Genomic DNA, 111,215 nt, shown 5'->3' with positions numbered 1-111,215 from the left:
AGGTAGGTGAAACCGGAGCGGCGGTGGGATTGGCAATGGGTGATCACTTCCTTGTCGGGGGTGATACCCAGGTTCTGCAGGACTTCGGCGATGTCCGGGCGGATGCGCAGGTGGTCGTTGAGGTCCATGCCGGCCGTCCACTCGAAGTTGATTGCACCGGGAATGTGGCCGCCCCTGGCTGCCAGCACTTTCTCGCCGCGGAATTCCTGCGGGCCACGGGCGTCCCAGATGACCAGGTCTTCCGCGCCCAGGCGGCTTTGCAGGTATTCGCGGGTGGCTGTGGGCTTCGTGTCGATACGCAACTGCACGGGGGTATTACCGCTGGCAGGCACTTCGGTGGAGAGCTTGTCGGCCGGCCACGCCTGGATGCCGCCGTTCAGGTAGTGATAGCGCTTGTGGCCGATCACATCGAGCAGCCAGATGAAGCGCCCGGCCCAGCCGCCACCTTCATCGTCGTACACCACATACACCGCATCGTCGCGGTGGCCGAGTTCACTGAACAGCTTCTCCAGGTCGGCCTGGGCCGGCAGCAGGCCGGGCGCAGGCGGCTGGCCAAGCTGGGTGCGCTTGCCTTCGACGAAGCGTGCACCGGGGATGTGCCCGCTGGTATAGCGGTTGCTACTGCTCAGGTCGACCAGGATCAGCTGTGGCGAACCGAGGCGCGGCAGCAAGTCTGCAGCTTCTATTACCAGGGGCAGGCCGGAAAAGTCAGTCATCCACGGTCTCCAGTTGCAAAGAGGGGCGATTGTAGCGCAAGGCTCAGGCCTTGCGGTTGGCAAACACCGACAGCGCCCGCTCGGTGCATTGTGCGGTCTTGGCGAAAGCCTGCACGCTTACCTCGGCCAGCGGTCGGCTGCCTTGGTCGGCCACCATCAGCATCAACACCTGGTCGTTCACCGCCAGCGAGCGCAGCAGCACGTGCTCGCTACTGAACAAGGCCCGCAGCGGGGCCGGCAGCAGCGCCGCGAACTGGCTATGGTTTTCCGGGGTGATGCGCAGTTGGCCAGCCTGGGCCAGCAGCTTTTGCAGCAGTTTGTTTTGCGACACCTGCAGGGTGAGGGCCCCGGCCTCCTTGGGCAGACCGGCGAACTGCTGCACACGCAGTTGATCGCTGGCCTTGTCCAGGCTCAGCAGCAGGACGCGCTGCATGCCGCAGGCCAACAGGGCTTCGAGGGCCTGGGTGGCCAAGTGCACGCCGTTGGTGAACGGGCTGGGTTGGGCCAGCAGGTGTTGGCACAGCTTGCGCCAGCGCGCCAGTTCGTCGTTGCTGGGCGGTGGCGGTGCCAGCATGTCCGGGTGCGGACGGCGCTGGTGCCAAGGCCAGATCAGCGCTTCGGCCGGGTGGAACAGGGCGTGCTGGGCATGGCGGCGGGCACTGGCCGCTGCCTGCTGGTGCACCTGCTGCTGCACGTCTTCCAGCGAGGTCTGCAGGTACAGCGCGGTCAACAGCTGCCAGCGCAGCAGGTGCGGGTTGTCCCAGCCCACCTGTGCTGCCAGGGCCAGGTTGTTGGCCAAAAGCACGGTATTGGCCGGCTGGTTGAACCAGCGACGCAGGCCGGGCTCGGCGTCCAGACGATGTTGCTGGCTGAGCAGGTCCGGATCGCGGGCGATGTTGAGCACCTGGGCCAGTTGGTCGCGCTCTTCCAGCAGCAGGCGATAACCCTGGGTCACCCACTGTGGCAGGCGCCAGTACTCTGCCATGGTCTGGCACAGCGTCATGATGCGCACGCCAAACAGCTGCTCCTCGACATGGGCGGCGTCTTCGCCCTTGTGGATAACCCGCAATTCCCAGGTGTCGAGCAGCTTGGGGTAGGCCAGCGCCAGCGGCCACAGTGGTGCCAGGAACAGCAGGCTACCCCAGTGAATTTCCTGCCACAGGCGTGCCAGGCGGCTGGCGAACAGGCCGCTGGCCTGCTGCGAGGCGTGCTGGCTGATCAGCTGGAATTGGCACAGTACCGGCGGGATCTCTTCGGCAGGCAGCGCAGGCAGACGTTTGAGCAGTTGTTCGCTGCGCTCCAGGCCCAGCCGGTTGAGTGCGACTTCCAGGCTCTCGGCCGGCTCGGCCAGGCTGGCATTGGTGGGGTGATTGGCTTCGCGCATCACCGATAGCACCAGCGCCGGGCTATCCTGCATCAGTTCGGCGATATCGCGCAGCGAGCGGCGGCTATCGTGGATCGCGGCCATGACCCGGTCGTAGCTGTGCTTCGGCACCGGGATGCGAACACTCTCGAGCAGCTTTACCCAGGCCTCTAGCGTACGCGGGGCCTGAGCGGGCACCTTGGTTTCAATTGTCATTTTGACATCAGTCCGAACTGGCTTTTCGCAATGAGTGGCTATAGTCTGGCGCAGTTCTGCCGATAAGTAGAAGAAGAGTTTTCAGGCTCCCGTCTCTTCCCCTGACCACGACAGCAAGTGCTTTGAACCTATGGCTAAAATTATCGGCATCATCGTCGTATTCGCGAGCGTGCTCGGCGGATACGTACTCTCCCACGGCAAGATCGCGGCGCTGATCCAGCCGTTCGAAGTACTGATCATCGGCGGTGCGGCCTTTGGTGCGTTCCTGCAGGCCAACCCTGGCTACATGACCATGCACGTCATCAAGAAGTCGATGAAGATGTTCGGCTCGCGCTTCAGCCATGCTTTCTACCTGGAAGTGCTGGGCCTGGTGTACGAGATCCTCAACAAGAGCCGTCGCGAAGGCATGATGGCCATCGAGGCCGATATCGAGGACGCCGCAGCCAGCCCGATCTTCGCCAAGTACCCGACTGTGCTGGCCGACGAGCGCATGACCGCGTTCGTCTGCGACTACCTGCGCATCATGTCCACCGGCAACATGGCGCCGCACGAGCTCGAAGGCCTGTTCGACATGGAACTGCTGAGCATGAAGGAAGAGCTGGAGCACCCGTCCCATGCGGTGAACGGCATCGCCGACGGCATGCCAGGGTTCGGTATCGTTGCGGCGGTACTGGGTATCGTGGTGACCATGGCCTCGCTCGGCGAGGGTGACCAGGCCTCCATCGGCCTGCATGTGGGTGCGGCGCTGGTAGGTACCTTCTTCGGTATTCTGGCGGCCTACGGCTTCTTCGGTCCGCTGGCCAAGTGCCTGGAACACGATGCCAAGGAAGAACTGAACCTCTACGAATCGATCAAGGCGTCGCTGGTGGCCTCCGCCTCGGGCATGCCGCCATCGCTGGCGGTGGAATTCGGGCGCAAGGTGCTGTACCCCAAGCATCGCCCGAGCTTTGCCGAACTGGAACAAGCAGTTCGCGGTCGCTGAGTCATGGAGAACAATCAGCCCATCATCGTCAAGCGCGTCAAGCGCTATGGCGGCGGCCATCACGGCGGCGCCTGGAAAATCGCCTTCGCCGACTTCGCCACGGCGATGATGGCGTTCTTCCTGGTGCTGTGGTTGTTGTCCACGGCCACGCCGGAGCAGAAGATCGCCATTGCCGGCTACTTCAAGGACCCGATCGGCTTTTCGGAAAGCGGTACGCCGTACATCATCGACCTGGGTGGCTCACCGCAGCTGGCCCCGGAAAAGACCATCAACCCCGAGGCCAAGTCGGAGCCGACGCCTGATACCAGCATCCAGCTGGACAAGGATCAGGTGGAGACCATGGCCGAGCAGGTGGAACGCGAGCGTCTGGAACTGTTGCTGCAGGAGCTGCAGAACAAGGTTGAGGAAAACCCGCAACTGCAGAAGTTCAAGGACCAGATCCTGTTCGAGATCACCCAGGACGGCCTGCGCATCCAGATCATGGATGCCGAGAACCGGCCAATGTTCGACATCGGCAGTGCGCGTCTGCAGCCTTACTTCGAAGACATCCTGCTGGCCATGGCCGACACCATCAAGGCGGTGCCGAACAAGATCAGCATCAGTGGCCACACCGATGCCAAGCCGTATGCCGGCAGTGGTGAGTTCGGCAACTGGGAGCTGTCGGCCAACCGGGCCAACGCTGCGCGTCGTGCGCTGGTGGCTGGTGGCTATCCGGATGGCCAGGTGGCGCGGGTGGTGGGTTATGCCTCGTCGTCGCTGTTCGACCGCAACAACCCGTTCAACCCGGTCAACCGCCGCATCGACATCATCGTGCTGACCAAGAAGGCCCAGCGCAATATCGAGGGTGAGCAGGGTTCGCCGGAGGCACCACCTGCCGCGCCTGCCGCGCCGGGCGCTGCGGCACCGGTTGTGCCAGGGGGGGCCGAGCAGGCACCCATGCAGCCGCGTGAACTGCGCCAGAAGCTGAACATCTTCGAAGAGGGGACGTTGAAGATGGATGAGGCCAAGGACCAGTAACCCCTACAGGGTCGCGCTGTAGCTGAAGCAAGCGCGGAACCTGTGGGAGCGGGCTTGCCCGCGAACACGGGCGAAGCCCGTGCCAACCACCGCGGTGCCTGCTTCGCGGGCACGCCCGCTCCCACAGGATTGGCGTGGCCCTTGAGCCTTGTGCAGTACCTGCGGGAGCGGGCAGGTCAGTAAGCGTCTTCCGGCAGGCTGGCGATGATCGAGCGGTAGCTGTTCATCCGTTGCGGTTTGATACGCCCCTCGTCCAGCGCCTTGAGCAGCGCACAGCCTGGTTCACGGTCATGCTTGCAATCGCGGAAGCGGCAGGTGCCGAACAGGTCGCGGAACTCGATGAAGCCATCTTCCACATCGCTGCGGCTGACGTGGCCAAGGCCGAATTCGCGGATGCCCGGCGAGTCGATCAGGTCACCGCCATTTGGGAAGTGGTAGAGCCGCGCAGTGGTGGTGGTATGGGTGCCCTGGCCAGACCATTCCGACAAGTCGCCGACGCGAGTACCGGCGTCCGGCAGCAGGCTGTTGACCAGCGATGACTTGCCCACCCCCGACTGGCCGACGAACACGCTGATGTGGCCGTCGAGCATCTGCTGCAGGCGTTGCATGCCGTCACCGTGGTGCGCCGATACTTCCAGCAGCGGGTAGCCCAGCTCGCGGTACACCTCAAGCAGCGCACGCAGGCCCGGGCCGTTCTGGTCATCGATCAGGTCGGCCTTGTTCAGCAACAGCAGCGGGCGAATGCCGGCATGCTCGGCTGCGACCAGGTAACGGTCGATCAGGTTGGGGTGCGGTTCGGGGGCCGGGGCGAAGACGATCACGATCAGGTCGACGTTGGCCGCCACCGGCTTCAGCTGGCCATGGTTGTTCGGCCGGCACAGCTCGGTGCTGCGCGGCATCTGCGCGACGATCACGCCGATGCCCTGGTTGCCCGCGCGCCAGACCACACGGTCGCCGGTGACCAGGGCCGGCAGGTTGGCGCGCAGGTGGCAGCGGAACACCTGGCCTGCGGCTTCGCCGTCCTGGGCCTCCACCTCTACCTGCACACCGAAGTGCGCGATCACCAGGCCCAGTTGCTCCGGCCCCAGGTCGCCACCCTCCAGTTCCTGCAGCACATGCTGCTCGCGTTTGGCCGCACGCGCGGCGCGCTCGTTCTGGATTTTTTCGATGCGCCAGTTCTGGCGGCGGTTGAGCTGGCGTTTGGCCATGAAGGTTCCGTGCGTGGTGGGGCAGGTTGAAAACGGCAGGCAGTTTAGCACGCCAGGCGCCGGACCATTTCGCTTACCTGCGTGGCGTGAATGGGCGTGCCCTGGCCACTGCGCTACTATGAACGCCTATAGGAGGAGCCCCCTGCATGCAAAACCCACAGAACCTGATCTGGATCGACCTGGAAATGACCGGCCTGGATCCGGACAGCGACGTCATTATCGAAATGGCCACCATCGTCACCGACAGCGAGCTGAACACCTTGGCCGAAGGGCCGGTGATCGCCATCCATCACAGTGACGACGTGCTGGCACGCATGGACGAGTGGAATACCCGCACCCATGGCGCTTCGGGCCTGACCCAGCGCGTGCGCGAGAGCAAGGTCGGCATGGCCGAAGCCGAGGCGCAAACCATTGCCTTCCTGGAGCAGTGGGTACCGAAAGGCAAGTCGCCGATCTGCGGCAACAGCATCTGCCAGGACCGCCGCTTCCTCTACCGGCACATGCGCAACCTGGAAAGCTACTTCCACTACCGCAACCTGGATGTATCGACCTTGAAGGAGCTGGCTGCACGCTGGGCGCCTTCGGTGCGCGACAGCTTCAAGAAGGGCAACACCCACCTGGCGCTGGACGATATCCGCGAATCGATCGCCGAGCTGCGCCACTACCGCGAACACTTCATCAAGGTGTGAGTCGAAAAGGCGCAGATATTGTATCTGCGCCCCCTTTTGGTGCCATGTGCAACTGGTTAGACTGCGCGCCTTTCTCGCCCGCCCGCACGGACCCTGCACCATGTTGTTGATGCTCTACCTCATCGCCATTACCGCCGAAGCCATGACCGGCGCGTTGTCTGCCGGCCGCCGCGGCATGGACTGGTTCGGCGTGGTGCTGATCGCCTGCGTCACTGCCCTGGGTGGCGGCTCGGTGCGCGACGTGCTGCTTGGGCATTACCCGCTGACTTGGGTGAAGCACCCGGAATACCTGGTGTTGACCAGCTGTGCGGCGTTGCTGACCATTTTCATCGCGCCGATGATGCGCCGCCTGCGCTCGCTGTTCCTGGTGCTCGATGCCCTGGGGCTGGTGGCCTTTACCCTGATTGGCTGCATGACTGCGCTGGAAATGGGGCAGGGCATGCTGGTGGCTTCGCTCAGTGGGGTGATTACCGGGGTGTTTGGCGGGATCCTGCGGGATATCTTCTGCAATGACATTCCCTTGGTGTTCCGTCGCGAGTTGTACGCCAGCGTCTCGTTTGCAGCGGCCTGGTTCTACCTGGGCTGCGTGTACTTCAAGGTGCCGGCGGAGCAGGCGATGCTGCTCACATTGTTTGGCGGCTTCCTGTTGCGCCTGCTGGCGATCCGTTTCCACTGGGAAATGCCCAAGTTCCACTACAACGACCAGCAGTAACGCAGTTCTGGTACAACATGCCCCCTGTGGGAGCGGGCGTGCCCGCGAACACCGGCAGAGCCGGTGCCATCCACCGCGTTGTCTGATTCGCGGGCACGCCCGCTCCCACAATGGGGCGTAAGCTCTGGGCTGGTTCGCTATTGAACGCCGTGCTGCGCCAACGCCCACTCCACGTGTTCGCGCACCAGCACCGAGGCATCCGCGCGCCGCGCTTTCAAGGCTTCGATCACCGGGATCGTCGACGGCGCATTGCCCAGCCCCACCGCGAGGTTGCGCAACCAGCGCTCATACCCGGCCCGGCGCAGCGGCCCGCCCTCGGTCTTGCGCAGGAACGTCCTTTCATCCCACAGGAACATCTCGGCCAGCTCGGCATTCTCCAGGCCATGGCGTGGCTGGAAGTCCTGCTCCTGGCTGGGCCTGGCAAAGCGGTTCCACGGGCAGACGATCTGGCAATCATCGCAACCGAACACCCGGTTACCCATCTTGGCGCGCAGCTCGACGGGGATCGGCCCCCTCAGTTCGATGGTCAGGTACGAGATGCAACGTCGCGCATCCAGCACATAGGGCCCGACGAAGGCCTGGGTCGGGCAGATGTCCAGGCACGCCTGGCAGCGCCCGCAATGCTCGCTGCTGGTGGCTTCATCCACCGGCAGCGGCAGGTCGACGAACAGTTCGGCGAGGAAGAAATAGCTGCCTGCCTTGCGGTTGAGCAACAGCGTGTTCTTGCCGATCCAACCCAGCCCGGCCTGCTCGGCCAGGGCCTTTTCCAGCACGGGGGCGCTGTCGACGAAGGCGCGGTAGCCGAACGGGCCGATGGCCTCCTGAATACGGTCGGCCAGGAACTGCACGCGCTTGCGCACCAGCTTGTGGTAGTCCCGCCCCAGCGCGTAGCGCGAAACGTAGGCCTTTTCCGGCTGCGCCAGGCGCTGCGCCATCTGCGTGTCGCCGGGCAGGTAGTCCATGCGCAGCGATACCACGCGCACGGTGCCGGGGATCAGCTGCTCCGGGTGCGCGCGCTTGCTGCCGTGGGCGCCCAGGTACTCCATCTCGCCCTGGTAGCCGGCATCGAGCCAGCGTTGCAGGTGGTGTTCGTGTTCGCCAAGGTCGACCCCGGCGATGCCAACGTGGGCAAAACCGAGTTCTTGGCCCCAAATCTTGATGGATTGGGCCAGTTGGGCGAGGTCAGGCGTACAAGCGGACATGGATGGGCAAGGCATTACGGGCTCAGGTGCGTATAATTCTGCCAGACATTGGAGCCTTTGACCGCATGCCGCAGACCAAACACCCCAGCCATGCCCCGCAACTGCTCAGCAGCGTGAGTGTCGCCCGCCTGCCGGCGCGGCAGGCGCAGGCTCACAAAGGCGACTTCGGCCATGTGCTGGTGGTCGGTGGCGACCTCGGCACCGGTGGCGCCGTGTTGCTCAGCGCCGAAGCCGCGCTGCGCTGTGGTGCCGGGCTGGTCAGCGTGGCGACCCGCCCTGAGCATGTGGCTGCCGGCCTCACCCGCATGCCCGAGACGATGTGCCTGGGGGTCGAATCGGCCAACCAGCTGATGGCGGTGCTGGAGCGTGCTTCGGTGCTGGTGGTCGGCCCGGGCCTGGGCCAGGCGGCCTGGGGCCGCAGCCTGCTGTCGGCGGTGGCCAATGCCGAGCGCCCGCAGGTGTGGGATGCCGATGCCCTGAACCTGCTGGCGCGCACCCCGCTGGCCCTGCCCAGTGGCAGCATTCTCACCCCGCACCCGGGCGAAGCGGCGCGGCTATTGGGGATTTCCACCGAGGCGGTGCAGGTCGACCGCCAGGGCGCCGCGCGCAAGCTGGCGCGGCGGTACAACAGTGTCTGCGTGCTCAAGGGCGCTGGCACGCTGGTCGCCGACCCGGCCGGGCAGCTGCTGCTGTGTGAACGTGGCCACCCGGCGATGGCCGGTGCCGGGCTGGGCGATGTGCTGACGGGCGTGCTGGCGGCGCTGTTGGCCCAGGGCCTGGATGCCTGGCAGGCAGCGGGGCTGGGAGTATGGCTGCACGCCTGTGCGGGCGAGCGCCTGGGAAGCAAAGGTAGAGGCCTGGCCGCCAGCGATCTGGCACCGGTCATTCGTGAGTTGTTGGAGGAGCATTCTGCGTGTCTGGCTTAAACCTGTTTCTGGCCGATGAAGCGGCTACGGTCGCCTTTGGCGCACAACTGGCCGAGGTGACCGGCGGTCACGGCGTGATCTTTCTGGAGGGTGACCTGGGCGCGGGCAAAACCACGCTGTCGCGTGGCCTGATCCGTGGCCTGGGCCATACTGGTGCAGTGAAAAGCCCGACCTTCACCGTGGTCGAACCCTACGAAATCGGTGAGGTGCGGGCGTTCCACTTCGACCTGTACCGCCTAGTCGATCCGGAAGAGCTGGAGTTCATGGGGATTCGTGACTATTTCGAGGGCGACCCGCTGTGCCTGTTCGAGTGGCCACAAAAGGGTGCGGGCGTTTTGCCAAAGCCTGACCTGACCATTACCATAAGCCCCCAAGCGGGCGGACGCTCGCTGAACCTTTCGCCGCAGGGGGCTCGCGGCGAGGCCTGGTGCGTGGCACTGGCCGAACATCATAAACAGTAAGTGGGGTAGGTATGCGCATACGCGCACTGGTCGCCATCGTTGGGCTGCTGCTGACAACGGTGACCGTTGACGCTCTGGCCGTCACTCAAGTCAAGAGCATGCGCCTGTGGCGCGCGCCAGACAACACGCGGCTGGTCTTCGACCTGTCTGGCCCTGTGCAGCATAGCGTCTTCACCCTGAGCGCACCGGATCGCCTGGTTATCGACATCAATGGCGCGACCCTGGCCGCACCGTTGAACGTGGCTACCTCCAATACGCCGATCAGCAGCGTGCGTTCGGCCCAGCGTACCCCGACCGACCTGCGCGTGGTGGTCGACCTGAAAAAGTCGGTCACCCCGAAAAGCTTCACCCTGGCGCCCAATGCCCAGTACGGCAACCGCCTGGTGGTCGACCTGTACGACCAGGAAGCCGACGCCATTGCCGCCAGTGCGCCAACCCCGCCACCGGCACCGGTACAAACGCCTGCAACCACGCCGGCCGTGCCGGTCACTCCGGCCCAGCCCGCGATCAAGCTGCCGCCGGTACCCAACGGCAAGCGCGACATCGTGGTAGCCATCGACGCCGGACACGGTGGCGAAGACCCGGGTGCCTCCGGCTCGCGTGGCCAGCATGAGAAGGACATCGTGCTGCAGATCGCCAAGGAGCTGCAGCGCCAGATCAACAGTGAAAAAGGCTTCCGTGCCGAGCTGACCCGCACCGGCGACTATTTCATTCCGCTGCGCAAGCGTACGGAAATCGCCCGCAAGAAGGGCGCCGACCTGTTCATCTCGATCCATGCCGATGCCGCACCGTCGCGCGCCGCCTTTGGCGCCTCGGTGTTCGCCCTGTCCGACCGCGGCGCCACCTCCGAGACCGCGCGCTGGCTGGCTGATACGGAAAACCGCTCCGACCTGATCGGTGGCGCCGGCAACGTCAGCCTCGACGACAAGGACCGTATGCTCGCCGGGGTGCTGCTCGACCTGTCGATGACCGCCACGCTCAGCTCCAGCCTCAACGTCGGGCAGAAGGTGCTGGGCAACATGGGGCGTATCACCTCGCTGCACAAGCAGCGCGTGGAGCAGGCTGGCTTCATGGTGCTGAAGTCGCCAGATATTCCGTCGATCCTCGTTGAAACCGGGTTCATCTCGAACAACAACGAAGCGGCCAAGCTTGCCACCGCGAGCCACCAGCAGGCCCTCGCCCGTTCGATCCATACCGGTGTACGCCAGTACTTCCAGCAGAACCCGCCGCCTGGCACCTACATCGCCTGGCTGCGCGACACCGGCAAGATCGCCGCAGGCCCGCGTGAGCACACGGTGCGCCCTGGCGAGACCCTGGCGATGATCGCGGTCCGCTACCAGGTCAGCGTGACCAGCCTGCGCAGTAGCAACAGCCTCAAGTCCGATGAGCTGAAGGTTGGCCAGCGCCTCGATATTCCTGCCACCACATTGGCCTCGCAATGAGTGGTGGTTCGCGCATCCAGCTGCTCAGCCCGCGGCTGGCCAACCAGATTGCCGCCGGCGAAGTTGTCGAGCGGCCGGCTTCGGTCGCCAAGGAACTGTTGGAAAACAGCCTGGACTCCGGCGCCCGACGCATCGACGTGGAGGTGGAGCAGGGTGGCGTCAAGCTGCTGCGGGTGCGTGACGATGGCAGTGGTATTTCCGCCGACGACCTGCCGCTGGCCCTGGCCCGCCACGCCACCAGCAAGATTCGCGAACTGGAAGACCTCGAAGGGGTGTTGAGCCTGGGCTTCCGCGGCGAGGCCCTGGCCTCGATCAGCTCGGTGGCGCGCCTGACCCTGACTTCACGTACCGCCGGCGCGACCGAGGCCTGGCAGGTGGAAACCGAAGGCCGCGACATGACCCCGCGGGTGCAGCCGGCGGCACATCCGGTAGGCACGTCGGTGGAAGTGCGCGACCTGTTCTTCAACACTCCGGCGCGGCGCAAGTTCCTCAAGGCCGAGAAAACCGAATTCGACCACCTGCAGGAAGTCATCCGGCGCCTGGCACTGGCGCGCTTCGATGTCGGCTTCCACCTGCGCCACAACGGCAAGAGCGTCCTCAGCCTGCATGAGGCCCACGACGAAACCGCCCGGGCGCGGCGGGTCGGCGCCATCTGCGGCCCGGGCTTCATGGAACAGGCGCTGCCGATCGATGTGGAGCGCAACGGCCTGCGCCTGTGGGGCTGGGTCGGCCTGCCTACTTTTTCGCGCAGCCAGGCCGACCTGCAGTATTTCTTCGTCAATGGCCGTGCGGTGCGCGACAAGCTGGTCGCCCATGCCGTGCGCCAGGCCTACCGCGATGTGCTGTTCAACGGCCGACACCCGACCTTCGTGCTGTTCCTGGAGCTGGAGCCCAACGGCGTCGACGTCAACGTGCACCCGACCAAGCATGAAGTGCGTTTCCGCGAAGGGCGCTCGGTGCACGATTTCCTCTATGGCACCCTGCATCGCGCCTTGGCCGACGTGCGTCCGGAAGACCAGCTGGCCGCGCCTGCCGCCGTGCCTGAAATCATCCGCGCCACCGGGCCGCAGGCCGGCGAGTTCGGTCCGCAAGGCGAAATGCGCCTGGCCTCACCGGTGCTCGAACAGCCACGGGCCCCGCAGCAGTCTTACGCGGGCGGCGGCAGTGGTGCGGGCTACCAGTACCAGTACACCCCGCGCCCTGCGCAACCGCTGCCGGCCGCCGAAGCGCAGGCGGTGTATCGCGAGTTCTACAAGCCGCTGGATGAAGGCGTGGTCGCGGCGTCGACGCTGCCCGAAAGCCAGGGCGACATTCCCCCGCTGGGCTACGCCCTGGCGCAGCTCAAGGGCATCTATATCCTCGCCGAGAACGCCATCGGCCTGGTGCTGGTCGACATGCACGCAGCCCACGAACGCATCATGTACGAACGCCTGAAGGTGGCCATGGCCAGCGAAGGCCTCAGTGGCCAGCCGCTGCTGGTGCCCGAAACCCTGGCCCTGAGCCAGCGCGAAGCCGACTGCGCCGAAGAGCACGCGCAGTGGTTCCAGCGCCTGGGCTTCGAACTGCAGCGCCTGGGCCCGGAAACCCTGGCGATTCGCCAGATCCCGGCCTTGCTCAAGCAGGCCGAGGCCAACCGCCTGGTGCAGGATGTGCTCGCCGACCTGATGGAATACGGCACCAGCGACCGCATCCAGGCGCACCTGAACGAGCTGCTCGGCACCATGGCCTGCCACGGCGCCGTGCGCGCCAACCGGCGCCTGGCGATCCCCGAGATGAACGCCCTGCTGCGCGACATGGAAAACACCGAGCGCAGCGGCCAGTGCAACCACGGTCGGCCCACCTGGACCCAGATGGGCCTGGACGACCTGGACAAACTCTTCCTGCGCGGTCGATGACATGAGCGGCAAGCCCCCTGCAATATTCCTGATGGGCCCGACGGCAGCCGGCAAGACCGACCTGGCCATCGAATTGACCAAGGTTCTGCCCTGCGAGTTGATCAGCGTCGACTCGGCACTGGTCTACCGTGGCATGGACATCGGTTCGGCCAAGCCATCGAAGGAAATCCTCGCCACCTATCCGCACCGGCTGATCGACATTCGCGACCCGGCCGAGAGCTACTCGGCTGCGCAGTTCCGTGCCGATGCCCTGGAGGCGATGGCCGAAATCACCGCGCGCGGCAAGATCCCGTTGCTGGTGGGCGGCACCATGCTCTATTACAAGGCGTTGATCGATGGGCTGGCCGACATGCCGGCCGCCGATGCTGCGGTACGTGCCGAGCTGGAGGCCCAGGCCGAAGCCCTGGGCCTGGCCGAGTTGCACCGCCAGCTGGCCGAGGTCGACCCGGAGTCAGCGGCACGCATCCACCCCAACGACCCACAACGGTTGATCCGCGCGCTGGAGGTCTACCGGGTAAGTGGCGAGAGCATGACAGCCCATCGCCAGCGTCAATTCGCGGAAAGTCGCGACGCAGACGCAGGCGCTGGCGGACATTTGCCCTATACTGTCGCAAGTTTGGCGATTGCTCCTACAGATCGTCACATATTGCATGAGCGAATTGCGTTACGATTTTCGCAAATGTTGGAACAGGGCTTTGTCGATGAGGTCCGATCGCTGCGGGCCAGAAGTGACTTGCACGCGGGGCTGCCGTCTATACGGGCAGTGGGGTATCGGCAAGTCTGGGACTACCTCGACGGCAAGCTGACTGAGAATGAGATGCGTGAACGCGGTATCATTGCCACCCGGCAGCTGGCCAAGCGGCAGTTTACCTGGTTGCGTGGCTGGCCTGACGTGCACTGGCTTGACAGCCTGGCCTGCGACAATCTGTCCCGCACCTTGAAATACCTCGGGGCCATCTCCATATTGAGCTGAGTCCCTGCTGATTGCCGTCTATTCTTGCGAAGGGGCGGCCTAATTTATCGATTTTCTTGATTTTCTATTATTGATCCTTACAGGAGTGCGGCATATGTCAAAAGGGCATTCGCTACAAGACCCTTACTTGAACACCTTGAGAAAAGAAAAGGTCCCGGTATCCATTTACCTGGTCAACGGCATCAAACTGCAGGGCTCGATCGAATCCTTCGACCAGTTCGTGGTACTGCTGAAGAACACCGTCAGCCAGATGGTCTACAAGCACGCTATCTCGACCGTGGTTCCTGCACGTCCGGTTCGCCTGCCAAGCCCGTCCGATTCCGAACACGGCGACAGCGAGCCAGGCAACGCCTGATAGGAGCCTGCATTGTTCTTTGAGCGCCACGGTGGTGGTGAGCGGGCGTTGCTCGTTCACTTGGAAGGTCAGAACCCTGAGGCGCGCGAAGACCCGCAGGAGTTTCAGGAGCTGGCATTGTCGGCCGGTGCCGACATCGTCTCGCTGGTCACGGTGTCAAGGCATCAGCCTTCCGCCAAATACCTGATTGGCAGCGGCAAGGTCGAAGAGTTGCACGACCTGGTCCATGCCGAACAGGTAGACCTGGTGATTTTCAATCACACCCTCACGCCCAGTCAGGAGCGCAACCTCGAACGCGTGTTCGAGTGCCGTGTGCTCGACCGTACCGGGCTGATCCTCGATATCTTCGCCCAGCGGGCGCGTACCCATGAAGGCAAGCTGCAGGTCGAACTGGCCCAGCTCGAGCACATGAGCACGCGGCTGGTCCGCGGTTGGACCCACCTTGAACGGCAGAAGGGTGGTATCGGCCTGCGCGGCCCGGGTGAAACCCAGCTGGAAACCGACCGTCGTCTGTTGCGGGTACGCATCCGCCAGATCAAGTCGCGCCTGGAGAAGGTGCGCAGCCAGCGTGAGCAGGCGCGTCGCGGGCGCAAGCGCGCGGACATCCCGTCGGTGTCGCTGGTGGGTTATACCAACGCCGGCAAATCCACGCTGTTCAATGCCCTCACTGCATCCGAGGTGTATGCCGCGGACCAGCTGTTCGCCACCCTTGACCCCACCCTGCGTCGGCTCGAGCTGAACGACCTGGGGCCGATCGTGTTGGCGGACACCGTGGGTTTCATTCGCCACCTGCCGCACAAGCTGGTCGAGGCATTTCGGGCTACGCTCGAAGAGTCGAGCAACTCCGACCTGTTGCTGCATGTGATCGACGCCCATGAGCCAGAGCGCATGGAGCAGATCGAGCAGGTGCTGGCGGTGTTGGGCGAGATTGGTGCCGAAGGGTTGCCGATCCTCGAGGTGTATAACAAACTCGACCTGCTCGAAGAGGTCGAGCCGCAGATCCAGCGCAATGCCGATGGCAAGCCAGAGCGGGTCTGGGTATCGGCACGCGATGGGCGTGGCCTGGAGCTGGTCGGCCAGGCGATTGCCGAGTTGCTGGGGGATGATCTGTTTGTCGGTACCCTGTGTCTGGAGCAGCGTTTTGCCCGCTTGCGCGCGCAATTCTTTGCCTTGGGTGCCGTGCAGAGTGAAGCGCATGATGAAGAAGGGCGCAGCCTGCTGAGCGTGCGACTGCCCAGGGTGGAACTGAATCGCCTGGTCAGCCGCGAAGGCATGGAGCCGCAAGTGTTTGTCGAGCAACACACTTTGCAATAAATGCTCGTCGAGGTCGCCGGGCAGCAGTGACAGGCATTCTGTAGCATTGGACGGCGCGCCGTGGGCGCGTCTTTGCTTTATCAGATGGAGAGCGCTATGGCTTGGAACGAGCCGGGTGGCAACTCGAACAATCAGGATCCCTGGGGCGGCCGCCGTGGTGGCGGTGGCGGCGGTGGTGACAAGAAAGGTCCGCCGGATCTGGACGAGGCCTTCCGCAAATTGCAGGACAGCCTGAACGGCATGTTCGGCAGTGGCAAGAAACGTGGCGGCGGCGACCGCAATGTCGGCAAGGGCGGTGGCCTGGGCCTGCTGGGCATCGGCCTGGCGGTACTGGCTGCAATCTGGCTGTACAGCGCCGTGTATGTGGTCGACGAGCAGGAGCAGGCCGTGGTGCTGCGCTTCGGCAAGTACTATGAGACGGTCGGTCCCGGCCTGAACATCTACTTCCCGCCGATCGATCGCAAGTACATGGAAAACGTCACGCGCGAGCGTGCCTACACCAAGCAGGGCCAGATGCTGACCGAAGACGAGAACATCGTCGAGGTGCCGCTGACCGTCCAGTACAAGATCAGCAACCTGCAGGACTTCGTGCTTAACGTCGACCAGCCCGAGGTCAGCCTGCAGCACGCGACCGAAAGCGCCCTGCGCCACGTGGTGGGTTCCACCTCGATGGACCAGGTGCTGACCGAAGGCCGCGAGCAGATGGCCGTGGATATCCGCGAACGCCTGCAGCGCTTCCTCGACAACTACCGCACGGGTATCACCGTTACCCAGGTCAACGTGCAGAGCGCGGCAGCCCCGCGTGAAGTGCAGGAGGCCTTCGACGACGTGATCCGTGCCCGCGAAGACGAGCAGCGTGCGCGCAACCAGGCTGAGTCCTACGCCAACGGCGTGGTGCCGGAAGCGCGTGGTCAGGCCCAGCGCATCATCGAGGATGCCAACGGTTACCGTGACGAAGTCATTGCCCGTGCCAAGGGTGAGGCCGACCGCTTCAGCAAGCTGGTTGCCGAGTACCGCAAGGCTCCTGACGTGACCCGTCAGCGCCTGTACCTGGAGACCATGCAGGAGGTCTACAGCAATTCGAGCAAGGTCATGGTGGCGACCAAGGATGGGCAGAACAACCTGCTCTACCTGCCGCTGGACAAGATGGTCGAAGGCAGCCGCAACCCGTCCGCGCCAATCACCAGCGTGTCGCCATCGGTCAACGATGCGGCCGCCCGTGCGGCGCAGGACCTGCAACAGCAACAGCAGCCGCTGCGCACTAGGGAGAGCCGCTGATGAGCAACCGATCGCTGATCGCCCTGATCGCCGCCGTGGTCCTGGCCATCGTCGCCTGGAACAGCTTCTATATCGTGGCCCAGACCGAGCGTGCAGTAATGCTGCGCTTCGGTAAGGTGGTCCAGGCGGATGTCCAGCCGGGCCTGCACGTGAAGATTCCGTACGTGAACCAGGTGCGCAAGTTCGATGCCCGCCTGATGACCCTCGACGCCCCGACCCAGCGGTTCCTGACCCTGGAGAAGAAAGCAGTGATGGTCGACGCCTACGCCAAGTGGCGCGTCAAGGATGCCGAGCGCTTCTACACCGCCACTTCCGGCATGAAGCAGATCGCCGACGAGCGTCTGTCGCGTCGTCTGGAAAGTGGCCTGCGTGACCAGTTCGGTAAACGCACCCTGCACGAGGTGGTTTCCGGTGAACGTGACGCGCTGATGGCTGACATCACTGCATCGCTCAACCGCATGGCCGCCAAGGAGCTGGGTATCGAGGTGGTCGACGTACGCGTCAAGGCCATCGACCTGCCGAAGGAAGTCAACCGTAGCGTGTTCGACCGCATGAGCACCGAGCGTGAGCGTGAGGCCCGCGAGCATCGTGCCAAGGGTAACGAACTGGCTGAGGGTATCCGTGCCGATGCCGACCGTCAGCGCCGCGTACTGCTGGCCGAAGCTTATCGCGAAGCAGAGGAAACCCGCGGTGACGGCGACGCCCAGGCGGCCGCCATCTACGCCAAGGCCTACACCCAGGACGCCGATTTCTATGCGTTCTACCGTAGCCTGCAGGCGTACCGCGAGAGCTTCTCGAGCAAGAGCGACGTGCTGGTCCTGGACCCGAAGAACGAGTTCTTCCGTTTCCTGGACAAGAGCAGGCCGTGATGCTCAGGCCCTGATTTCAATGTAGCGGCACCCCGCCCGGCAGCTAAAACACCTGGCGGGGTGCATCCTGATTGAAAAGGGGTGTATGATGAGGCAGCCGGGAAATTTCCCGGCTTTTTTGCGTCTGCAAGGTTGATTGGCAAACCGCCAGTTGACGGTTTGGTCAGGTCGCATGGCAATTCGAGGGTATCGGGTACGGTGGCTGCGCTGGGATCAGTGCTGCCCGCTGCTGTGCGCGGTACCGGCTTTACTGACGGCTCGCCTGCTGGCAAGCCACCCGGACCAGAGGGGAAATGGCGTAATGGCAACGGTAGACCGCTGGCTACTGCCAGATGGCATCGAGGAAGTACTGCCACCTGAGGCTGCGCGCATCGAGATCGCGCGCCGCCAGGTGTTGGACCTGTTCCAGAGTTGGGGCTACGAACTGGTCGTCACCCCGCATATCGAGTACCTGGAGTCGCTGCTCACCGGCGCCGGCCAGGACCTGGATCAGCGCACCTTCAAGGTGGTGGACCCGCAGTCCGGCCGCCTGATGGGCTTCCGCGCCGACTTCACCCCGCAGGTGGCACGCATCGATGCCCACACCCTGCGCCGTGAAGGCCCGAGCCGCCTGTGCTATGCCGGCAGCGTGCTGCACGCCCAACCGCGTGCCCTGTCCACCTCGCGCAGCCCGATCCAGCTGGGCGCCGAGTTGTACGGCGATGCCAGCCCTACCAGCGATGTCGAGGTCATCAGCCTGATGCTCGCCACGTTGCAACTGACCGACGTCCCGGATGTGCACATGGACCTCGGCCATGTCGGTATCTACCGTGGCCTGGCCCGCGCTGCCGGCCTGTCTGGTGCGGTCGAGCAGCAACTGTTCGATGCCCTGCAGCGCAAGGCCGTCGATGAGGTCCAGGCGTTGACCGCCGACCTGCCGAAGGACCTGGGCAACATGCTGCGCGCGCTGGTCGAGCTGTGCGGTGGTCGTGAAGTGCTGGCCGAGGCCCGCGTGCGCCTCGGCCGTGCCCCGGCCAGCGTGCTGGCGGCGCTGGATGACCTGCTGGCGATCGCCGATCGCTTGGCATCGCGCTTCCCCGAGCTGCCGTTGTACTTCGACCTCGGCGAACTGCGCGGTTACCACTACCACACCGGCGTGGTGTTCGCCGTGTTCGTGCCTGGCGAAGGCCAGTCGATCGCCCAGGGTGGGCGCTACGACGACATCGGCGCCGACTTTGGCCGGGCACGCCCGGCCACCGGTTTTTCCACGGATTTGAAGACCCTGGTCACACTGGGGCGAGCGGAGGTCGTATTGCCAGCTGGCGGCATCTGGATGCCGGACAGTGGCGACGCGGCCCTCTGGCAGCAAGTCTGCCAGTTGCGCAACGAGGGCCAGCGTGTGGTTCAGGCCCTGCCTGGCCAGCCGTTGAGTGCTGCTCTCGAGGCGGATTGTGATCGGCAATTGATTCAGCAAGACGGGCGCTGGCAGGTTCTGCCGCTGACCCAGTGAGTTTCTGCGTCGGCAACAGGCCGACAACCAAGTTTGCGTGAATGAGGACCAATGTAATGGGTAAGAATGTCGTCGTCCTGGGCACCCAGTGGGGTGATGAGGGCAAAGGCAAGATCGTCGATCTGCTGACCGAACATGCTGCCGCCGTAGTGCGCTACCAGGGTGGCCACAACGCGGGTCACACCCTGGTGATCAACGGTGAAAAGACCGTTCTGCACCTGATTCCCTCGGGCATCCTGCGTGAAGGCGTACAGTGCCTGATCGGCAACGGCGTGGTCGTTGCACCGGACGCGCTGATGCGTGAAATCACCAAGCTGGAAGAGAAGGGCGTACCGGTGCGCGAGCGCCTGCGCATTTCCCCGGCTGCGCCGCTGATCCTGTCGTACCACGTGGCCCTGGACCAGGCCCGCGAAAAAGCCCGTGGCGAAGCCAAGATCGGCACCACCGGCCGTGGTATCGGCCCTGCCTATGAAGACAAGGTCGCCCGCCGCGGCCTGCGCGTGGGCGACCTGTTCCACCGTGAGCGTTTCGCTGCCAAGCTGGGTGAGCTGCTGGACTACCATAACTTCCAGCTGGTGAACTACTACAAAGAGCCGGCCATCGACTTCCAGCAGACCCTGGACGAGTGCATGGCCTACGCCGAACAGCTCAAGCCGATGATGCTCGACGTCACTGCCGAGCTGCACAACCTGCGTCGTGCCGGCAAGGACATCATGTTCGAAGGCGCCCAGGGTTCGCTGCTGGACATCGACCACGGTACCTACCCGTACGTCACCAGCTCCAACACCACCGCTGGCGGTATCTCCACCGGTTCCGGCGTTGGTCCGATGTACCTCGACTACATCCTCGGTATCACCAAGGCCTACACCACTCGCGTGGGTTCCGGTCCGTTCCCGACCGAACTGTTCGACGAGACTGGTGCTACCCTGGCCAAGCGTGGCCACGAGTTCGGTTCCACCACTGGCCGTGCCCGCCGTTGCGGCTGGTTCGATGCCGTCATCCTGCGTCGCGCCATCGACGTCAACAGCATCTCGGGCATCTGCCTGACCAAGCTGGACGTGCTGGACGGCCTGGAAACCATCAACATCTGCGTGGGCTACAAGAACGAGAACGGTGCCGTCATCGACGCGCCTTCCGATGCCGACAGCTACATCGGCCTGGAGCCGGTGTACGAAGAGATGCCAGGCTGGAGCGAGTCGACCCTGGGCGTGAAAACCCTGGAAGAACTGCCAGCCAATGCGCGCGCCTACATCAAGCGCATCGAAGCGCTGATCGGTGCGCCGATCGACATCATCTCCACCGGCCCGGACCGCAACGAGACCATCGTGCTGCGTCATCCGTTCGCCTGATCTGCCCGCCAGGCTGATCTGACGCCGTGGCTCTGAAAGGGGCCGCGGCGTTTTCATTTGTGCTTTCCTGCACCGGCCTCTTCGCGGGTTTGCCCGCTCCCACAGAGCCTCCACAAATTTCAGAATGTGCGGGGTCCCTGTGGGAGCGGGCAAGCCCGCGAAGAGGCCGGTACAGGAAAACCCATTGCTAAACCTTGGCACTTATCCCTGCTGCCCCCGGCACAACCCTTGCTGTAAGAAGCTTCTGAAGATGCCATCAAAGTAGTGGCGCCAGAATACACGAGGGTTTCACCGTGTCTGCCATCCTCTCACTGTTACGAAGCCGCCTTTTGCGGCCTGTGTTTGTTGCCCTTGGTATCGCCCTTTTGGTGCAAGTGCTGGTAGCCGTTGCGCTTACCCGCAGCACGGTCACGTCACTGGAGGCCGAACTGGGCGAACGCCTGGGTAACGACAGCCGCGAACTCGCCAGCGATCTCGAACAGGCCGGGCAAGATGTCCGCTCGGGCCTCGACAGCCTGTCCAGCAGCACCCGCCAGCGCCTGAGTGCAGGGTTGTCGGCACGCCTGCAAAGCGAACAGCAGCAACTGCGCGGTACCCTGGAAAAGAACCTCAAGGACTCCACCAACGACATGGCTCAGCTGCTGGCCTCGGTGGCCCCGCGTGCGATCTGGGACAACGATGTACCGGTGCTCTCGGACTTTGCCCGGCGTGCCCAGCGCAACCCCAACGTGTTGTTCGTGGTGTATGACGATGCCCAGGGCCAACACCTGACCCGCTACCTGAACCGGCAGAACCCGATCAACCAGGCGTTGATGGACAAAGGCCAGGGCGAGCGAGCGCTGGACAAGGTGATCGATGCCGCCCGACGTGACCCGGCGGTGTACTTCGTCGAAGCCTCGATCAGCCCCAATGGCGCGGAAATAGGCAAGGTGATCATGGGCGTTTCCACGGCCGGCATCGATCAGGAGCTCAAGGCCCTCGACCAGCGCTTCACCGCCCTGATCGCCAGCGGCGAGCAGCTGGTCGGCGATAGCCTGGTCGGTGCTGCTGCCGAGAGTGGCAAGACCCTGCGCGAGCGTCTGGAGAAGGCGCAGGGCAGTGCTGCTGCCATGCAGGCCAACACCGCCCAGACCGTGCGCGATGCCGCTGCCGAGCTGCGCTGGCGTATCGGTCTGGGCCTGGTACTGGTCGGGCTGGGCGTTCTGCTGGTGGTGGCCGTGGTGCTGGGGCGCCGGGTGCTGAGCAAGCTGCGCCTGTTGATTGCCGCCCTCGACGACCTGGCGGCCGGCGAAGGCGACCTGACCAAGCGCGTGCCGCTCGACAGCCGCGACGAAATCGGTGACATGGCTTCGGCGGTTAACCGCTTCGTCGACAAGCTGCAACCCATCGTCCGCGAGGCCGGCGAGGTGGCCCAGCGTACCGGAGTCGAGATCGGCGCGATGGCCCAGCGCAATGCCGGCGCCGATGCTGCCGCCGCGCTGCAACGCGATGAAGTGGCGGCCAGCCTGCGCGACCTGTCGAGCATGGCTGATGAGGCGCAGGCCGAAAGCCATGCGATGCAGGCGGCGCTGCAACAAGTCGTGGACATTCGTCAGGCCACCGATGAAAACAGCCGCACCTCGACCCAGCTGGCCGGCTTGATCGAGAACCTGGCCGGGCAGGTGGAAACCGGCTCGCAGGTGATCGAGCGGCTGGCCAAGCAGAGTGAACAGATTGAAGTGGTGCTGACGGTGATCCACGGTATTGCCGAACAGACCAACCTGTTGGCCCTCAACGCTGCCATCGAGGCGGCCCGGGCCGGCGAGACCGGGCGCGGGTTCGCCGTTGTGGCCGATGAAGTGCGGGCATTGGCGAGCAAGACGCAAAGCTCCACCGGGGACATCCAGGCGCATATCGCCGCCTTGCAGAAAGGTGCCAAGGAAGCCGTGGCGACCATCAGCCAGGCCGGGCTCAAGGCCAGTGAGGGGCTGCTGGTGCTGCGTGACAATGAACGTCGTCAGCAGTCAGTGCAGGCGGCGGTCGAGCAGGTGCATGCGGCCATCGGCCTGGCGACCCGGGCAGCCGAACAGCAGGCCCATGGTGCGCAGGCAGTACGGGGGCGAGTGGAGAACATCCACGCACAGGCCGAGCGCTCGGCCGAGGTGGTGATGCAGACCACGGCCAGCAGCAAGGTGCTGGATGACCTGGCTGCGCAACTGCGGGCAAGCCTGGGCCAGTTCAGAGCCTGACGCTCCTGCAAGGGGCGGTGTTGCTATGATGGCGGCGACAGATGACAAAGGGAGTTGTTCATGTCTGCCCCACTGGTCGCCGTCCCGGCGGAGCTGGATTTTCTTCATTGCGATGGCATCGTCGTCACTGCGCCAATGACCGCCTTCCAGGCCTACTGCGCCATGACCTCGCACGTCCCAGGCTGGCTGGCCGTGGCCTTCCGCCTGCGCGACGCCATCTCGCGGCGGTTCAATGTTGCCGCCATCCACGGTTTCTCATCACGCCGCCCCGAGCAGGTGCCGTTGGTGGGCGAGCTTCTGGATTTCTTCACTGTCGAGGCGATCAGCGGTCAGCAACTGGTCCTGACTTCGCGCGACACGCACCTGGCGGTAATGGTGAGCCTGGACCTGGCTGAAGCAGGGCAGGGGCGGCAACACTTGCGCGTAACCACCTCGGTGCGGTGCTTCAACAGGTTCGGCCGCCTCTACATGCTGCCGGTCGGCAAGGCTCACGGGCCTATCGTGCGGCGCATGCTGCGTAACATCGCCTGAAGGCTGCTTCGCGGGCAAGCCCGCGAAGCAGGTTACGCCTTGTTCAGGTACATCCGCGTAGTCAGCAGGTAGACCGGCAACCCTGACACCACGATCAGCAGTGCCGCATAAGGCGCAGCGGCCGCGAACTCGACGTTGGCGGTATGGGCCCACACCTCGGTGGCCAAGGTGGTCATGCCGGTAGGGCTGAGCAGCAATGTCGCGGTCAATTCCTTCATGGCATCCAGGAACACCAGGGCAAAGGCCGCAGCCATGGCCGGGAAGATGATCGGCAAGGTCACCCGGCAGAACGCGGCAAAACTGTTCGCGCCCAAGGTGCGTGCGGCTTCCTCCAGTGTCGGCGAAGCCTTGTTCAGCGCAGTACGCACAGGCGACTGGGCCAATGGCAGGAACAGCAGTGCGTAGGCGAGCAACAACAAGGCCGTGGTCTGGTACAGCGCCGGTACATAGTGCAGGGCGAAGAACACCAGAGTCAGGGCGATCACCAGGCCGGGCAGGGCGTGCAGCAGGTACGGCAGGCGTTCGGCCCAGATCGCCAGGCGGCCTTTGTAGCGCACCACCAGGAAGCTGATCGGCAGGGCCAGCAGCACGCAGAAGCCGGCACCACCAAGCGATACCGACAGCGAGGTGAACAGCGCCTTGGAGATGGCCGCCACCGGAAACGCCGCCGATGAGCCCACGCTCAGCCAGTAGCCGAGCATGGCCAGCGGAATACCACTGCCCAGTACTGCCAGGGCGACACAGAACAGCTGCGCCAGTACGGCCCAGCCGCGTAGCCGCACCGGCTGCGCGCGGCGTGCCACGCCCTGGCCGATGCGCACGTGGCGGGCCTTGCCGCGCACGCGCAATTCCAGCCACAGCATCACCAGGCACAGCGCCAGCAGTACTGCCGACAGCATGGCCGCATTGGCATTGCTGAACTCCAGTTCGAACTGCTGGTAGATCGCCGTGGTGAAGGTCTGCAGGCCGAGGATCGACAGCGCGCCGAACTCCACCAGCATGTGCAAGGCAATCAGCAGTGCGCCGCCGAGCATCGATGGCCACAACAATGGCAGGGTGACCTTGACGAATACCCCCCAGCGGCTGCAACCCAGGGTGCGCGCCGATTCCTCCAGCGAGGTATCTAGGTTGCGCAGGGTAGCCGCCACTGGCAGGAACACCAGCGGGTACTTGGACAGGGCCATGACCAGGATCGCCCCGCCCAGGCCTTCGAAGTCCGAGCTCAGCGATACCCAGGTGAAGCTGCTGACGAACGACGGCACGGCGAATGGCAGGCACAGTACCACCCCCCACAGCCTGCGCCCGACCAGGTTGCTGCGCTCCAGCAGCCAGGCCAGGGCCAGGCCGACCACCATGCAGGCCAGCGTCACCCCGACCATCAGCATCAGGGTGTTACGCATCAAACCCCAGACAAATGGCCGCCACAGCAGGTGCAACGCCTCGCGCCAGCCGGCTTCCCAGGCTTTGATGGCGACATAGGCCAATGGCAGCAAGCTCATTGCCACCAGGAACAGCACAGGCAGCACCACCCAGACGGAAGGGCGCTTGCGGCGCGGTACGAAGCGTACCGGCACCGGCTCGGACAGGGCGGCAGTCATCAGAGCAGGCCGACCTCGCGTTCAAGCTCGATGGCTTCCTCGGCATTGCCCAGGTCCGCCGGCGAAATCTTCGGCGGGCGCAGCTCTTCGAACGGTTTCAGGCCACGGTCGGAAACCATGCCCTTGTGCAGCGGGTATTCGGCGGTGGTCTGGGTGATCACGCGCTGGCCTTCTTCGCTGGCCATCCAGTTGAGCAGGGCCTGGGCTTCCTTCGGGTGCTTGCTGGCCTTGACCGCTGCTGCACCGGAGATGGTTACCAGGTTGCCGGCATCGCCATCGGCCAGGTAGTACAGCCTGGAGTCGAGTTTGCCGCGCTCGCGTTCCAGGGCGTACCAGTAGTAGTTGTTCACCAGCACAGCGGCGACTTCGCCTTTTTCCACGGCCTTCAGGGCGACCATGTTGTTGGTGTAGGTCTTGCCGAAGGCTTTCAGGCCGGTCAGCCATTCTTCGGTGGCTTCACGCCCGTGCATCTTCAGGATGGCCACAGCCTGTTCCTGGAATGCTCCGCTGGTGGGTACATAGCCGACGCGGCCATCCCATTCAGGGCCGGCGAAATCCATGACGGTAGTCGGCAGGTCTTTCTCGTCGATCTTCTTCGGGTTGTACACGACCACGCGGGTGCGTGCCGTGACGCCCATCCAGGTGCCGTTGGCGCCAACATATTCCTTGGGCAGCATGTTCAGCGTGGCATCGTCGATCTTTGCCAGCAGGCCCAGCTCGCCCAGGTTGTTCAGGGGCGGGGACTCTTCGGTGTAGATGATGTCGGCCGGCGAGCGGTCGCCTTCCTCGATGATCTGGCTGGCCAGCTGGTTGCTGCTGCCCTTGCGGATGTTGATGTGGATACCGGTCTTGGCCTCGTAGGCCTTGGCGATGGCTTCGCCGATTTCCTTGTGCTGGCCGTTGTACATGGTCAGGGTGACCGGTGCATCTGCCATGGCGGCCGGAGCGCCGATGACCAGGCTCAGCACGGCGGCGGCCAAGGTACGCATCAGCGGTTGCGGGCGGATCGTCATGCGGGTACTTCCTCGCTTACGGCTACATATTTGGAAACAATGGTAAACGAAATCGTTTCTCAAGTGGCCGGATGAGGAGAAATTCATGGGCGGATCGCCTTGGGCCTTGTTGCGCCTGTGAGATCGAGCGCCAGAGCAATCCCGGCAGGAGAGGGCGATACAAAAATCGCAGGCAAGAAAAAACCCACTAGCAAGCTAGTGGGTTTTTGTATGGTGCCCAGGAGAAGACTCGAACTTCCACGACCGTTAAGTCACTGATACCTGAAACCAGCGCGTCTACCAATTCCGCCACCTGGGCAAAGCTTTACATCGTCTGGAGAAGGCGACTATCGTTCGCTTTCACACAGTAGCAACAGATCCTTGGTCATCTGTTACTTGAAAATATTTGGTGCCCAGGAGAAGACTCGAACTTCCACGGCCGTTAAGCCACTGATACCTGAAACCAGCGCGTCTACCAATTCCGCCACCTGGGCACACATTCGAGATCAAAAGATGCTTTACAGCGTCGTTCATCTCTACTACAACTTCGGGGTTGTCCGTCGTTGTGGTGCGCACTATACGGACGGCCCGGGGGGCTGTAAACCCCCTGAGCAAAAAAAATTTCAAAAAATTCAACTTGTTGATTCCGCAGGCCTATTCCTGTCCGCACGAGGTGCCGGTGGGGCTGTCCAAGGCTGACATTTCCGGTTTCAATACGCCTATGCCAGAATTCCTATCTATATACCCCAAGGTGAACCCCTTCTGATGGCCGATTGGCAATCCCTCGATCCCGAGGCCGCTCGCGAAGCGGAAAAATACGACAACCCTATTCCCAGCCGTGAGCTGATCCTGCAGCGCCTTGCCGACCGTGGCGAACCGGCCGCGCGCGAGGAGCTGGCGGCCGAGTTCGGTCTTCACGACGAAGACCAGATCGAAGCCCTGCGCCGCCGCCTGCGCGCCATGGAGCGTGACGGCCAGCTTATCTATACCCGGCGCGGCACTTATGCCCCGGTGGATAAGCTGGACCTGATCTGCGGCCGCGTCTCCGGCCACCGTGACGGCTTCGGTTTCCTGATCCCGGATGACGGCAGCGAAGACCTGTTCCTCAGCCCGGCGCAGATGCGCCTGGTATTCGACGGTGACCGCGGCCTGGCCCGCGTATCTGGCGTCGACCGCCGTGGCCGCCGCGAAGGCGTGCTGGTCGAGATTATTTCCCGTGCCCACGAAAGCGTGGTCGGCCGTTACTTCGAAGAAGGCGGTATCGGCTACGTGACCCCGGACAACCCGAAGATCCAGCAGGAAGTGCTGGTGACTGCCGGGCGCAATGGTGGCGCGAAGATCGGCCAGTTCGTCGAGATCAAGATCACTCACTGGCCAACCCCGCGCTTCCAGCCGCAAGGCGACGTGGTCGAAGTCATCGGCAACTATATGGCCCCGGGCATGGAAATCGACGTTGCCCTGCGCAGCTACGACATCCCGCACGTCTGGCCCAAGGAAGTGATCAAGGAAGCGCGCAAGTTCCGCTCCGAAGTCGAAGAGAAGGACAAGGAGAAGCGGGTCGACCTGCGCCACCTGCCCTTCGTCACCATCGACGGCGAGGACGCCCGCGACTTCGACGATGCCGTGTATTGCGAGCCGCTGGGCAAGCTGCGCCTGTTCTCCGGCGGCTGGCGCCTGTATGTGGCGATCGCCGATGTGTCCAGCTATGTGCGCCTGGGTTCGGCCCTGGACGTCGAGGCGCAGCAGCGTGGTAACTCGGTGTACTTCCCCGAGCGCGTGGTGCCGATGCTCCCCGAGGAGCTGTCGAACGGCCTGTGCTCGCTGAACCCGCATGTCGATCGCCTGGCCATGGTCTGTGAAATGACCATGAACAAGGCCGGGCAGATGGTCGACTACCAGTTCTACGAAGGCGTCATCCACTCCCACGCCCGCCTGACCTACAACAAGGTCAGCAGCATGCTCGAGCACTCCCGTACCCGTGAGGGCAAGGCGCTGCGCGAGGAGTACAAGGCAGTCGTGCCGGACCTGAAGAACCTGTACAACCTGTACAAGGTGCTGGTGGCCGCACGCCACACCCGTGGCGCGATCGACTTCGAGACCCAGGAAACCCGCATCATCTTCGGCGACGAGCGCAAGATCGCGGAAATCCGCCCGACCGTGCGCAACGACGCCCACAAGCTGATCGAGGAGTGCATGCTGGCGGCTAACGTGGCCACCGCCGAATTCCTGCAGAAGCATGGCGTGCCTGCGTTGTACCGCGTGCACGACGGCCCGCCGCCGGAGCGCCTGGAAAAGCTGCGCGCCTTCCTCGGCGAGCTGGGCCTGACCCTGCACAAGGGCAAGGACCCGTCGCCGAAGGATTACCAGGCCCTGCTGGCAAGTATCGCCGGGCGCCCGGACTTCCACCTGATCCAGACCGTGATGCTGCGCTCGCTGAGCCAGGCGGTGTACAGCACCGAAAACAACGGCCACTTCGGCCTGAACTACGAGGCGTACACCCACTTCACCTCGCCGATTCGTCGTTATCCGGACCTGCTGGTGCACCGCGCCATCCGCAGCATCATCCGCTCCCGGGTCGATACCCCGCACGTCAAGCGTGCCGGCGCCATGAGCATCCCCAAGGCGCGTATCTACCCGTATGACGAGAATACCCTCGAGCAACTCGGCGAGCAGTGCTCGATGACCGAGCGCCGGGCCGACGAAGCCACCCGTGACGTGGTCAACTGGCTCAAGTGCGAGTTCATGAAAGACCGCGTGGGCGAGACCTTCCCGGGCGTGATCACTGCAGTGACCGGGTTCGGCCTGTTCGTCGAGCTGACCGACATCTATGTAGAAGGCCTGGTGCACGTGAGTGCGCTGCCGGGTGACTACTACCACTTCGATCCGGTGCACCACCGCCTGTCCGGCGAACGTACCGGACGCAGCTTCCGCCTGGGTGACACGATCGAAGTCAAGGTGATGCGCGTCGACCTGGACGAGCGCAAGATCGACTTCGAGGTGTCGGAAAACACCCTTGCCGCACCGATCGGCCGCAAGCAGCGTGGCGCCGCGCCGGCTGCCGCCCAGGCCGAGCAGCCACCGGTCGAGGCCAAGGCCACGCCGAAACCGCGCAGCCGCAAGAGCGAGACCGCCGAGGCGTACTTCCCGAAAGACGCCGTGCAGCGTAACGCCGAAGTGCGCAAGAGCCGCGAAATGAAGAAGGCGCTGATGAGCGAGGCGCGCAGCAGCGGCCATGCCGGCAGCAAGTCGGACAAGGGCGGCAAGTCCTCTGGCAAGCCGACCAAGCACCGTAAAGGCCCGCCGAAGTCCGGTGCGCCACGCAAGGGCAAGAACAAGTCATGAGTCAGCTGGAAAAGATCTACGGCGTGCACGCCGTGCAGGCGTTGCTGCAGCACCATCCGAAGCGGGTCAAGCAGATCTGGCTGTCGGAAGGGCGCAGCGAGCCGCGCATCCAGGCGTTGCTGGCACTGGCCGCAGAAAACCGCGTGGCGGTTGGCCAGGCCGAGCGTCGTGAGCTGGATGCCTGGGTCGAGGGCGTGCACCAGGGCGTGGTTGCCGAGGTGAGCCCGAGCCAGGTGTGGGGCGAGCTGATGCTCGAGGAATTGCTCGAACGCAGCGAAACGCCGCCGCTGATCCTGGTGCTGGACGGCGTCACCGACCCGCATAACCTGGGTGCCTGCCTGCGTACCGCCGATGCGGCCGGTGCCACGGCGGTGATCGTGCCCAAGGACAAGTCTGCAACCCTGACCCCGGTGGTGCGCAAGGTGGCCTGCGGTGCGGCGGAAGTGATCCCGCTGGTGGCCGTGACCAACCTGGCACGCACCCTGGAGAAGTTGCAGCAGCGTGGCCTGTGGGTGGTCGGTACCGCTGGCGAAGCCGAGCAGGAGATCTACCAGCAGGACCTGACCGGGCCGCTGGTGATGATCATGGGCGCGGAAGGCAAGGGCATGCGCCGGCTGACCCGTGAGCATTGCGATTTCCTGGTGAAGCTGCCGATGGCCGGTAGCGTCAGCAGCCTGAACGTCTCGGTGGCGACCGGGGTTTGCCTGTTCGAGGCCGTGCGTCAGCGGCAGGCCAAGCGCTGATCGATAGCCTGTACCGGCCTCTTCGCGGGCACGCCCGCTCCCACAGGTAATCTGCAATGCCAAAGGCTGCGCTGAACCCGTGGGAGCGGGCGTGCCCGCGAATGGGGCCTTGCACATTGTGAATATGTTTCTGGCTGTTCAAATAATCGCCAATTTCCTTGCTTGTGTGTCCCGCCTTCTCTACAATTGCGCCCCTTGCCGAGCTGGCAGGTGCGCATGTGCCTCTACTCCCTGGCAAGACACACCAGTGTCATTCACTCCTTGTCTGACCAGATCCACTGGCAGACTACTAACCCGTAAGGAGCATTCATGCGTCATTACGAAATCATCTTCCTGGTTCACCCGGACCAGAGCGAGCAAGTCGGCGGCATGGTTGAGCGTTACACCAAGCTGATCGAAGAAGATGGTGGCAAGATCCACCGCCTGGAAGACTGGGGCCGTCGTCAACTGGCCTACGCAATCAACAATGTTCACAAGGCTCACTACGTGATGCTGAACGTTGAGTGCACCGGCAAGGCCCTGGCCGAGCTGGAAGACAACTTCCGCTACAACGATGCCGTTATCCGTAACCTGGTCATCCGTCGCGACGAAGCCGTTACCGGCCAGTCCGAGATGCTGAAGGCTGAAGAAAACCGCAGCGAGCGCCGTGAGCGTCGTGAGCGTCCTGAGCATGCTGAATCCGCCGACGGCGACGACAGCAATGACAGCGACTCCAGCGATAACGCTGACGAGTAATCCACGGACCTTTAGAGGAGCCTATTAAATGGCACGTTTCTTCCGTCGTCGTAAATTCTGCCGCTTCACTGCTGAAGACGTGAAAGAGATCGACTTCAAAGATCTCAACACCCTGAAAGCTTACGTATCCGAAACCGGCAAGATCGTTCCAAGCCGTATCACCGGTACCAAAGCTCGTTATCAGCGTCAGCTGGCTACCGCTATCAAGCGCGCCCGCTTCCTGGCCCTGCTGCCCTACACCGACAGCCACGGCCGCTGAGACCGGGTCGTCGACAAGCAGTAAGGGATTAGCATGCGAGCGTTAGCAAGTTTCATCATGCGCGGTCGTGTGCAGGCCACCCTGGTGGTGGTCATCAGTGCGGTACTGCCGCTGCTGTTCTGGTTGAGTGCCGCTGCCGGCAGCCTTGTGCTGCTGCGGCGTGGGTTCAAGGATGCTACTACGGTCATCGCCGGCGGCCTGCTGGCCGGGCTGGCCGTGTGGGTCATGGGCGATCCGATCACCTTCCTGGTGATCGCGGGTGCCCTGGGCCTGGCTGCGCTGCTGCGCGCCGAGCATCCCTGGAGCCGGGTGTTGCTGGTCAGTGCCGTGTTCGCCGTGGCTTTCAGCCTCGTGCTCGATCTGGCGCTGGCGCAAACCTTCGACGGGCTGGCCAAGGCGTTTGCCGACGCCATGCCGAAAATCGAAGGGCAACCGGTGCTTTCCGGTGAGCTGATCCGCCCCGTGCTGGTCGCTTCCACAGCAGTGACAGTGCAATTGTTCAGTGTGTTGGCCCTGGTGCTGGCGCGCTACTGGCAGGCAGCGTTGTACAACCCTGGAGGCTTCGGTCGCGAGTTTCGCGCCCTGAAGTTGCCGAAACAGACCATGGCGGTCTTGGTGGCAGTGATGGTGGTGGCCCCGTTCATCGGGCCGCAGTTCATCGTCCTGGCATCGGCCTCGAGCCTGGTACTGGTGCTGGCCGGCATCGCCTTGATGCACGGGCTGGTGGCGCAGGGCCGACTGGCCGGTTTCTGGCTGGTGGGGATGTACGTGACGTTGCCGCTGATCATGCAGCTGATTTATCCGTTGCTGGTGGTTTTGGCCATTGTCGACAGCCTGATTGATTTTCGCGGTCGCAAGTCCCCCAAGGGGAATGACTCCGCGAACGGTGAAGGTTAAAAGTTAAGAGGTTTTACCAAATGGAACTGATCCTGCTGGAAAAAGTCGCTAACCTGGGCAACCTGGGCGACAAAGTAAAGGTTAAGGCTGGTTACGGCCGTAACTTCCTGCTGCCATTCGGCAAGGCCACCGTTGCCAACGCCGCCAACCTGGCTGCGTTCGAAGAGCGTCGCGCCGAGCTGGAAAAAGCAGCTGCTGACAAGAAAGCTTCGGCTGAAAGCCGCGCTGCCCAACTGGCCGAGCTGGAAGTGACCATCACTGCCACCGCTGGCGACGAAGGCAAGCTGTTCGGTTCGATCGGCACCCACGACATCGCTGACGCCCTGACCGCCTCCGGCGTTGAAGTGGCCAAGGCTGAAGTTCGTCTGCCGAACGGCACCATCCGTCAGGTTGGCGAATACGACGTAGCCGTGCACCTGCACAGCGACGTTGAAGCCACCGTACGTGTGGTCGTCGTAGCTGCCTAAGCTGCGCTGACTGGCTGGCTCCTCGTGAGCCGGGCGGTTAACATCGGGCACGGTCCTGTTTTTGACAGGCCGTGCCCTTTGTCTTTTTCATCCTCAAGAATTCTTTCGTGGCCATGAACGAGATCACCACCCCCGAACAGCTTGACCTGCAAACCGCAGCCCTGAAGGTGCCGCCGCATTCCATCGAGGCCGAACAGGCCGTGCTCGGTGGCCTGATGCTGGATAACAACGCCTGGGAGCGCGTACTGGACCAGGTGTCGGATGGCGATTTCTATCGGCATGACCACCGCCTGATCTTCCGTGCCGTGCACAAGCTGGCGGACGCCAACCAGCCCTTCGACGTGGTCACGCTGCATGAGCAGCTGGACAAGGAAGGCCTGTCCTCGCAGGTCGGCGGCCTGGCGTACCTGGCCGAACTGGCCAAGAACACCCCGTCGGTGGCCAACATCAAGGCCTACGCCGCGATCATTCGCGAGCGTGCCACCCTGCGCCAGCTGATCAGTATCAGTACCGATATCGCCGATAACGCATTCAACCCGCAAGGGCGCAATGCCGAAGAAATCCTCGACGATGCCGAGCGGCAGATCTTCCAGATCGCCGAGGCGCGGCCGAAAACCGGCGGCCCGGTGGGGGTCAACGAACTGTTGACCATGGCCATCGACCGTATCGACACGCTGTTCAACTCCGACAGCGACATCACCGGTGTTTCCACCGGCTTCACCGACCTGGACGAGAAGACCAGCGGCCTGCAGCCGGCCGACCTGATCATCGTTGCCGGCCGTCCATCGATGGGCAAGACCACCTTCGCCATGAACCTGGTGGAAAACGCCGTACTGCGTACCGACAAGGCGGTGCTGGTGTTCTCCCTCGAGATGCCAGGTGAATCGCTGATCATGCGTATGCTGTCGTCGCTGGGCCGTATCGACCAGACCAAGGTGCGTTCCGGCCAGCTCGACGACGACGACTGGCCGCGCCTGACTTCGGCGGTGAACCTGCTCAACGACCGCAAGCTGTTCATCGACGACACCGCCGGCATCAGCCCCTCGGAGATGCGCGCGCGCACCCGGCGCCTGGCTCGTGAGCACGGCGAAATTGCCATGATCATGGTCGACTACCTGCAACTGATGCAGATCCCCGGTTCGGCCGGTGACAACCGTACCAACGAGATTTCCGAGATCTCCCGCTCGCTCAAGGCCCTGGCCAAGGAGTTCAACTGCCCGGTCATCGCCCTGTCGCAGCTGAACCGCTCCCTGGAACAGCGGCCGAACAAACGCCCGGTGAACTCCGACTTGCGTGAATCCGGTGCGATCGAGCAGGACGCCGACGTGATCATGTTCGTCTACCGCGACGAGGTGTATCACCCCGAGACCGAGCACAAGGGCGTGGCGGAAATCATCATCGGCAAGCAGCGTAACGGCCCCATCGGCTTCGTGCGCCTGGCGTTCATCGGCAAGTACACCCGCTTCGAGAACCTTGCCCCGGGCATGTACAACTTCGACGACGACGAATAACGGGCGCGCGCAGGCGCGGCGTTGTTCATCGGTATCCATGAATCCGACAACCATCGTCGGATTTGGTCAAAATTTGTGCTATATTCCGCGCCCGCGATTTTCCTGCACACCAGAACCGGTCACTGACATGCAAGCAGCCAAACCACTCTACGACTATCCCAAGTACTGGGCCGAATGCTTCGGGCCAGCACCTTTCCTGCCGATGAGCAGGGAGGAGATGGATCTGCTCGGCTGGGATTCCTGCGACATCATCATCGTGACCGGCGATGCCTACGTCGACCACCCATCGTTCGGCATGGCCATCATCGGCCGCCTGCTGGAGGCCCAGGGCTTCCGCGTGGGCATCATCGCCCAGCCGAACTGGCAGTCGAAAGACGACTTCATGAAGCTCGGCGAGCCGAACCTGTTCTTCGGCGTGGCTGCGGGCAACATGGACTCGATGATCAATCGCTACACCGCGGACAAGAAGATTCGTTCCGACGATGCCTACACTCCCGGCGGCCTGGCCGGCAAGCGCCCGGACCGCGCCAGCCTGGTCTACAGCCAGCGCTGCAAGGAAGCCTACAAGCACGTGCCGATCGTGCTGGGTGGCATCGAAGCGTCGCTGCGCCGGATCGCCCACTACGACTACTGGCAGGACAAGGTTCGCCATTCGATCCTGATCGACGCCAGCGCCGACATCCTGTTGTTCGGCAACGCCGAGCGCGCCGTGGTTGAAGTGGCTCAGCGCCTGGCCAGCGGCGAGAAGATCGAAAGCATCACCGACGTGCGCGGTACTGCCTTCGTGCGCCGCGATACTCCCGAAGGCTGGTACGAGATCGATTCCACGCGCATCGACCGCCCGGGCCGCGTGGACAAGATCATCAACCCGTACGTGAACACCCAGGACACCCAGGCCTGCGCCATCGAGCAGGCCAAGGGCGAGGTGGAAGACCCGAACGAAGCCAAGGTGGTGCAGATTCTCGACAGCCCGCGCATGACCCGCGACAAATCGGTCATCCGCCTGCCGTCGTTCGAGAAGGTGCGTAACGACCCGGTGCTGTATGCCCACGCCAACCGTGTGCTGCACCTGGAAACCAACCCCGGCAACGCCCGTGCCCTGGTGCAGAAACATGGTGAAGTGGATGTGTGGTTCAACCCGCCACCCATTCCCATGACCACCGAGGAAATGGACTACGTGTTCGGCATGCCGTACGCCCGCGTGCCGCACCCGGCCTATGGCAAGGAGCGCATCCCGGCCTACGAGATGATCCGTTTCTCGGTGAACATCATGCGCGGCTGCTTCGGTGGCTGCACCTTCTGCTCGATCACCGAGCACGAAGGCCGCATCATCCAGAACCGTTCGCACGAGTCGATCCTGCACGAGATCGAGGAGATGCGCGACAAGGTGCCGGGCTTTACCGGCGTGGTCTCCGACCTGGGCGGCCCGACTGCCAACATGTACCGCATCGCCTGCAAGAGCCCTGACATCGAGAAGCACTGTCGCAAGCCGTCGTGCGTGTTCCCGGGCATCTGCGAGAACCTCAACACCGACCACAGCTCGCTGATCGAGCTGTACCGCAAGGCGCGTGCCCTGCCAGGTGTGAAGAAGATCCTGATTGCTTCGGGCCTGCGTTACGACCTGGCCGTGGAGTCGCCGGAATACGTCAAGGAGTTGGTCACCCACCATGTCGGCGGATACCTGAAGATCGCCCCGGAGCATACCGAGCGTGGCCCGCTGGACAAGATGATGAAGCCGGGCATCGGTACTTACGACCGCTTCAAGCGTATGTTCGAGAAGTTCTCGAAAGAGGCGGGCAAGGAGCAGTACCTGATCCCGTACTTCATCGCCGCGCACCCAGGCACCACCGACGAAGACATGATGAACCTGGCCCTGTGGCTGAAGGGCAATGGCTTCCGCGCCGACCAGGTGCAGGCGTTCTACCCGTCGCCGATGGCCTCGGCCACGGCCATGTACCACTCGGGCAAGAACCCGCTGCGCAAGGTCACCTACAAGAGCGAAGGCGTTGAGATCGTCAAGAGCGAGGAGCAGCGTCGCCTGCACAAGGCGTTCCTGCGCTATCACGACCCGAAGGGTTGGCCGATGCTGCGTGAGGCGCTGCAGCGCATGGGCCGCGCCGACCTGATCGGGCCGGGCAAGCACCAGCTGATCCCGTTGCACCAGCCGCAGACCGACAGTTACCAGAGCGCGCGCCGCAAGAACTCGACCCCGGCGGGTAGCCACAAGGTGGGCAAGGAGCAGAAGATCCTTACCCAGCACACCGGCCTGCCGCCACGTGGCAGCGATGGCAGCAAGCCGTGGGACAAGCGCGAGAAGGCCAAGGCCGAGGCGTTTGCGCGTAACCAGCAGGCGGCCAAGGAGCGCAAGGAAGCGGGCAAGGGCGGCAAGGGCAAGAAGCCGCGTCAGCCCGTGATCCCGCGCTGATCAATGGTTCAAGGCATATTCGGCAAGCCTTCGAACACCCGGAGGCTGCCGTTGCGCATCAGGCTCTGCAACTTGAACAGCACTTCGGTGCATGATGGGCAAACGGGCAGCTTGGAATACAAGGTCGCTGAGCTGATGGTTTCGAAGTCGATACCTTCGGTCTTGAGCCTTTCCAGAATGTGGTTTTCCGAATCACGCATTCTGGGGTTCGGGTTGCTTTTGACGAACTTCAACGGTGTCGATGTATCAGGAAGTGAAAATGAGGGCTTGCGCCTTCTCAGTTCGTTGCGGGTCGGTTGCGCATCGATATAGCGAGTACCGTCCGGGTTGACTGCGACCTTCCCCTCTCTCCGCCATCCGGCAAAGTTTGGCGAATCTGTCCCTTTGATGAAGCGTGTAAGCTTCGTTTCGAACCCTTTGCCTGCGTGTCCCGACACGCTGAAATAGACTGCGGATGTGGTGGGCGTGGTATTGAAGGTGAGTTTCAGGTAGGCCAGGTTCTGTTGCCTGGCAATGGCCCTGACGGCTGCGGCTTGGGTAATCAGATCGATGTCGTAGTGCCGCTGCGGGCTGAGAATCCGATTGAGTTGGCTGGCAATGTCACTCAGGTCCGGGTGGGCTGTGCTTTGGCTGACCGTACTCCATGACAGGGCTGCAGCTCGCGTAGCCTGGTTCAGACGCAGCTGAGTGAAGTGGCAAAACAGCGCAGCCTGTGCGGCCGTGGTGCCCATGTCGAAATGGTTGCTCATGAACACATCGAACTGCGGCAGGCCACGATAGTTCGCCAAGTGTTGGGTTACTCTCGCAAGCTGCGCGTTCAGTTCTTCCGTGCTCAGCGGAAGGATCTTCACATGGGCGTCGTAACTACCAGCGTAGATCAGGGCGAGGGTGTCGTTCTCATCGGGGGAAGCCGGGATGGGGCTGCTTGGGCGGAACTTCACAAGCGTTACCGCGCCATCGCCCGGGCTCCAGCGCCCGCTGTAGTAAACGCCGGGATCGACACGTGTCACAGAAATGTGACGCCATCCGAGCTGCGGGGGGCGAGCACCGCAGAGAGCGTGTGGCTTTCGCTGAAGCCTTTGTAAATGCCGCCCCGGATCTTGATCGCCTTGAACACCTCGTTGCCGCCGAGTACCTCTACTTCGAGGGTGGGGTTGTACTGGTCATAGCCCAGCGCCTTGTTTATCGGTACTTGCCGCGAGTTTCGAAGCCGCCATGGCTTGCGATCGAAAACGTACTTGTAGTTTCGCGTCTGTACTGTCCGGTCGTTGAACCACGGCACGACATTACGGCCTGGAGTATGCTCGTGTGGAAACGTTCCGCTGCCGATCAGGCAGACAATCCTGCCAAGGCCCTCGCGCAGGCGGCGACAGTGGGAGAGGTTCGCCAGCGGTTTCTGCATTCGTAGCGAGGCGAAGTCGACTCGCTGTAGCTGCATGCCGACCCGTTTGTATAACAAGTCGTTGGACTGCAGAAAGAGATCGTCCCCCCAGCGCACCCATTGCTTGGACAGCCCAGGTAATGAGTCGACGATGTGCGCCGTTGCCCCACTGCTATTGATCGGCAGCAGTTCGGGCGGCCTCAGGCTCAGGCCGCCGAAGTCGTCGATTTCCACCAGCCTTGGCCCGTAGGGTCTGGCTGTGTGGAGGTCGACCAGGTAGTGAGCAGGGGCGCTCTCCTGGCCTGAGTGCACCCATTGAGTGACAACCCTGGAGTGCTGTTCCACACGCCGTAATTGGTAGCCAGGCTGTTTTCCCGGGTAGTCGCCCGCAAGGTTGGGCTTTACCTGCGTCAAGCCGGCACTGTACTTCACCCTTTCCAGTGTTTTCCTGACGGTTTTCATGGCATTACGCAGTTGACGAAATGCGCTTGCCGTCAATTGCAGGATCTTCGGCCCAGTGCTGCCCAACAGATGTACCAGCCCGTAAAACGGGATGACTACCCCTGCGATGTTGTGGCTGACGACGATCGACAGCCGGGTAAATGACCGTGTCAGTGCCGGCACACCCAGGCGCGCACTGATGTAGGCTGCACGAAGGCCGGAGCTGGAACCGATGATAAGGGTACGCAAGGCAACGGCGTGCAATTGCTGCAAGGCGACACGGCTGGCGGAGCCAATCTGTCTCAAAGGCGTTCCAATCATGATCAGATCCATCAGGCTGGTTCCGATGCCTTGGCGTACCAGCCCGGGCCGGGCTTCCCGGATTCCCTGGAGGATGTCCTCGACGGGCTTCCAGAATGGAATGGCGGCCTTTAACAAGGTGTATAGCAAATTTGGCGCCTCACTGTCGGTCATGCCCTTGGCCTGCTGGCGAAGGCTGGCCGTCTCTGCCAGGAAGTGCGTTGCGCAGGCCACGGAGGCGAAACGTTCGAGCAGTTGCCAGAAGGAATAGTCGCTGCCCGTGATGTGAGCGATGCGTTGGATGATGACGCTGGATTTCTGCCCGCTGCGCGGCAGTGCCAAGCCCTTGTAGGCGTTCCAGTCCAGCGCCTGGCGGGTGCCGGACTGCCAGCCAGAGTGGCTGTTCGAGCCTAGCGGGTTGCCGTGGAATGGCTCGGGATAGTGTATCTGGCCCCCTTCACTGAACTCGAGGTCGTCACGCCGAATAATTTCCCCCGCCAGCGGGAACACTTCGTAGCAACGCCGCTTGCCGGATTTGAGCACGCGCATCAGCAACCCGGCGCGACCGACCAGGTGGCTGATGCCCGTGGTCTCGTCATAGCTGACCGTTCGCCCACTCGCTATCCTCACGTGAAACAGTTCAAGCTCAGCCTGCTCAACGAATTGGCGTTCCGAGACAGGCAGTTGAGCGAGCAGCTCCGTGAGTTGCCACTTCAGCGCGGGCTCGTAACTGGCAAGCCATGTGTCGAAATCACGTTCGAACCTGGCGCTGATGTCCGGCAGGCCCAGTGCCGCCAGGCTACGGCGGTTCAATGGGCTCCAGGTCGCGAAATCGCCGGAGGTATAGACCTCCCAGGCAGGGCGCGAGCTGCTTTTGTCCCAGGTGACGAGGCCCCCGGCGCCTCTGATCGGCTCCGTCGAATAGCACGGCGTTTCCGGGTCGATGCCATGCTTGCGTAATTGCGCCTTGGCCATCTCGAAACGCAGGGGCATGGGCATGGACAGCTTGGCGACGCAGTCGATCAATTGCGTCTGGTAAGCCTGGAAGTCGGCATACGCCTGGTTCACATCGGCTTCACTGAACGTCTCGTTGGGGGACGCGGCAATCTTGCCATTGGCCATCGCCCACTCCAGCACCGGTTGATTTGAAGCGCTCTCGAACAGCAGCACAAAATCGTCGGCATGGCTTTTTTTCAAGGTCTCGGGCAGCAGCAGGATTTCCGTGCTGGATTTGCGGCGTGTGTCGCCTGGGCTGAGCAGCTCGCCGAGGTTCACGGCGCTCTGGAAATGGACCCAGCGCGCACTGCTGCGATAGACCATCTCGCCTGGCAGGTCGCTGATCTGCCAGGCCGCCGGGAACCGGGGCAGGAGCAGGTAGCGGGCGAGTGGCAGGTGGCTGCGCTGGGTCAGTGCTTTGCCCCTGAGCAGGTGCTCATCCAGCGCGGTGAAGATTTCGTTAATGGTCATGCCCGCATGGCTGGGGCTGGTGAAATTGAAGCCTAGCAGGTCGTTGTCCGGAGCCAGGGCCAAGGCCAGGCAGTGGCGCAACAGTTTCAGTTGAAGAATGGGAGACTGGGGTTCGCTGCCGTCCGAACCGAACCATTGCAAGGTTTGCTGGACGCGGGCCACGAGGTTACGCATGCACGGCGCTTGTTCGGCATCGGCCAGCAACGTAGCCGGTTGGTGAAACCTGTCTTGAATCTTCTCCTCTTCACCCCAGGCTGCAAGGATGGCGTCGAACAGAATGCCCTGGCCAGGCTCGAATGCAGCGGCCATTTCGTCGGCTATGAGGCGATTCTGTTCGGTGCTCAACAGCGGGTGAGCTTCGGGGCTTTGGCGGATGAGGTGGTCGAGCAGCAGCTCCTGCAGCTCGCCCAGGTGCAAGTACAACGCCTGCAGCGCCGCTGCCGAGGTCGGCGTGGGCTGGCCTACCTGGGCGAGCGCCTGTATGGCCCACTGCTGTCTGCCGAAATCTTCCGGCGACTCCAGTGCCAGGCAGTACTCGCGCAGGCGCGCGATATCGTCGAGTCTTGGCGTGTTCCACGCGGCGTAAGGTGGAACGGAGGAGGGCATGGTAGCGTTCATGGCTGGAACCTGAAGAGGATGGGGCCTCAAGTTCAGCAACAGTTACCCGGGCTGGTGTGTTAGTTATTCATGCACTGCCGGACAGAGTAAGGCGCTTACGCAGTTGTTCCGCGGCAGGTTTCACTCGGGGCGGGAGAATTCACAGATCGCCCCTGTCGCGCCATGGGCGTAGGCTGCCAGCAGGCTGTTCATCAGGCTACCAAGGGTCATTTCGTATTGCTCCTAAATGAGAGGTTGTCCCATCGTCCAATAAAAGGGCATGATGTGCTCTTGAATTGGTTGTATACAATCGATTGAACAATTCTACTGGCTGGCCGCTTGACAGCCCCTTGACCCATATCAGCAAGGGGCTGAACGGTTTCAGGCAGTCTCGCAATTGATAAAACCCTGCCAAGGAGATTCATGATGTTTGCGAAAGCTGTAGCGGTATCCCTGCTGACCCTCGCCAGCGCCTCTGTCTTCGCAGCCGAGTGCTCGGTAACTGTCGACTCGACCGACCAGATGTCCTTCAACACCAAGGAAATCGTCATCGACAAGAGCTGCAAGCAATTCACTGTGAACCTGGAGCATTCGGGCAACCTGCCGAAGAACGTCATGGGCCACAACATTGTCATCAGCAAGGCAGCTGATATGCAGCCGATCGCTACCGACGGCCTGAGTGCTGGTATCGATAAGGCCTATCTGAAAGAGGGTGACGAGCGTGTCATCGCTCACACCAAGATCATTGGCGCTGGCGAAAAAGATTCTGTGACCTTTGATGTGTCCAAGTTGGCAGCTGGCACAGACTACGGCTTCTTCTGCTCGTTCCCAGGCCACATCTCGATGATGAAAGGCACGGTCGTCGTCAAGTAATCAAAGCTGTGTAGGCTGTTCGGGCCTATTCGCGGGCTGGCCCGCTCCCACAGGTACACCACAATGCTCAGCAGCTGGTGTACCTGTGGGAGCGGGCGAGCCCGCGAAGCTTTTATGGGGCGAATGGCAGTTCGCGCTTGTGCTGGGTCTTGCGGTAGGTGGCGACGATGATGTCGAACGCTTCCTGGTCAACCGGCAGCCCATGCAGGAAGGCATCGATCTGCTGGTAGGTCACGCCATGGGACGCTTCATCCGGCTTGCCCGGCTCGAGGTCTTCCAGGTCTGCAGTCGGCACTTTCTCCACCAGTGATTCCGGCGCACCAAAGCTGCGCGCAATTGCCCGCACCTGGTTTTTCACCAGCCCGCTGAGCGGCGCCAGGTCGCAGGCCCCATCGCCGAACTTGGTAAAGAACCCCATCACCGCCTCGGCGGCGTGGTCGGTGCCGATCACCAGGCCGCCACGGGCACCGGCAATGGTGTACTGGGCGACCATGCGGGTACGGGCCTTGACGTTGCCAACGACGAAATCGACCAGCGTCGGAGAGCCGTTCTTCAACTCGACCACTTCGGCTGCCAGGGCCTTCACCGCCGGGGCGATATCGACCGTGTGCACTTCATCGGCCTTGATCACCTCCAGGCACGCCTGGGCATCGTGCTCGTCATGCTGCACGTGATACGGCAGGCGCACGGCGATGAAGGTATAGGCCTTGTCACCGGTTTCGGCACGCAGCTCGTTGATGGCGCGCTGGGCGAGCAGGGCCGCGGCCAGCGAGTCGACGCCGCCGCTGATGCCCAGCACCAGGGTCTTGAGCCGGGCGTTGGCCAGGCAATCCTTGATGAACGCCACGCGTCGGGCCACTTCGGCCTCGAGCGCGGCGGCGTTGGCGAACGGCGGCTGTACCTTCAGCGCCTGGGCAATCTCTTGCTGAACCGCTTGCATGGGTTACTCCTTGCTGGGGATTTTGAATACGTGGCGCATATAGGCGACGAAGTTCTCGTCGCGACATTGGGTCTTGGCGGCTTCGTCGGAAATCTTCGCCACTGGCGCGCCATTGCAGTCGGTCATTTTAAGCACGATGCTCATCGGCGCCACGCCCGGGATGTCGCAGGTGAGGTTGGTGCCGATGCCAAAGCTCACGTTGATGCGACCGCGCAGCGCGCGGAAGATTTCCAGAGAACGGGTCAGGTTGAGACCGTCGGAGAACACCAGGGTCTTGGTCATCGGGTCGATCCCCAGTTTCTGGTAATGGGCGATGGCCTTTTCTGCCCAGGCCACTGGTTCGCCGGAGTCATGCCGCAAACCGTCGAACAGCTTGGCGAAGTACAGGTCGAAATCACCGAGGAAGGCATCCATGGTGATGCAGTCGGTCAGGGCGATGCCGAGCAGGCCGCGGTACTCGCGCACCCAGCAGTCCAGCGCGGCGATCTGGCTGTCGATCAGGCGCGGGCCGAGTTGCTGATGGGCCATGATCCATTCATGGGCCATGGTGCCCAGCGGCTTGATATCCAGTTTCCATGCCAGGTCGACGTTGCTGGTGCCGACGAAACGGGCCGGGAAGTCGTCGCGAAGCACGCGCACCACCTCTTCCTGAACGCGGCTGGAAAAGCGTCGGCGGGTGCCGAAGTCGGCCACCTGCAGTTCGGCCAGTTCATCGGCGCTGGCATGCGCGCGCAGCCAGTCGAACTTGCGGTAGAGCTGGTCGCGCGCTTCGGCCAGGCGCATGCGGGGGTGCAGGTGGCGGTTGCGCACTTCGCTGATGATCGCCAGCAGCGGTACTTCGAACAGAATCACGTGCAGCCACGGGCCTTTCAGACGCAGGAACAGCTGGTTGTCTTCTATTCCCAGGCGCACGTAACGCAGGTTGAAGCGGAACAGGCGCAGAAAACGCAGGAAGTCGGGTTTGAGGAAGCTGATGCGTTCGAGGAAGGCCAGTTGGCCGTCGTCGAGGGTAAGGTCGCTGAGCTTTTCCAGTTGCTTGCGGAGCTCGCCGAGATAAGGGCGCAGGTCCTCGCCATTGCGGCAGCGGAATTCCCATTCGACGTCGGCGTCCGGGTAGTTGTGCAGCACGCCCTGCATCATCGTGAGTTTGTAGAAGTCGGTGTCGAGCAGGTTGTGCACGATGCGCTCGGCGAATGCGCTCTCGCTCATCAAGGGGGCTCCGGAAGCGGCGAATGGCGGACATTGTGCCAGCCTTTTGCGCCTCGTGTGGCTGTTCCGGTCTCTTCGCGGGCTTGCCCGCTCCCACAGGAACCCCTCCGAGCTCAGGAACGGTGCAATACCTGTGGGAGCGGGCGAGCCCGCGAAGAGGCCGGAACAGCCAAAACAGCGTGTTTTTCGGTGCACGCGCAGGCCTTCAAACGGTGCTGCCTGTAGCAGTCGCGCACCAGTGGTGTGCAGTTCGGTGACGTCCGCTGTTACAGGCTGGTTGCACGTAAACACTTGCCAGGGTTGCAATGATGGCACGCGACGGTTGCTCCTTGTCTGTACGTGCGGTGGCGCCCGCCGCATGGCAGACGGTTGCACGCTCAATAAAGAAAAGGCCGTCGGTCGCCTGCAGGCGCCCTGCGCGGTGTGTTTTCGCGCAACCCAAAAGCGCTGGCACGGCCCTTGCTCGGAGCACAGGGCTGAGAAGTTGTAGTGCCAACCAAAAAAACTCTAGGAGCACCACCTCATGTCGCAGACGTTTTACAAGAAAGGTTTCCTGGCTCTGGCCGTAGCTACGGCACTGGGTGTTTCTTCGTATGTTCAGGCCGACGTCAAGATCGGTGTAGCGGGCCCCATGACTGGGGCAAACGCAGCGTTTGGCGAGCAGTACATGAAAGGTGCGCAGGCAGCGGCCGACAAGATCAACGCCGCCGGTGGCGTGAACGGCGAGAAGATCGTCCTGGTCAAGGGCGATGACGCCTGCGAACCGAAGCAGGCCGTGGCCGTGGCCAACCGTCTGGTCGACCAGGACAAGGTGATCGGCGTGGTCGGCCACTTCTGTTCTTCCAATACCATCCCGGCTTCCGAGGTGTACGACGAGGCTGGGGTCATTGCCATCACCCCGGGCTCGACCAACCCGCAGGTGACCGAGCGCGGCCTTTCCGCCATGTTCCGCATGTGCGGGCGTGACGACCAGCAGGGTATCGTCGCAGGTGACTACATCGTCGACGTGCTCAAGGGCAAGAAGGTCGCGGTGCTGCACGACAAGGACACCTACGGCCAGGGCCTGGCCGACGCGACCAAGGCGCAGCTGGAGAAACGCGGTGTCAAGCCGGTGCTGTACGAAGGCCTGACCCGTGGCGAGAAAGACTTCAGCGCCGTGGTCACCAAGATCCGCTCCACCGGTGCCGATGTGGTGTACTTCGGCGGCCTGCACCCGGAAGCCGGCCCGCTGGTGCGCCAGCTGCGCGAGCAGGGCCTGAAGGACGTCAAGTTCATGTCCGATGACGGCATCGTCACCGACGAACTGGTGTCCACCGCAGGCGGCGCGCAGTACGTCGATGGCGTGTACATGACTTTCGGTGCCGACCCGCGCCTGCTGCCGGACAGCAAGGCAGTGGTGGAGGAATTCCGCAAGAACGGCACCGAGCCGGAAGGCTACACCCTGTACGCCTACGCCTCGCTGCAGGCCCTGGCCGCTGCGTTCAACGGCGCCAAGTCGAACAAGGGCGAAGACGCTGCCGAGTGGCTCAAGGCCAACCCAGTCAAGACCGTCATGGGCGAGAAGAAGTGGGACAAGAAGGGTGACCTGACCGTGTCCGACTACGTGGTCTACCAGTGGGATGCCCAAGGCAAGTACCACCAGCTGGAAAAACAAAAATAACAACGGCCCACGGCCCGGGTTCACGCCCGGGCCCAAGCCCCGCGGTACCTGTCTTTATCCGTAGATCTGCACAGTACTGTGCTGCGAGGGCCGCCTAGTCCCAAGGCCCGCCGTGGTCGGCGCTCGTGCAATCTCAATCAGGTGAGATTGCGTTATGGATGGTATTTTCCTGCAGCAACTGGTCAACGGCCTGACCCTCGGGTCGGTCTATGGCCTGATTGCCATCGGCTACACAATGGTCTATGGCATCATCGGCATGATCAACTTCGCGCACGGCGAGGTGTACATGATTTCCGCGTACCTCGCGGCAATCAGCCTGGCATTGCTGGCTTACTTCGGTATCGAGTCGTTCCCCCTGCTGATGCTGGGCACCCTGTTGTTCACCATCGTCGTCACCGGCGTGTACGGCTTCACCATTGAACGCATCGCCTACAAACCCCTGCGCAACTCCACCCGCCTGGCACCGCTGATCAGTGCCATCGGCATTTCGCTGATCCTGCAGAACTATGCGCAGATCAGCCAGGGCGCCCGCCAGCAAGGCGTGCCGACCCTGCTCGAAGGCGCCTGGCGCGTCGAAGTAGGCACCGGCTTCGTGCAACTGACCTACACCAAGATCTTCATCCTGGTGGCCGCATTCGTGGGCATGGGCCTGCTCACCTACGTGATCAAGTACACCAAGCTCGGCCGCATGTGCCGGGCTACCCAGCAAGACCGCAAGATGGCCTCGATCCTGGGCATCAACACCGACCGGGTGATTTCCTACGTGTTCGTCATCGGTGCGGTAATGGCCGCGCTGGCCGGCGTGCTGATCACCATGAACTACGGCACCTTCGACTTCTATGCCGGCTTCATCATCGGTATCAAGGCCTTCACCGCCGCGGTGCTCGGCGGGATCGGCTCGCTGCCTGGCGCCATGCTCGGCGGGATCATCCTGGGTATTTCCGAGTCGCTGTTCTCTGGCCTGATCAACTCCGACTACAAGGACGTGTTCAGCTTCTCGCTGCTGGTGATGATCCTTATCTTCCGCCCGCAAGGCCTGCTGGGTCGCCCGCTCGTGGCTAAGGTGTGAACATGTCCATTGCCAAAACTGCCGCTGTTCCCGAAACCAAGGGTTTCGACCTTAAACGCAGCCTGCTGGAGACCATCGTCGCCGGCCTGCTGGCACTCATCGTATTTGGCCCGGTCGTCGGCGTGGTCCTCGATGGCTACAGCTTCAATGCCGAGCCGCGTCGCGTGGCCTGGCTGGTCGGCGGCGTGATGCTGGGGCGCTTCCTGCTCAGCCTGTACCTGCAGACCGCCGCCGGTACGCGCATGCTGCAGGGCTTCGAAAGCGGTGGCTCGGGCGTGCATGTGCGCGCGCCCGACTACGTGTCGCGGCTGCGCTACATCATCCCGGCGCTGGTGGTGATTGCCATCGTCTTCCCGATCTTCGCCAACAAGTACCTGTTGACCGTGGTCATCCTTGGCCTGATCTACGTGCTGCTCGGCCTCGGCCTGAACATCGTGGTCGGCCTGGCCGGCCTGCTCGACCTCGGCTACGTGGCGTTCTACGCCATCGGCGCCTACGGCCTGGCGCTGGGCTACCAGTATCTCGGCCTGGGCTTCTGGAGCGTGCTGCCACTGGCGGCCATTGCAGCGGCGCTGGCGGGTTGTATCCTCGGCTTCCCGGTGCTGCGGATGCACGGTGACTATCTGGCAATCGTGACCCTGGGCTTCGGTGAGATCATCCGCCTGGTACTGAACAACTGGCTGTCGTTCACCGGTGGCCCGAACGGCATGCCGGCGCCGTCGCCGACCTTCTTCGGCCTGGAATTCGGCCGCCGGGCCAAGGACGGTGGGGTACCGATCCACGAGTTCTTCGGCTTCGAATACAACGCCAACCTCAAGTTCGTGTTCATCTACGCCGTGCTGTTCATGGTCGTGCTGGCGGTGCTGTACATCAAGCACCGCCTGACCCGCATGCCGGTCGGCCGGGCCTGGGAGGCGTTGCGCGAGGACGAGATCGCCTGCCGCTCGATGGGCCTGAACCATGTGTTGGTGAAACTCTCGGCGTTCACCCTGGGCGCCTCCACTGCCGGCCTCGCGGGGGTGTTCTTCGCGACCTACCAGGGCTTCGTCAACCCGTCCTCGTTCACCTTCTTCGAGTCGGCACTGATCCTGGCCATCGTCGTGCTCGGCGGCATGGGCTCGACCGTGGGCGTGGTCATTGCGGCCTTCGTCCTGACCGTGGCGCCGGAGCTGCTGCGCAGCTTCTCGGAATACCGGGTGCTGCTGTTCGGTGTGCTCATGGTGTTGATGATGATCTGGCGACCGCGTGGGCTGATCCGCATCAGCCGTACCGGTGTGACCCCGCGCAAAGGAGTGGCGCCATGAGCGACGATATCATTCTCTCGGTCGATAACCTGATGATGCAGTTCGGTGGCATCAAGGCGCTCAGCGATGTCAGCCTGAAGGTCAGGCGTAACCAGATCTTCGCCCTGATCGGCCCCAACGGCGCCGGCAAGACCACGGTATTCAACTGCCTCACCGGCTTCTACAAGGCCAGCGGCGGGCGCATTGAGCTGAACGTGCGCGGCAGCCACACCAATGTCATCCAGCTGCTCGGCGAGCGCTTCCAGGCCGCGGATTTCGTATCGCCGGCGCGCTTTGCCAACCGCCTGTACTACAAGATGTTCGGCGGTACCCACCTGGTCAACCGCGCCGGCCTGGCGCGCACTTTCCAGAACATTCGCCTGTTCAAGGAAATGTCGGTGGTGGAAAACTTGCTGGTGGCCCAGCACATGTGGGTCAACCGCAACCTGCTGGCCGGGGTGCTCAACACCAAGGCCTACCGCAAGGCTGAAAGCGATGCGCTGGACCACGCGTTCTACTGGCTGGAAGTGGTCGACCTGGTCGATTGTGCCAACCGCCTGGCCGGTGAGTTGTCGTATGGCCAGCAGCGCCGCCTGGAAATCGCCCGGGCCATGTGCACGCGGCCGAAGATCATCTGCCTGGATGAACCGGCGGCCGGCCTCAATCCCCAGGAAACCGAGGCCCTCAGCCGCATGATCCGCGTGCTGCGTGACGAGCACGATATCACCGTGGTGCTGATCGAGCATGACATGGGCATGGTCATGAGCATCTCCGACCATATCGTGGTGCTCGACCACGGCAACGTGATTGCCGAAGGCGCGCCGCAGGATATCCGCCACAACCCTACGGTGATCGCCGCCTACCTGGGTGCCGATGAAGAGGAACTGGTATGACTGCACCCATTCTCGAACTGAAGGACCTGGACGTGTTCTACGGGCCGATCCAGGCGCTGAAAAAGGTGTCGATGCACATCAACGAGGGCGAGACGGTGAGCCTGATCGGCGCCAACGGTGCCGGCAAGTCGACCTTGCTGATGTCGATTTTCGGCCAGCCGCGGGCAGCGTCAGGGCATATCGTCTATCGCGGCACCGACATTACCCGCAAATCGTCGCACTACATCGCTTCCAACGGCATCGCCCAGTCGCCGGAAGGGCGCCGGGTGTTCCCCGACATGACCGTCGAGGAAAACCTGATGATGGGCACCATCCCCATTGGCGACAAGCATGCCGATGAAGACATGCAGCGCATGTACGAGCTGTTCCCGCGGCTGAAGGAGCGACGCAACCAGCGGGCCATGACCATGTCCGGTGGCGAGCAGCAGATGCTGGCGATTGCCCGGGCGCTGATGAGCCGTCCGAAGTTGCTGTTGCTGGACGAGCCATCGCTGGGGCTGGCGCCGATCGTGGTCAAGCAGATCTTCGCGACCCTGCGCGAGCTGGCCAAGACCGGGATGACCATCTTCCTTGTCGAGCAGAATGCCAACCATGCGCTGAAACTGTCTGATCGGGCCTATGTGATGGTCAACGGGCAGATTCGCATGACCGGTACAGGGCAAGAGCTGCTGATCAACGAGGAAGTGCGCAACGCTTATCTGGGCGGTCATTGAAGGGTCTCCGGGGCTGCGAAGGCAGCCCCGTTTCTGTTGTGGACAACCTGTTTCACATCCTTCCCGATTTACTCCACAAACCTGTCGCAATTCATTGTTTCCACACGCTGATGTTTTCCACGGTTAGTGTGGAACCGCCTGTGGAAAACATGGTGGCACCTGGCGCTATCCCTTTATCTACAAGGGGTGCAGCGTCATGGTCATTTTTTGATCAGTTGCCTCCGATTGAAGATTTCCGCTGCTTTGACGAAGCCTGCATGCAGGCTCAACGCCGCGAAATGCCTGTGGATAACTATGTGAAAAACCCTTGGACAGACCGCTGCACGCGGCATGTTTGAAAGCCTTGCGCCATCACCTGAAGATATCCACCGACCATCCAGCGCTGAAAGGGTTCTGCCCAACAGACGAGTTGCCCCCAATCCATGGGGAAAGCCTTGTGGATAACGTGCGCATAGCTGGCGCCGGGCTCTCTGCAACAAGGGTTTGCCGCGCATGAGCAAAAAATGATCAGCGACCTCGACGACTTGCTGCCAGCGTCTGGCGCGGGCATGCTGCAAGGCTGCTGATGACAACCTACCGTGAGGAACAGAGCATGACGTCCACCGTATTCATCACTGGCGCGACTTCCGGTTTCGGCGAGGCCACGGCCCGCCGCTTCGCCGAAGCCGGCTGGAAACTGGTGCTCACCGGCCGTCGCAAGGAGCGCCTCGATGCCCTGTGTGCCGAATTGTCGGCCAAGACCGAAGTACATGGGCTGGTGCTCGATGTGCGGGACCGCAAGGCCATGGAGCAGGCCATCGCCAACCTGCCGGCAGGCTTCGACAAGTTGCGCGGCCTGGTCAACAACGCCGGCCTCGCGCTGGGCGTGGATGCGGCGCAAAACTGCAGCCTGGACGACTGGGAAACCATGGTCGACACCAACATCAAGGGGCTGATGTACACCACCCGCCTGCTGCTGCCACGGCTGATCGCCCACGGCCGCGGCGCCTCGATCCTCAACGTGGGTTCGGTGGCAGGCAACTACCCGTACCCGGGCAGCAACGTGTATGGCGGTACCAAGGCGTTCGTCGGTCAGTTTTCGCTGAGCCTGCGCTGCGACCTGCGCGGCACCGGCGTGCGTGTGAGCAATATCGAGCCGGGCCTGTGCGAGAGCGAGTTCTCACTGGTGCGCTTCGGCGGCGACCAGGCCAAGTACGATGCCACCTACGCCGGTGCCGAGCCAATCCAGCCGCAGGACATTGCCGAGACCATTTTCTGGATCCTCAACCAGCCGGCGCACATCAACATCAACAGCCTGGAGCTGATGCCAGTAAGCCAGGACTGGGCAGGGTTCTCGATCGACCGCTCCAAGGGTTGATTTTCCACCTGGCCGGCTGGTGCGCCCTTTGCAGTAGCGGCCTTGTGTCGCGAAAGGGCGCTCCTGCAGGGGCAATGCGTATCTACGGGCCGCTGAAGCGTCAGCCCAGGCGTTGCAAGCCTTCCAGGCACGTCGCCAGGTGGTAGGGGGTGGTCGAGGGCATGTCATGCCGGCTGACCGCTCCCTCGCCGTCCCGGCATTCATACCAGCCCGCTTGCCGCAGGAATCGCGCTTCCAGCGCCTGCAACTGCCCCGCCAGCTTCGCCTCGCCGCCTACGCGCAATACCAACGCCCGCAGATATTCAGCCTGCGCCCAGATGCGCTGGGTGGCATCAAGCACCTGGCCATCCGCATCCAGCATCGCCAGCACCGCAGCATTCTTTACTCCGTACTGCTCGGCAAAGCCGAAAGCCCGGTCGATGGAAGCATGCAGTGGCGTGTCTCGCAGCAGTGGCGAGGTATGCAGCAAGTAGAACCACTCGAACTGGTGGCCTGGCTCGAACCAGTTATCCACAGCGCCACGTGGTTTTTCCAGCATCAGGCCATGGGCCGGTTCGATGAAGTGCGCCTGCAGGGCTTCGCACAGCTGCAGTAGCGACTGCCGGGTATGTTCGTCTTCACGTACTGCCAGCACTTGCAGGAACGCTTCGGCCAGATGCATCTGTGGGTTCTGCAGCGGGCCGCTGCCCAGGTCGGCCCAGTCTTCGCCCAGGCTGGCTTCGTACAGGCCGTCGTCACGGGCGAACTGCTGGTCGATGATGTCCAGCGCTGCATTCAAGGTGGACTCCACCAGGCTTTCGCGCACCTTGCCCCAGTAGTGTGCACAGGCGAACACGATGAAGGCGTGGGTATACAGATCCTTGCGCCGGTCCAGCGGCTTGCCCTGGGCGTCGATACTGTAGAACCAGCCACCATGTTCGGCGTCGTGGAAGTGCTTCTGCAACGAGCGGAACAGGGCGGCGGCACGTTCGGCGGCACCGGGCTGCCCGATGCGGCTGCTGAACAGGTACAGCTGGCGCGCGCAGGCCATGGCCCGGTAGCGCTGCACTGGCAAGGGCCGCTGCTCGGCGTCCAGGGCTTCGTAGGGCAGGGCCATGTCGGCGTTCCAGCCCGGGCCTTGCCACAACGGCACGATGCGTTCGGCAAAATGCTGGTTGAAGCGGGCCAGTTCGGGCAGGGTGTGGCGGGGGTTGGGCATTTAGACGCTCGTCGCTGTCGGGCAGGGCGCCATGGTAGCAGAACTGGGGTTTTCGGTAGCCTGTGCCGGCAAAGAGGCCGGTACAGGCAACGATCAGCCAGGGTTACCCAACCCCTGCCAGTGCCGCGCACCGACGAAGATGAAGCGCAACTGCTGGGTGATTTTTTCCTGCGGCGTCAGCGCCTGTGGATAACCCCGCTCCGGGCTGTCGATCAGTTCCGGCAGGGTGGCAAACACGGTCTTCACCACCAGGTCGGCCATCACCGCCAGCGCTGCGCTGTCCAGGTGCTGCCAGCGCTTCATCCGCGCAAGGTCGGTGGCCAGGTCGTCGCTGATGTCCTGGCGCAGGCGGGCAATGGCCTGGCGGACTGCCTGCGAACCGCCGTACTGCTCGCGGGCGAGGAACAGAAACTGTGCGCGGTGGGCGGCGACCACATCGAGGAAGATGCGCACCGAGGCGTCGGTAATGCCGCCCAGTTCGAATTCGTTGTGGCGCACCAAGCGGATGGTCTGACGGAACGTGGCGTCGACCTCGGCCACCAGGGCCAGGCCCAGGGCGTCCATGTCGGAGAAATGCCGGTAGAAGCCGGTCGGTACGATGCCAGCGGTCTTCGCTACTTCGCGCAGGCTGATACTGCCGAAACCACGGCCACTTTCCATGAGCTGGCAGGCAGCATCAAGCAGGGCCTGGCGGGTCTGTAGCTTCTGTTCGGCGCGCGGCAGCATGGTGCGAGCTTCTGTGACGGTGAGGCTGGGCACTCTAGTGAAAAAAACAAAGCCCGGTCAATGGACCGGGCCTGGAGGGGAGGCGGTGTTGCGACAGAGATTGTTCTTTTCGGTCATAGGTTCAGCTCACACGGCTGATTTCGACCAGGCGATCTGAACCGCCTTCGGCGACACGGCCGGCACGTTCGATCAGGCGATCGGCGCCACCTTCAGCAACACGGCCAGAGCGTTCGATCAGGCGATCGGAGCCACCTTCAGCAACACGGCCAGAGCGTTCGATCAGGCGATCGGAGCCACCTTCGGCGACGCGGCCAGAGCGTTCGATCAGGCGATCGGCGCCACCTTCGGCAACGCGGCCAGTGCGTTCGATCAGGCGATCGGCACCACCTTCGGCAACGCGGCCAGTGCGTTCGATCAGGCGATCGGCACCACCTTCGGCAACGCGGCCAGTACGTTCGATCAGGCGATCAGAACCACCCTCGGCAACCGTCTTCAGCGGCTGGGCGATCTCGGCAGCGCTGGAGCGCGATTCGGCGGTCAGGTGTTGCTCGTCGGCTGGCAAGGCAAAAGCGTTGGCAGCCAGAATGGACAGGGTCAGGGTCAGCAGGTGGCGTTTCATGATTCGGTGCTCCTCTCGGGGGCTGGAAAGTGGGTACGGAGCCAATGCTACGCCGGGTAACGCCAGAGAGAAGTTCATACGGGTAATGGTAACAATCGACCATATTGATAGAGACCTGGGACGGCTCTAGCCCAAGCTTTATGGCTTGAATGATGGCTTTTTGAAATTGCTGTCGGCCGGTTACACACCCAGCCTGAGGCGACGAATTGCTGAACAAATGGCCAGGAAAAACTTCGTTATCATGGGCCAACCATAAAACCCCGCGGGTTTTCGTCAGTCCCAGATAGTGAATGTCCCGCTACGCCTGTTTCTGTGTCATACCGCAAGGAGAATCACGCAATGACGCGTCCCGCCAGAATCCTCGTCTGGACCTTCACCAGCCTGCTGACCTTACTGGCGATCCTGGTGGTGATCATCGCCACCTTCGACTGGAACCGCGTCAAACCCCTGCTCAACGAGAAGGTTTCAGAAGCCCTGCAGCGGCCCTTCGCAATCAATGGCAACCTTGCCGTCGAGTGGCGCACCGAAGCGGAAGAGGGCGGCTGGCGTGCCTGGGTACCTTGGCCGCATTTGATTGCCGAGGACCTCAGCCTGGGCAACCCGGCGTGGCTCGACGAGCAGAAGATGGTCGGCCTGGAACGCGTGACGTTCCGTCTGGCGCCGCTACCGCTGTTGTTTCGGCAGATCAGCATCCCGCGCATCGACCTGACCAAGCCCACTGCCAGCCTGACCCGTCTGGCCGATGGCCGCGCCAACTGGACCTTCGACTTCGGCCCCAAGGATGACAACGCCGAGCCTTCGAAATGGCAGCTGGACATCGGCGCCATCGGTTTCGACCAGGGCAATGTCAGTTTCGACGACCAAACCCTGAAAACCAGCATGAAGGTGCAGATCGACCCTCTGGGCAAGCCGATCCCGTTCAGTGACATCGTCGGCAAGGCCAAGGCCGAGAAGGTTGGTGCCGCGCAGGACTATGCCTTCGGCCTCAAGGTACAGGGCCGCTACAAAGGCCAGCCGGTGGCCGGTTCGGGCAAGATCGGCGGCCTGCTGGCACTGCAGGATGCCCGCCAGCCGTTCCCGCTGCAGGCCGATGTGCGTATCGCCGACACTCATGTGGTACTCGCCGGTACCCTGACCGACCCGCGCAACCTGGGCGCCCTCGATCTGCGCCTGCGCCTGTCCGGGGCCAGCCTGGGCAATCTCTATCCGTTGACCGGCGTGACCCTGCCGGACACCCCGGCCTACTCCACCGATGGCCACCTCAGCGCCAACCTGCACGCGGCGCAAGGGGCGACCTTCAACTACCAGGGCTTCAACGGCGAGATCGGCGACAGCGACATCCATGGTGACCTGGCCTTCGTTGCCAGCCAGCCACGGCCCAGGCTGTCGGGCAACCTGGTATCCAACCAGTTGCTGTTCAAGGACCTGGCGCCACTGATCGGTGCCGACTCCAATGCCGAGCACAAGGCGCGTGGCGGCGCCAGCAAGCAGCCGCAAGGCAAGGTATTGCCGGTGGAAGCGTTCCGCACCGAGCGCTGGCGTGCCATGGATGCCGACGTCACCTTAGCCGGCAAGCGCATCGTGCACAGCGCGCAGTTGCCCTTCAACGACCTGTCGGCCCACGTGATCCTGGAAGATGGCCTGCTGCGCCTGGAGCCCCTGCGGTTTGGCGTGGCGGGCGGCAACCTGGCGTCGCAGATCCGCCTGGATGGCCGCAATGTGCCGTTGCAGGGGCGTGCCCGATTGACCGCGCGGGGCTTCAAGCTCAAGCAGCTGTTCCCTGGCTTCGCGCCGATGCAGACCAGCTTTGGCGAGTTGAACGGCGATGCCGACATCACTGGCCGGGGCAACTCGGTGGCCGCATTGCTCGGTACGGCCAATGGCGACCTGCGCATGCTGGTCAACGATGGTGCCATCAGCCGCAGCCTGATGGAGATTGCCGGGTTGAACGTGGGCAACTACGTGGTCGGCAAGCTGTTCGGCGATGAAGACGTGAAGATCAACTGCGCAGCGGCCGACGTGGGGATCAAGGATGGCTTGGCAACCACGCGCCTGTTCATCTTCGACACCGAGAACGCGATCATCTACATCAACGGCACGGCCAATTTCGCCAGCGAGCAGCTGGACCTGAAGATCACCCCGGAATCGAAAGGGCTGCGGCTGTTCTCGCTGCGCTCGCCGCTGTACGTGCGCGGGCCGTTCGCCAAGCCGAGTGCCGGTGTGCAGGCGGTGCCGCTGGCATTGCGCGGGGCAGGGATGGTAGCGCTGGGGGTGGTGGCCGGGCCGGCGGCGGGCTTGCTGGCGTTGGTTGCTCCCAGCAGCGGGGATGATCCGAACCAGTGCACACCGTTGTTGCAGCAGATGAAGGCGGGCAAGGCGCCAGCTGCGGTGAAAGGCAAGCATTGAGGGGCCCTGCATGGCGGCTCATCGCCGGCAAGCCAGTGCCTACAGGTACCCCGTCGGCTTCGAATTGACGCGGCACCTGTCGCAGCGGCTTCAGCCGCGATCCGGTGCCAGCCACCGCGCCGCCTGCTTCGCGGATAAATCCGCTCCTGCAGTTGACGCGGTAGGAGGGCGTTGGGCTGCCGAGCAGCCCCTTGCAATTACAGCCCTTGCAGCAGATCGGACATGTCGTCCGCGTGTTCTTCTTCCTGGGCCAGGATGTCCTCGAAGATCCGCCGCGTGGTCGGATCCTTGTCACCAATGTACTGGATGATCTCGCGGTAGCTGTCGATGGCGATGCGCTCCGCCACCAGGTCCTCCAGCACCATCTCCTTCAACGTGGCACCCGCCACGTACTGGGCATGCGAGTTCTTGCTGAGGTTGTCCGGGTTGAAGTCTGGTTCGCCGCCCAGCTGCACGATACGCTCGGCAAGCCTGTCGGCGTGTTCGGCTTCCTGGTTGGCGTGCTCGAGAAACTCCTCGGCCGCGATGCTGGCTTTCACTCCCGAAGCCATGAAGTAGTGGCGTTTGTAGCGCAGGGTGCACACCAGCTCGGTCGCCAGGGCTTCGTTGAGAAGGCGGATAATGCGCTCACGGTCGGCGTGGTAGCCCTCGGTCACGGCGCCGTTCTCGACGTGCTGGCGGGCACGCTGGCGCAGGGTTTGCACATCGGTCAGTTCAGTTCCGGTCATGTTCATCTCCGAAAGCATCAGGGTGGTCATGGCGTGTCCTGTGGGTGTCATGCGCCGTGGGCGGCGTCGCTGTCTTCCTGGCGTTGTTTGCAGGTCTTGAAGCCTTTGGCATCGACATGGCCAGTGGCGTCGAAGCGCACGTAGTAAGGCTGCTGGTGGCCGTCGCGGTTGAGGATGTAGTCGTTGCAGGTGCCACCGTGCGGCAGGTCGGTCACGTTGGATGGGCTACCGCCGATAGCGATGACCTTCTGCATGGTCATGCCGTGTTCCACTTGCTTGACCAGCGGTTCGTCGCGGTAGGTGACGTAATCCACGGGGTTTTCCGGGCGGCTGCCACAGGCGGCGAGGGTGGCGCTGGCCAGGAGGATTGCCAGGGTCTGCTTGTACATGTTCCCGCTCCTTGCAAAGGGTCTGTTGGCTTTGGAACCGCAGCGGGCGCCCAGAGTTCGATTGCGCTGTTCATCAGGGCCGCTGTAGTGTTGGCCGGTCGTCCACGGAAAGGGGCTGGCGATGCAGCAGGAATTGGCCACGCGATACCCGTTGGTGCTGGTGCCGGGCATGCTGGGGTTTGTACGGGTGCTGTTCTATCCCTACTGGTTCGGCATCGTGCCGGCACTGCGCAAGGGCGGGGCGCAGGTGTTCCCGGTGCAGGTTTCGCCGCTGCATTGCAGCGAGGTGCGCGGCGAGCAGCTGCTGGCGATCATTGAAGATATCTGCCAGCGCAACAATGTCGAAAAGGTCAACCTCATCGGCCACAGCCAAGGGGCCCTGGACGCACGCTACGCTGCTGCCAGGCGGCCCGAGCGGGTGGCGTCGGTCACCTCGGTGGCCGGGCCCAACCAGGGTTCGGAACTGGCCGACTACCTGGAACGCAACGCACCTGGCGACTCGGCCCAGGGGCGCTTGCTCAAGGCCTTGCTGCACGGTATCGCCGTGCTGCTGGTGTGGCTGGAAACCGGCTGGCGCCGCGACCCGCTGCCGGTGGATGTGCACGCCTCGCACCAGGCGCTGACCAGCAGCGGGGTGGCACGCTTCAACCAGGCTTGTCCACAGGGCTTGCCAGATACCTGGGGCGGGGAAGGGGCCTATCAGGTCGATGGCGTCCGCTATTACTCCTGGTCCGGCACCTTGCAGCCTGGCCTGACCGACCGGGGGCGCAACCGTTTCGATGGCAGCAACTACTTCTGCCGCCTGTTCGCGTGTAGTTTCGTCAAGGAGAAGGGCCAGAGCGACGGCATGGTCGGGCGCTGCAGCTCGCACCTGGGTCAGGTGATCGGCGACGCTTACCCGCTCGACCACCTGGACATCGTCAACCAGTCCCTGGGGGCCATCGGCAAGGGGGCCGAGCCGGTGCGGCTATTCACCGAGCATGCCGCCCGGCTCAAGGCGGCCGGGCTCTAGCGGCGGATCGGCGTGGTCCAGCGTTCGGCCAGCAGCACGCCGGCCAGGGTCAGCAGACCACCGACCAGGTGATAGCGGGCCAGTTGCTCTCCGAGTGCCACGGCGGCGATGACTGCGGTGACCAGGGGCAGCAGATTGAAGAACAAGGTGGTGCGGCTTGGCCCCAGGCGATGCACCGCCTGCATCCACAGCAATGGCGCAATCATCGAGGCCAGCACGCAGGCGTACAGCACCAGACCGATGTTGCGGTTGTTCAGGCCTGTTTTTTCCGACAGCAGGAACAACGGCAGCAGCACGACGATGGCTACCAGCACCTGCAAGTACAGCAACTGCATCGGTGGCAGGCGCAGTTGCCACTTCTTCAACAGGAAGCTGTACAGCGCGTAGGCCAGGGTGGCCACCAGCATCAACAGGTCGCCACTGTTCAGGCCCTGCTTCAGCAGGCTGGCCGGGTCTCCGGCGCTGACCACTTCAAGCACGCCGAAGAACGACACCACGGCCCCCAGCAAGGCGCCGTAGCTGAGGCGCTGGCCCAACCAGGCGATGGACAGCGCCAGCGCCATCAACGGCATCAGCGAAAGGATGATGCCCATGTTGGTGGCACTGGTGATGCCGGCGGCGAAGTACGCCAGGCTCTGGTACAGCGCCATGCCCAGCACGCCGAGCACGCACACCTTGGCCAGGTGCGGGCGGATGGCCGCGCGGTTGCGCCATACGGCGGGCAGCAGGACCGGTGTGAACAGCAGGGCGGCCAGCAGCCAGCGGTAGAAGCCGATCTCGGCGGGGTGGATGGCACCGGCGGACATCTTGGTGACCACAGTGTTGCCGGCCCAGATCAGGATGGCGGTGAGCGGGAAGAGGTAATTCATGGAGCGCGATACTCGTTGCGGGCAGATTGGGCGGCTTTGCGGCCACCGCCAAACAAGGCCGCTACGATACGAGCTCGCCGTGCAGGCGCGGCCTTGTGTCGCGATGACCTGCGCAGCAGGCCCGGATGCCGCCCATTATCAACTGTCTGTCTGCAAGCCTATACTTCCAGCCAGACAACCCGCCCCGCGAAACAGTCAGCATGCCGCGCAAATACCTCGAAATCCCCCAGTTCAGCCAGCTCCCGGCGCCGGTGTACTTCCGCCACGACGAATTCGGCGCCGATACCCACAGTGCCTTGCATCGCCACACCTGGGGCCAGCTCAACTACACCGCGCACGGCGTGATGCAACTGGACGTCGCCGGCCAACGCTTCCTGTCGCCGCCGCAGTATGCGGTGTGGGTGCCGCCCGATACCGAGCACGGCTGCTACAACCCGCACGCCATCGTGTACCGTTCGATCTACCTGGACCGCCGCCTGTGTGCCGCCTTGCCGCAGCAACCGTGCAGCCTGATGATCAGCGACATCCTCAAGGCGATCCTGGCCGACTTCGCCCGGCGCGACCTGCGGGTAGCCGAGGGCGAGCGCGACCAGCGCCTGGTGCAGGTGCTGCTCGACCAGCTGATGCTGGCACCGACCCAGGCCTGCTACCTGCCGTTTGCCCACAGCGAAGGTTTGCGCCAGGTGCTCGATGCCCTTGCCGCCGCGCCCGGCGACAACCGCCCACTGGCTGACTGGGCTGCCCGGGCGCATGTCAGCGAACGCACCCTGGCCCGTCAGTTCCTGCGTGAACTGGGTATCAGTTTCGGTGAATGGCGCCTGCGCCTGCGTTTCCTGCACGCCATCGATGCGCTGGAAGCCGGCCTGCCGATCCAGGCCATCGCCTTCGACCTGGGCTACAGCAGCGCGTCGGCGTTCATCGCCATGTTCCAGCGCCAGGCCGGCTGTACACCCGAGCAGTACCGTCGCCAGGTGCGAACAAAGCGTTGAGAATTCTTGGCTACACTCAGCTCGACCCCCGCGCATCGGGCGCGGAGCCAAGGAGACCACTCCATGAAAGTGCTGCAAATCCCTTTACTGGTATTGGCGGTGTTGTTCAGCGCCCAAGGCTTCGCTGCCACTACCGCGCAGCAGGAAAAAATGAAAACCTGCAACGCCGACGCCACCGCCAAGGCCCTGAAGGGCGATGAGCGCAAAGCCTTCATGAGCACCTGCCTGAAAAAGGAGGTGCCACAAACCCAGCAGGAGAAGATGAAGACCTGCAACGCCGACGCCACCAGCAAGGCCCTCAAGGGGGATGAGCGCAAGGCGTTCATGAGCGACTGTCTGAAGAAGAAATGACCTGCGCCTATGCCTGCAAGCGTAACGCTGGCAGACTGCGGGTCTTTCCCGTTGTCTGCCGTTGAGGCTGTATGACCTTCACCCCCCGCCAGGTCACCCTGGCCAGCTGGATCATCGTATTTGCCGGCCTGTTGCTGGCGTTGCCCCTGAAGTTGCTGCCAAGCCTGCTGGCCGGTCTGCTGGTGTTCGAGCTGGTCAACATGCTCACCCCACGGCTGCAGCCGCTGATTGCCGGGCAACGCGCGCGCTGGCTGGCCGTAGCGCTGCTTGGCACACTGGTGGTCATCAGCCTGGCCTTGCTGATCGCCGGTGCCTTCAGTTTCCTGCTGCATGAAGCGGAAAACCCCGGCGCTTCGCTGGACAAGTTCATGGCCCTGGTGGAGCGTGCCCGCGGGCAGCTGCCGCCGTTCATCGAAGGCTACCTTCCCGCCAGTGCGGCAGAGTTCAAGGTGGCCATCGGTGACTGGATCAAGAGCCACCTCAGCGACCTGCAGCTGGTGGGCAAGGGCATGGCGCACATGTTCGTCACCTTGCTGATCGGCATGATCCTCGGTGCCATCGTCGCCTTGCAGCGCATCCCTGACATCTCCCGGCGCAAACCCCTGGCGGCGGCGTTGTTCGAGCGCCTGAGCCTGCTGGTGCAGGCGTTTCGCAACATCGTCTTCGCGCAGATCAAGATCTCGCTGCTGAACACCACCTTCACCGGCATCTTCCTGGCGGTGGTACTGCCGATGTTCGACGTGCACCTGCCGCTGACCAAGACGTTGATCGTGCTGACCTTCCTGCTCGGCCTGCTGCCGGTGATCGGCAACCTGATGTCGAACACCCTGATCACCATCGTCGGCCTGTCGCTGTCGATCTGGGTGGCGGCGGCGGCGCTGGGGTACCTGATCGTCATCCACAAGGTCGAGTACTTCCTCAACGCGCGGATCGTGGGCGGGCAGATCAGCGCCAAGTCATGGGAGCTGCTGCTGGCGATGCTGGTGTTCGAGGCGGCCTTCGGCTTGCCGGGGGTGGTGGCGGGGCCGGTCTACTATGCCTACCTGAAGAGCGAGCTGAAGCGGGCGGAGCTGGTCTGATTGTTCAATAGCCTGTACCGGCCCCTTCGCGGGCTTGCCCGCTCCCACCGGTATTGCACAGGCCGTGGGTACTGTGCGGTCCCTGTGGGAGCGGGCAAGCCCGCGAAGGGGCCGGCACAGGCCGAAGAGCCTGGCTCAGGCCACGCCGTAACGTTTGCGTGCCTCGATGGCCAGCCCGCTGCCAATGCTGCCAAAGATGTTGCCTTCCACATGCCGCGCATTCGGCAGCATCGCCGCCACGCTGTTGCGCAGCGCCGGGATCCCGCTGGAACCGCCGGTGAAGAACACCGTGTCGACCTGGGTCTCGCTGACACCCGCCTTGGCCAGCAGTTCGCTCACGCTGCCACGCACGCGCTCCAGCAACCCTTCGATAGCTGCCTCGAACAACGTACGGGACAGGTCCACGCCCAGCTCGCGCTCGATGCGGCCGAGGTCGACGCGCCGGCTCTGCTGCTCGGTCAGCTCGATCTTGCTGGCCTCCACTTCCATCGCCAACCAGTGCCCGGCACGCTCTTCGATCAGCTTGAACAGACGGTCGATGCCCAGCGTGTCCTCGATGTCATAGCGCATGCTGCCCAGGGCCAGCTGCGACTTTTGTGAGTACAAGGCGTTGATGGTGTGCCAGGTGGCCAGGTTGAGGTGGTAGCTGGTCGGCATCAGCGCACCGCTCTTCATGCGGCTGCCGTAGCCGAACAGCGGCATCACGCCCTGCAGGCTCAGTTGCTTGTCGAAGTCGGTACCGCCGATGTGCACGCCGCCGGTGGCGAGGATGTCGCTCTGCCGCTCGGCGACCAGGTGGCGCTCGGGCGACAGGCGGATCAGGGTGAAGTCCGAGGTACCACCGCCGATATCGACGATCAGCACCAGCTCTTCGCGGCTGAGGCCCGACTCGTAGTCGAAGGCGGCGGCAATCGGCTCGTACTGGAACGACACATCCTTGAAGCCGATCTTGCGTGCCACTTCGGCCAGGGTGTCCTCGGCCTCCTGGTCCGCGGCCGGGTCTTCGTCGACGAAGAACACCGGGCGGCCCAGCACTACCTGGTCGAACTCGCGGCCGGCCGTGGCCTCGGCGCGCTTCTTCAACTCGCCGATGAACATGCCCAGCAGGTCCTTGAACGGCAGGGCGCTGCCCAGCACGCTGGTATCGTGCTTGATCAGCTTGGACCCCAGCAGGCTTTTCAGCGAGCGCATCAGGCGCCCTTCGTAGCCTTCCAGGTACTCGTGCAGTGCCAGGCGGCCATACACCGGGCGACGTTCCTCGATGTTGAAGAACACCACCGAGGGCAGGGTGATCTTGCCGTCTTCCAGGGCAATCAGCGACTCGACACCCGGACGGTGCCAGCCAACCGTGGAGTTGGAGGTGCCAAAGTCGATGCCCAGGGCGCGGGCCGGGGATACGTCAGACATGGGGAATGAGCTTCCGGAGGCAAAACGGCCGCGCAGTGTATGCCAGTTGGCCACAGAATCAAGACCGGTCGTCTGCCCTGGAGCAAACCCAAAGCGGTCTTGAAAGGCTATGCTTGAGCCCTATCTTCAATGGCAACACGCACATTCACATTGGTGATCCATAGATGGACTTCAAAGACTACTACAAGATACTTGGCGTAGAGCCCACGGCGGACGAGAAGGCGATCAAGGCCGCGTACCGCAAGCTGGCGCGCAAGTATCACCCCGATGTCAGCAAGGAGCGCGACGCCGAGGAAAAATTCAAGGAGGCCAACGAGGCCTACGAAGTGCTGGGCGACGCGCAGAAACGTGCCGAGTTCGACGAAATTCGCAAATACGGTGGCCAGCATGGCCGGCCGTTCCAGGCACCGCCGGGCTGGGAAAGCCGTGGCGGTGGCGGCGGCTTCGAAGGCGGTGATTTTTCCGACTTCTTCAGTTCCATATTTGGTAGCCGGGGTGGCAACCCCTTTGGTGGTACCCGGCAGCAGCAACGCAGTGCCGGCAGGCGAGGGCAGGACGTGGAGCTTGAACTGGCGGTATTCCTTGAAGAGACCCTGAACAAGGAGTCCAAGCAGATCAGCTTCCAGGTGCCGCAGACCAATGCGCTGGGCCAGCGCACCGGCTTCTCCACCAAGACCCTGAACGTGAAGATTCCGCCCGGGGTGACCGATGGCGAGCGTATCCGCCTCAAGGGCCAGGGCGCGCCGGGCAGCGCTGGCGGGGCCAACGGCGACCTGTTCCTGACCATCCGCATGGCACCGCACCCGCTGTTCGATGTCGAAGGCCATGACTTGATCATTACCGTGCCGCTGGCGCCGTGGGAGGCTGCCCTGGGTACCAAGGTGGCGGTGCCGACGTTGACCGGCCAGATCAACCTGACCATCCGCCCCGACAGCCAGACCGGCCAGCGCCTGCGGGTCAAGGGCATGGGCCTGTTGAACAAGAAGGGCGAGCGCGGCGACTTGTATGCACAGCTGAAGGTGGTGATGCCCACCACCTCCGATGCCACTACCCGTGAACTGTGGACCCAGCTTTCCGAGAAGGCGGCGTTCAACCCGAGGACACAATGGAGTAAGTGACCATGAGCAGCACCCTGATCGTTCAACTGGACATGCGTACCTTGTGTCAGGAGGCCGACCTCACGGCTGACTGCGTGATCGAAATCGTCGAGCACGGCATTGTCGAACCCTCCGGGCGAACGCCGGAGGACTGGTTGTTCGACGATCAGGCGCCGCTGCTGGCCAAACGCGCGGCCAAGCTGCACGAGGAGCTGGAGCTGGAGTGGGAAGGGGTGGCGCTGGCGCTGGAGCTGCTGCAGGAAGTGCGGCAGTTGCGCAGCGAAAACAGCATGCTGAGGCAGCGTTTGGGCAGGTTCATCCAGATGTGAGTTGGTGCAGGGGCGACTGACGCTGGGCCCTGTAGGAGCGGCCTTGTGTCGCGATGGGCTGCAAAGCAGCCCCTGATTGTCGCTCTGGGTCAAGATTGCCGGGGCTGCGTCGCAGCCCATGGCGACACAAGGCCGCTCCTACAGGGAGGCGCACCAGTGGCATATCAGTTGGGTTCAGCCCCCGGGTTCAGCACCAGTTGCATGAAGGTCAGGTCCAACCAGCGGCCAAACTTCACCCCCACCTGCGGCATCTGCCCGGTCACCACAAAGCCCAGGCGCTCATGAATGCGCACCGATGCCGCATTGCCACTCTCGATGGCGGCCACCATCACATGCTTGCCACAGTCACGCGCACGCTCGATCAATGCCGCCATCAACACCGGCCCCAGTCCCTTGCCACGCTGATCGCCACGGACATACACCGAGTGTTCCACGGTATGGCGAAAGCCCTCGAACGGCCGCCAGTCGCCAAACGAGGCATAGCCGAGCACGCCGCTGTCATCCACCGCCACCAGGATCGGGTAACCCTGCTGCGCCCGTGATTCGAACCAGGCCTGGCGGTTGCCGAGGTCCACCGGGGTTTCGTTCCAGATCGCCGTGGTGTTGCGCACCGCGTCGTTGTAGATGTCGAGGATGCCCGGCACGTCGGCAGGCAGGGCATCGCGGATTTGGTGAATCATGGCAGCGTCTCGCAGGTTCGTTGTGCGCAGGTTAAATGGTTACCAGCCCGCGCACACCTTCCGCCTGCATGTTTTCGCCACGGCCACGCTGGATGATCTCGCCACGGGCCATCACCAGGTACTGGTCGGCCAGCGCCTCGGCAAACTCATAGAATTGCTCCACCAGCAGGATGGCCATGTCGCCACGCTCGGCCAGGCGGCGGATGACCGCGCCGATTTCCTTGATCACCGAGGGCTGGATGCCTTCGGTCGGCTCGTCGAGGATCAGCAGGCGCGGGCGGCTGGCCAGGGCGCGGCCGATGGCCAGCTGTTGCTGCTGGCCGCCGGACAGGTCGCCGCCACGGCGTTGCTTCATCTGCTCGAGTACCGGGAACAACTCGTAGATGAACGCCGGCACTTCGCGGGCTTCGCGAGCGGGGAAGCGCGACAGCCCCATCAGCAGGTTTTCCTCGACGCTCAGGCGCGGGAAGATTTCGCGGCCCTGGGGTACATAGGCGATGCCGGCATGGACACGCTGCTGGGGCTTGAGCGCGGTGATCGGCTTGCCTTCCCATTCGATGCTGCCGTCGCGCGCGGGCACCAGGCCCATCAGGCAACGCAACAGGGTAGTCTTGCCCACGCCGTTGCGGCCCAGCAGGCAGGTGACTTCGCCGATCCTGGCTTCAAAGGACAGGCCGCGCAGGATGTGGCTGCCGCCGTAGTACTGGTGCAGGGTGTCGATCTTGAGCATGTGTGCATTCCTGAAATTGTTGCTGTGCCTGTGCCGGCCCTTTCGCGGGCTTGCCCGCTCCCACAGGTACTGCACAGCTCTGGAAACTGGTGCAAAACCTGTGGGAGCGGGCAAGCCCGCGAAGAGGCCGGCACAGGTATCCATGGCTAGCGGCCCAGATACACCTCGACCACCCGCTCATCCGCCTGCACCTGCGCCAACGACCCTTCCGCCAGCACACTGCCCTGGTGCAGCACGGTCACATGGTCGGCAATGCTGCCGACAAAGCCCATGTCATGCTCCACCACCATCAGCGAGTGCTTGCCGGCCAGGCCCTTGAACAGCTCGGCGGTGAACTCGGTCTCGGCGTCGGTCATGCCGGCTACCGGCTCGTCCAGCAACAGCAGTTGCGGCTCCTGCACCAGCAGCATGCCAATCTCCAGGAACTGCTTCTGCCCATGCGACAGCAGGCCCGCCTGGCGCTGGGCCAGGGGCAGCAGGCGCAAGGTGGCCAGCACTTCCTCGATACGCTGGCGTTGTTCAGCACCGAGCCGCGCCGTCAGGCTGGCCCACACCGACTTGTCGGTCTTCAGCGCCAGCTCGAGGTTCTCGAACACCGTCAGCGCCTCGAACACCGTGGGCTTCTGGAACTTGCGGCCGATGCCGGCCTGGGCAATCTGGTATTCGCTCATGCGGGTCAGGTCGAGGGTGTCGCCGAAGAAGGCGCTGCCGGTGTCGGGCCGGGTCTTGCCGGTGATCACGTCCATCATCGTGGTCTTGCCGGCGCCGTTGGGACCGATGATGCAGCGCAGTTCGCCGACACCGATGTACAGGTTCAGCGCGTTGAGGGCCTTGAAGCCGTCGAAGCTGACGCTGATGTCTTCAAGGCTGAGCACCGTGCCATGGCGGGTGTCCAGGCCAGCCTTGCGGCTCTGGCCCAGGCCGATCGCATCGCGGCCGCTGCCGAGGGTGTCGAACACAGGTTCGAGCATGAACTCCGGGTGGACCGGGGGTACGCCTCTCATGGCTGGCTCCTTTTCTTCAGCAGGCCCACCACACCCTTGGGCAGGTACAGCGTGACCAGGATGAACAGCGCGCCGAGGAAGAACAGCCAGAACTCCGGGAAGGCCACGGTGAACCAGCTTTTCATGCCATTGACCAGGCCGGCGCCGAGCAGCGGGCCGAGCAGCGTGCCGCGGCCACCCAGGGCTACCCACACGGCGGCTTCGATGGAATTGGTCGGCGACATTTCGCCAGGGTTGATGATGCCTACCTGCGGCACGTACAACGCACCGGCCAGGCCGCACAACACGGCACTGAGCACCCATACCAGCAGCTTGAAACCGCGCGGGTCGTAGCCGCAGAACATCAGGCGGTTCTCGGCATCGCGCACCGCAGTGAGCAGGCGGCCGAACTTGCTGCGGGTCAGGCCCCAGCACAGGTACAGGCTGGCCAACAGCAGGCCGACGGTGAGCAGAAACAGCACAGCCCGGGTGCCCTGGGCGGCGATGTCGAAGCCGAGGATGGTGCGAAAGCTGGTAAAGCCGTTGTTGCCGCCGAAGCCGGTCTCGTTGCGGAAGAACAGCAGCATGCCGGCGAAGGTCAGGGCCTGGGTCATGATCGAGAAATACACACCCTTGATTCGTGAGCGGAAGGCGAACCAGCCGAACACCAGCGCCAGCAGCCCGGGTGCCAGCACCACCAGGCACAGGGCCCAGGCGAAATGCTGGGTGCCAGCCCAGTACCAGGGCAATTCGCTCCACGAAAGAAACGTCATGAAGCCCGGCAGGCCGTCACCGGCGGCCTGGCGCATCAGGTACATGCCCATGGCGTAGCCGCCGAGGGCGAAGAACAGGCCATGGCCCAGCGACAGCAGCCCGGCGTAGCCCCAGACCAGGTCCAGCGCCAGGGCCACGATGGCATAGCAGAGAATCTTGCCGACCAGGGTCAGGGTGTAGGCCGACACCTGCAGGGCATGCTCCGCCGGCAACAGCGACAGCAGCGGCAAGGCCACCAGCAGCAGGACGACGAGCGCGCCGATGGCCAGCGACAGGCGCGGCCCGGCCTTTTGCGTAGCAGTGACAAGCAGTGGCTGGTTCATCAGTCGATTACCCGTCCCTTGAGAGCAAACAGGCCTTGCGGGCGCTTCTGGATGAACAGAATGATCAGCGCAAGGATGAGGATCTTGCCGAGCACGGCACCGATCTGCGGCTCCAGCAGTTTGTTGGCGATGCCAAGGCCGAACGCTGCCCACAGGCTGCCGGCCAGCTGGCCGACACCGCCCAGCACCACCACCAGGAACGAGTCGATGATGTAGCTCTGGCCCAGGTCGGGGCCGACGTTGCCGACCTGGCTCAGGGCTACGCCGCCCAGCCCGGCGATGCCCGAGCCGAGGCCGAAGGCGAGCATGTCGACGCGCCCGGTGGACACCCCGCAGCACGCCGCCATGTTGCGGTTCTGGGTGACCGCACGCACGTTCAGGCCCAGCCGCGTACGGTTGAGCAGCAGCCAGGTCAGCAGCACCACGGCCAGGGCGAAGCCGATGATCACCAGGCGGTTGTACGGCAGCACCAGGTTGGGCAGCAGCTGGATGCCACCGGACAGCCAGGCCGGGTTGCTGACTTCGACGTTCTGCGCGCCAAACAGCAGGCGAATGGCCTGGATCAGGATCAGGCTGATGCCCCAGGTCGCCAGCAGGGTTTCCAGGGGACGGCCGTAGAGATGGCGGATCACCGTGCGCTCCAGGGCCATGCCGACCCCGGCGCTGACAGCGAAGGCCACCGGCAGGGCGAGCAGCGGGTAGAACTCGATGGCGCCGGGGGCGTAGCGCTGCAGCAGCACCTGGACCATGTAGGTGCTGTAGGCGCCGAGCATGAGCATTTCGCCGTGGGCCATGTTGATGACCCCGAGCAGGCCGAAGGTGATGGCCAGGCCCAGGGCCGCCAGCAGCAGGATCGAGCCTAGTGACAGGCCGCTGAACGCCTGGCCGAGCAGTTCGCCGACCAACAGCTTGCGCTGCACCTGGGCCAGGCTGGTTTCGGCTGCGGTGCGCACGCCTGGGTCGGTTTCCGCGCCCGCTTGCAACAGGGCTTCGAGGCGGGTGCGCGCCAGGGGGTCGCCGGTTTCGCCGAGCAGGCGCACGGCAGCCAGGCGTACCGCCGGCTCGCTGGCGCCGAGTTGCAGGTTGGCCAGCGCCAGGCCGAGGGCGGCGTGCACGGCGGCGTCCGGCTCAGTGGCGAAGCGTCGGTCAAGGAATGCCATTTGTGCCGGCTGCGCGCTCTTTTGCAGTTGCTGGGCAGCGGCCAGCCGCGTGGCGCTGTCATCGCTGAGCAGCTGGTGGCTGGCCAGGGCGTTGTCGATCAGGCCGCGCAGGCGGTTGTTCAGGCGCACCTTACGGGTGTCGTCGGCGCCGATGCGGCCTTGGCGCAGGTTCTGCAGCAACGGCAGGCGCGCGGCATCCGGCTGCGCCGCCCAGGTTTCGAGCAGGCGGGCCTGTTCGGCGGGTTTGGCGCTGAGGAAGAATTCGCCCTCGTTGGCCTGGGTGGCCAGGGGTAGTAGCAGGAGCAGGGTGAGCAGCAGTCTGAGCATGCGGGCAATCCTGGAAATCGGGGTTGGATTCTTCGCGGGCATGCCCGCTCCCACAGGTACAGCAGAGGCGCTGTGGGAGCGGGCGCGCCCGCGAATAGGCTGCAAAGCAGCCCCAATGCACTCAGTTACCTTTCACTGCATAGTCAGGCCGCTTGTCATTCCCCGGAATGAACGGGCTCCAAGGCTGCGCCCGCAGCGGCTGCTCGGTTTCCCATACCACACTGAACTGCCCGTCATCCTGGATCTCGCCGATCATCACCGGCTTGTGCAGGTGGTGGTTGGTCTTGTCCATGGTCAGGGTGAAGCCCGAGGGGGCCTTGAAGGTCTGCCCCGCGAGTGCCTCGCGCACCTTGTCGACGTCGGTGGACTTGGCCTTCTCGGCGGCCTGGGCCCACATGTGGATGCCCACATAGGTGGCCTCCATCGGGTCGTTGGTCACCGCCTTGTCGGCACCCGGCAGGCCCTTGGCCTTGGCGTAGGCCTTCCAGTCGGCGACGAACTTCTGGTTGACCGGGTTATCCACCGACTCGAAGTAGTTCCACGCCGCCAGGTGCCCCACCAGCGGCTTGGTGTCGATGCCGCGCAGCTCTTCTTCGCCCACCGAGAACGCCACCACCGGCACGTCGGTGGCTTTCAGGCCCTGGTTGGCCAGCTCCTTGTAGAAGGGCACGTTGGAATCGCCGTTGACGGTGGAAATGACCGCAGTCTTGCCACCGGCAGAGAACTTCTTGATGTTGGCGACGATGGTCTGGTAATCGCTGTGACCGAACGGCGTGTACACCTCTTCGATGTCCTTGTCGGCCACGCCCTTGCTGTGCAGGAAGGCGCGCAGGATCTTGTTGGTGGTGCGTGGGTAGACGTAGTCGGTGCCCAGCAGGAAGAAGCGCCTGGCGCTACCGCCGTCTTCACTCATCAGGTACTCGACGGCCGGGATCGCCTGCTGGTTGGGCGCGGCGCCGGTATAGAACACGTTCGGCGACATTTCTTCGCCTTCGTACTGCACCGGGTAGAACAGCAGGCCGTTGAGTTCCTCGAACACCGGCAGCACGGATTTGCGCGACACCGAGGTCCAGCAGCCGAACACCACCGCGACCTTGTCCTGGGTCAGCAGCTGGCGGCTCTTTTCAGCGAACAGCGGCCAGTTGGAGGCGGGGTCGACCACCACCGGTTCGAGCAGCTTGCCGTTCACGCCGCCCTTGGCGTTGATCTCGTCGATGGTCATCAGCGCCATGTCCTTGAGCGAGGTCTCGGAAATCGCCATGGTCCCGGACAGCGAATGCAGGATGCCGACCTTGATGGTCTCGGCGGCCTGGATACTCCAGCTCAGGCCCATCGCGGCGATAGATGCGCTGAGGGTAAAGGCCTTGATCAGACTGCGACGCTTCATGTGCTCTCTCCGCTGAGTTTTTTTTAGGGTGTTGGGCAGCGGGGAGGGGTGTTGCAAGGGGTGTGCCTAACGGCGGAAGGTGCGCAATAGAGCGGATGTGCGAGGTGTTGGGGCGTGGGTTGGATCCAGCTTGGTGCCTGGGCGATGGGTGTGCACAGGATTGGGGCTGCAAGGCAGCCCCGAGGCCATCAGCCGTTACGCACCGCCGTGCGCGGATGACGCTTGCTGCGCACGAACTGGTAGGTTACCGCCAGCAGCACGAACCAGATCGGCGTCACCAGCAACGCCGAGCGTGTGTCTGCCTCCAGGCTCAGCAACACCAGGATGAAGGCAAAGAACACCAGGCACACGTAGCACATGAAACGCCCGCCAGGCATCCTGAATTTCGACGCCTGGTGGAGCGCCGGGCGGTGCTTGCGGTAGCGCAGGTACGACAGCAGGATCAAGGTCCAGACGAACATGAACAACACCGCCGAAACGGTGGTGATCAGGGTGAATGCCTCGATCACGTTGGGCACCAGGTAGATCATCACTGCACCCAGCAGCAGGCAGGTGCACGAGAAGTACAGCCCGTTGGCCGGCACCGAGCGGCTCGACAGTTTCTCGAACGCCCCGGGTGCATCACCCTCCTGCGCCAGGCCATATAGCATGCGGCTGGTGGAGAACACGCCGCCGTTGGCCGACGACGCTGCCGAGGTCAGCACCACGAAGTTGATGATGCTGGCAGCAGCCGGCAGGCCAGCCAGCACGAACAGCTCGACGAACGGGCTCTTGCCCGGCACCACGTCGCGCCAAGGGGTCACGGCCATGATCGCGATCAGGGCCAGTACGTAGAACATGATGATCCGCACCGGGATCGAATTGATCGCCCGTGGCAGGGTGCGTTCCGGGTTCTTCGCTTCGGCGGCGGTGGTGCCCACCAGCTCGATACCGACGAAGGCGAACACGGCGATCTGGAACCCGGCGAAGAAGCCCATCAGGCCATTGGGGAACATGCCGCCATCGTTCCACAGGTTGGCCAGCTGCGCGGTGCGCCCGCTGGGCGAAGTGAAGCCGCTGATGACCATGTACAGGCCGGTCGCGACCAGGCCGAGAATGGCGACGATCTTGACCAGGGCGAACCAGAACTCCAGTTCGCCGAACATCTTCACCGTCACCAGGTTGAGCGACAGCAGCACGCCCACGCAGGCCAGCGCCGGGAGCCACTGTGGCAGCTCGGGGAACCAGAACTGGGTGTAGGCGGCGATGGCGACCACGTCGGCGATACCGGTGACTACCCAGCAGAACCAGTAGGTCCAGCCGGTGAAATAGCCGGCCCAGGGGCCCAGCAGGTCGGCGGAAAAGTCGATGAACGACTTGTAGTTGAGGTTCGACAGCAGTAGTTCGCCCATTGCGCGCATGACGAAGAACAGCATGAAGCCGATCAGCATGTAGACGAAGATGATCGACGGCCCGGCCAGGCTGATGGTCTTGCCCGAGCCCATGAACAGGCCGGTGCCGATGGCGCCGCCGATGGCGATCAGCTGGATGTGCCGGTTGGTCAGGTTGCGTTGCAGATGTGGCTCATCTGGCGGTGTGGGTGAAGTTTGCGTCATGGGCTGCATTCCATTGGACAATCGGTCGTCTTGGCGGAGGTAGCCGGGTAGGCTAACACGCACGTTCCAGATTGGCGCGCGACAGATCGACTCGACTTTTGGGTAGCAGTGTTTTGAGCTGCCGGCCTCTTCGCGGGCTTGCCCGCTCCCACAGGTACGCCACAGGCCTCGAAATCTCTGATGATCTGGTGGGAGCGGGCAAGCCCGCGAAGAGGCCGGCACAGGCCAACACTCAAGCGCTGGCCAGCCTCCGGCGGCGCCTGACCACCAGGCTATCCACCAGCCACATCACCACCATCGACACCCCCACCAGCGGAAACACCAGCCCCAGCACCAGCATCACCGCCACTGCCGCCTTCCAGCGCGGCAGGTCATGGCGCAGCGGCGGCACGCCCAGGCCACCCGCGGGCCGGCGCATCCACCACATCACCAGCCCGCTCACCGAGCCCAGCAGGATCATCAGGCACACCAGCAGGATGACGACCTGGTTCAGCGCCCCGAACATCTTGCCCTCATGCAGCATCACCCCCAGCTCGGTGGCCCGCGCCACCAGGCTGTAGTCCTGCCAGCGCACGTCGGCCAGGACCTTGCCGGTGTACTGGTCGACATGCAGGGTGGCGTCGTTGCGTGGGTCGTCGGCAAACACCGCGATGGTGAACACACCGTCAGCTGTGGTCGGCAAGGTAATGCTGTAACCCGGCTCGACCTGGCGTGCGCCGGCGATGTCCTCGACCTGTTGCACGCTCACCCGCGGGGCCGCGGGCTGTTCCGACATCATGTGATGCCCGGCGTGTTCGGCGTGCGCACCGGACTGCGGCATTGGCGTGTTCTCCACCGCCCAAGGCACCGTCTGGCGGTGCGCGTTGTTCAGTTCGCCCACCTGCTGGTCGGACTTCGGCACGTCGTTCCACATGGCCGCCGGAAAACGGTTCCACAGATCGGCGTATTGCTTGCCCCACAGGCCGGTCCAGGTCATGCCGCTGAGCAGCATCAGCAACAGCAAGGCCGAGCCCCAGAAGCCCGTCACTGCATGCAGGTCGCGCCACAACAGACGGCCGCGCGCCGATAGCCGTGGCCACAATACGCCAGCGCCATTGCGCCCGCGTGGCCACCACAAATACAGGCCGGACACCACCAGTACGATGCCCCAGCCCGCAGCCAGCTCCACCAGGCGGTCGCCGAGCGTGCCGACCATCAGTTCACCATGCAGGGCCCGGGCAATGGCCTGCAGGTTCTGCTTGCCGTCCTGCTCGCCGAGAATCCTGCCGCTGTAAGGGTCGACGAACACATTCAGTTCCCGCCCGCCGTCATGCACCACGAACTGCGCGCTGCGTTCAGCGTTCAGCGGCGGCAGGTACTGGCCGACATGGCCCCTGGGGTAGGCCTGGCGCACTTCGGCCAGCATCGTGTCGGCGCCCTGCCGATGGTGGCCGACTTCGACCACCATCAGGTCGCGGTACAGCAGCGGGTCAAGTTGCGGCTTGAACAGGTAGATGATCCCGGTAACCGCCAGCAGGATCATGAACGGGGCCACGAACAGCCCGGCATAGAAGTGCCAACGCCAGGCCAGGTTGTAGAAATTGATGCGTGTTCCTCTCATGGGAACCTCCAGTTTTGCCCGCTGAAGGGCGCAACACCAGGTTGCGCCCGTGGTTGTTGTCAGAAGCTGAAATCGACCTTGGTCCAGAACGTCCGGCCTGGCTCGGTCACCGGTTGTGGGTCTGCGGCCGGGTAGCCGAACCCGGCGTTGCCGGCCAGGTTCAGGTGCTCGGCGTAGGTCTTGTCGAACAGGTTGTCGACCCCGGCGCTGAGCTTGAGGTGGTTGCTGACCTTGTAGGCACCATTGAGCGAAAACACGCCGAAGCCGGCGCTGTTGTCGTAGTCCTTGCCGACCACGTTGCCCTGGTTCTCGGCGATGCGGTTCTGCGCCGCCACCAACCGCCACAGTGCCCCCACGCTCCACACCTCGCGGCTGTAGGTCAGGCCCAGGCGGCTTTCAAGGGGCGGCATCTGCGGCAGTGCCGTGCCGTCACTGCTGTTCTTGCCCCAGGCATAGGCCAGGGTGGCGTCGGCCTTCCAGTTGTCGGTCAGCTGGTAGGCCGCCCCCAGTTCGCCACCCATGATGCGGGCGTCGATGTTGCGTGCCTGCGAAGTGCTCATGCCCATCATGCCGCTGCGGTAGTCGAACAGGATGTAGTCGCGGATCTGTCCGACATAGCCCGAAGCCCAGGCCTCAAGGCGCTCGGTGCGGTACTGGATACCGAAGTCGAGCTGGGTGGTCTTCTCTGGCTTGATACCGTCAAAGGCATTGGCTGCACCGGGTGGTGCCAGTTTGGGCGAGAACAGCTCCCAGTAGTCGGGGAAGCGCTGGGCATGGCCAAGGCCGACATAGGTGGTGGCCGGGATGGCTGCCAGGTCGTGCTCGTAGCGGACAAAACCGCTCGGCAGGGTTTCGGCGCGGGTGTCACCGTTGGTCGCGCTGTTTGCGCGGAAGTCGCGGGCCGAGGCGCGGTCCAGACGGGCACCGGTAATCAGGCGGTCTTCACTGCTGACGTACCAGGTCAGCTCGCCAAAGGCGCCGTAGTTGTGGAAGTCGGCGTCCTTGGTCCAGGCCTGGCCCTTGTGCGCGTCAACACCCATGCCGCCGCGTTTGCGATGTTCGTTGGTCTGCGCGTCGATGCCGCCGATCAGCTGCACGTCGGCCCAGCGCCAGGTGGCCTTGAGGCGCGCGCCCAGGGTGCGGCGGTCGACGTTGCTGACCATCGGCATGCCCATCATGCCGCTGCCCGACGGTGTGCGCAGGCTGTAGTTGTCCATCACGTGGTCGGCGTAGTTGTAGTAGACCTGCGCCTCGACCTTGTCGAGCACCTCGCCGAGGTTGGACTTTTCAAAGCGCAGCCCCAGGCTTTCGCGCTTGAACTGCGAGCCGTCCATGCCGCGCCCGGCATAGCGGGCCTCACCGTCGCCCTTGCCGGCGGTGAGCTCCAGCAAGGTGTCCTGGTCGGGCGTCCAGCCGAGGGCGACATCGCCGTTCCACTTGTCCCAGCGGGATGGCACGGTGTTGTCGCTGCCGTCGTGGTAGTCATCCGAGCGCGACTGGTTGCCGACGAAGCGGGCATAGGCCTGGCGGTTGCCGGCGGCGGCGTCCAGAACCTTGTCGAAGCGGCCGTTGGAGCCGGCCAGCAGGCTGGCGTTGACCCGGCTGCCGAGGCTGCCGAACTGCTCCGGCTCGCGCTCGAAGAGGATCGTGCCTGCCGAGCCTCCCGGCCCCCAGATCACGCTTTGCGGGCCTTTGATCACGGTCAGGCGGTCGTAGGTTTCCGGTGAAATGTACGAAGTGGGCGCGTCCATGCGGTTCGGGCAGGCGCCGAGCATCAGCCCGCCATTGGTGAGGATGTTCAGGCGCGAGCCGAACATGCCACGCAGTACCGGGTCGCCGTTGGTACCACCGGCGCGGATGGCGGAAAAGCCCGGGATGGTTTTCAGATAGTCGGCGCCGTCGCTGGCCGGCACCGGCTGGCGCGGGTCTTTCGGGTTGGTGACCACGGTTAGCGGCGAACTCGGGGTCACGGCGGTGATGACCGTCGGGCTCAGCTCAGGTGCGTCGTGGGCATGGCCTTCATGGCCGGGCTCGGCGGCCATGGCCATGGGTGCAAGCAGCGAGCCGCACACGGCGGCGAGGGCCCCGCGCAGGGACAAGGCAAAAACAGGGGTGCAGCCGGACATAATGATTCCAGTCGATCAGTCATGAGTCAGCACGAAGCCGCCTGGCTCCGTGCAAAAAAATACGGTCAGACGTTGATCGAAAAGGGCGGGGCGCGGCTGCGCGCGCCGGGGAATACAGCCTGCCGGGCATGCCCCTGGCGCGTGGGAGCGAGCAGTTGGGGGGAGGGGACGACACTGCCGGCGCAGAGCGGGCTGAGGGCCTGCGGCAGGGCCGGGCAGTTGAACAACAGGCTGCAATAACCACACTTTTCCCACATCACATGCAGCTGGCCATCGCCAGCCTGGCCGTGATGGGTGTCGCCAGCATGCTGATGGCCTGCCGCCATTGGCATGTCCATCGGCATGCTCATGCCGGCAGGGTGGTCCATCGGCATCGACTGGGAAATCAGCGGGCCGATGAAGATCATCCACATGGCGAACAGGCTCAGCCATACGCCACCGGCGCGCCTGTGTTCAGGGCGGGTGGTACGGCTGGAGCTGTGGCGCGGCAGGCTCATGGCGAGTGCCTGTCAGCGGGTGTCAGTGCGCGTGTTGGTGGGCTTGGGGCGGGTCCGCTGGCGCCTGCTTCTGCACCGCCACTTCAACGGTGATGTCGCCGGCCTTTTCGAAGTGCAGGGTCAGCGGGAAGCGCTTGCCATCGCTGAGCAGGCTACGGTCCCTGGGCTGCATCAGCATCACGTGGTAGGCGCTGGGGGCGAAGGTCAGGTCCTTGCCGGCGGGCACCACCACGCTGGGTACCTGCTGCATCTTCATCGCGCCGCTGGCACTCATGGCATGTTCGTGCAGCTGCGCGTCGTCAGTGATCGGGCTGTCGACAGCGAGCAGGCGGTCGTCGGCCTGGCCATTGTTGTGCACCACGAAGTACGCCGCGACGTTGGGCGCGTTGGGGGGTAACTGCAGCGACCAGGGGTGGGCGATATGCAGGTCGCCCACGCTGTATTCGTGGGCATTGGCAAAGGCGCCGGGCAGCAGCAGGGCGGCCATGACGAGGGCGTGCTTGAGCATGGTGAATCTCCGTTTCTGTTCAGGTTCAGGCAGACAGCGTGTTGAACTCAGGCCAGCGGAGAGGCACGGGGGTTGATTGCCGGCCAGAGTTGGCGCGGCGTGGGTTGATTATCGGCGGCAGGTGGCGGCAGCCCGGCGAAGCGTGTCGGCGGGTTGTGCAACTGCGGTGAGTAGCCAGGCAGGGCCAGCAGCGGCGCGGCGCCAGAGCAGCACCAGCAATTCATCAGGCTGGCGCTGTCGTCGTTCTGCGGGCCGAGGTCGATCTTGGCCAGGGCCTGAACGTCGACCTTGGCCTTGTTGGCCATGCTGGAACAGAAAGCCCCCCACAGCAGCTGTTCGGCCGGGCCCTTGGGCGCAGCAGAGGACAGCGGCATGGCCAGCAGGTTGAACAGCACTGCGAGGCAGGCTATCCAGGCGATGTGCCGACGTGGGGGCATGGAGAGATCCGGTCAGGAATCGTGGTGGCTATTGTACGGCCGAGTATAGGTAAAAATGACGGGGTGCGGTGAAGTGACGCAGGCGGATGGTGTCGCGGAGAGAATCGCCGCATGGTCAAACATGCACGGTCCTGATGGGAGCGGCCTGGTGTCGCGAAGGGGCGCCAAGCGCCCCCGGCCTGTTCAAGCCTTGCCACGCCCCATCAACCCGCGCACGGTCTCTTGCAGGTCCGCCGGCAGCACCACCACCTTGGCATTGCTGCTGCCCGCCAGGTTTTCCATGGCCCCGACATAACGTTCGCCCAGCAGGTACATCGCCGGCACGGTCTCGTTGCCCACCGCGTCCTTGACCAGGGTGATCGCCCGTGCCGAGGCTTCGGCCAGGCTGACCTGCGCCTCGGCATCCAGCCTGGCCGCCTGCAGGCGGGCTTCGGCCTCGAGGATCGCAGCCTGCTTGGCCCCTTCGGCGCGGGTCACGTCGGCCTTGCGCTCACGCTCGGCGGCCGCCTGGCGCTCCATGGCCAATTGCATGTTCTCGGACGGCTTGATGTCCTGGATTTCCACCGAGCGCACGGTCACGCCCCAGTCTTCGGTCTGCTCGGACATGGCCTCGCGCAGGCGCGCCTTGATCTGCTCGCGGCTGGAGAGCGCTTCGTCCAGGTCCATGGCACCGACGATGGCGCGCAGCGAAGTCATGGTCAGGCTGGTGACGGCGAACGAGAAGTTCTGCACGCCGTAGGAGGCCTTCTGCGGGTCGACCACCTTGGCGAAGCACAGGGCGTTGGCGACGATCACCGCGTTGTCCCGGGTGATGATTTCCTGCTCTTGCACATCGAGGATGATGTCCTTGGTCGGCAGGCGGTAGGCGACCACGTCCATGTAGGGAATGACGATGTTCAGGCCGGGCTTGAGCGTGCTGTGGTAACGGCCCAGGCGCTCGACGATCCATTCCTCGCCCTGGGGCACGATTCGCACCCCCTTGAACACGGTGATCAGGACGAACAGGGCGATGGCGGCGACGACGATGAGGCTGGTCATGGTGCGCAATTCCTTTTGATACAGGTTCAGGCCCGGATGACCCGGGCGGTATTCCCTTCGATGGCGGTAAGGCGTACCCGCTCGCCGGCGGCGATCTCGCTGTCGGCGATGCAGGTCCATTCTTCGTTGCCGAGTATCGGCTTCTGGAAGCGTACCCGGCCTTTGTGGAACTCCGAGACGGCAGCAGTCACCAGCCCGACTTCACCGATCACGCTGTCTGCTGTCCAGCGCACGTCCGGCTTGCGCCGGAACAGTTTGAACCATAGCGCCGTGGTGACTGACGAAAGCAGCACCCAAAGCAGCACCTGCATGTCCAGCTGCAGGCCGGGAGCAGCCAGCGAAATGAGCGAAACCAGTACGGCACCAATGCCGAACCAGAGGATGAAGAACGTCGGCAGAACCAGTTCGAGCAGCATCAGCGCGATGCCGAAGACCAGCCAGATCCACCATTGCATGTCCATATGGGTAGCGCCTTCCAGAGGGAGAAGGCGAGTTTATGGCAACAGTGCGGCGGAGGGCCAGCCGAAGCCTTGAAAGAAAAGCCCGAAATGGCTGTAGGACTTCTTCTGAAGAGTGACGCTCCTACAGGTCGAGTGCTGCGGCCAGGCCAGGTAGCGATTCGAATACCCGGTCTACACCAGGCAGCACCGGACGCTTCAGCACCAGCACCGGCAGGCCCAGCTCCCGCGCTACCTCCAGCTTTGGCTCGGTCGCCACGCTGCCGCTGTTCTTGCTGATCAGCACATCGATGCCACGACGCTGGAACAAGGCCCGCTCATCATCGATATGGAACGGCCCACGCGCGCCAATCACTTCACAGCGCTCGTTGCCAGGGCACGCTTCCAGCGCGCGCAAGGTCCAGAACTGCCCGGGCGGAATTTCAGCCAGGTGCTGCAGCGGCTCACGCCCCAGGGTGAACAGCGGCCTGCGAAACGGCTTGAGGGCGTCGATCAACCCGGCCCAGTCGTCAACCTCGCGCCAGTCGTCCCCCGGTTGTGCCTGCCAGGCCGGGCGACGCAATGCCCAGCAGGCGATCCCGACACTGCGTGCCGCGAAGGCAGCATTGCGGCTGATCTGCGCGGCATAGGGGTGGGTGGCATCGATCAGCAAGCTGATGCCCGCCGCGCGCAGGTAACCCGCCAGGCCCTCGGCACCGCCAAAGCCGCCCACCCGAACCTGGCATTGCAGGTCCTGCGGCACCCGGCCGATGCCGGCCAGGCTGTAGACGTGCTGCGGGCCGAGGCGGCGGGCCAGGGCCAAGGCCTCGGTGATGCCGCCCAGTAGAAGGATACGCCGGTTCATTGCACACCCGCCTGGCCGACGATGCCGCCCTGGCGGTCGATGGCGAACACTTCCACCTGCACCTGGGCCGGTACGACGCTGCGGGCGAAGGCCAGGGCATGGGTGCACACCGCATCGCCCAGTGCAATGCCAGCGGCATGCGCCAGCGCCAGGGCCTGCTGGCTGGTATTGGCAGCCCTGATTGCCGCCTGCAGCGCTTCGTCAGCACCGATGTCTGCAGCCCAGCCGGCCAGTTGCGGCAAGTCGATGCTGGAGTGGCGGCTGTGCAGGTCCATGTGCCCGGCCGCCAGCTTGCTGATCTTGCCGAAGCCGCCACACAGGCTCAGGCGCGCTACCGGCACCTTGCGCAGGTGCTTGAGCACCGCGCCGACAAAGTCACCCATTTCGATCAGGGCAATTTCCGGCAGGCCATAGACCCGGCGCATGGTGTCTTCGCTGGCGTTGCCGGTGCACGCGGCAATGTGCGTGTAGCCATTGGTGTGGGCGACGTCGATGCCTTGGTGGATCGAGGCGATGTAGGCCGCACAGGAAAACGGCCGGACGATGCCGCTGGTGCCGAGGATCGACAGCCCGCCGAGAATACCCAGGCGCGGGTTCATGGTTTTCAGCGCCAACTGCTCACCGCCCTGCACGTTGACGGTGACCTCGAAGCCACCGGCATAGCCGCATTCGTCCGCCAGGCTTTGCAGGTGTTCGCTGATCATGCGCCGTGGCACCGGGTTGATGGCCGGCTCACCCACGGCCAGCACCAGCCCCGGGCGGGTCACGGTGCCGACACCGGTGCCGGCGACAAAGCGGATGCCCGCTTCGTCCAGCAGGCGCACCTGGCTGTAGAGCAGGGCGCCGTGGGTCACGTCCGGGTCGTCGCCGGCATCCTTGAGCGTGCCTGCCTCGGCGCTGTCACCGTTCAGCCGGCAGAACTCCAGGCGCATCTGCACTACCTTGCCCTTGGGCAGGGTGATACTCACCGCATCGCTGCTTGTACCGCTCAGCAGCAGGCGCGCGGCCGCCAGGCTGGTGGCGGTGGCGCAGCTACCGGTGGTCAGGCCGCTGCGCAGGGGCGCAGGCTGTTCACGGGTTTCTTCACGCATCGGCGGGCTTCACGACCTCCAGCAGGGTGATCGGCAGTGCCTGGCGCCAGGTGTCGAAGGCGCCCAGTGGCTGGGCATGCGCGACGTGGAGGCGGGTCAGATCACCGCCGAGGCGTTCGCGAAACTGCGCTAGGGCCAGTTCGCTCTGCAGGGTCACTGCGTTGGCTACCAGGCGACCGCCGGGGCGCAGGCTTGCCCAACACAGGTCGAGCACGCCGGCGCGGGTGACGCCGCCGCCAATGAAGATGGCATCGGGCTGTTCCAGGCCTTGCAAGGCCGCCGGGGCCTTGCCGCGGACCAGTTGCAGGCCGGGAACCCCGAGTGCATCGCGGTTGTGTTCGATAAAGCCCTGGCGACCCTCGTCGGCCTCGATGGCCAAGGCGCGACAGGCGGGGTGGGCGCGCATCCATTCGATACCGACCGAGCCGCAACCCGCGCCGACGTCCCACAATAGTTCGCCGGGCTGTGGCGCCAGGCGGGCGAGGGTGATGGCGCGGACATCGCGCTTGGTCAGCTGGCCGTCGTGACGGAAGGCGGTGTCCGGCAGCCCGGCGAGGCGGTGCAGGCGAGGGGCGTGGGGGGCAGCCCGGCATTCGATGGCCACCAGGTTGAGCGCAGCGACCTGGGCATGTGGCCAATCCTCGGCGGAGCCGGATAATTCACGCTCTGCTGCCCCGCCCAGATGCTCGAACACCCGTAGCCGGCTTGGCCCGAAACCACGCTCGCGCAGCAGTGCGGCAATCGCCGCCGGGCTGTCGCCGTCGTTGCTCAGCACCAGCAGGCGCACGCCACCGTGCAGCTGGGCATTCAGTGCAGACAGCGGCCGGGCGACCAGTGACAGCACCTCCACGTCCTGCAATGGCCAGCCCAGGCGCGCGGCGGCCAGGGCGCATGAGGAGGGCATCGGCAGCACGTGCATTTCTGCGTCAGGCACCTGGCGCGCCAGGCTGGCGCCGACGCCGTAGAACATCGGGTCGCCGCTGGCCAGTACGCACACCGGCTCGCCGCGCAGGGCCAGCACCGGGGCGAGGGAGAACGGGCTCGGCCAGCCCAGCCGCTCGCCGGCCACGCAGCGCGGCAGCAGGGCCAGCTGGCGCGGGCTGCCGAAGATCCGTGCCGCGCCCAGCAGTGCACGCCGGGCTTGCTTGCCCAGGCCGCTGAAGCCGTCTTCGCCGATGCCTACTACTGTCAGCCAGGGTGCCATGTATACCTCTTGAGGATCTTGGAGGCCGCTGCGCGCCCCAAGAATTTCAGCGCAAACTCGAATGATGCGCGACCACCGGCTTTTCATGCCGCCGGACAAAGCAGGCATAATACCGCGCCTTCTACACTCAAGCGCATTTTCACAGACTGCCGGATGCCCCATTGACGCAGCCCCATACCTCCCATGTAGCGCCCCGCCCCTCGGCTTGTCCGGGGTTGTGGCGTATCGTCAGTGCCCGGGATGGCGGTATCTGCCGCATCAAGCTGGCGGGCGGCCTGTTACTGGCCGACCAGGCCGACGCGGTGGCGATGGCAGCCGAGCGTTTCGCCGGCGGTGTGATCGAGGCCACCAATCGCGGCAACCTGCAGATCCGCGGCATCGGCAGCGACCACCACGGCCTGGTCGAGACCTTGCTCGCAGCCGGCCTGGGCCCGCGTGAGGCCGCCGGCGACGATGTGCGTAACCTGATGCTCAGCCCGCTGGCTGGCCACGATCCGGCCATGCTGCTGGACGCTCGGCCGCTGGCCGGGCAGATCCTCGGCCTGCTGGAAGGTACCCCGCGCTTTCATCAGCTGTCGGCCAAGTTCGCCGTGCAGCTGGATGCCGGCGAGCGCCTGGCCATGCTCGAACATCCTCATGACCTGTGGCTGTCGGCCCTGCACCTGGAGCAGCAGGCCTGGCTGGCGTTCGGCCTGGCCGGCTGCCCGGCTGACGGCCAGGTGCTCGGCGCGGTGCCACTGGAGCAGGGCCTGATACTGGTGCGTGCCGTGCTGGAACGCTTCCTCGACCTGGCCACCCCGGCCCACTCGCGCATGCGCCAGTTGCTCGAAGTGTATACACCAGGCGACTTCATCGACGGCCTTGGCCTGGCCATCCGCCGCGATGCCGCCGTGCTCGGCTGGCGACGTGAAGCGTACAACGCCTCGTGGCTGGGTGTGCTGCCCCAGGCGCAGGGCCTGGCCTTGGGCGTTGCCCCGCCGCAGGGCCGCCTGACCCCGGCCATGCTGCGCGGGGCGGCCCGTGTCGCCCGTGAACTGGGCGATGGCAGCCTGCGCTTGAGCCCCTGGCAGAGCCTGGTGCTGACCAATGTCCAGGCGCATGCCGTCAGCCAGGCCCAGGCCGCCCTGTCCGCCCTGGGTCTGCTGTGCCACGACCAGGAGCCGCTTGCGCGTATCCGCGCCTGTACCGGCAGCAGTGGCTGCGCCAAGGCGCTTGGCGAAACCAAGGCCGACGCTGTGACCCTGGCCGCGCTGCTCGGCCCGGGCGCGCCCGGCAGCGTGCATTTGTCCGGTTGCCCCCGATCCTGCGCCGTGGCCCATGTTGCCCCGGCCACCCTGCTGGCCCGCTCGCCCGGCCGTTATGACCTGTACCTGCGTGACGCAAGCCAGCCGGGCTTCGGCGCATTACGCGCCACCGACCTTACCTTGAATGAAGCAGGCGCCATGCTCGACCTGCCGACGGAGCACCTTGATGATTGACTACATCCGCGATGGCCAGGAGATCTATCGCAATTCCTTCCGGATCATCCGTGAGGAAGCCCGACTCGAGCGGATTCCCGCAGACCTCGAAAAGCTCGCCGTGCGGGTGATCCACGCCTGCGGCATGGTCGAGGCCATCGAAGGCCTGCAGTTCTCCGAGGGTGCCGGCCGCGCCGGGCGCGAAGCGCTGCAGAAGGGGGCGCCGATCCTGTGCGATGCGCACATGGTGGCCGAAGGCATCACCCGGGCGCGCCTGCCAGCGGACAACCAAGTGATCTGCACCCTGCGCGACCCGAGCGTGCCGGGCCTGGCGAAAGACGCCGGCAATACCCGCTCCGCCGTGGCCCTGGAGCTCTGGCGACCGTACCTGGAAGGCAGCGTGGTGGTGATCGGCAATGCCCCCACTGCACTGTTCTACCTGCTGGAAATGCTCGACGCTGGCGCCCCCAAGCCGGCGTTGATCCTCGGCTTCCCGGTCGGCTTCGTCGGCGCCGCCGAGTCCAAGGCGATGCTCGCCGCCGACAGCCGTGGCGTGCCGTTCGTGATCATGCAGGGCCGCCTGGGCGGTAGTGCGATGGCCGCCGCTGCGGTCAACGCCCTGGCCACGGAGGTGGAATGATGGCGCCGCGTGGACGTCTGCTCGGCCTGGGCGTAGGCCCTGGTGACCCGGAACTGATTACCCTGAAAGCCCTGCGCCTGCTGCGTGAAGCGCCGGTGGTCGGCTATTTCGTGGCCAAGGGCAAGCGCGGCAATGCCTTCGGCATCATTGAGGCGCACCTGCAGCCCGAGCAGACCTTACTGCCGCTGGTGTACCCGGTCACTACCGAAGCCCTGCCGGCGCCGCTGTCCTATGAACAGGTGATCAGCGACTTCTATGACGAGGCCAGCGTACAAGTGGCCGAGCACCTGGATGCCGGCCGCGACGTGGCGGTGATCTGCGAAGGCGACCCGTTCTTCTACGGTTCCTACATGTACCTGCACGACCGCCTGGCGCAGCGTTACCAGGCCGAAGTGATTCCCGGCGTCTGTTCGATGCTCGGTGGTGCCTCGGTACTGGGCGCGCCGCTGGTGTATCGCAACCAGAGCCTGTCGGTGCTGTCTGGCGTGTTGCCCGCCGAGGAGCTTCGGCGTCGCCTGGCCGACGCCGATGCGGCGGTGATCATGAAGCTTGGCCGCAACTTCCCCAAGGTGCGCGCGGTGCTGGCTGAACTGGGCCTGGACGGCCGCGCGCTGTATGTCGAGCGGGCGACCATGGCCAACCAGAAGATCGTGCCGCTGGACCAGGTCGACCCGCAGTCGTCGCCATACTTCTCGCTGATCATCGTACCGGGTGAAAAATGGCAGGGCTGAACACGCACAAGGTTCCGGCGATCGTCATTCTGGGCCAGGGCAGCCTGGCCACGGCGCAGCGTATCCGGCAATGTTATCCACAGGCGTCGATCCACGGCCTCGAGGGCCGGGTCGAAGGCGCCGACCGTTCCTACAGTGCGTTCGGCGATACCCTGCGTGCGCTGTACCTGCAGGACACGCCGATCATTGCCCTGTGCGCCGCAGGGATCGTGATTCGCAGCCTGGCCAGCCTGCTCAGTGAGAAGGGCGTGGAACCACCGGTCCTGGCGGTGGCTGAAGACGGCAGCGCCGTGGTGCCGCTGCTCGGTGGCCTGGCTGGCGTGAACCGGATGGCGCGCGAAATCGGCGAAGCGTTGGGCGTTGCTGCGGCGATTACCACCAGTGGTGAGTTGCGTTTCGGTACCTGCCTGTTGAGCCCGCCGCAGGGCTACGCGCTGGCGGATATCGAGCAAGGCAAGCGCTTTGTTTCCGACCTGCTGGCGGGTGAAACGGTGCGCATCGAGGGGGATGCACCGTGGTTGCAGCAGGCACAGCTGCCTGCCAGTGACGAGGCCCGGCGCACCATCCATGTGGGACATCAGACGCGTCCAGCCGACCGCAACGAACTGCTGATTCACCCGCGCTCAGTGGTAGTCGGTGTGGCAGGTGGCGATCTGCACGGCATTCGCGACGCCTTGCGGCAGGCCGGTATCGCCGAGCCAGCGCTGGCCTGTGTCCTGGCGGATGAGCAGGCCATGGCCGATAGCGCACTGCACGAGGCCGCGCAGGCGCTGGGCGTTGCGTTGCGTTTTGCCGCCAAGCCGCAGGCTGTGGCCAGCATGGTGGCCGAAGCATTGCCCGATGCACAACTGATCGAGGTGGCCGACATGGTCATCGCGGTGGCACCTGCACCGGTCGAGGTGGCGCGGGTTGGCCGCCGGCGTGGCCGCCTGGCGGTGATCGGCCTGGGGCCGGGCGCTGCCGAGCTGATGGTCCCGGCGGTCAAGGCCGAGCTGGCGCGTGCCGAAGATGTGCTGGGCTACGAGACCTACGTGCGCATGGCCGGCCCGTTCCGTGACGATCAGGTGCTGCACTGCACCGACAACCGCGAAGAGATGCAGCGCGCCCGGCATGCCTTCGAGCTGGCGGCCCAGGGTCGTTCAGTGGTGGTGGTGTCGTCGGGCGACCCGGGCGTGTTCGCCATGGCAGCTGCGGTACTTGAAGCACTGCATGAGTCCCGGGACCTGGCCTGGCACCGTGTGGACCTCGAGATCCTGCCGGGGGTGTCGGCTTCGCTGGCGACGGCTGCGCAGGCAGGGGCGCCGCTGGGGCATGACTTCTGCGTGATGTCGCTGTCGGACAACCTCAAGCCCTGGTCGATCATTGAAAAGCGTCTGGACCTGGCGGCGCAGGCCGACCTGGTGCTGGCGTTCTACAATCCGATTTCCAAAGCCAGGCCGCATCAGCTCGGCGTGGCGCTGGAGGTGGTACGTCGGCACCGTGACGGGAACACGCCTGTAGTCCTTGGCCGCGACATTGGTAGGCCGGGGCAGACGCTGAAGGTAGTCACCTTGGCCGAGCTGGTGCCGGAAATGGTCGACATGCGCACCATGGTGTTGGTGGGCTCCTCTACAACCTGCATGTTTCCTCGCCTGACTGGCGGGGTGTGGGCCTACACGCCACGCTGGTACCCCTCGGCCAGCTGATTGCTGCGGAAACCCTTCAGTGCGCTGTATCGCCAGCGCGCTGGCTAGGTGGTTGCCCCTGAACCGAAGGTAACCACAAAGGAGTTTCCGCATGTCCGATGAAAAGCAAATCACCACCAGCGACGCCGCCATTCTGGTTGAAGGCAACCTGCTGGCCTGTGGCGCAGGTATGTCGGCGCAAAGCCGTCATGATGTAAAGAACGCGTTCCATTTCGCCACCTTGGTGGCCGACAAAGCCTTCGATGCCGAAACGCAGAGCCGCGAATGGTACGACAAGTTCGTCGATGTCATGCGTGACCTCGGCTTCACCATCCCGCGGCGTAGTTTCGAGCTGGAAACTTCGGCGGAACTGTCCGTCACCGTAGGCGCTGTTGCCATACGGGTGATCGGTGCGGCGGGTTCTGCGATGCTGGGCGGTACCAAGCTGGGGAGCTTGGCGAAGTTGGCGTTCGACAAGCTGACCACTGTCGAACATGACGCCAAGATCATCGACCACAAACGCAAGAACAAGGCCCGTGGCATGGTCGGCATGGCTGCCTGTGTCGAAACCGAAAAAAACGATGTGGTTATGGTGGTGAGCTGCATTCAGGCGTCTGCCCCGAAACTCGATGACGACATCCTGGGTATCCAGTGGAAGCTGGAGAAATCCCAATACTACGCCGGCATGGCCGTACTTACGCTCAACAACTTCGTCTACGACAAAGTCCGCGAAACCGTGGAAAACAAACTCGGCGTGCGCAGTGTCGAGAATGTCCTGCAATACGACATCTGACTGCTGGGCGGCGTTGTAGTGACGCCGCCTCTTTCATTTCAGGGTGACGAGGCAACACTTATGAATAAGGCAGTTGAGCAACTGATGTTGATTGGCGGAACGGCATTGCTGTATCCCGCGGGCATAGGCGAGATTCAGCGCCAGGCCGCTTTCGACTCGATACTCTATGCGCAGTTGGTAGCCAACCGGAACGTCGGCCCGCGCTTTGACGACTACCAGGGCTGGTACCACGCCTATCGAGAGGTCTACCGCGAGCTGGGCTGGATCAAGTTGGCCAATGTTCACGACTGCAAACAGCTCGGGCAACCTTCGCGTAACACGCAGATCCAGCCGCTGGAAGCATGGCTGAGGATGCGTTCGATCCGGCAGGCGGCCGTATTGGCTGCTTTACAGGCGGGCCTGGGCCTTTCAGTCGAAGGTTTTGGTCACCTGTTGAAGTTCACCGTGCAGGGGGCGGACCTGGTGCTCGAGCTTGGTTTGCTCAAGCCGGGCCCGGCACTAGACCTTTGCAGTATCACCTTGCAATTCGACAGGCCAATCGCTGAGATCCCGCAGGACATGTTGCTGCGCGAACCGACATTCAAGGGCCAGGCCGAGTTCAGGGGAGTATCCCTGGTGCTGGACAACGGGCGCTTCCAGGGCCAGCGAGAAGAGCTACAGGCGCTGATGAAAAGCAAGGATGCACAGGGAGATTATCGCTTTGACCCTTACGCTGCGGCCAGGAGCACATCATGAGTGAGAGCAGTTCAGCGGTGATCGGCGCGGGAATCGTTTCGTTCTTGCCGGGTATTTCTGCAGTGCAGGGAAACAAGGTGAAACTGGCCCTGGCGATGGCCGAGCGAGCCACCGAGACGGCGTTCAAGGAGGGCTTGATCGAGGACTGGTTGAGCTACTACCGCAACCAGCTCAAGTACATGGGCTGGGATGCTGTGTCTGCCGAGTAGGTGCACTGGCCCGAGGAAAGCCGTGCCAGGCAGACTGACCAGGTGCTGGCCACCATTGCCGCAACTGCCGGCGATCATTTTGCCTCGGCAAGCAGCCGCTCCATGCAGAGTTTGTTGACCACAACGTCAGCGCTGCAATCGCTCGAGCGTTATGCCTATGAGCGGCAGCATTTCCAGCTACTGCCCTGTGCGCCTGCGGGAGTGAATCGTGTCGACATGGTGCTGTACCACGAAACGGACACGCGCGCGGCGTTCCGCGCGGGCTTCATCAGCCACAAGCGCAGCCACACCAACGTGCGGGCGGAGCTGATTCGCTTCAACGTGCTGGCTTTCGAGCAGAGTTTCCTGCCCAAGGTGCAGGACCGTGTGGTTCAGGTCTGCTTGCAGCGCATACTGGAGTACGGTTTCTAGGGCGCCAGGTAGCCTTTTATACCGGTAAAGATGATCTGTGCGGCAAGGGCGCAGACGAACAGCCCCATCAGCCGGCTGACGATCTGCAGGCCCTGGTCGCCGAGGATGCGTTCGATGCGGTGCGAGAGGTACAGCACCAGGCCGACGGTGAAGCTGGCCAGGGCGATACTGATGATGGCCAGCACCTTGTCGTCCCAGTGCGGGTGGCCCACACCCATGACCAGCAGCGCACCGATGGTACCGGGGCCCACCGTCAGCGGGATGGTCAGCGGCACGATGGTGACGTCTTGCTGCACGTTGTCTGCCTGGACTGCCGACTTGCCTTGGGCCATGCCCAGGGCCGAGATGAACAGCACGCTGCCGGCGCCGATGCGGAAGGCGTCGGCGGTGATGCCGAAGATACCGAAGATCGCCCGCCCGAACAGGTAAAGCAGGACACTGGCGATGAGCGCGGCAATGGCTACCTTCCAGGCCAGTTGCTTGCGCTCCTTGCTGGAGTGGCCGCGGGTCAGGCTGATGAAGCACGACAACACGAAGAACGGGCTGTAGAGCACGAGCATTTTGAGGTAGACGCTGAACAACTCATGGAGCATGGGGTAGCCCCTGGCAGGAAAGGTGTGGGCAAGTGTATCAGCAGCACCAGGGTTGCCTGTACAGGCATTACCGATCAGGAGCTATGCGCCGGGTCTACCTTGGTTTCCCGATGACTGGCCCAATACTGGATCAACTCGCGCAGTTGCGACAACTCCACCGGCTTGGCCATGTGCCCGTCCATGCCGGCCAGGCGTGCGCGTTCCTTGTGCTCGGCAAGAATGTGCGCGGTCAGTGCCACGACCGGGGTGCGCTGGCGCTGGTTGGCAGCTTCCCAGGCGCGTAACTGCTGGGTGGCGGAGAAGCCGTCGAGTATCGGCATTTCGCAATCCATCAGCACCAGGTCGTAACGCTGCGCCTTCATTGCCTGCAAGGCCTCTTCGCCATTGCTGGCGGTGTCGGGCTCGAGGTTGAGCTTGCCCAGCATGCCACGGATTACCTTGGTGGAAATGCTGTTGTCCTCGGCGACCAGCACGCGGAAGTCGCCCGGCAGGTCCAGCGTCTGCGCCGCTCCGGGCAGGCCGGCAGGCACCGCAGGCTCGCGACCGCGCTGGGCCAGCTCCTCGGCGAGGGTGGTTTTCAGCGTGTAGCCGGCCACCGGCTTGGCGAGGATCCGCTTGACCCCGGCGTTGCGTGCAATGACCTTGCTCGGTGCGTTGCTGATACCGGTGAGCATCACCACCAGGATGTCGTGGTTCAGGCTCGGGTCTTCCTTGATCTTGGCTGCCAGCTGCATGCCGGTCATGCCTGGCATGTTCTGGTCGAGCAGTACGGCATCGAAGTAGTCGCGCAGGTGGGCCTTGGTGCGCAGCAGGGCCAGGGCTTCCTTGCCCGATGGCACCGCACTGACGTTCATGCCCCAGGCGCTGCACTGCTGTACCAGCACTTTGCGGCAGGTATCGTTGTCGTCCACCACCAGCACGCGGGCGTCACGCAGTGGGCCGTCGAGGTCGGCCGGTGGTTGCTCCAGGCGCGAAGGATCGAGTGGTAGCGCCAGCCACAAGGTATTGCCCATGCCGCTGCTGCTCTTGATGCCGAACTCGCCTTGCATCAGGCCGATCAACTGCTTGGCAATGACCAGCCCGAGGTGGCCGCCCAGCTTGTTGCTGGACAGGAAGTGGTGGCTGTGCAGTTCGGCTTGCAGCAAGGCTTCGCGGTCGGCAGCGGGCATCGGCTCGCCACTGTCCTGCACGGCAATACGCAGGCGGGGTGCCTCGCCCCGCTGGTCCAGTGCCACCACCAGGAGGATTTCGCCCTGGTCGGTGTTCTTCAAGGCGTTTTCCAGCAGGCTGGACAAGGCCTGGCGCAGGCGTGTCGGGTCGCCGCTGATCACCCTCGGCACTTGTGGCTGGGTGAAGCTGATCAGCTCGATGTTTTGCTGCTCGGCCTTGGCGCGGAAGATGTTCAGGCAGTCCTCGACCAGCGCGTTGAGGTCGAACTGCACGTCATCCAGCTCGATCTGCCGGGATTCCAGCTTGGAGATGTCGAGTATCTCGTTGATCAGCGTGAGCAGCTCGTTGCCGGCGCTGTGAATGGTCTGCACATAGTCGCGCTGCTTGACTGACAGCGGTGTGCCCAGCAGCAGCTCGGTCATGCCCAGCACCCCGTTCATGGGGGTGCGGATTTCGTGGCTGATCTTGGCCAGGAATTCGGCCTTGGCGTTGATCTCGGCATCGCTGGCGGCCAGTGCGCGGCTGGCACTGAAGCGCTCTTCGCTGATGCGCCGCAAGCGCTCGCTGACTGCCAGGTTGAGCAGCAGGCCGCTGGCCACGGTCAAGCCCAGCAGGATGCACAGCAGCCAGGGCGTCGGGGTGCGGGTCAGGCCAAGCAGCGCTGGCAGCAGCACCAGGCCTCCGAGGTTGAACACCACCATGGCCAGGCAGAACACCCGGGCGGGCGCATAACCCTTGTACCAGTGGTAGCTGCTGACCAGCAGCATGCTGATGCTGCCCAGGGCCATCAGGGCGTAGGTCATCAGGTTCAGCGGCAGGGTGTCGACGAACAGCAGTACCAACCCGCTGACACCGACCACCAGCATGTCTCCCTGTAGCAGGCGGTTCAGCCGCGGCGAGTTGCACGGCGAGAAGAAATGCTGGGTGAAATACAGCCCGGCCAGGCCGGCCAGGACCAGCGTCAGATAGGCGGCAGGGGTCTGTGCACTGTGCCAGACGTGCCACCAGGGGCCGCTGAGGTTCAGCAGGATCAGGCCGCTGAGCAGCATCAGGCCATGGTAGAGCGCCAGAATCAGGGCGGTGCTGGAGCGGCTGTAAAAGAAGCGGATCAGGTTGTGCATGATCAGCATCACCAGGCCGCCAAACAGCATGCCGAACAGCAGAGGCTGGCGTTGGTCGGAAGCGGCCACGGCCGCCGGCTCCAGGCTGATGGCCGGGCGCAGCTGGTGCTCGGAGACCAGGCGCAGGTAAATGTCCAGGGGTTGCTTGCTGTTGGGCAGGGGCAATACGTGGTCGCTGCCACGCAGGGTCGGGCTGGCATTGCCAGCCTGGCGGCCATGGTGCAGCTGACGCAGAAGCTGGTCGCCTTCGAGGGCGTAAAGGTCCAGGCCAGACAGGTCCGGGGCGAAGACCCGCAGCAGGTGTTCCTGTTCAGCGGGGTCCAGGCGGTAGTGCAGCCAGAGGGCCTGTTCCGCAGGCGCGGCATCCAGGTCGGTGAGGGCCAGCGGGCTGAACTGGTTACGGTAACGCTCGGAGCGCACGTCACTCAGCTGCAGGTTGGCCTGTTCATCGAGCAGCACAGTCCAGCCTCCGTCATGTTCGGCAGCAGCCGGGAACATGCAGAGCAGGGTCAGCAAGCTGACGATCAGAGCTGAGGCAATCCGAAGCCGACGCACAACGAAATCCCTTCTTAGCCTAGGAGCCAGGTGCTAACTATGCGCGGCGCGCCAAGTCGAAGGCAAGGCCCGGGCGGGGCCCTGTCGACGAGCCGGGTGCCGTGCGCCCGGGTTTCTACCACCCGGGGCGTCACGGCGCTCCGGTAGTGCTTACTGCTGGTGCTCACCGCGCTCGCGGGCGATTGCCCGGTAGCCGATGTCGGTACGGTAGAAGCTGCCGTTCCAGCTGACTTCCTTGGCCAGGCGGTAGGCCTGCTGCTGGGCGTCGGCCACGCTGGCACCCATGGCGGTGGCGCACAGCACGCGGCCACCGTTGGTGACTACCTGACCGTCTTTCAGCGAAGTACCGGCATGGAATACCTTGCCTTCGATCTTCGCCGCTGCATCCAGGCCGTTGATCACGTCACCCTTGGCGTAGTCGCCCGGGTAACCGCCGGCGGCCAGCACCACGCCCAGGCTCGGACGCGGGTCCCACTGGGCTTCGACCTTGTCCAGCGCCTTGGCGAATGCCGCCTCGACCAGCAGTACCAGGCTCGACTCCAGGCGCAGCATGACCGGCTGGGTTTCCGGGTCGCCGAAGCGGCAGTTGAACTCGATGACCTTGGGGTTGCCCGCCTTGTCGATCATCAGGCCGGCGTAGAGGAAGCCGGTGTAGACATTGCCTTCCGCGGCCATGCCACGCACGGTCGGCCAGATCACCTGGTCCATCACGCGCTGGTGCACCTCGGCGGTGACCACCGGGGCAGGGGAGTAGGCACCCATGCCGCCGGTGTTCGGGCCGGTGTCCTGGTCGCCGACGCGCTTGTGGTCCTGGCTGGTGGCCATTGGCAGCACATTGTGGCCATCGACCATGACGATGAAGCTGGCTTCCTCGCCGTCGAGGAACTCTTCGATCACAACGCGCGAACCGGCGTCACCGAAGGCATTGCCGGCCAGCATGTCGCGTACGGCGGCTTCGGCTTCCTCGAGGGTCATGGCGACGATCACGCCTTTGCCGGCGGCCAGGCCATCGGCCTTGATCACGATCGGTGCGCCTTTTTCCTGCAGGTAGGCCAGGGCTGGCTCGATTTCGGTGAAGTTCTGGTAGTCGGCGGTCGGAATCTTGTGCCGGGCCAGGAAGTCCTTGGTGAAGGCCTTGGAGCCTTCCAGCTGGGCGGCGCCCTTGGTCGGGCCGAAGCAGTCCAGGCCACGGCTGCGGAACAGGTCGACGACACCGGCCACCAATGGCGCTTCCGGGCCGACGATGGTCATTTGCACGTTCTTTTCGGCGAAGTCGGCCAGTTGTTCCAGCGCGGTGACGTCGATGGCGACATTCTCGCACTTGGCTTCGGTGGCGGTGCCGGCGTTGCCCGGGGCAACGAAGACTTTCTCGACGCGTGGGTCCTGGGCGACTTTCCAGGCCAGGGCGTGCTCACGACCGCCGCTGCCGATGATCAAAACTTTCATGTCAAAACCTCGAGTTCTTTCGGGCGAGAGGCAAAACCTCACGCTGTACGAGGTCGCAATGAAGCAGGTAGATGCAAGGCGGGGCCGGTTTCGATGAGCGGAGTTGCCTTCTGGCAATGAGCATCAGCGAAACCGGCCCCAACGCAGCAGATGCCTGCTTCAGTGCGGCCGATTGCCGTAAATCAGTGGCGGAAGTGGCGCATACCGGTGAAGACCATGGCGATGCCGGCTTCGTCAGCGGCAGCAATCACCTCGGCATCGCGCATCGAGCCACCTGGCTGGATCACGGCGCTGATACCCACTTTAGCTGCGTTGTCGATGCCATCACGGAACGGGAAGAATGCATCCGATGCCATGACCGCACCCTGCACCTGCAGGCCGGCATGCTCAGCCTTGATGGCTGCGATGCGTGCGGAGTTGACGCGGCTCATCTGGCCGGCACCGACGCCGATGGTCTGGCGCTGCTTGGCGTAGACAATGGCGTTGGACTTGACGAACTTGGCCACTTTCCAGGCGAACACCAGGTCGTGGATCTCTTGCTCGGTCGGTGCACGCTTGGTGACGATCTTCAGGTCAGCGGCAGTGATCATGCCGATATCACGGCTTTGTACCAGCAAACCGCCGTTGACGCGCTTGAAGTCCCAACCGGCAGCGCGCTCGGCTGGCCACTCGCCGCATTCCAGCAGGCGTACGTTCTGCTTGGCGGCCACCACGTCGCGCGCTGCCTGGGAGATTTTCGGTGCGATGATCACTTCGACGAACTGGCGGTCGACGATGGCCTTGGCGGTTTCGCCATCCAGCTCGCGGTTGAAGGCGATGATGCCGCCGAACGCCGACTCGGTGTCGGTCGCGTAAGCCAGGTCGTAGGCCTTGCGGATGCCGCCTTCTTCTTCAGGCACCACGGCAACGCCGCACGGGTTGGCGTGCTTGACGATGACGCAGGCCGGCTTGACGAAGCTCTTTACGCATTCCAGCGCAGCATCGGTGTCGGCCACGTTGTTGAACGACAGCTCCTTGCCCTGCAACTGGATGGCAGTGGAAACGCTGGCTTCACCCTTCTTCGCCTCGACGTAGAACGCCGCGCTCTGGTGCGGGTTCTCGCCGTAGCGCATTTCCTGGGCCTTGACGAACTGGCTGTTGAAGGTGCGCGGGAACTCGCTGCGGCCTTCGGTGCTCAGGGTCTCTTTGGCCTGGTCGATGGTGCCCATGTAGTTGGCGATCATGCCGTCGTAGGCAGCGGTGTGCTCGAACGCCTTGAGCATCAGGTCGAAGCGCTGGGCGTAGGTCAGGCCGCCAGCCTTGAGGCCTTCGATGACGCTGGCATAGTCGCTGGCGTTGACCACGATGGCCACGTCCTTGTGGTTCTTGGCTGCCGAACGGACCATGGTCGGGCCGCCGATGTCGATGTTCTCGATGGCGGTCGGCAGGTCACAGCCAGGCTTGGAAATGGTCGCCTCGAACGGGTACAGGTTGACCGCCACCAGGTCGATCGGCTTGATGCCGTGCTCGTTCATGATGGCGTCGTCGACGCCGCGACGGCCGAGAATGCCGCCGTGGATTTTCGGGTGCAGGGTCTTGACCCGGCCATCCATCATTTCGGCGAAGCCGGTGTAGTCGGCCACTTCCACCGCATTGACGCCGTTGTCCTTGAGCAGCTTGTAGGTGCCGCCGGTGGACAGGATCTCGACACCGAGCTGCTGCAGCTCACGGGCGAATTCGAGGATACCGGTCTTGTCGGAGACGCTGATCAGGGCGCGGCGGACTGGCAGGCGGGTAGTCTGGTCGGTCATTTCGGGTTCCAATAACGCGGTGGAGTCAGCAAAAAAGGCGCCTCTGTTCAGGGAGCCGCCTTTTCTGGTTGGGATTCTGGCTTACAACAAGTCGTACTGCTTGAGCTTCTTGCGCAGGGTGCCTCGGTTCAGCCCGAGCATCTCGCTGGCCTTGGTCTGGTTGCCCTTCACGTAGTTCATCACGCTTTCGAGCAGGGGCGCCTCGACTTCGGAGAGCACCAGGTTGTACACGTCCGTGACGGTCGCGCCTTCCAGGTGGGCGAAGTAGTTGTGCAGCGCCTTTTCGACGCTGTCGCGAAGGGTCTGGCCCTCTTCGCTCGGCGTGTTCAGGTGCTGTTTCAGGTTGGCGTTGTCGCTCACGGGCGTTGTTCCACTCACAAATGTCTCGGTCATCATCGTCATGCGGCCACCCCTTGTCCGTCCTCTGTCTCAAGGCTCTGTCGACGTTCGCTGAAAAACGCACGAACGTTGGCGCACTGCGCTTGTGTGTCTTCCAAAGCGTTGAACCGGGCGCGAAACTCCTTGCCGCCGGGTCGTGTTGCCAGGTACCAGCCAACGTGCTTGCGGGCGATACGTACGCCCATCACATCGCCATAGAAGGCATGCAGCGCGGCCAGATGTTCCAGCAGGATGCGTTCCACTTCTTCCAGCTGCGGTGCCGGCAGGTGTTCGCCGGTGCGCAGGTAATGCTCGATCTCGCGAAAGATCCACGGCCGCCCCTGGGCAGCCCGGCCAATCAGCAGGCCGTCGACGCCGGTGGCGTCCAGTACCGCCCGGGCCTTTTCTGGCGAGGTGATATCGCCGTTGGCAAAAACCGGGATCGACACCGCCTGCTTGATGGCAGCGATGGTGTCGTATTCGGCTTCGCCGGTATACAGGTCGGCACGTGTGCGGCCATGTACCGCCAGCGCCTGGATGCCGGCCTGTTCGGCGATTTTCGCCACGTTCAGGCCGTTCTTGTTCGCCCGGTCCCAACCGGTGCGAATCTTCAGGGTCACCGGAACGTCCACTGCGCCGACCACGGCGTGGAGGATCTCGCTGACCAGGGCTTCATCTCTCAATAAAGCAGAGCCTGCAGCTTTGTTGCAGACTTTTTTTGCCGGGCAACCCATGTTGATATCAATGATCTGGGCACCCGCTTCGACGTTGGCGCGTGCCGCCGCTGCCATCATCTGCGCATCACCACCGGCGATCTGCACCGAGCGTGGCTCGGGATCACCTTCATGGATGCGGCGCAGGCTCGACTTGCGGCTGTTCCACAGGCTCATGTCGCTGGAGACCATTTCCGACACCACCATGCCGGCGCCCAGGCGCTGGCAAAGTGTCCGGAAAGGCTGGTCCGTGACCCCGGCCATGGGCGCGAGGATCAGGTTGTTACGTAGTGTGTATTGGCCGATGCGTACCGCCGACATAGGTGATCCCTGTTGTGGGGCCGAATCTTGGAGTTCGAAAAAGGGTTGGCATGATACCCGCTCTCGGTGACCGGATAAAGATGGGTTTGGATAAAATCTGAACAGTTGTCGGCTTATGCCATTTGGTATGGGGAAGGGCTTGGGGCTGCCTTGCAGCCCTTTCGCGACACGAGGCCGCGGCTACAGGCGGACGCGGTCTCCTGAAGCTGCGGCCTTGTATCGCGAAGGGCCGCAAAGCGCCCCCACCGGCGCGATGTTCATTCCGGCGAGCGGAAGCTGAGGCTGTAGTTGACTGCCTTCGGCCCAGGGTCAAGGATGTCCAGGGCGATATGGATCGGGGTCTGGCTGGGCATTTCGCCACGCCCGGCCAGTTCCCCGGAGAGGTACTCGCTGGGCTTGAAGCGCCGGCTGGCGATCAGCTGGCCATTGAGGTCGGCGAAGCGCAGCTCCAACAGCGGGAACGGCTGGGCGAACGGCGCGCGGTTGTAGATGATCGCATCGACGATCAACGCGCCCTTGAAGTCCGGATGGCTGCGCACCACCAGGTTGCTGCTCTTGATCCGGGCGATATCGACGCGGGTCGGGACTTCGCAGCCGACCAACGGGCAGATTTGCTGGAAGAGCGGCCGGTACTGGTCCTGACGGGCCATTTCGTCGAAGTGGAACCACACGTACTGAAACGCCAGCAAGCCGGCGGCGAGCAAGGTCAGAAAGCCCCACAGCAGGCGCTTGCCCCAGTTCGGCGCGGGTTTCTCCCAGCCCAGCTGCAATGGGTCGTCGACCACGTCGACCAGCGGCTCCTTGCGTGTCTGGCGCTCTGGCTTGGCGGCCAAGCCTGGTTCCAGGCGTTCGCCGGGCAGCGGCTCGACAGCGTCGTCATCGTGCGCCGACAGGCTCAGCGCCAGAGGGTCATCGTCGCGCGCGCTCAGGCCTTTTTCCGGGATGTCGTCATCGTCGGCACGCAGCGGTTCGGCGAAGGCGGGGTGGTCATCGTCGGCGGCATGGCGTACCGGCGGCTCATCGTCGAGGTCCAGCTCCAGGTTGCCGCCCAGGGTCGGCTCGGTGCGCTCGCCCGGGGCAGGTTCGGGATCCAGCTCCAGCGGCTGCAGCACCGGGGCCGGCTCATCTGCCTGTGGTGGCTCGAAGGGTTCATCGGTGGCCGTGCCGAACAGGTCGTCGGCGTGCTCGTCCGGCTGCAATTCGTCGCGCCTTGCCTGCAGCCCGCCATCCTGCTCGGTCGGGCGCGCCGCTGCTGGCTGGCCGCGACGCTCCAGACGCTCCAGCTCCTTGTCCAGATCGAGGGCGTCCAGCGCCTGGGCTGTAAGCGCCCAGTCCTGATCTGGCGCACTGCTGCGCTCGGTGACATCCGCTTCTGGCAAGACGCCTGGCTTGGCCGCCGGCTCGTCAGGCACTTTCGGCGCCGGTTCCGCCACCACAGGTGCATTCGCCGTGCTGGCGCGATTCTGCTCCAGCAATTGCCTGGCAGCGTTGAATACCTGCAGGCAATGGCCGCAGCGCACTACGCCGCGAGCCACGCTCAGTTGGTGGTGAGTGACGCGAAAGCTGGTCTGGCAATGCGGGCACTGGGTGACGAAACTGTCGGTCATGCGGCAATCCGGGAGCTGTGCAGAAAAGTATTCTAGGCCGGCTTAACGGCGGCGACCACTGATGCGTACCCAGCCGTCGCGCACGACGATCGGGTCCAGCTCGAAGTCGGCGGCATAGGCCGCGGCCACCTCTTCACCCTGTTCGGCGAGGATGCCCGACAGCGCCAGCAGGCCCCCGGGGCGGACCAGGCCGGACAGCTGCGGCGCCAGCGACACCAGCGGGCCGGCGAGGATGTTGGCGACCAGCACGTCGGCCTGCATCGCCGGCATGTGCTCGGGCAGGTACAGCGCCAGCTTCTCATCGGCGATGCCGTTGCGCTGGGCGTTGTCGCGCGAGGCCTCGATGGCCTGCACATCGATGTCGGTACCGACCGCCTCGCGGGCGCCCAGCAGCAGCGCGGCGATGGCCAGGATGCCCGAGCCGCAGCCGAAGTCCAGCACCTGGGTACCTTCCAACTGCTGGGCGTCGAGCCATTCCAGGCACAGGGCGGTGGTCGGGTGGGTGCCGGTGCCGAACGCCAGGCCCGGGTCGAGCAGCAGGTTCACCGCGTCCTTTTCCGGGGCTTCGTGCCAGCTGGGCACGATCCACAGGCGGCGGCCGAAGCGCATCGGCTGGAAGTTGTCCATCCAGCTGCGTTCCCAGTCCTGGTCCTCGATCACCTCGGCCTGGTGCTCGGGCAGCTCGGCACCGGTCAGCAGGCGCAGGTGGGAAAACACCTGCTCGGGCTCGGCATCGGCCTCGAACAGGGCCAACAGGTGGGTGTGCGACCACAGCGGGGTAGTGTTGAGGTCTGGCTCGAAGATCGGTTGATCTTCGGCGTCCATGAACGTGACCGAGACAGCGCCTACTTCGAGCAGGGCGTCTTCGTAGGTTTCGGCTTGTTCCGGGCTGATGGCCAGGCGTACTTGCAGCCAGGGCATGGCGGGCACCTTTGGTAAATCGACGGGGGCAGCCCCAGGCTGCGCGAAGGCTGGCAGTTTACGCGAGTGCGGGGGATTTGTGGATCGGCTTGGGTAGGGGGGGCGGGTAGCGCCCCCAAAACTCATCAGACAAAACAGAGGGATAGCGACTCGGCTATGTAGGCAGGCTTGGCTTCGCCATCGATCTCCAGGGTGGCAATCGCCTTGAGCAGCCATTGCCCCGGCTTCTTCTCCTGCACCTCGGCCAGCTCCACCTTCAGCCGCACCTGGCTGTCGACCTTGACCGGCTGGATGAAGCGCACGCTGTCCAGCCCATAGTTCACCACCATCTTCAACCCCTGGGGCAGGACCAGGATGTCCTCGATGAGCTTGGGAATCAGTGACAACGTCAGGAAACCGTGGGCGATGGTGCAGCCGAACGGAGTCTGCGCCGCCTTGGCCGGGTCCACATGGATGAACTGGAAGTCGCCCGTGGCTTCGGCGAACAGGTTGATGCGCTGCTGGTCGATTTTCAGCCAGGCCGAGTGGCCCAGTTCCTTACCAACGTACTGCGAAAGCTCTGTAACCGGTACATGGGGCATCGCGGGCTCTCCAAAGTGTCAGTTGGTACGAAAGTACAAGATCAGCACGGCGAACCGTTTCAGTCAAGTTGACTGCTTTTCGGCGAATATCGGTAGATTGCGGCCACATGCTTATAATGGCGGCCATGCACGAGGGAGATGCTTATGCTGTTGCGTGGTCTGACCTGGCTGGTGCTGTTCCAGCTGCTGGGCACGGCGATCAACCACCTGTTGGTGCCATTTCTGCCGGGGCCGATCATCGGCCTGTTGTTGCTGCTGTGCTTTCTCATGGCTCGCGGTGAGGTTGGCAAGCCGTTGAACGAAGCGGCCAGCAGCCTGCTGCGCTACCTGCCGCTGCTGCTGGTGCCGCCAGCCGTGGGGGTGATGGTGTATGCCCGGGATATCGCTGCCGATTTCTGGGCGATTGTCGGGGCGTTGCTGCTTTCCTGCCTGGCGACCCTGGTGTTTGTCGGGGTCCTGATGCAGAAGCTCATCCATCGTCAGGGGCAGCGTGAGGAACGGCCATGATGCTTGACTGGCAAGGCGCGCTCGACGCGGTGGTACACCACCCCTTGTTCGGTATCGGCATTACCCTCGGCGCTTATCAAGTGGTGCTCGCCGCCTACGAAAAGACCCGCTGGATCTTCCTGCAGCCGGTGCTGGTGTCGATGTTGCTGGTGATCGGTGTGTTGCTGCTGTTCGGCATCGACTACCGCGAGTACCGCAACAGCACGGAGATCATGAACATCCTGCTGGGGCCTGCCACCGTGGCCCTGGCGGTGCCGCTGTACCTGAACCTGCGGCGTATCCGGCAGCTGTTCTGGCCCATCTTTACTACGCTGGTAATCGGAGGCCTGTTTGCCACGCTGTTCTGCCTGGCGCTGGGCTGGTGGTTCGGTGCCGAACACATGATCCTCATGACCATGGCGCCGAAGTCGGTGACCTCGCCGATCGCCATGCTGGTGGCCGAACAGATTGGCGGGGTGGCGGCCCTGGCGGCGGTGTTCGTGTTGATCACCGGGGTGATCGGGGCGATCTTCGGCCCGGCGCTGCTGAGCCGCTGCGGCGTGCACAGCCCCGAGGCGCGCGGCATGGCGCTGGGGGTAACCGCGCATGCCGTGGGCACTTCGGTGGCCCTGCAGGAAAGTGACGAATGCGGCGCCTTTGCCGCGCTGGCGATGAGCCTGATGGGGGTGGCCACGGCGGTGTTCCTGCCGCTGGCGGTCAGCCTGGTGGCTTGAGGATTTGTAATGACGCTACCGCTGTTTCCGCTCAATACAGTGCTGTTTCCTGGCTGCTTTCTCGATCTGCAGATTTTCGAGGCGCGCTACCTGGACATGATCGGCCGCTGCATGAAGCAGGGCGAAGGTTTTGGCGTGGTGTGCATCCTGGAAGGCGAGCAGGTCGGCAAGGCGCCGCCGGTGGTGGCCTCGATCGGCTGCGAGGCGGTGATCCGCGATTTCGTGCAGCAGGATAACGGTTTGTTGGGCATTCGCGTCGAAGGTGTGCGGCGCTTCAACCTGGAAAGCACCGAGGTGCAGAAGGACCAGCTGCTGTTGGGCCAGGTGCAGTGGTTGCCGGAGCAGGCAGACAGCCCGTTGCTCGAGGCCGACGATGACCTGCTGGCGTTACTGGTAGCGCTGGGCGAGCACCCGATGGTCGAAGCCCTGGACATGCCGCGCCCGGTGGACGGGCGACAGGCGCTGGCCAACCAGTTGGCGTACCTGCTGCCGTTCATGGAGGAGGACAAACTGGACCTGCTGACCCTTGACTCGCCGCAGCAGCGGCTGGGCGAGATCCAGAAGCTGCTGGAGCGGATTCAGGGCGAGCTGTTCGCCTGACGCCTTGTCGAGGCGTGCTAGCCGCCCCCACAGGGTGCTTCAGTACTGATAGCGCAACAACGCCTGCGGCAACGCATGCATGGCAAAGAACGCCAGCAACGCGGTGCACGCCGGTAGTACCAGCCACCACACCCGCAGCGGCAAGGCCGGCAGGGTCTGCTGCCGCTGCACCAAGGCCAGGCTCAGCGCGCATACGCAGCATGCCAGCAAGGCCCCGGCGAGAATGTCGGTCGGCCAGTGCGCCCCCAGATAAACCCGCGACAGGGCGATCGCCAGTGCCGGAATGCAGCCCAGCGTGACCCAGGTCAGGCGCATCCGTGGCGGCTGGCTGCGCCCGGCCAGCACGGCCAGCACCAGGAAGAACGCAAACGATGCCGAACTGTGCCCGCTGGGCATGCTGTAGCTGGTCAAGGGGTCGCTGAGTACTTCAGGGCGGGCCCGGGCGAACAACCATTTCAGCGTGCCGTTGGCCAGCGCGGTGCCCATCAGCGCGCCTGCGGCAAACAGCGCGTGCCGCCATTGCCGTGCAAGCAGCAACAGGCCGGTCAGCAGGCCGCCCAGGACCAGCTGGGTGCGGAAATCGCCCAGCCGGGTCACCAGCACCACGGCGCCATCGATGGCCTGGCTGCGGTGCTCCTGCACCAGGGTCATCACGCCCTGGTCGAATTCGTGCAGGTAGGGCCAGCCCAGGAACACTCCGGCCAGGGCGACGAAACTCATGCCGGCGATCAGCCGGGTGCCGTGGCGTTGGTCGCGAATGCTGGTATTCAGGCTCAAGCCGATGATCACTGCCAGGGTGCCGGCGATGATGCCGGCATCCAGCCAGAAGCCTTCCGGCAATGGCAGGCGCATGGCAGCGCCCGTGGCCCAGCCGGGCAGCAGGTAGGCTACCGACCAGCCCGCGCCGGCCACCAGGCTGACGGCGATGAAGCGCGGCAGCGGCATGTCGAACATGCCGGCGACCATCGGCAGCATGGGGCGCAGCGGCCCGATGAAGCGCCCTACCAGCAGGCTGGCGATGCCGTAGCGCTGGAAATAGGCTTCAGCGCTGCCAATCCATTCCGGATGGTGACGCAGCAACGGCAGGCGGCGGATGTTCTGGTGGAAATGCTTGCCCACTGCATAGGACACGGCGTCGCCGAGCACGCCACCGAGAAAGCCCAGCAGCAGCGTTTCGCCCAGGCTGAAGGCACCGCTGCCGGCCAGCACCGCGACCGCGAACAGCAGGACGGTGCCTGGCACGATGATGCCGGCGATGGCCAGGCATTCGATGCAGGCCACCAGAAAAATTGCCAGGCCAAGCCACTGCGGGTTGGCGCTGAGCCAGCCGGTCAGGCTGTCAAGCCATTGGCCCATGGTTCAGCTTCCTTGTTCGAGAATGAAGAAGTCGCGCCCTTCGACTTGGCCGCGACGCAACGGGTTCCGCGTGCAGAAACGGGCGTATTCGGCGTCGACGAAACGGTAGGGCAGATGTTCGTCGCGGCCATGCGGGATGCCCAGGCGGGCGGTCTGGATGACCCGCGGCACGGCGATGCCGCAGTCCTCCACGTACAGGCGTTCGGGGTCGAAGCGCTGGGCGTCCCACTGTGGCACTTTCAGGCCGAGGGCGCGGCACAGCAGCGTCTGCCCGGCGCACAGGCGCTCGGCCGGGCGCAGGTTGCCGCTGGCGTCCGGATTGTTCAGTTGCATCTGCGCCAGGCTGTTCGGCCCCGAGATGGCATCCTGCCAAGGATAGGCGGACTTGATCAGCACCGCGTTGCCCGGCCCGTGGGCGCTGAAGTTCAGCGAGTCGCCGCCACGCGCGTAGTACATGTAGATATGCCCGCCATCGAGGAACAGCGCCTTGCGCTTTTCGGTGTAGCCGAGCGAGGCGTGGCTGCCTTTGTCGGCGAGGTAGTAGGCTTCGGTCTCGATGATCCGTGCGGCCAGCCACAGGTCGCCGTGGCGGTGACGAATGACTTTGCCCAGCAAGGCCTTGGCCAGGGTCTGGGCGTCGCGGTCGAAGAATCTGTCGGGCAGTGCTGGCATGCGGGCAGTTCGCGGCTGGAAAGGCGGGGATGATAGCAATGAATGGCTTAATCGAGGCTGAATCGGATGCGATGTCGATAGCACCGGCCTCTTTGCTGTAACAGATGGAAGATTTTTCGATAACCCTGGTTACATCTTTTCTACAGGAGACTGCCGCCCATTTTCGACCATCCGCCACCCACCGCTGGGCGTATACCTGCGCGGCAGTTATAATCAGCCGATTTCCCCTTCGCCAAGACACCGAACCCATGACTGAGTCCGTTCTTGACTACATGATCCGCCTGGGTCGCGCTGCCCGCGAGGCTTCCCGGGTGATCGGTCGTGCCAGCACCGCGCAGAAGAACCGCGCCCTGCAGGCTGCCGCCGACGCGCTGGATACCGCCCGCGCCGAGCTGACTGCCGCCAACGAGCTGGACCTGGCTGCCGGTCGCGCCAACGGCCTGGAGCCGGCACTGCTCGACCGTCTGGCACTCACCCCGGCGCGTATCGACGGCATGATCACCGGCTTGCGCCAGGTCGCCAGCCTGCCGGACCCGGTCGGTGCCATCCGTGAAATGAGCTACCGCCCTTCGGGTATTCAGGTAGGCAAGATGCGCACGCCGCTGGGGGTGATCGGGATCATCTACGAATCGCGTCCGAACGTGACCATCGATGCCGCCAGCCTGTGCCTGAAGTCGGGCAACGCGACCATCCTGCGTGGCGGCTCCGAAGCCATCCATTCCAACCGCGCGATTGCCACCTGCATCCAGCGTGGCCTGGCGGCAGCCGGCCTGCCGGCGGCGGTGGTGCAAGTGGTCGAGACCACCGACCGCGAGGCCGTGGGTGCGCTGATCAGCATGCCGGAGTACGTCGACGTCATCGTGCCGCGCGGTGGCCGAGGCCTGATCGAGCGCATCAGCCGTGATGCCCGCGTGCCGGTGATCAAGCACCTGGATGGCATCTGCCATATCTATGTCAGCCAGCATGCCGACCTGGACAAGGCCTGGCGCGTGGCGTTCAACGCCAAGACCTACCGCTACGGCATCTGTGGCGCCATGGAAACCCTGCTGGTCGACCAGCAGGTGGCCGAGCGTTTCCTGCCGGAGATGGCCCGCCGCTTCCAGGAGAAGGGCGTAGAGCTACGTGGCTGCGAGCGCACCCGGGCGATCATTGATGCCCGGCCGGCCACCGAGGCCGACTGGCACACCGAATACCTGGATGCGATCCTGTCGATCCGTGTGGTCGACGGCCTGGACCAGGCCATCGAACACATCAACCACTACGGCTCGCACCACACCGATTCGATCATCAGCGAACACCAGGGCGAAGCGCGTCAGTTCATGGCCGAAGTCGACTCGGCGTCGGTCATGCTCAATACCCCGACCTGCTTCGCCGACGGCTTCGAGTACGGCCTGGGTGCCGAGATCGGTATTTCCACCGACAAGCTGCATGCCCGCGGCCCGGTCGGCCTGGAAGGCCTGACCTGCGAGAAGTATGTGGTGATCGGCGATGGCCAGCTGCGCGGCCAGGAGTCCTGCTGAGTTGAGCAAGGCCCAGGCAGTCCGGCGCATCGGCATTCTCGGCGGCACCTTCGACCCCGTACACATCGGCCACCTGCGCAGCGCGCTGGAAGTGGCCGAGTTCATGGGGCTGGACGAGCTGCGCCTGTTGCCCAATGCCAGGCCGCCGCACCGCGACACCCCGCAAGTGGCCGCCCAGGACCGCCTGGCCATGGTGCAAGGCGCCGTGCAGGGCGTGCCCTGCCTGAGCGTGGATGCCCGTGAGCTGGCGCGCGACAAGCCGTCGTACACCATCGATACGCTGGAATCGATCCGTGCCGAGCTCGCCGCCGCCGACCAGCTGTTCCTGGTGCTGGGCTGGGATGCCTTTTGCGGCCTGCCCAGCTGGCACCGCTGGGAAGAATTGCTGCAACACTGTCACATCCTGGTGCTGCAACGCCCGGATGCCGACGTCGAACCCCCTGACGAGCTGCGCAACCTGCTGGCTGCGCGCTCGGAGAGCGATCCCACCGCCATGTCCGGCCCGGCGGGAAACATTTCGTTCGTCTGGCAGACGCCGCTTGCGGTGTCGGCTACACAGATCCGACAGCTGCTGGCCAGCGGCAAGTCGGTGAGGTTCCTGGTGCCGGACGCCGTACTGGCCTACATCGAGGCGCACGAACTGTATCGTGCACCTAACTGACGGCGCCTCTGGCGCCTCATCCAACGAGTTGAACGAGTTTTATATGACCAAGCAGAAAATCCACGGCGAAGAACTGGTCGCCCTGACCAAGGCAGCGCTGGAAGACGTCAAGGCCCAGGACATCCAGGTCATCGACGTGCGCGACAAGCACAGCCTGACCGATTACATGATCATTGCCACCGGTACCTCCAACCGCCAGATCAACGCGATGCTGGAAAAGGTTCGCGAAGCGGTCAAGGCCAAGGGCGCCCAGCCACTGGGCGAGGAAGGCAAGGGCGACAGCGACTGGGTGTTGCTGGACCTGAACGACGTCATCGTGCACATGATGACCGCCGCTGCCCGCCAGTTCTACGACCTGGAACGCCTGTGGCAAGGTGCCGAGCAAAGCCGTGCCGCCGATGGCAAGCACCACAGCCCTGACCAGGCCCACGAGTACTCCGAAAAGCTCAAGGACCGGGAATAAGGAAAGCGCTGTGCGTCTGCGCCTGATCGCGGTCGGCTCGCGCATGCCGAAGTGGGTCGAGGAAGGCTGGCATGAATATGCCAAGCGCCTGCCCGCCGAGCTGTCGCTGGAGCTGGTGGAAATCCCGCTGAACACCCGGGGCAAGAATGCCGATGTCGCCCGTCTGATTCGTCAGGAGGGCGAGGCCATGCTGAGCAAGGTTCAGCCGGGGGAGCGCATCGTCACTCTCGAAGTCCATGGCAAGCCCTGGAGTACCGAGCAACTGGCTACCGAGCTGGACCGCTGGCGCCTGGACGCGCGCACGGTGAACTTGATGGTAGGCGGCCCGGAGGGCCTGGCGCCTGAGGTCTGTGCGCGCGCCGAGCAACGCTGGTCGCTGTCGCCATTGACCCTGCCGCACCCGTTGGTAAGGATACTCATCGGCGAGCAGATCTACCGCGCCTGGACCGTGTTGTCCGGGCATCCTTACCACAAATGAACCTGTAAGCAGCCCGATGTCGCAGCCGATCCGTCTCAAGGACCACGAGAAAGACGCCCGCCTGGTGCGCAACCGCGTCGTGGTCGGCGCAGTGGCGATCGTCCTGCTTGTCTGCGTGCTGATCGCGCGGCTGTATTACCTGCAGATCATCCAGTACGACTACCACTCGACACTCTCGGAGAACAACCGGGTGCATGTGCAGCCGATCCCGCCGACCCGCGGGCTGATCTTCGACCGGAACGGGGTGATCGTTGCCGACAACCGTCCCAGCTTCAGCCTGTCCGTAACGCGCGAACGTGCGGGTAACTGGCAGGAAGTGCTGGATAACATTGTCGAAGTGCTGGAGCTGACCGCCGACGACCGCGCCCTGTTCGAGAAGCGCATGCGCCAGGGCCGCCGGCCGTTCGAGCCGGTGCCGATCCTGTTCGAGCTCAACGAAGAGCAGATCGCCCGGGTGGCGGTGAACCAGTTCCGCCTGCCGGGGGTGGAAGTGGTGGCCCAGCTGGTGCGGCATTACCCCCAGGGCGCGCACTTCGCGCATTCGGTGGGGTACGTGGGCCGGATCAACGAGAAGGAGCTGAAAACGCTCGACCCGGTGAACTACAGCGGCACCCACCACATTGGCAAGACCGGCATCGAGCGGTTCTACGAAGACGCCCTGCATGGCCAGGTCGGCTACGAGGAAGTCGAGACCAACGCCCGTGGCCGCGTGTTGCGCGTGCTCAAGCGTACCGACCCGAAACCGGGCAAGGACATCGTGCTGAGCCTCGACATCAAGCTGCAGGAAGCCGCCGAGGCTGCCCTGGGTGGCCGACGTGGTGCAGTGGTGGCGCTTGATCCGCGTACTGGCGAAGTGCTTGCGATGGTCAGCCAGCCCAGCTTCGACCCCAACCTGTTCGTCACCGGCATTGGTTTCAAGGCCTATGCCGAGCTGCGCGACTCGATCGACCGGCCGCTGTTCAACCGCGTGCTGCGCGGCCTGTACCCGCCGGGTTCGACAATCAAGCCGGCCGTGGCCATTGCCGGCCTGGACAGTGGCGTGGTCAATGCCGGTAGCCGGGTGTTCGACCCGGGCTATTACCAACTGCCGAACTACGACCACAAGTACCGTAACTGGAACCGCACCGGCGATGGCTGGGTCGACCTGGACACCGCGATCATGCGCTCCAACGACACCTACTTCTACGATCTGGCGCACAAGATGGGCATCGACCGGCTGTCCAGCTACATGAACAAGTTCGGCATCGGCCAGCGGGTTTCCCTGGACATGTTCGAGGAATCCGCCGGGCTCATGCCGTCGCGTGAATGGAAGCGCGCCACCCGCCGTCAGGCCTGGTTCCCCGGCGAAACCCTGATTCTTGGTATCGGCCAGGGCTACATGCAGGCCACGCCGCTGCAACTGGCCCAGGCTACCGCGCTGATCGCCAACAAGGGGGTGTGGAACCGCCCGCACCTGGCCAAGACCATCGAAGGCCAGCCGCCGGTGGACGAAAACCCCATGGACAACATCGTGCTGCGTGACAAGTCCGACTGGGCCAAGGTCACCCATGGCATGGAGCAGGTGATGCACAACGCCCGCGGTACCGCGCGCAAGGCGGCCATCGGTGCGCAGTACCGCATTGCCGGCAAGAGCGGTACCGCCCAGGTGGTGGCGATCAAGCAGGGCGAGAAATACGACCGCAACAAGCTCCAGGAGCGCCACCGCGACCATGCCCTGTTCGTCGCCTTTGCCCCGGCCGACGATCCGAAGATCGTGGTATCGGTGATGGTCGAAAACGGTGAATCGGGCTCGGGCGTCGCCGCTCCGGTGGTACGTCAGGTGATGGACGCCTGGCTGCTCGACGAAAACGGCCGGCTCAAGCCCGAGTTCGCGCCCGCCACCGTTACCCAGGAATCCGCCCTGTGATGAACAATTTCGATCGCATGCTCTCCAGCGAGGATGTGATGCGTCGGCGCGCCAGCTTTCTGCAGCGCATCCATGTCGACGGCCCTCTGCTGGTCATTCTGCTGACCCTCGCGGCGGGCAGCCTGTTCGTGCTGTACTCGGCCAGTGGCAAGAACTGGGACCTGCTGCTCAAGCAGGCCACCTCGTTCGGCATCGGCCTCGCCTCGATGTTCGTCATTGCCCAGCTGGAGCCTCGGTTCATGGCACGCTGGGTGCCGCTGGCCTACCTGGTCGGGGTGATGCTGCTGGTAGTGGTGGACGTGATGGGCCACAACGCCATGGGCGCCACGCGCTGGATCAACATCCCCGGGGTGATTCGCTTCCAGCCCTCCGAGTTCATGAAGATCATTATGCCGGCGACCATCGCCTGGTACCTGTCCAAGCGCACCTTGCCGCCGCATCTCAAGCACGTGGCGATCAGTCTGGTACTGATCGGCGTGCCGTTCATCCTCATCGTGCGCCAGCCCGACCTGGGTACCGCGCTGCTGATTCTCGCCTCCGGTGCCTTCGTGCTGTTCATGGGCGGGCTGCGCTGGCGCTGGATCCTCAGCGTGCTGGCGGCGGCGGTCCCGGTGGCGGTGGCGATGTGGTTCTTCGTCATGCACGACTACCAGAAGCAGCGGGTCCTGACCTTCCTCGATCCGGAAAGCGACCCGTTGGGCACCGGCTGGAACATCATCCAGTCCAAGGCGGCGATCGGCTCGGGCGGCGTGTTCGGCAAGGGCTGGCTGCTGGGTACCCAGTCGCACCTGGATTTCCTCCCGGAAAGCCACACCGACTTCATCATTGCCGTGCTCGGCGAGGAATTCGGCCTGGTCGGCATCTGCCTGTTGCTGATCGTCTACCTGCTGCTGATCGGCCGCGGCCTGATGATCACTGCCCAGGCCCAGACCCTGTTCGGCAAGCTGCTGGCCGGCAGCCTGACCATGACCTTCTTTGTATATGTGTTCGTCAATATCGGGATGGTCAGCGGCCTTCTGCCCGTGGTGGGCGTGCCGCTGCCCTTCATCAGCTATGGCGGAACTTCGTTGGTGACGCTGCTGTCAGCGTTTGGCGTTCTGATGTCGATCCACACGCACCGCAAATGGATCGCACAGGTTTGAATAAGGTGAAGAATTTCATGCAAGCAGTGCGTAACTGGGCTGCCCGTTGTGCGCCGTGGATCGGCGCGGTGGGCCTGTTCGGCGCTGTACAGCTGGCCCATGCCGGCGACTATCGGGACTCGCCGCAGGTGGCCCAGTTCGTTGGCGAAATGAGCCGTGACTATGGCTTTGCCCCTGAACAGCTGATGGCTGTATTCGGTGAGGTGCAACGCAAGCAGTCGATCCTCGATGCCATTTCGCGCCCGGCCGAACGGGTAAAGCCGTGGAAGGACTACCGGCCGATGTTCATCACCGACGCGCGCATCGCCCGTGGTGTGGATTTCTGGCGCCAGCACGAGGCGGCACTGGCCCGTGCCGAGCAGGAATACGGCGTGCCGGCGCAGTACATCGTCGCGATCATTGGCGTGGAAACCTTCTTCGGTCGTAACACCGGCAACTACCGGGTGATCGACGCCCTGTCGACCCTGGGTTTCGATTACCCGCCACGGGCCGAGTTCTTCCGCAAGGAGCTGCGCGAGTTCCTGCTGCTGTCACGTGAGGAGCAGCTCGACCCGTTGACGCTCAAAGGCTCCTACGCCGGCGCCATGGGCTTGCCACAGTTCATGCCGAGCAGCTTCCGCAACTTTGCGGTGGACTTCGACGGCGACGGCCACATCAATATCTGGAACAACCCGGACGATGCCATCGGCAGCGTTGCCAGCTACTTCAAGCGCCACGGCTGGGTGGCCGGCGAAGGCGTGGTCAGCCGCGCCTGGGTCGACGGCGGGCGGGCCGACGAGGGCCTGACCACCGGCATCGAGCCGGTGAAGACGGTAGGGGAGTTGCGCGCGCTTGGCTGGTCGGTTCATGATTCGTTGCGCGATGATCTGCCGGTTACTGCCTTCCGGCTCGAGGGCGACAATGGCCCCGAATACTGGATGGGCCTGAAGAACTTCTACGCGATCACTCGCTACAACCGCAGCGTGATGTATGCCATGGCGGTGCATCAGCTATCGGAACAGCTGGTTCAAGCACGGGGCGTCAAGTAATGCGCGCAATCATCTCTACCAACGCTTTCAAGCTGCTGACCTGTATCACCGTTGGCGTGCTGCTGGCCAGTTGTTCATCCAATCGCCCGGCCCAGCAAGGCAGCGGTAATGTAGTGCGCACCCAGCCCGGCCTGGACATCAACCGGGCGCACAAGGACGGCGCGCCGTGGTGGGACGTGGATGTGAGCAAGATCCCCGATGCCACGCCGACCGTGCATACCGGCAACTACAAGGCCAACCCCTACACGGTGCTGGGCAAGACCTACTACCCGATGCAGGACGCGCGCAACTATCGCGCCGAGGGGACTGCGTCGTGGTATGGCACCAAGTTCCACGGGCAGAACACCGCCAACGGCGAGCTCTACGACCTGTACGGCATGAGCGCGGCGCACAAGACCCTGCCGCTGCCGGCCTACGTGCGGGTAACCAACCTGGCCAACGGCCGCAGCGTGATCCTGCGGGTGAACGACCGTGGGCCGTTCTATTCCGATCGCATCATCGACCTGTCCTACGCTGCGGCGAAAAAACTCGGTTACGCCGAGATCGGCACGGCGCACGTGCGTGTCGAGGGCATCGACCCGCAGCAATGGTGGGCGCAACGTGGCCAGACGCCGCCAATGGTGCTGAAAGAGCCGCAAGTGGCCCAGACCCAGGCCATCCCGGCCAGCACCGGGCGCGTCGAGCAATGGACCCCGCCACCGCAACAGCACGCGGCACCGGTGGTGCCGGTGCAGGTGGGGGGCAACAACGTGCCGGGCAACAGTGGCGGCAGCTTCCTGCAGGTGGGCGCCTTCGCCAACCCTGACGCCGCCGAATTGCTGCGCTCCAAGCTCAGCAGCATGGTCAGCGCGCCGGTATTCATCAGCTCGATCGTGCGTAACCAGCAAACCTTGCACCGCGTGCGCCTGGGACCGATCAGCAGCCAGGGCGAGATCCAGCAGGCACAGGACAGCATCCGCCTGGCGAACCTGGGGCAGGCCAAGCTGGTCACAGCTGACTGACCGC

General features: G+C 63.9%; 104 protein-coding genes, 2 tRNA genes and 1 pseudogene (1 of these 107 running past the window's edge). 60 read left to right on the top strand and 47 right to left on the bottom strand.

The annotated features are described in order from the left end of the window. Together ACLEJP_RS11165 and ACLEJP_RS11160 are read right to left on the bottom strand one after the other, a co-directional pair. Nucleotides 1-716: the 5' portion of a rhodanese-like domain-containing protein gene (locus tag ACLEJP_RS11165; RefSeq protein WP_440806394.1), read on the bottom strand. It extends 94 nt beyond the left edge of the window; the window shows 716 of its 810 coding nt (coding positions 1-716); it begins with the start codon at nt 714-716; its stop codon lies off the left edge, out of view. A gap of 43 nt (nt 717-759) precedes the next feature. After that, on the bottom strand, nt 760-2,295 hold the full coding sequence (locus ACLEJP_RS11160; RefSeq protein WP_440806392.1) for an HDOD domain-containing protein: 1,536 nt from the start codon (nt 2,293-2,295) through the stop codon (nt 760-762). A gap of 130 nt (nt 2,296-2,425) precedes the next feature. Here ACLEJP_RS11160 and motA point away from each other — a divergent pair, with 130 nt between their 5' ends. Next, a complete protein-coding gene (motA, locus tag ACLEJP_RS11155) occupies nt 2,426-3,277 on the top strand; it encodes a flagellar motor stator protein MotA (protein ID WP_225779445.1) in 852 nt (283 codons plus the stop codon). A gap of 3 nt (nt 3,278-3,280) precedes the next feature. After that, nucleotides 3,281-4,294: a flagellar motor protein MotB gene (gene motB, locus ACLEJP_RS11150; protein WP_440806390.1), complete on the top strand. Its 1,014-nt coding sequence runs from the start codon at nt 3,281-3,283 to the stop codon at nt 4,292-4,294. A gap of 176 nt (nt 4,295-4,470) precedes the next feature. Here motB and rsgA read toward each other — a convergent pair whose 3' ends face one another. Further along, nucleotides 4,471-5,502, bottom strand: a complete 1,032-nt coding sequence (rsgA, locus tag ACLEJP_RS11145; protein ID WP_440806388.1) for a small ribosomal subunit biogenesis GTPase RsgA — start codon at nt 5,500-5,502, stop codon at nt 4,471-4,473. A 146-nt stretch (nt 5,503-5,648) separates the two neighbouring features. Between rsgA and orn the strand changes: the two genes are divergently transcribed. Continuing rightward, nucleotides 5,649-6,191: an oligoribonuclease gene (orn, locus tag ACLEJP_RS11140; protein ID WP_440806385.1), complete on the top strand. Its 543-nt coding sequence runs from the start codon at nt 5,649-5,651 to the stop codon at nt 6,189-6,191. A gap of 100 nt (nt 6,192-6,291) precedes the next feature. Beyond that, the gene (locus ACLEJP_RS11135; RefSeq protein ID WP_170033022.1) at nt 6,292-6,903 is read left to right on the top strand and encodes a trimeric intracellular cation channel family protein; all 612 of its coding nucleotides are present in this window, start codon (nt 6,292-6,294) and stop codon (nt 6,901-6,903) included. A gap of 137 nt (nt 6,904-7,040) precedes the next feature. Here the strand turns inward: ACLEJP_RS11135 and queG are convergent, their stop codons facing one another. After that, nucleotides 7,041-8,105, bottom strand: a complete 1,065-nt coding sequence (gene queG / locus ACLEJP_RS11130; protein ID WP_440806595.1) for a tRNA epoxyqueuosine(34) reductase QueG — start codon at nt 8,103-8,105, stop codon at nt 7,041-7,043. Between the two features lie 65 nt (nt 8,106-8,170). Here queG and ACLEJP_RS11125 point away from each other — a divergent pair, with 65 nt between their 5' ends. The 14 genes and pseudogenes from ACLEJP_RS11125 to ACLEJP_RS11060 all read left to right on the top strand — a co-directional run bounded on the left by ACLEJP_RS11125 (nt 8,171) and on the right by ACLEJP_RS11060 (nt 23,215). Further along, a complete protein-coding gene (locus ACLEJP_RS11125; RefSeq protein ID WP_289133693.1) occupies nt 8,171-9,031 on the top strand; it encodes an NAD(P)H-hydrate dehydratase in 861 nt (286 codons plus the stop codon). 2 nt (nt 9,032-9,033) lie between these two features. Further along, complete coding sequence (tsaE, locus tag ACLEJP_RS11120; RefSeq protein ID WP_406822297.1) at nt 9,034-9,492, top strand: tRNA (adenosine(37)-N6)-threonylcarbamoyltransferase complex ATPase subunit type 1 TsaE; 459 nt, start codon at nt 9,034-9,036, stop codon at nt 9,490-9,492. Nucleotides 9,493-9,503: 11 nt separating this feature from the next. Then, nucleotides 9,504-10,934: an N-acetylmuramoyl-L-alanine amidase gene (locus ACLEJP_RS11115; RefSeq protein WP_440806381.1), complete on the top strand. Its 1,431-nt coding sequence runs from the start codon at nt 9,504-9,506 to the stop codon at nt 10,932-10,934. After that, nucleotides 10,931-12,829, top strand: a complete 1,899-nt coding sequence (mutL, locus tag ACLEJP_RS11110; RefSeq protein WP_440806379.1) for a DNA mismatch repair endonuclease MutL — start codon at nt 10,931-10,933, stop codon at nt 12,827-12,829. Before ACLEJP_RS11115 ends, mutL begins: the two co-directional genes overlap by 4 nt. 1 nt (nt 12,830) lies before the next feature. Next, nucleotides 12,831-13,802, top strand: coding sequence for a tRNA (adenosine(37)-N6)-dimethylallyltransferase MiaA (gene miaA / locus ACLEJP_RS11105; RefSeq protein ID WP_440806377.1), 972 nt, complete (start codon nt 12,831-12,833; stop codon nt 13,800-13,802). A gap of 94 nt (nt 13,803-13,896) precedes the next feature. After that, the gene (gene hfq, locus ACLEJP_RS11100; protein WP_003258160.1) at nt 13,897-14,157 is read left to right on the top strand and encodes an RNA chaperone Hfq; all 261 of its coding nucleotides are present in this window, start codon (nt 13,897-13,899) and stop codon (nt 14,155-14,157) included. A gap of 12 nt (nt 14,158-14,169) precedes the next feature. Further along, entirely contained in the window at nt 14,170-15,471 is a 1,302-nt protein-coding gene (hflX, locus tag ACLEJP_RS11095; protein ID WP_225779435.1) for a ribosome rescue GTPase HflX, read from the top strand. A 96-nt stretch (nt 15,472-15,567) separates the two neighbouring features. Then, nucleotides 15,568-16,749 carry an FtsH protease activity modulator HflK gene (gene hflK / locus ACLEJP_RS11090; protein WP_440806375.1) on the top strand — a complete coding sequence of 394 codons (1,182 nt, stop codon included), beginning with the start codon at nt 15,568-15,570 and terminating at the stop codon, nt 16,747-16,749. After that, nucleotides 16,749-17,618, top strand: a complete 870-nt coding sequence (hflC, locus tag ACLEJP_RS11085) for a protease modulator HflC (protein WP_296233903.1) — start codon at nt 16,749-16,751, stop codon at nt 17,616-17,618. The genes hflK and hflC overlap by 1 nt, the downstream gene beginning before the upstream one ends. A gap of 301 nt (nt 17,619-17,919) precedes the next feature. After that, a complete protein-coding gene (locus ACLEJP_RS11080) occupies nt 17,920-19,107 on the top strand; it encodes an ATP phosphoribosyltransferase regulatory subunit (RefSeq protein ID WP_440806372.1) in 1,188 nt (395 codons plus the stop codon). A 56-nt stretch (nt 19,108-19,163) separates the two neighbouring features. Next, entirely contained in the window at nt 19,164-20,456 is a 1,293-nt protein-coding gene (locus ACLEJP_RS11075) for an adenylosuccinate synthase (protein ID WP_063911922.1), read from the top strand. 629 nt (nt 20,457-21,085) lie between these two features. Beyond that, nucleotides 21,086-21,778 (top strand): annotated as a pseudogene (locus ACLEJP_RS11070) (methyl-accepting chemotaxis protein); the annotation flags it as partial. A gap of 21 nt (nt 21,779-21,799) precedes the next feature. Continuing rightward, nucleotides 21,800-22,684, top strand: a complete 885-nt coding sequence (locus ACLEJP_RS11065) for a methyl-accepting chemotaxis protein (RefSeq protein WP_440806592.1) — start codon at nt 21,800-21,802, stop codon at nt 22,682-22,684. 60 nt (nt 22,685-22,744) lie between these two features. Beyond that, the gene (locus ACLEJP_RS11060) at nt 22,745-23,215 is read left to right on the top strand and encodes a DUF2867 domain-containing protein (protein WP_440806370.1); all 471 of its coding nucleotides are present in this window, start codon (nt 22,745-22,747) and stop codon (nt 23,213-23,215) included. A 32-nt stretch (nt 23,216-23,247) separates the two neighbouring features. Here the strand turns inward: ACLEJP_RS11060 and ACLEJP_RS11055 are convergent, their stop codons facing one another. The 4 genes from ACLEJP_RS11055 to ACLEJP_RS11040 form a co-directional block, all read right to left on the bottom strand. Next, a complete protein-coding gene (locus tag ACLEJP_RS11055; RefSeq protein WP_170033009.1) occupies nt 23,248-24,813 on the bottom strand; it encodes an ABC transporter permease in 1,566 nt (521 codons plus the stop codon). After that, nucleotides 24,813-25,826 carry an extracellular solute-binding protein gene (locus ACLEJP_RS11050; RefSeq protein WP_170033008.1) on the bottom strand — a complete coding sequence of 338 codons (1,014 nt, stop codon included), beginning with the start codon at nt 25,824-25,826 and terminating at the stop codon, nt 24,813-24,815. Before ACLEJP_RS11050 ends, ACLEJP_RS11055 begins: the two co-directional genes overlap by 1 nt. Before the next feature lie 211 nt (nt 25,827-26,037). Next, nucleotides 26,038-26,124, bottom strand: a tRNA-Leu gene (locus tag ACLEJP_RS11045). A gap of 88 nt (nt 26,125-26,212) precedes the next feature. Beyond that, a tRNA-Leu gene (locus ACLEJP_RS11040) sits at nt 26,213-26,299 on the bottom strand. 271 nt (nt 26,300-26,570) lie between these two features. Here ACLEJP_RS11040 and rnr point away from each other — a divergent pair. The 8 genes from rnr (at nt 26,571) to ACLEJP_RS11000 (ending at nt 36,184) form a co-directional block, all read left to right on the top strand. Further along, nucleotides 26,571-29,147, top strand: coding sequence for a ribonuclease R (gene rnr / locus ACLEJP_RS11035; protein WP_440806367.1), 2,577 nt, complete (start codon nt 26,571-26,573; stop codon nt 29,145-29,147). Beyond that, the gene (rlmB, locus tag ACLEJP_RS11030; protein WP_170033004.1) at nt 29,144-29,890 is read left to right on the top strand and encodes a 23S rRNA (guanosine(2251)-2'-O)-methyltransferase RlmB; all 747 of its coding nucleotides are present in this window, start codon (nt 29,144-29,146) and stop codon (nt 29,888-29,890) included. Before rnr ends, rlmB begins: the two co-directional genes overlap by 4 nt. Nucleotides 29,891-30,199: 309 nt before the next feature. Beyond that, complete coding sequence (gene rpsF / locus ACLEJP_RS11025; RefSeq protein ID WP_013974420.1) at nt 30,200-30,625, top strand: 30S ribosomal protein S6; 426 nt, start codon at nt 30,200-30,202, stop codon at nt 30,623-30,625. Between the two features lie 28 nt (nt 30,626-30,653). Further along, nucleotides 30,654-30,884 (top strand): 30S ribosomal protein S18, encoded by a 231-nt coding sequence (rpsR, locus tag ACLEJP_RS11020; protein WP_003249563.1) that lies wholly within the window; start codon nt 30,654-30,656, stop codon nt 30,882-30,884. Nucleotides 30,885-30,917: 33 nt separating this feature from the next. Continuing rightward, nucleotides 30,918-31,781: a hypothetical protein gene (locus tag ACLEJP_RS11015; RefSeq protein ID WP_440806365.1), complete on the top strand. Its 864-nt coding sequence runs from the start codon at nt 30,918-30,920 to the stop codon at nt 31,779-31,781. A gap of 20 nt (nt 31,782-31,801) precedes the next feature. Continuing rightward, on the top strand, nt 31,802-32,248 hold the full coding sequence (gene rplI, locus ACLEJP_RS11010) for a 50S ribosomal protein L9 (RefSeq protein ID WP_003249568.1): 447 nt from the start codon (nt 31,802-31,804) through the stop codon (nt 32,246-32,248). Nucleotides 32,249-32,361: 113 nt separating this feature from the next. Next, entirely contained in the window at nt 32,362-33,759 is a 1,398-nt protein-coding gene (dnaB, locus tag ACLEJP_RS11005) for a replicative DNA helicase (RefSeq protein ID WP_170033000.1), read from the top strand. 127 nt (nt 33,760-33,886) lie between these two features. Further along, nucleotides 33,887-36,184 (top strand): YgiQ family radical SAM protein, encoded by a 2,298-nt coding sequence (locus ACLEJP_RS11000; RefSeq protein WP_170032998.1) that lies wholly within the window; start codon nt 33,887-33,889, stop codon nt 36,182-36,184. Between the two features lie 8 nt (nt 36,185-36,192). Here ACLEJP_RS11000 and ACLEJP_RS10995 read toward each other — a convergent pair whose 3' ends face one another. Next, nucleotides 36,193-37,194, bottom strand: a complete 1,002-nt coding sequence (locus tag ACLEJP_RS10995) for a hypothetical protein (RefSeq protein WP_440806363.1) — start codon at nt 37,192-37,194, stop codon at nt 36,193-36,195. Then, complete coding sequence (locus ACLEJP_RS10990; protein ID WP_440806360.1) at nt 37,191-40,391, bottom strand: hypothetical protein; 3,201 nt, start codon at nt 40,389-40,391, stop codon at nt 37,191-37,193. Before ACLEJP_RS10990 ends, ACLEJP_RS10995 begins: the two co-directional genes overlap by 4 nt. Nucleotides 40,392-40,796: 405 nt before the next feature. On the opposite strand from ACLEJP_RS10990, the gene azu reads away from it, so the two are divergent. Continuing rightward, nucleotides 40,797-41,243 carry an azurin gene (azu, locus tag ACLEJP_RS10985; RefSeq protein WP_440806590.1) on the top strand — a complete coding sequence of 149 codons (447 nt, stop codon included), beginning with the start codon at nt 40,797-40,799 and terminating at the stop codon, nt 41,241-41,243. Between the two features lie 112 nt (nt 41,244-41,355). On the opposite strand, the gene nadE is transcribed toward azu, so the two are convergent. Together nadE and pncB are read right to left on the bottom strand one after the other, a co-directional pair. Continuing rightward, entirely contained in the window at nt 41,356-42,183 is an 828-nt protein-coding gene (gene nadE, locus ACLEJP_RS10980; RefSeq protein ID WP_440806358.1) for an ammonia-dependent NAD(+) synthetase, read from the bottom strand. 3 nt (nt 42,184-42,186) lie between these two features. Next, nucleotides 42,187-43,392, bottom strand: coding sequence for a nicotinate phosphoribosyltransferase (pncB, locus tag ACLEJP_RS10975; RefSeq protein ID WP_440806355.1), 1,206 nt, complete (start codon nt 43,390-43,392; stop codon nt 42,187-42,189). A 523-nt stretch (nt 43,393-43,915) separates the two neighbouring features. Between pncB and ACLEJP_RS10970 the strand changes: the two genes are divergently transcribed. From ACLEJP_RS10970 to ACLEJP_RS10940, 7 genes are all read left to right on the top strand, one after another. Next, nucleotides 43,916-45,052 carry a branched-chain amino acid ABC transporter substrate-binding protein gene (locus ACLEJP_RS10970; protein WP_440806353.1) on the top strand — a complete coding sequence of 379 codons (1,137 nt, stop codon included), beginning with the start codon at nt 43,916-43,918 and terminating at the stop codon, nt 45,050-45,052. Between the two features lie 154 nt (nt 45,053-45,206). Further along, on the top strand, nt 45,207-46,121 hold the full coding sequence (locus ACLEJP_RS10965; RefSeq protein WP_013974411.1) for an ABC transporter permease subunit: 915 nt from the start codon (nt 45,207-45,209) through the stop codon (nt 46,119-46,121). Between the two features lie 2 nt (nt 46,122-46,123). Further along, the gene (gene livM, locus ACLEJP_RS10960) at nt 46,124-47,425 is read left to right on the top strand and encodes a high-affinity branched-chain amino acid ABC transporter permease LivM (protein ID WP_186672592.1); all 1,302 of its coding nucleotides are present in this window, start codon (nt 46,124-46,126) and stop codon (nt 47,423-47,425) included. After that, nucleotides 47,422-48,297 carry an ATP-binding cassette domain-containing protein gene (locus ACLEJP_RS10955; protein ID WP_289133708.1) on the top strand — a complete coding sequence of 292 codons (876 nt, stop codon included), beginning with the start codon at nt 47,422-47,424 and terminating at the stop codon, nt 48,295-48,297. The genes livM and ACLEJP_RS10955 overlap by 4 nt, the downstream gene beginning before the upstream one ends. Next, on the top strand, nt 48,294-49,010 hold the full coding sequence (locus tag ACLEJP_RS10950) for an ABC transporter ATP-binding protein (protein WP_440806351.1): 717 nt from the start codon (nt 48,294-48,296) through the stop codon (nt 49,008-49,010). The genes ACLEJP_RS10955 and ACLEJP_RS10950 overlap by 4 nt, the downstream gene beginning before the upstream one ends. A gap of 38 nt (nt 49,011-49,048) precedes the next feature. After that, nucleotides 49,049-49,348, top strand: coding sequence for a hypothetical protein (locus tag ACLEJP_RS10945; RefSeq protein WP_440806349.1), 300 nt, complete (start codon nt 49,049-49,051; stop codon nt 49,346-49,348). A 254-nt stretch (nt 49,349-49,602) separates the two neighbouring features. Beyond that, nucleotides 49,603-50,367, top strand: coding sequence for an SDR family oxidoreductase (locus ACLEJP_RS10940; RefSeq protein WP_440806347.1), 765 nt, complete (start codon nt 49,603-49,605; stop codon nt 50,365-50,367). Between the two features lie 100 nt (nt 50,368-50,467). Here the strand turns inward: ACLEJP_RS10940 and ACLEJP_RS10935 are convergent, their stop codons facing one another. From ACLEJP_RS10935 to ACLEJP_RS10925, 3 genes are all read right to left on the bottom strand, one after another. After that, nucleotides 50,468-51,565, bottom strand: coding sequence for an AGE family epimerase/isomerase (locus tag ACLEJP_RS10935; RefSeq protein ID WP_440806345.1), 1,098 nt, complete (start codon nt 51,563-51,565; stop codon nt 50,468-50,470). A gap of 93 nt (nt 51,566-51,658) precedes the next feature. Continuing rightward, the gene (locus ACLEJP_RS10930; RefSeq protein ID WP_289133713.1) at nt 51,659-52,291 is read right to left on the bottom strand and encodes a TetR family transcriptional regulator; all 633 of its coding nucleotides are present in this window, start codon (nt 52,289-52,291) and stop codon (nt 51,659-51,661) included. Between the two features lie 121 nt (nt 52,292-52,412). Beyond that, a complete protein-coding gene (locus ACLEJP_RS10925) occupies nt 52,413-52,910 on the bottom strand; it encodes a phage infection protein (RefSeq protein WP_440806342.1) in 498 nt (165 codons plus the stop codon). 339 nt (nt 52,911-53,249) lie between these two features. On the opposite strand from ACLEJP_RS10925, the gene ACLEJP_RS10920 reads away from it, so the two are divergent. After that, entirely contained in the window at nt 53,250-55,316 is a 2,067-nt protein-coding gene (locus ACLEJP_RS10920; RefSeq protein ID WP_440806341.1) for an AsmA family protein, read from the top strand. 197 nt (nt 55,317-55,513) lie between these two features. Here ACLEJP_RS10920 and ACLEJP_RS10915 read toward each other — a convergent pair whose 3' ends face one another. Continuing rightward, nucleotides 55,514-56,044 (bottom strand): ferritin-like domain-containing protein, encoded by a 531-nt coding sequence (locus ACLEJP_RS10915; protein ID WP_225780753.1) that lies wholly within the window; start codon nt 56,042-56,044, stop codon nt 55,514-55,516. A gap of 47 nt (nt 56,045-56,091) precedes the next feature. Then, complete coding sequence (osmE, locus tag ACLEJP_RS10910) at nt 56,092-56,433, bottom strand: osmotically-inducible lipoprotein OsmE (protein WP_225779415.1); 342 nt, start codon at nt 56,431-56,433, stop codon at nt 56,092-56,094. Nucleotides 56,434-56,554: 121 nt separating this feature from the next. On the opposite strand from osmE, the gene ACLEJP_RS10905 reads away from it, so the two are divergent. Next, the gene (locus ACLEJP_RS10905; RefSeq protein ID WP_440806340.1) at nt 56,555-57,445 is read left to right on the top strand and encodes an alpha/beta fold hydrolase; all 891 of its coding nucleotides are present in this window, start codon (nt 56,555-56,557) and stop codon (nt 57,443-57,445) included. Here the strand turns inward: ACLEJP_RS10905 and ACLEJP_RS10900 are convergent. Continuing rightward, nucleotides 57,442-58,314, bottom strand: coding sequence for a DMT family transporter (locus tag ACLEJP_RS10900; RefSeq protein WP_289133717.1), 873 nt, complete (start codon nt 58,312-58,314; stop codon nt 57,442-57,444). The two genes, ACLEJP_RS10905 and ACLEJP_RS10900, sit on opposite strands and share 4 nt — an antisense overlap. A 200-nt stretch (nt 58,315-58,514) precedes the next feature. Here ACLEJP_RS10900 and ACLEJP_RS10895 point away from each other — a divergent pair, with 200 nt between their 5' ends. From ACLEJP_RS10895 to ACLEJP_RS10885, 3 genes are all read left to right on the top strand, one after another. Further along, nucleotides 58,515-59,303 (top strand): AraC family transcriptional regulator, encoded by a 789-nt coding sequence (locus ACLEJP_RS10895; RefSeq protein WP_440806338.1) that lies wholly within the window; start codon nt 58,515-58,517, stop codon nt 59,301-59,303. Nucleotides 59,304-59,366: 63 nt separating this feature from the next. Continuing rightward, nucleotides 59,367-59,654, top strand: coding sequence for a PsiF family protein (locus tag ACLEJP_RS10890; protein ID WP_170032967.1), 288 nt, complete (start codon nt 59,367-59,369; stop codon nt 59,652-59,654). Between the two features lie 71 nt (nt 59,655-59,725). After that, entirely contained in the window at nt 59,726-60,733 is a 1,008-nt protein-coding gene (locus ACLEJP_RS10885; RefSeq protein ID WP_225779411.1) for an AI-2E family transporter, read from the top strand. Nucleotides 60,734-60,868: 135 nt separating this feature from the next. On the opposite strand, the gene ACLEJP_RS10880 is transcribed toward ACLEJP_RS10885, so the two are convergent. After that, nucleotides 60,869-62,140 (bottom strand): Hsp70 family protein, encoded by a 1,272-nt coding sequence (locus ACLEJP_RS10880; RefSeq protein ID WP_440806337.1) that lies wholly within the window; start codon nt 62,138-62,140, stop codon nt 60,869-60,871. Nucleotides 62,141-62,304: 164 nt separating this feature from the next. Between ACLEJP_RS10880 and cbpA the strand changes: the two genes are divergently transcribed. Next, nucleotides 62,305-63,258, top strand: coding sequence for a curved DNA-binding protein (gene cbpA / locus ACLEJP_RS10875; protein WP_440806334.1), 954 nt, complete (start codon nt 62,305-62,307; stop codon nt 63,256-63,258). A gap of 2 nt (nt 63,259-63,260) precedes the next feature. Continuing rightward, entirely contained in the window at nt 63,261-63,566 is a 306-nt protein-coding gene (locus ACLEJP_RS10870) for a chaperone modulator CbpM (protein ID WP_170032959.1), read from the top strand. A 164-nt stretch (nt 63,567-63,730) separates the two neighbouring features. On the opposite strand, the gene ACLEJP_RS10865 is transcribed toward ACLEJP_RS10870, so the two are convergent. From ACLEJP_RS10865 to cbiE, 17 genes are all read right to left on the bottom strand, one after another. Beyond that, nucleotides 63,731-64,246, bottom strand: a complete 516-nt coding sequence (locus ACLEJP_RS10865) for an N-acetyltransferase family protein (protein ID WP_440806332.1) — start codon at nt 64,244-64,246, stop codon at nt 63,731-63,733. A gap of 31 nt (nt 64,247-64,277) precedes the next feature. Continuing rightward, a complete protein-coding gene (gene urtE, locus ACLEJP_RS10860; RefSeq protein ID WP_440806331.1) occupies nt 64,278-64,976 on the bottom strand; it encodes an urea ABC transporter ATP-binding subunit UrtE in 699 nt (232 codons plus the stop codon). 146 nt (nt 64,977-65,122) lie between these two features. Continuing rightward, on the bottom strand, nt 65,123-65,980 hold the full coding sequence (urtD, locus tag ACLEJP_RS10855) for an urea ABC transporter ATP-binding protein UrtD (RefSeq protein ID WP_440806330.1): 858 nt from the start codon (nt 65,978-65,980) through the stop codon (nt 65,123-65,125). Next, the gene (urtC, locus tag ACLEJP_RS10850) at nt 65,977-67,056 is read right to left on the bottom strand and encodes an urea ABC transporter permease subunit UrtC (protein WP_440806329.1); all 1,080 of its coding nucleotides are present in this window, start codon (nt 67,054-67,056) and stop codon (nt 65,977-65,979) included. The genes urtD and urtC overlap by 4 nt, the downstream gene beginning before the upstream one ends. Further along, nucleotides 67,056-68,543 (bottom strand): urea ABC transporter permease subunit UrtB, encoded by a 1,488-nt coding sequence (gene urtB, locus ACLEJP_RS10845; protein ID WP_440806328.1) that lies wholly within the window; start codon nt 68,541-68,543, stop codon nt 67,056-67,058. The genes urtC and urtB overlap by 1 nt, the downstream gene beginning before the upstream one ends. A gap of 121 nt (nt 68,544-68,664) precedes the next feature. Next, nucleotides 68,665-69,930 carry an urea ABC transporter substrate-binding protein gene (gene urtA / locus ACLEJP_RS10840; RefSeq protein WP_440806326.1) on the bottom strand — a complete coding sequence of 422 codons (1,266 nt, stop codon included), beginning with the start codon at nt 69,928-69,930 and terminating at the stop codon, nt 68,665-68,667. A 188-nt stretch (nt 69,931-70,118) separates the two neighbouring features. Next, complete coding sequence (gene cycA / locus ACLEJP_RS10835; RefSeq protein WP_225779402.1) at nt 70,119-71,525, bottom strand: D-serine/D-alanine/glycine transporter; 1,407 nt, start codon at nt 71,523-71,525, stop codon at nt 70,119-70,121. Between the two features lie 232 nt (nt 71,526-71,757). Next, a complete protein-coding gene (locus ACLEJP_RS10830; RefSeq protein ID WP_440806325.1) occupies nt 71,758-73,125 on the bottom strand; it encodes a PepSY-associated TM helix domain-containing protein in 1,368 nt (455 codons plus the stop codon). Nucleotides 73,126-73,184: 59 nt separating this feature from the next. After that, complete coding sequence (locus tag ACLEJP_RS10825; RefSeq protein WP_440806323.1) at nt 73,185-75,251, bottom strand: TonB-dependent copper receptor; 2,067 nt, start codon at nt 75,249-75,251, stop codon at nt 73,185-73,187. Between the two features lie 65 nt (nt 75,252-75,316). Then, on the bottom strand, nt 75,317-75,748 hold the full coding sequence (locus ACLEJP_RS10820) for a DUF2946 domain-containing protein (RefSeq protein WP_440806322.1): 432 nt from the start codon (nt 75,746-75,748) through the stop codon (nt 75,317-75,319). A 22-nt stretch (nt 75,749-75,770) separates the two neighbouring features. After that, a complete protein-coding gene (locus tag ACLEJP_RS10815; RefSeq protein WP_440806320.1) occupies nt 75,771-76,256 on the bottom strand; it encodes a copper chaperone PCu(A)C in 486 nt (161 codons plus the stop codon). Nucleotides 76,257-76,303: 47 nt separating this feature from the next. Continuing rightward, complete coding sequence (locus tag ACLEJP_RS10810; protein ID WP_440806319.1) at nt 76,304-76,693, bottom strand: DUF2946 domain-containing protein; 390 nt, start codon at nt 76,691-76,693, stop codon at nt 76,304-76,306. A gap of 183 nt (nt 76,694-76,876) precedes the next feature. Next, nucleotides 76,877-77,731, bottom strand: a complete 855-nt coding sequence (locus ACLEJP_RS10805) for an SPFH domain-containing protein (RefSeq protein WP_225779396.1) — start codon at nt 77,729-77,731, stop codon at nt 76,877-76,879. A gap of 26 nt (nt 77,732-77,757) precedes the next feature. Next, nucleotides 77,758-78,192 carry an NfeD family protein gene (locus ACLEJP_RS10800; protein WP_440806318.1) on the bottom strand — a complete coding sequence of 145 codons (435 nt, stop codon included), beginning with the start codon at nt 78,190-78,192 and terminating at the stop codon, nt 77,758-77,760. Nucleotides 78,193-78,313: 121 nt separating this feature from the next. Further along, on the bottom strand, nt 78,314-79,033 hold the full coding sequence (locus ACLEJP_RS10795) for a cobalt-precorrin-6A reductase (protein ID WP_440806315.1): 720 nt from the start codon (nt 79,031-79,033) through the stop codon (nt 78,314-78,316). Next, entirely contained in the window at nt 79,030-80,124 is a 1,095-nt protein-coding gene (locus tag ACLEJP_RS10790; protein WP_440806312.1) for a cobalt-precorrin-5B (C(1))-methyltransferase, read from the bottom strand. Before ACLEJP_RS10790 ends, ACLEJP_RS10795 begins: the two co-directional genes overlap by 4 nt. Beyond that, nucleotides 80,117-81,328, bottom strand: coding sequence for a precorrin-6y C5,15-methyltransferase (decarboxylating) subunit CbiE (cbiE, locus tag ACLEJP_RS10785; protein ID WP_440806310.1), 1,212 nt, complete (start codon nt 81,326-81,328; stop codon nt 80,117-80,119). Before cbiE ends, ACLEJP_RS10790 begins: the two co-directional genes overlap by 8 nt. A gap of 146 nt (nt 81,329-81,474) precedes the next feature. On the opposite strand from cbiE, the gene cobG reads away from it, so the two are divergent. The 8 genes from cobG (at nt 81,475) to ACLEJP_RS10745 (ending at nt 87,968) form a co-directional block, all read left to right on the top strand. Further along, the gene (gene cobG, locus ACLEJP_RS10780; protein ID WP_440806588.1) at nt 81,475-82,806 is read left to right on the top strand and encodes a precorrin-3B synthase; all 1,332 of its coding nucleotides are present in this window, start codon (nt 81,475-81,477) and stop codon (nt 82,804-82,806) included. Continuing rightward, the gene (locus ACLEJP_RS10775) at nt 82,799-83,425 is read left to right on the top strand and encodes a precorrin-8X methylmutase (RefSeq protein ID WP_440806307.1); all 627 of its coding nucleotides are present in this window, start codon (nt 82,799-82,801) and stop codon (nt 83,423-83,425) included. The genes cobG and ACLEJP_RS10775 overlap by 8 nt, the downstream gene beginning before the upstream one ends. Then, nucleotides 83,422-84,156, top strand: coding sequence for a precorrin-2 C(20)-methyltransferase (locus ACLEJP_RS10770; protein WP_440806305.1), 735 nt, complete (start codon nt 83,422-83,424; stop codon nt 84,154-84,156). The genes ACLEJP_RS10775 and ACLEJP_RS10770 overlap by 4 nt, the downstream gene beginning before the upstream one ends. Further along, a complete protein-coding gene (gene cobJ / locus ACLEJP_RS10765) occupies nt 84,144-85,841 on the top strand; it encodes a precorrin-3B C(17)-methyltransferase (RefSeq protein ID WP_440806304.1) in 1,698 nt (565 codons plus the stop codon). Before ACLEJP_RS10770 ends, cobJ begins: the two co-directional genes overlap by 13 nt. A gap of 91 nt (nt 85,842-85,932) precedes the next feature. Then, complete coding sequence (locus ACLEJP_RS10760) at nt 85,933-86,613, top strand: hypothetical protein (RefSeq protein ID WP_440806302.1); 681 nt, start codon at nt 85,933-85,935, stop codon at nt 86,611-86,613. Between the two features lie 60 nt (nt 86,614-86,673). Next, on the top strand, nt 86,674-87,348 hold the full coding sequence (locus ACLEJP_RS10755) for a hypothetical protein (protein ID WP_440806300.1): 675 nt from the start codon (nt 86,674-86,676) through the stop codon (nt 87,346-87,348). Then, on the top strand, nt 87,345-87,557 hold the full coding sequence (locus ACLEJP_RS10750) for a hypothetical protein (RefSeq protein ID WP_440806298.1): 213 nt from the start codon (nt 87,345-87,347) through the stop codon (nt 87,555-87,557). Before ACLEJP_RS10755 ends, ACLEJP_RS10750 begins: the two co-directional genes overlap by 4 nt. Before the next feature lie 42 nt (nt 87,558-87,599). After that, entirely contained in the window at nt 87,600-87,968 is a 369-nt protein-coding gene (locus ACLEJP_RS10745; RefSeq protein WP_440806295.1) for a hypothetical protein, read from the top strand. On the opposite strand, the gene ACLEJP_RS10740 is transcribed toward ACLEJP_RS10745, so the two are convergent. The 9 genes from ACLEJP_RS10740 to ACLEJP_RS10700 form a co-directional block, all read right to left on the bottom strand. Then, nucleotides 87,965-88,561 (bottom strand): MarC family protein, encoded by a 597-nt coding sequence (locus ACLEJP_RS10740; RefSeq protein ID WP_207828887.1) that lies wholly within the window; start codon nt 88,559-88,561, stop codon nt 87,965-87,967. The genes ACLEJP_RS10745 and ACLEJP_RS10740 overlap by 4 nt on opposite strands. 74 nt (nt 88,562-88,635) lie before the next feature. Next, nucleotides 88,636-91,407 (bottom strand): response regulator, encoded by a 2,772-nt coding sequence (locus ACLEJP_RS10735; RefSeq protein WP_440806292.1) that lies wholly within the window; start codon nt 91,405-91,407, stop codon nt 88,636-88,638. A gap of 150 nt (nt 91,408-91,557) precedes the next feature. Beyond that, on the bottom strand, nt 91,558-92,853 hold the full coding sequence (gene purD, locus ACLEJP_RS10730; RefSeq protein ID WP_440806289.1) for a phosphoribosylamine--glycine ligase: 1,296 nt from the start codon (nt 92,851-92,853) through the stop codon (nt 91,558-91,560). Nucleotides 92,854-93,035: 182 nt separating this feature from the next. Next, nucleotides 93,036-94,643 (bottom strand): bifunctional phosphoribosylaminoimidazolecarboxamide formyltransferase/IMP cyclohydrolase, encoded by a 1,608-nt coding sequence (gene purH, locus ACLEJP_RS10725; protein ID WP_225779383.1) that lies wholly within the window; start codon nt 94,641-94,643, stop codon nt 93,036-93,038. Between the two features lie 81 nt (nt 94,644-94,724). Further along, a complete protein-coding gene (gene fis / locus ACLEJP_RS10720) occupies nt 94,725-95,045 on the bottom strand; it encodes a DNA-binding transcriptional regulator Fis (protein ID WP_012274390.1) in 321 nt (106 codons plus the stop codon). After that, complete coding sequence (gene dusB, locus ACLEJP_RS10715; RefSeq protein WP_289129742.1) at nt 95,042-96,055, bottom strand: tRNA dihydrouridine synthase DusB; 1,014 nt, start codon at nt 96,053-96,055, stop codon at nt 95,042-95,044. Before dusB ends, fis begins: the two co-directional genes overlap by 4 nt. A 257-nt stretch (nt 96,056-96,312) precedes the next feature. Then, the gene (locus ACLEJP_RS10710; RefSeq protein WP_440806285.1) at nt 96,313-97,662 is read right to left on the bottom strand and encodes a DUF3426 domain-containing protein; all 1,350 of its coding nucleotides are present in this window, start codon (nt 97,660-97,662) and stop codon (nt 96,313-96,315) included. A gap of 42 nt (nt 97,663-97,704) precedes the next feature. Continuing rightward, nucleotides 97,705-98,583: a 50S ribosomal protein L11 methyltransferase gene (gene prmA, locus ACLEJP_RS10705; protein WP_440806283.1), complete on the bottom strand. Its 879-nt coding sequence runs from the start codon at nt 98,581-98,583 to the stop codon at nt 97,705-97,707. Between the two features lie 125 nt (nt 98,584-98,708). Next, nucleotides 98,709-99,164 (bottom strand): MaoC family dehydratase, encoded by a 456-nt coding sequence (locus ACLEJP_RS10700; RefSeq protein ID WP_440806281.1) that lies wholly within the window; start codon nt 99,162-99,164, stop codon nt 98,709-98,711. Nucleotides 99,165-99,308: 144 nt separating this feature from the next. Here ACLEJP_RS10700 and ACLEJP_RS10695 point away from each other — a divergent pair, with 144 nt between their 5' ends. From ACLEJP_RS10695 to ACLEJP_RS10685, 3 genes are read left to right on the top strand one after another with little or no spacing between them, the layout of a single operon-like run. Further along, nucleotides 99,309-99,671 carry a CidA/LrgA family protein gene (locus tag ACLEJP_RS10695; protein ID WP_440806279.1) on the top strand — a complete coding sequence of 121 codons (363 nt, stop codon included), beginning with the start codon at nt 99,309-99,311 and terminating at the stop codon, nt 99,669-99,671. Continuing rightward, a complete protein-coding gene (locus ACLEJP_RS10690; protein WP_440806276.1) occupies nt 99,668-100,384 on the top strand; it encodes an LrgB family protein in 717 nt (238 codons plus the stop codon). Before ACLEJP_RS10695 ends, ACLEJP_RS10690 begins: the two co-directional genes overlap by 4 nt. A gap of 9 nt (nt 100,385-100,393) precedes the next feature. Next, nucleotides 100,394-100,984: an LON peptidase substrate-binding domain-containing protein gene (locus tag ACLEJP_RS10685; protein ID WP_440806274.1), complete on the top strand. Its 591-nt coding sequence runs from the start codon at nt 100,394-100,396 to the stop codon at nt 100,982-100,984. A gap of 39 nt (nt 100,985-101,023) precedes the next feature. Here ACLEJP_RS10685 and ACLEJP_RS10680 read toward each other — a convergent pair whose 3' ends face one another. Together ACLEJP_RS10680 and ACLEJP_RS10675 are read right to left on the bottom strand one after the other, a co-directional pair. After that, a complete protein-coding gene (locus tag ACLEJP_RS10680; RefSeq protein WP_440806272.1) occupies nt 101,024-102,340 on the bottom strand; it encodes a bifunctional DedA family/phosphatase PAP2 family protein in 1,317 nt (438 codons plus the stop codon). A gap of 3 nt (nt 102,341-102,343) precedes the next feature. After that, nucleotides 102,344-103,012, bottom strand: a complete 669-nt coding sequence (locus ACLEJP_RS10675) for a DNA-3-methyladenine glycosylase (protein WP_440806271.1) — start codon at nt 103,010-103,012, stop codon at nt 102,344-102,346. A 248-nt stretch (nt 103,013-103,260) separates the two neighbouring features. On the opposite strand from ACLEJP_RS10675, the gene ACLEJP_RS10670 reads away from it, so the two are divergent. Genes ACLEJP_RS10670 through ACLEJP_RS10635 form a run of 8 tightly spaced genes read left to right on the top strand, consistent with a single transcriptional unit; the run spans nt 103,261 to nt 111,211 of the window. Beyond that, nucleotides 103,261-104,532 (top strand): glutamate-5-semialdehyde dehydrogenase, encoded by a 1,272-nt coding sequence (locus ACLEJP_RS10670; RefSeq protein WP_440806268.1) that lies wholly within the window; start codon nt 103,261-103,263, stop codon nt 104,530-104,532. Further along, on the top strand, nt 104,501-105,193 hold the full coding sequence (gene nadD, locus ACLEJP_RS10665) for a nicotinate-nucleotide adenylyltransferase (RefSeq protein ID WP_440806265.1): 693 nt from the start codon (nt 104,501-104,503) through the stop codon (nt 105,191-105,193). Before ACLEJP_RS10670 ends, nadD begins: the two co-directional genes overlap by 32 nt. 43 nt (nt 105,194-105,236) lie before the next feature. Further along, the gene (gene rsfS, locus ACLEJP_RS10660; RefSeq protein ID WP_170032886.1) at nt 105,237-105,656 is read left to right on the top strand and encodes a ribosome silencing factor; all 420 of its coding nucleotides are present in this window, start codon (nt 105,237-105,239) and stop codon (nt 105,654-105,656) included. Between the two features lie 10 nt (nt 105,657-105,666). Then, complete coding sequence (gene rlmH / locus ACLEJP_RS10655) at nt 105,667-106,134, top strand: 23S rRNA (pseudouridine(1915)-N(3))-methyltransferase RlmH (protein WP_003249722.1); 468 nt, start codon at nt 105,667-105,669, stop codon at nt 106,132-106,134. 16 nt (nt 106,135-106,150) lie between these two features. Beyond that, nucleotides 106,151-108,040, top strand: coding sequence for a penicillin-binding protein 2 (gene mrdA, locus ACLEJP_RS10650; RefSeq protein WP_289129770.1), 1,890 nt, complete (start codon nt 106,151-106,153; stop codon nt 108,038-108,040). Between the two features lie 38 nt (nt 108,041-108,078). After that, nucleotides 108,079-109,182, top strand: a complete 1,104-nt coding sequence (rodA, locus tag ACLEJP_RS10645; RefSeq protein WP_225780751.1) for a rod shape-determining protein RodA — start codon at nt 108,079-108,081, stop codon at nt 109,180-109,182. 17 nt (nt 109,183-109,199) lie between these two features. Continuing rightward, on the top strand, nt 109,200-110,210 hold the full coding sequence (mltB, locus tag ACLEJP_RS10640) for a lytic murein transglycosylase B (RefSeq protein WP_225779371.1): 1,011 nt from the start codon (nt 109,200-109,202) through the stop codon (nt 110,208-110,210). Then, entirely contained in the window at nt 110,210-111,211 is a 1,002-nt protein-coding gene (locus ACLEJP_RS10635; RefSeq protein ID WP_440806262.1) for a septal ring lytic transglycosylase RlpA family protein, read from the top strand. The genes mltB and ACLEJP_RS10635 overlap by 1 nt, the downstream gene beginning before the upstream one ends. Nucleotides 111,212-111,215: the final 4 nt, after the last annotated feature.

Origin of the sequence: Pseudomonas sp. SMV7 (assembly GCF_052041995.1) — a bacterium.
Lineage (GTDB): Bacteria > Pseudomonadota > Gammaproteobacteria > Pseudomonadales > Pseudomonadaceae > Aquipseudomonas.
This window is presented reverse-complemented; position numbering and strand designations above follow the sequence as displayed.

Excerpts from the sequence above, each read along its gene's own strand:
- ACLEJP_RS11160 (WP_440806392.1), bottom strand. The coding sequence starts at position 2,295 with ATGACAATTGAAACCAAGGTGCCCGCTCAGGCCCCGCGTACGCTAGAG.
- motA (WP_225779445.1), top strand. The coding sequence starts at position 2,426 with ATGGCTAAAATTATCGGCATCATCGTCGTATTCGCGAGCGTGCTCGGC.
- motB (WP_440806390.1), top strand. The coding sequence starts at position 3,281 with ATGGAGAACAATCAGCCCATCATCGTCAAGCGCGTCAAGCGCTATGGC.
- rsgA (WP_440806388.1), bottom strand. The coding sequence starts at position 5,502 with ATGGCCAAACGCCAGCTCAACCGCCGCCAGAACTGGCGCATCGAAAAA.
- orn (WP_440806385.1), top strand. The coding sequence starts at position 5,649 with ATGCAAAACCCACAGAACCTGATCTGGATCGACCTGGAAATGACCGGC.
- ACLEJP_RS11135 (WP_170033022.1), top strand. The coding sequence starts at position 6,292 with ATGTTGTTGATGCTCTACCTCATCGCCATTACCGCCGAAGCCATGACC.
- queG (WP_440806595.1), bottom strand. The coding sequence starts at position 8,105 with ATGTCCGCTTGTACGCCTGACCTCGCCCAACTGGCCCAATCCATCAAG.
- ACLEJP_RS11125 (WP_289133693.1), top strand. The coding sequence starts at position 8,171 with ATGCCGCAGACCAAACACCCCAGCCATGCCCCGCAACTGCTCAGCAGC.
- ACLEJP_RS11115 (WP_440806381.1), top strand. The coding sequence starts at position 9,504 with ATGCGCATACGCGCACTGGTCGCCATCGTTGGGCTGCTGCTGACAACG.
- mutL (WP_440806379.1), top strand. The coding sequence starts at position 10,931 with ATGAGTGGTGGTTCGCGCATCCAGCTGCTCAGCCCGCGGCTGGCCAAC.
- miaA (WP_440806377.1), top strand. The coding sequence starts at position 12,831 with ATGAGCGGCAAGCCCCCTGCAATATTCCTGATGGGCCCGACGGCAGCC.
- hfq (WP_003258160.1), top strand. The coding sequence starts at position 13,897 with ATGTCAAAAGGGCATTCGCTACAAGACCCTTACTTGAACACCTTGAGA.
- hflK (WP_440806375.1), top strand. The coding sequence starts at position 15,568 with ATGGCTTGGAACGAGCCGGGTGGCAACTCGAACAATCAGGATCCCTGG.
- hflC (WP_296233903.1), top strand. The coding sequence starts at position 16,749 with ATGAGCAACCGATCGCTGATCGCCCTGATCGCCGCCGTGGTCCTGGCC.
- ACLEJP_RS11080 (WP_440806372.1), top strand. The coding sequence starts at position 17,920 with ATGGCAACGGTAGACCGCTGGCTACTGCCAGATGGCATCGAGGAAGTA.
- ACLEJP_RS11075 (WP_063911922.1), top strand. The coding sequence starts at position 19,164 with ATGGGTAAGAATGTCGTCGTCCTGGGCACCCAGTGGGGTGATGAGGGC.
- ACLEJP_RS11065 (WP_440806592.1), top strand. The coding sequence starts at position 21,800 with ATGGCTTCGGCGGTTAACCGCTTCGTCGACAAGCTGCAACCCATCGTC.
- ACLEJP_RS11060 (WP_440806370.1), top strand. The coding sequence starts at position 22,745 with ATGTCTGCCCCACTGGTCGCCGTCCCGGCGGAGCTGGATTTTCTTCAT.
- ACLEJP_RS11055 (WP_170033009.1), bottom strand. The coding sequence starts at position 24,813 with ATGACTGCCGCCCTGTCCGAGCCGGTGCCGGTACGCTTCGTACCGCGC.
- ACLEJP_RS11050 (WP_170033008.1), bottom strand. The coding sequence starts at position 25,826 with ATGACGATCCGCCCGCAACCGCTGATGCGTACCTTGGCCGCCGCCGTG.
- rnr (WP_440806367.1), top strand. The coding sequence starts at position 26,571 with ATGGCCGATTGGCAATCCCTCGATCCCGAGGCCGCTCGCGAAGCGGAA.
- rlmB (WP_170033004.1), top strand. The coding sequence starts at position 29,144 with ATGAGTCAGCTGGAAAAGATCTACGGCGTGCACGCCGTGCAGGCGTTG.
- rpsF (WP_013974420.1), top strand. The coding sequence starts at position 30,200 with ATGCGTCATTACGAAATCATCTTCCTGGTTCACCCGGACCAGAGCGAG.
- rpsR (WP_003249563.1), top strand. The coding sequence starts at position 30,654 with ATGGCACGTTTCTTCCGTCGTCGTAAATTCTGCCGCTTCACTGCTGAA.
- ACLEJP_RS11015 (WP_440806365.1), top strand. The coding sequence starts at position 30,918 with ATGCGAGCGTTAGCAAGTTTCATCATGCGCGGTCGTGTGCAGGCCACC.
- rplI (WP_003249568.1), top strand. The coding sequence starts at position 31,802 with ATGGAACTGATCCTGCTGGAAAAAGTCGCTAACCTGGGCAACCTGGGC.
- dnaB (WP_170033000.1), top strand. The coding sequence starts at position 32,362 with ATGAACGAGATCACCACCCCCGAACAGCTTGACCTGCAAACCGCAGCC.
- ACLEJP_RS11000 (WP_170032998.1), top strand. The coding sequence starts at position 33,887 with ATGCAAGCAGCCAAACCACTCTACGACTATCCCAAGTACTGGGCCGAA.
- ACLEJP_RS10990 (WP_440806360.1), bottom strand. The coding sequence starts at position 40,391 with ATGAACGCTACCATGCCCTCCTCCGTTCCACCTTACGCCGCGTGGAAC.
- azu (WP_440806590.1), top strand. The coding sequence starts at position 40,797 with ATGTTTGCGAAAGCTGTAGCGGTATCCCTGCTGACCCTCGCCAGCGCC.
- nadE (WP_440806358.1), bottom strand. The coding sequence starts at position 42,183 with ATGCAAGCGGTTCAGCAAGAGATTGCCCAGGCGCTGAAGGTACAGCCG.
- pncB (WP_440806355.1), bottom strand. The coding sequence starts at position 43,392 with ATGAGCGAGAGCGCATTCGCCGAGCGCATCGTGCACAACCTGCTCGAC.
- ACLEJP_RS10970 (WP_440806353.1), top strand. The coding sequence starts at position 43,916 with ATGTCGCAGACGTTTTACAAGAAAGGTTTCCTGGCTCTGGCCGTAGCT.
- ACLEJP_RS10965 (WP_013974411.1), top strand. The coding sequence starts at position 45,207 with ATGGATGGTATTTTCCTGCAGCAACTGGTCAACGGCCTGACCCTCGGG.
- livM (WP_186672592.1), top strand. The coding sequence starts at position 46,124 with ATGTCCATTGCCAAAACTGCCGCTGTTCCCGAAACCAAGGGTTTCGAC.
- ACLEJP_RS10955 (WP_289133708.1), top strand. The coding sequence starts at position 47,422 with ATGAGCGACGATATCATTCTCTCGGTCGATAACCTGATGATGCAGTTC.
- ACLEJP_RS10950 (WP_440806351.1), top strand. The coding sequence starts at position 48,294 with ATGACTGCACCCATTCTCGAACTGAAGGACCTGGACGTGTTCTACGGG.
- ACLEJP_RS10940 (WP_440806347.1), top strand. The coding sequence starts at position 49,603 with ATGACGTCCACCGTATTCATCACTGGCGCGACTTCCGGTTTCGGCGAG.
- ACLEJP_RS10935 (WP_440806345.1), bottom strand. The coding sequence starts at position 51,565 with ATGCCCAACCCCCGCCACACCCTGCCCGAACTGGCCCGCTTCAACCAG.
- ACLEJP_RS10930 (WP_289133713.1), bottom strand. The coding sequence starts at position 52,291 with ATGCTGCCGCGCGCCGAACAGAAGCTACAGACCCGCCAGGCCCTGCTT.
- ACLEJP_RS10925 (WP_440806342.1), bottom strand. The coding sequence starts at position 52,910 with ATGAAACGCCACCTGCTGACCCTGACCCTGTCCATTCTGGCTGCCAAC.
- ACLEJP_RS10920 (WP_440806341.1), top strand. The coding sequence starts at position 53,250 with ATGACGCGTCCCGCCAGAATCCTCGTCTGGACCTTCACCAGCCTGCTG.
- ACLEJP_RS10915 (WP_225780753.1), bottom strand. The coding sequence starts at position 56,044 with ATGACCGGAACTGAACTGACCGATGTGCAAACCCTGCGCCAGCGTGCC.
- osmE (WP_225779415.1), bottom strand. The coding sequence starts at position 56,433 with ATGTACAAGCAGACCCTGGCAATCCTCCTGGCCAGCGCCACCCTCGCC.
- ACLEJP_RS10905 (WP_440806340.1), top strand. The coding sequence starts at position 56,555 with ATGCAGCAGGAATTGGCCACGCGATACCCGTTGGTGCTGGTGCCGGGC.
- ACLEJP_RS10900 (WP_289133717.1), bottom strand. The coding sequence starts at position 58,314 with ATGAATTACCTCTTCCCGCTCACCGCCATCCTGATCTGGGCCGGCAAC.
- ACLEJP_RS10895 (WP_440806338.1), top strand. The coding sequence starts at position 58,515 with ATGCCGCGCAAATACCTCGAAATCCCCCAGTTCAGCCAGCTCCCGGCG.
- ACLEJP_RS10890 (WP_170032967.1), top strand. The coding sequence starts at position 59,367 with ATGAAAGTGCTGCAAATCCCTTTACTGGTATTGGCGGTGTTGTTCAGC.
- ACLEJP_RS10885 (WP_225779411.1), top strand. The coding sequence starts at position 59,726 with ATGACCTTCACCCCCCGCCAGGTCACCCTGGCCAGCTGGATCATCGTA.
- ACLEJP_RS10880 (WP_440806337.1), bottom strand. The coding sequence starts at position 62,140 with ATGTCTGACGTATCCCCGGCCCGCGCCCTGGGCATCGACTTTGGCACC.
- cbpA (WP_440806334.1), top strand. The coding sequence starts at position 62,305 with ATGGACTTCAAAGACTACTACAAGATACTTGGCGTAGAGCCCACGGCG.
- ACLEJP_RS10870 (WP_170032959.1), top strand. The coding sequence starts at position 63,261 with ATGAGCAGCACCCTGATCGTTCAACTGGACATGCGTACCTTGTGTCAG.
- ACLEJP_RS10865 (WP_440806332.1), bottom strand. The coding sequence starts at position 64,246 with ATGATTCACCAAATCCGCGATGCCCTGCCTGCCGACGTGCCGGGCATC.
- urtE (WP_440806331.1), bottom strand. The coding sequence starts at position 64,976 with ATGCTCAAGATCGACACCCTGCACCAGTACTACGGCGGCAGCCACATC.
- urtD (WP_440806330.1), bottom strand. The coding sequence starts at position 65,980 with ATGAGAGGCGTACCCCCGGTCCACCCGGAGTTCATGCTCGAACCTGTG.
- urtC (WP_440806329.1), bottom strand. The coding sequence starts at position 67,056 with ATGAACCAGCCACTGCTTGTCACTGCTACGCAAAAGGCCGGGCCGCGC.
- urtB (WP_440806328.1), bottom strand. The coding sequence starts at position 68,543 with ATGCTCAGACTGCTGCTCACCCTGCTCCTGCTACTACCCCTGGCCACC.
- urtA (WP_440806326.1), bottom strand. The coding sequence starts at position 69,930 with ATGAAGCGTCGCAGTCTGATCAAGGCCTTTACCCTCAGCGCATCTATC.
- cycA (WP_225779402.1), bottom strand. The coding sequence starts at position 71,525 with ATGACGCAAACTTCACCCACACCGCCAGATGAGCCACATCTGCAACGC.
- ACLEJP_RS10830 (WP_440806325.1), bottom strand. The coding sequence starts at position 73,125 with ATGAGAGGAACACGCATCAATTTCTACAACCTGGCCTGGCGTTGGCAC.
- ACLEJP_RS10825 (WP_440806323.1), bottom strand. The coding sequence starts at position 75,251 with ATGTCCGGCTGCACCCCTGTTTTTGCCTTGTCCCTGCGCGGGGCCCTC.
- ACLEJP_RS10820 (WP_440806322.1), bottom strand. The coding sequence starts at position 75,748 with ATGAGCCTGCCGCGCCACAGCTCCAGCCGTACCACCCGCCCTGAACAC.
- ACLEJP_RS10815 (WP_440806320.1), bottom strand. The coding sequence starts at position 76,256 with ATGCTCAAGCACGCCCTCGTCATGGCCGCCCTGCTGCTGCCCGGCGCC.
- ACLEJP_RS10810 (WP_440806319.1), bottom strand. The coding sequence starts at position 76,693 with ATGCCCCCACGTCGGCACATCGCCTGGATAGCCTGCCTCGCAGTGCTG.
- ACLEJP_RS10805 (WP_225779396.1), bottom strand. The coding sequence starts at position 77,731 with ATGACCAGCCTCATCGTCGTCGCCGCCATCGCCCTGTTCGTCCTGATC.
- ACLEJP_RS10800 (WP_440806318.1), bottom strand. The coding sequence starts at position 78,192 with ATGGACATGCAATGGTGGATCTGGCTGGTCTTCGGCATCGCGCTGATG.
- ACLEJP_RS10795 (WP_440806315.1), bottom strand. The coding sequence starts at position 79,033 with ATGAACCGGCGTATCCTTCTACTGGGCGGCATCACCGAGGCCTTGGCC.
- ACLEJP_RS10790 (WP_440806312.1), bottom strand. The coding sequence starts at position 80,124 with ATGCGTGAAGAAACCCGTGAACAGCCTGCGCCCCTGCGCAGCGGCCTG.
- cbiE (WP_440806310.1), bottom strand. The coding sequence starts at position 81,328 with ATGGCACCCTGGCTGACAGTAGTAGGCATCGGCGAAGACGGCTTCAGC.
- ACLEJP_RS10775 (WP_440806307.1), top strand. The coding sequence starts at position 82,799 with ATGATTGACTACATCCGCGATGGCCAGGAGATCTATCGCAATTCCTTC.
- ACLEJP_RS10770 (WP_440806305.1), top strand. The coding sequence starts at position 83,422 with ATGATGGCGCCGCGTGGACGTCTGCTCGGCCTGGGCGTAGGCCCTGGT.
- cobJ (WP_440806304.1), top strand. The coding sequence starts at position 84,144 with ATGGCAGGGCTGAACACGCACAAGGTTCCGGCGATCGTCATTCTGGGC.
- ACLEJP_RS10760 (WP_440806302.1), top strand. The coding sequence starts at position 85,933 with ATGTCCGATGAAAAGCAAATCACCACCAGCGACGCCGCCATTCTGGTT.
- ACLEJP_RS10755 (WP_440806300.1), top strand. The coding sequence starts at position 86,674 with ATGAATAAGGCAGTTGAGCAACTGATGTTGATTGGCGGAACGGCATTG.
- ACLEJP_RS10750 (WP_440806298.1), top strand. The coding sequence starts at position 87,345 with ATGAGTGAGAGCAGTTCAGCGGTGATCGGCGCGGGAATCGTTTCGTTC.
- ACLEJP_RS10740 (WP_207828887.1), bottom strand. The coding sequence starts at position 88,561 with ATGCTCCATGAGTTGTTCAGCGTCTACCTCAAAATGCTCGTGCTCTAC.
- purD (WP_440806289.1), bottom strand. The coding sequence starts at position 92,853 with ATGAAAGTTTTGATCATCGGCAGCGGCGGTCGTGAGCACGCCCTGGCC.
- purH (WP_225779383.1), bottom strand. The coding sequence starts at position 94,643 with ATGACCGACCAGACTACCCGCCTGCCAGTCCGCCGCGCCCTGATCAGC.
- fis (WP_012274390.1), bottom strand. The coding sequence starts at position 95,045 with ATGACGATGATGACCGAGACATTTGTGAGTGGAACAACGCCCGTGAGC.
- dusB (WP_289129742.1), bottom strand. The coding sequence starts at position 96,055 with ATGTCGGCGGTACGCATCGGCCAATACACACTACGTAACAACCTGATC.
- ACLEJP_RS10710 (WP_440806285.1), bottom strand. The coding sequence starts at position 97,662 with ATGACCGACAGTTTCGTCACCCAGTGCCCGCATTGCCAGACCAGCTTT.
- prmA (WP_440806283.1), bottom strand. The coding sequence starts at position 98,583 with ATGCCCTGGCTGCAAGTACGCCTGGCCATCAGCCCGGAACAAGCCGAA.
- ACLEJP_RS10700 (WP_440806281.1), bottom strand. The coding sequence starts at position 99,164 with ATGCCCCATGTACCGGTTACAGAGCTTTCGCAGTACGTTGGTAAGGAA.
- ACLEJP_RS10695 (WP_440806279.1), top strand. The coding sequence starts at position 99,309 with ATGCTGTTGCGTGGTCTGACCTGGCTGGTGCTGTTCCAGCTGCTGGGC.
- ACLEJP_RS10690 (WP_440806276.1), top strand. The coding sequence starts at position 99,668 with ATGATGCTTGACTGGCAAGGCGCGCTCGACGCGGTGGTACACCACCCC.
- ACLEJP_RS10685 (WP_440806274.1), top strand. The coding sequence starts at position 100,394 with ATGACGCTACCGCTGTTTCCGCTCAATACAGTGCTGTTTCCTGGCTGC.
- ACLEJP_RS10680 (WP_440806272.1), bottom strand. The coding sequence starts at position 102,340 with ATGGGCCAATGGCTTGACAGCCTGACCGGCTGGCTCAGCGCCAACCCG.
- ACLEJP_RS10675 (WP_440806271.1), bottom strand. The coding sequence starts at position 103,012 with ATGCCAGCACTGCCCGACAGATTCTTCGACCGCGACGCCCAGACCCTG.
- ACLEJP_RS10670 (WP_440806268.1), top strand. The coding sequence starts at position 103,261 with ATGACTGAGTCCGTTCTTGACTACATGATCCGCCTGGGTCGCGCTGCC.
- nadD (WP_440806265.1), top strand. The coding sequence starts at position 104,501 with ATGGCCAGCTGCGCGGCCAGGAGTCCTGCTGAGTTGAGCAAGGCCCAG.
- rsfS (WP_170032886.1), top strand. The coding sequence starts at position 105,237 with ATGACCAAGCAGAAAATCCACGGCGAAGAACTGGTCGCCCTGACCAAG.
- mrdA (WP_289129770.1), top strand. The coding sequence starts at position 106,151 with ATGTCGCAGCCGATCCGTCTCAAGGACCACGAGAAAGACGCCCGCCTG.
- rodA (WP_225780751.1), top strand. The coding sequence starts at position 108,079 with ATGCGTCGGCGCGCCAGCTTTCTGCAGCGCATCCATGTCGACGGCCCT.
- mltB (WP_225779371.1), top strand. The coding sequence starts at position 109,200 with ATGCAAGCAGTGCGTAACTGGGCTGCCCGTTGTGCGCCGTGGATCGGC.
- ACLEJP_RS10635 (WP_440806262.1), top strand. The coding sequence starts at position 110,210 with ATGCGCGCAATCATCTCTACCAACGCTTTCAAGCTGCTGACCTGTATC.